Origin of the sequence: Flavobacterium sp. ov086 (assembly GCF_900187965.1) — a bacterium.
Lineage (GTDB): Bacteria > Bacteroidota > Bacteroidia > Flavobacteriales > Flavobacteriaceae > Flavobacterium.
The window spans coordinates 115,344-230,686 of sequence record NZ_FZNL01000001.1; the positions used below are offsets into that span (position 1 = coordinate 115,344).

The window sequence follows — 115,343 nt, forward strand, 5'->3', positions numbered from 1 at the left end:
TTTAGTGGAAAAACTGAGGCTTTAATTATCAGAACACTTCCAAATCAGGCAGCTAAAAAGTCACTAAAGTATTCAAACACGAATCCTCCATATTTGTCTGAAGAAGCAGCGATTTTCATCCGCGAAAGCGAAATCCAGCATTTATTGATTGATTTGCCAAGTGTTGACAGGGAACATGATGAAGGAAAACTATTAGCACACAAAGCATTCTGGAATGTAAAAAACACTTTAAACCTAAATTCTGATGCGAGATTAAATGCCACAATTACCGAAATGATTTTTGTTCCTGACGAAATTCAGGATGGCGATTATATACTAAATTTACAAATTGCATCGTTTGAAAATGACGCAAGTCCAAGCAAACCAATTTTATATAAAATTTAAAGTTCGCCACAAATTTCACTAATTTTCCCGAATTATTTTTTCAGCTGGCATATAAAAATTAGTGAAAATTCGTGAAATTCGTGGCAAAAAAACTGAATATTATGATTACCATTTCTACAGATAAAACCAAACTTGACATTCCTTTTATACAAAACTTTTTAAAAGATATTTATTGGGCAGCCGGAAGAACTATTGAGGAAGTGCAAACTACAATTAATGCTTCTGTTTGTTTTGGAATTTATTTAAACGACAAACAAATTGGTTTTGCGCGTGTCATTACTGATTATGTTGTTTTTGGATATGTAATGGATGTTTTTATTACTGAAGAACATCGCGGAAAAGGATATTCGTCTATTTTGATAGAAACTATGATGAATGAACCTATCTTGAAAGAGATTAAAATTTGGAGATTAGCTACAACCGACGCTCATTTTTTATATGAAAAATTTGGTTTTAAACCTTTGGAACATCCAGAGAAAATGATGGAAAAGAAATTATGAAAACAATACTCAAACTTGAAGAATTAGGACTATTTGTTCTCGGAATCTATTTATTTAGTCTCTTAAACTATCAATGGTGGTGGTTTTTGGTTTTGATTTTAGCACCAGATCTTTCTATGATTGGTTATACTTTTGGTAATAAAATTGGTGCTTTTTTGTACAACTTAGTTCATCATAAAGGCATTGCAGTTTTACTTTATATAATTGGCTGTTACTTAAAAATTGAAATCGTTCAGCTTATAGGCATTATTCTATTTTCACATGCTGCAATGGATCGGATTTTTGGTTATGGTTTGAAATATGAAAAGGGATTTAAATACACTCATTTAGGTGAAATTGGTAAATAAAAATTGATATGAATCTAGAAACGTATTACGAATACTGTCTTTCGAAAAAAGGCGTTAGCGAACATTTCCCATTTGATGAAGATACTTTAGTGTTTAAAGTTGGCGGAAAAATATTTGCTTTATCTTCCTTGTCTAAATGGGAAAAGAACGAACCGTCGGTCAATTTAAAATGCGATCCGGAGCGCGCTCAGGAATTAAGAGCCGAATATGATGAGATAAAACCTGGCTTTCACATGAGCAAAGTACACTGGAATACGGTTTCATTAAGCGGAAGTTTATCGACTGCTTTTATCAAAGAATTGATTGATCACTCGTATGAATTGGTTTTCAAAAGTTTGACAAAGAAAATTCAGAATGAAATTATCGAATTAGAAAATTAGGCATTACATTTGCAGCGTAAGATTTAAACTTAACCACTCAATTAATTTGCAACTTAGCAACTTATAGAACATGAAAGAACAATTTAAAAAATTTCTGAACGAAGAACAAGATCCAAAAGCGATTGAAAAAATCACTTCGAAACTCAATGATTTATTGATGAAAAACGAAGAAATTGGTTATATCGCGGTTCAAAAAAAACCTGCAATTACTGTTTTTCCAGATAGCATAATCTTAACCAACAAACGTATCATTATTTGTAAACCTAAGAATTTAGGTCTTTCAATGGATTTTACAGATTATACTTGGGATGATATTGCAAGCACTTTTGTAAAAGAAAATATTTTGGGTTCTGAATTTTCATTTGGAACTACAACTGACCTGACTATTTCGATAGATTATATTCCGAAAACTCAGGCTAGAAAAATTTATACTTATGCTAAAGAACAATTAGATTTACTTAAAAATCCGGTTGTTGCTGAAACTCCGGTTGTAGAAACTGCACAACTTATTGAGGAAGAAGATGATCTTGAAGTTGAAGAAGTTGAAACGGAAGAAGTTATAAATTATGCTGAAATTATGCCAGCGACTACTCCATCTTATACGGAAACTTTTGAACCAATTCAGCCAACTCAACCTTCAACAGGAGATCGTAAATTAAGTGAATTATCTAAAGAAGAACTTTTTGATAAGTTACAGAATTACAAAAAATTACTGGACAACGGATTAATCATGCAAGGTGAATATGATGCGTTCAAAAAAGAAATATTAAGCTATATGTAATTTAGTCTAAAAGCCTAAAGTCATAAAGTTTTTAAAGTAAAAAAGCCAGAATAGAATTTTCTATTTCTGGCTTTCTTTTTTATATAAAGCGATGTACTTTCAGACTTTCGACTTTCAAACTTTAAGACTTAAAGAGTCGCTTTCTGTTTTTCTACAAAACTATTCGATTGCAGTTCTAATAACTCTTTGGCGTTTTTACGTTGTAGATCATATAGACTTTTATCTTCGGCGATATCTGCATAAACTTTGTCGTGCATTTCTGCACTCGTTTTGACTAGTAAATCACGTTGGTATTTGTTTTGCTCCAAAGTTGCTTTCATTGCAGTTTCGGCTTCTTCTTGTTTGAAATCAAATTCGCCTTTTGGAGCTAATAATTTAGCAATAATTGGAGACGTTTCAATAGCCAAAAACAACAACATTATAAAGAATGATGGCAACCAAGGCAATTTGTTTAAGGCATTAATACGCGCCATTAAACCATCAAAACCTTCGATAATTGGTTGTGTTTGCGATACTTTTTTATCTAAATCCGCCTGGAGTTGTTTACCTACTTTTTCTTTCTCTGCAATTTTGGCTTCATTAGTCGTTTTTAAGATTTCAAATTCTTTTAAAGTTGCATCGTGTTTTTCGCGTTTCTCTTTATAAACTGGTCCTTTTCCTAGTTTTTTAGTTCCTGTCGTTCCTTCGGCTTCTGTAATATAGGTCGAATAAAGGGCATTTACTTCTTTTTCTTTTTTCAAAATATCAGCTTTTAAAGCCGCAATCTCAGCTTTGTTTTTATCTAAATCTGATTTGAAATAATTACCAACTTGCTTTTTGTTTGCCAACTCCATTTCGTTTTTTTCTTTCAGCAAAACGGTATTGATTTCTTTTTCGAAAATTTTAATCTCTAATGGTTTCGAAATTACAATTGCAATGATAATCGCTAACATAATTCGAGGTGTCGCTTGCAGAAATTCATCCATAAAACGATCTCTCTTTTTGATAGTAGAAACAATGAATCGGTCCAAATTAAAAATCAATAAACTCCACACAAACCCAAAAATTATGGCTGGATAAATAGAGTCAAAAACAGTAAAAAGCGCATAAGCACTGGCAAGGAAAGCCATAACTGCAGTAAAAAAAACGGTGGCGCCAATACCAACATATTTGGTTTGTTCGCCTTCTGAGCAACCTTCGAGTAAGTCTCGATCGGTCCCGGAACATAGGATAAAAAATTGTTTTAACATGATTGATGATTTTTGATTGTGATTGATAGGGCAAATTTAGCGCCAAAAAATTAATTCTGAGATAAATAGTTGATTTGTTTTTAGTTGCACCTATAAATTTCAGCTTTATTAAATGTTATTTTAACATTAATCTATTTCTAATGTTGAAAGGGAATCATAACACTATGTTAATTTTTTTTAACGCCTTTAATAACATTAAGGTTCTAGTTTCGCAAGAAATCAAACTAAAACACAATGAAAAAAATTTATTTAATAGTAACATTCATGCTTTTAGCCTTTTCAGGTTATGCTCAAAAAGCAATAATCTCAGGAAAAGTACTAGACATTGACGATAAACTTCCTTTGCCGGGAGCGATGATTCAAATTGTAGGAGAAAACAAATACACAGTATCTGATTACAATGGTCGTTTTGAGTTACTTAACATTAATGCAGGAACTTATAAAGTACAAGTAAAATATATAGGATATACAGCAATTAGTCAAGATATTACTGTAGAACCAGGTAAAAATAACGTTCTTGATTTTTCGCTGAAAACATCAGGAACAGAATTGAACGAAGTGGTTGTTGGAGACATTTTAAAAGGTCAGGCAAAGGCGTTGAATCAACAAAAAAACAGTAAAAATATCGGAAATGTAATCTCATCAGATCAAATGGGACGTTTTCCTGATGCCAATGTTGGAGACGCTTTAAAACGTGTTCCGGGTATCACAATGCAAAATGATCAGGGTGAAGCTCGTAATATTATCATTAGAGGTTTGGCTCCGTCATTGAACTCAGTAACTTTAAATGGTGACCGAATTCCGTCTGCTGAAGGAGATAACAGAAACGTACAAATGGATTTAATTCCGTCTGATATGATTTCTACAATCGAAGTAAACAAAACACTAACTCCTGATATGGATGCTGATGCAATTGGAGGTTCTGTGAATTTAGTAACCAGAGCAACTCCAAATGGCGAAAGAATCTCTGCAACACTTGCAGGCGGTTATATGCCAATTCGCGAGCACGCAACTTATACTGCAGGATTGGTGTACGGAAATCGCTTTCTGGACAATAAACTTGGAGCAGTTTTTAGCGGATCTTATAATAATGTAAATTATGGGTCTGACAATATCGAAAACCAATGGGTAAAAGATAAGTTCGGGAATGAATATCTTCAAGCTTCAGAAATTAGAAAATACGACGTACAGCGCATTCGTCGTAGCGGATCTGTGGCGTTAGATTATAAATTTAACGAAAACAACACCATTTTTGCCAATGCTATTTACAATTGGAGAGACGATAGAGAAAACCGTTTCAGAACTACTTACGATGATATTAATCCTATTTATAATGGAGAAGAAATTACAGGCTTTAAAGGTCGTGTAAAACGTCAGACAAAAGGTGGAGTTGACAATGATCGCAACAAAAACAGAAGATTAGAAGATCAGCGCGTTCAGAATTATTCGATTCGTGGAGAACATTTAATCAACTCTAAATTAGATTTAGACTGGTCTGCAAATTATGCTAAAGCCAGAGAATATCGCCCTGAGGAACGTTATATCGAATACCGTCAGAAAGGTCTGGATATGACCGAAGACTTATCTGATTTGAGATTTCCTTTAATTACAACCACCGGAGAATCATTGGATAAATTCAAATTTCAAACGGTTACCGAAAATACAGATGAAACCAGTGAAAGCGAATTTGGAGCAAAAATTAATATTCGTTTTCCTTTCACCATTATTCCTTCTGAAAAGGGAAGATTGAGGACCGGACTTAGACTTCGACTAAAAGAAAAAGAAAGAGATAACAATTTCTACGCTTACACACCAATTAATACTGATATGGCTTTGTTATCGCAAATTCCAAACAGTTATTACGATGGTCAAAACTTTAATCCGGGAAGCAAATATGTTCCGGGAAGTTTCGCTTCGGCTAGTTTTCTTGGAAGTTTAGAGTTAAATAACGCTGCTTTATTTAAAAAATCAGCAGATCCGGCAGAATTTTTAGCAGTAAATTATAATGCTAAAGAAAATATTTATGCCGCTTATGTAAGATGGGATCAGGATTTTAACGACAAACTTTCAATGGTTTTAGGTTTCCGTGTAGAGAATACTCATATTGATTATACCGGAAACAGAGTTTTGGATGAAGAAGAATTAGAAAGTAAAATCAACACTAAAAATTCATACACAAACGTGTTGCCAAGTATTTCTCTTCAATATAATGCTACCAAAGATTTAGTTTTAAGAGCTGCTGCAACAACTGCATTGGCTAGACCAAACTATTACGCATTAGCTCCTTATGTAAATAATATTGCTGCTGATAAAGAAATTACTGCCGGAAATCCAGATCTTAACGCCACTTACTCTTACAACTATGATTTCATGGCCGAGAATTATTTCAAATCTGTTGGTTTAATTTCGGGAGGTGTTTTCTACAAAAGATTAAATGATTTTATCTATAATTATAGCGACAATCAATATGACGCTGCAAAATTTGCTGCTGATTTCCCTAATCAGACAAACCCTATTCCGGTTGGAGAAAAGTGGTCTTTTTTACAATCCAGAAACGGAGACAAAGTTGATGTTTACGGATTTGAAGTGGCGTTTCAACGTCAGTTAGATTTTCTTCCTGGGAAATTCCTTAAAGGATTTGGTATTTATTTGAACTATACTTACACGAAATCTAAAGCAAAAGGAATTGCCGATGAAGACGGAAACGAAAGAAATAATATTAGTCTTCCAGGAACAACTCCACACATGTTTAACGGTTCATTGTCTTGGGAAAACAAACGTTTTTCTGCCAGAGTTTCGACCAACTTCACTTCAGATTATTTAGATGAATTGGGTTCAGAATCTTATAAAGACAGTTATTATGACAAACAGTTTTTCTTAGACGCAAATGCTTCTTTCAAGATTACTCCAAAACTTCGTCTTTTTGCCGAAGCTAACAACTTAACTAACCAGCCTTTACGTTACTACCAAGGAGTTGAGGCGCACACCAAACAAGCAGAGTATTACCAAGCCAGATATAATTTTGGTTTGAAACTTGACTTGTAATAATCAATTTATAAATTCCTTAAATTAGACAGAACTTTACGGTTCTGTCTAATTTATTCAAATGAAATCCTAATGAAAAATAAATGTATAATAGCTTTTTTACTTTTGAGCACTTTATTCATAGCTTGTAAAGACGATAAATTAGCGCCAATCGCTCCAAATGCCGTAAAACCAACAGTAGTTACCGAAGCTTTACCTCACGATACTGATGATCCTTCGATTTGGATTCATCCAACAGATGCGTCTAAAAGTATTATTGTGGGAACGGATAAAGACACGGACGGAGGTTTGTATGCTTTTGATTTAAAGGGAAAAATCGTTGCAAAATCAGAAGTTTTAAAGCGTCCTAACAATGTTGACATCGCATATGGTTTAGTAATCGACGGAAAAAAAGTTGATATCGCGGTAACTACAGAACGTGAATCTAATAAAATAAGAATCTTTAGTTTACCTGATTTAAAACCCATTGACAACGGCGGAATCTCTGTTTTTGATGGCGAAGAATTACGTGACCCAATGGGAATCGCTTTGTACACACGCCCAAGCGATCACAAGATTTTTGCTATAGTGGGAAGAAAATCAGGACCTTCTGGTTCTTATTTATGGCAATACGAACTATCTGGAAATGGAAAATTCGCTACTGCAAAAGTGATTCGTAAATTTGGCGCTTACAGCGGAAAAAAAGAAATCGAAGCCATTGCAGTTGACAACGAATTAGGAACTGTTTTATACTGCGACGAACAATTCGGAATTAGAAAATATAAGGCTGATCCTGCTTTAAATGATAATAAAGAAATTGCTTTATTCGGGAAAACTGGTTTTAAAGCTGATAATGAAGGAATAGCGATTTACAAAAAAACAGATTCTACCGGATATATTTTAGTATCAAATCAGCAAGCGAATACTTTTATGGTTTATCCTAGAGAAGGTGCAAAAGGCAATCCAAACAATTATCCTTTGTTAGCAGAAATTCCAACATCAACAATTGAATGTGACGGAGCCGATGTAACTAGTGTAAACTTAGGTGGAAATTTTAAAAATGGTCTTTTTGTAGCCATGAGCAACGGAATGACTTTTCACTATTATGTGTGGGATTTGATTCAGAAACGTATTGACGAAGCGAAGAAGTAATTTTTGTTTCAGGTTTCAAGTTTCAGGTTCAAACAAAAACTTGAAACTTGAAATAAAACAAAAAAGCTGTTCATCTCTGAACAGCTTTTTTTAATTTGAATTAGTAACTTTCCTTATTCTGTAATCGGTGCGCCAGCCAAAATTTCGGCATTAGCAAATTCTTCAAATTTGGCAAAATTAGCTTTGAATTTTTGAGCCAATTCTACTGCTTTTTTATCGTACAATTCTGGATCTGCCCAAGTATTTCTTGGATCAAGAATTTCATTTGGAACGTTAGGACAACTTTCTGGTTGTGCAATTCCAAATACTTTATGGTTTTTAAATGCTACATTATCCAATTCTCCTTTTAAGGCTGCAGTAATCATAGCACGAGTATATTTCAACTTCATACGGCTTCCTGTTCCGTAAGGTCCGCCTGTCCAACCTGTGTTGATCAACCAAACTTTTACACCAGCATCTTCCATTTTCTTAGTTAGCATTTCTGCATAACGTGTTGGGTGCAATGGCATAAATGGCGCTCCAAAACAAGCCGAAAAGTTAGGTTGTGGTTCTGTTACTCCAGCTTCTGTTCCGGCTACTTTTGCAGTATATCCTGAAATAAAATAATAAGCTGCCTGACCTGGAGTTAATTTTGAGATTGGAGGCAAAATTCCGAAAGAATCTGCCGTTAAGAAAAATATATTTTTAGGATTATGTCCAATAGATCCCGGTTGAATATTATCGATATGTGTTATTGGGTAACTTACACGAGTATTTTGTGTGATTGAAACATCATCATAATCAACTTCGTTTGTTCCTGCTTTGAAAACCACATTTTCTAAAAGAGCTCCTTTTTTGATTGCTCTAAAAATGTCAGGTTCGTTTTCTTCTGTTAAATTAATAACTTTTGCATAACATCCTCCTTCAAAGTTGAAAACAGTATTTTCTGCAGTCCAACCGTGTTCATCGTCTCCAATTAACTTACGTTCCGGATCTGCTGATAAAGTTGTTTTTCCTGTTCCTGATAATCCAAAGAAAATTGCAGTATCTCCAGCCTCACCAACATTTGCACTACAGTGCATTGGTAAAGTATTTTTGAAAACCGGCAAAATGAAATTCAATGCAGAAAAAATTCCTTTCTTCATTTCTCCAGTATAACCTGTTCCTCCAATAAGTGCTATTTTTTTAGTAAAATCCAAGATAGCAAAATTAGACTGACGTGTTCCGTCTACAGCAGGGTCTGCCATAAAACTTGGAGCACAAATTACTGTCCATTCCGGAGTAAAGTTTGCAAGTTCAGACTCTTCAGGTCTTAGAAACATGTTATAGCAAAACAAGTTTGACCAAGCTGTTTCTGTAACAACGCGAACATTTAATCTGTAATTTGCATCTGAACAAACATAAGAATCACGTACAAAAACCTCTTTGTCTGATAAAAACTGAGTTACCTTATTATATAATTTTTCGAATGCTTCTGATGAAAATGGAATATTAACATTTCCCCACCAAACCTGATCTTCAGTAATACTATCTTTTACAATAAAACGATCCTGAGGAGAACGCCCAGTAAATTCGCCTGTATTAATTGCCAATGCTCCTGTAGAGTTTTCAACACCTTGGCCTGATTGCAAAGTAATCGCGTGCAATTCATCCGCAGATAATTGATAGCGAACTTTTGCATTTTCAATTCCTAGTTCTTTTAACGAAATCGATTGCGAGAAAAGTGTGTTAGTGTCCATAAATTTTTAGTTGTGTGTGATATTTAATAAAAAGCAAAATTATAGAATTTATTATTAAACCTTTAAAAATATTTCAATTTCACTTTAATTTATATCAATAAAGTAAAAATTGATCTTTAAAACTAATAAAACAAAAAAATAATTGCTTTTAATTTACTTTCTTATAACCTTATAAATGAATTTGTTACATTTTCTTCTATTTAAAGTAAAAAACAAAATAAATTCACATAAACAAGATTATATGTTATTTATGAGACAAAATTAAAGATTAATTTTTAGATAGAATTTTTTATTCGGGATTTTATGATTTTCTCTTTAAAATCGTAAGAAATAATACCGACCAAGCAATAATTAATAACAAACCTCCTAAAGGAGTTGCGAATACGATAATTTTAAAATCGAACGAAGTAATACTTTTTGTAGACAATAAATAAATCGAACCGCTAAATAGAAGTACTCCTGCAATAACCAAGTTATAAATTGTTTTTAAGGTTTTTTCGGCAAGTTCTTTTCTGGTAGACAAAAAGAATAAAAAGAAAGCATGATACATTTGGTAGCGAACTCCAACTTCAAAAGTATTTAGTTCTTCGACAGATAAATATTTTTTTAATAGATGCGCTCCAAAAGCTCCTAAAACAATAGCTAACATTCCGATAAAAGCGCCTGTCAAAACAATTCTTCTTTCCATAGTTTCTATACTTTTCAATTTTTCAAACAAAAATACTTCAATAGAAATTAAAAAGCTTTTTACTTTTCAAAAATCTTTCATTAAAAGGAAATCCGCCACATTTTAGCAGTAAAATAAAAAATAATGTATTTTTAGTAAATTAAAATTGTTACATATATAACATTTTAATATATTTGTGTTATAAATTTAAAGCATGAGAAGCATTTTAATTATTGGAGCAGGCAGATCTGCATCATCGTTGATACGATATTTGTTATCAAAATCTGAGAGTGAAAATCTACATCTTATAGTAGCTGATCTATCTTTGGCTCTAGCCGAAAAAAAGACACAGAACCACCCAAATGCAACTCCAATAGCTTTAGACATTTTTAATGCTCCCGAAAGAAAAGCTGCTATAGAAAAAGCTTCTATTGTAATCTCGATGTTACCGGCACATTTGCACATTGAAATTGCCAAAGATTGTTTAGAATTTAAAAAACATCTTGTAACTGCATCTTATATAAGTGATGCAATGCAGGTATTAGACGAAGAAGCAAAGAAGAATAATTTGATCTTCATGAATGAAATTGGTCTTGATCCCGGGATCGACCATATGAGCGCCATGAAAGTTATTGATGAAATAAGAGCAAAAGGCGGCAAAATGTTGCTTTTTGAATCATTCTGCGGAGGTTTAGTCGCTCCGGAATCTGATAATAATTTATGGAATTACAAATTTACCTGGGCGCCCAGAAATGTTGTTTTGGCGGGTCAGGGCGGTGCTGCAAAGTTTATTCAGGAAGGAACTTATAAATATATTCCATACGGAACTTTGTTTCGCAGAACCGAATTTCTTGAAGTAGAAGGTTATGGCAAATTTGAAGCCTATTCTAACCGCGATTCTCTTAAATACAGATCAATTTACGGTTTAGATGATATCCTGACTTTATATAGAGGAACTATTCGAAGAGTTGGTTACTCTAAAGCATGGAATATGTTTGTACAACTAGGAATGACAGATGACAGTTACATCATGGAAGATTCTGAAAACATGAGTTATCGTCAGTTTGTGAATTCTTTCTTGCCATATCACCCAACGGATTCTGTAGAAATCAAAATGCGATTGATTTTAAAAATAGATCAGGACGATATTATGTGGGACAAACTTCTTGAACTGGATTTATTTAATCATGACAAAAAAGTGAATTTGCCTAATGCGACTCCGGCTCAAATATTAGAAAAAATACTTTCGGACAGTTGGACTCTGGAACCAAACGATAAAGATATGATTGTAATGTATCATAAGTTTGGTTTTGAAATCAATGGCGAGAAAAAACAAATAGACTCAAAAATGGTTTGTATTGGCGACGATCAAACGTATACTGCAATGGCAAAAACGGTTGGATTACCGGTTGCAATGGCGACATTATTGATTTTGAATAAAAAAATTACAACTCCCGGCGTACAGCTTCCGATAAAGGAAGAAGTATATCAACCAATTTTGAAGGAGTTAGAAGAATATGGGGTTGTTTTTAATGAACAAGTTATGCCCTATTTTGGTTACAATCCAGATTTGTTCTAAGATTTGGATTGTTTGTTTTTTAGAATTTTTTTTTAGTTTTTTATTTATCCGCTTCTGGAATCCAGAAGCGGATTTTTTTTATCTGTCAGAAATCTTTTTCCGAAATTAATTTACCATTATCGTACTGTCTGACTTCGGTTAATTTTCCTTTATCCGAATAAAATTTCCACGATCCAAAATAAAACCAATGGGTTTCAATCGAATCAATTTCAACTTTAGTCTTTCCTTTTGATTGTAATTTTCCGTTCTCGAAATAATATTTTACGATACAAATCCCGTTTTTATATTTTTCTGTTTTGTAAATTTTCCCGCTGTTGTAGGTTTTCCATTTTTTGACAGGTTTGTCGTGTTTGTAGTATTCATACGATTTGATATTCATTCCGTCATCTGTATAATCGTCAACCCACTTACCCTCTTTTTTATGATCAATTTTCTGATTAACCAGTTTGCTTTTACAACTCAAAAGCAATATTCCGCAAAACAAGATTAAAAAAAGTTTTTTCATAAGTACGATCTGGAAGTTATATTACAAACGTAAGATTTTTACTTAACATGAAAGAAAAAGTTGCAAAAAAATTCGGCTAAAGCCCATTTCTTTTCTCTAAAAATTCCCTGGTTAAAACTAAGGGCTATTCAATTTTAATGCAAAAAACCTTTGAACCTCTGCTCCTTTGTCTCTTTGCACCTCTCTTCCGCGTTAAGAATTGAGGCGGTATCTCCGGATTTAGAAAAACAAGGCATTTTTGCCGTAGTTTTTGTTAATCGGGAATATAGCCGAAAGCCCGTCCGCCGCGGCGGATAACGCCCATAAAAAAAATCCGCTCATTTCTGAACGGATTTTGAATTGTATTTCTCGACTTTATCTTTGTTAAAGTTTAAAACTTTAACAAAAATCTAAACCTCAAAAACTTTGTGCCTTAGCGCCTTGGTGGCAAAATATTACTTACTTAATTCTACAAAATATTTGTAAAACAACGGAATAGTTTCGATTCCTTTTAAGTAATTGAAAATTCCGAAATGCTCATTTGGTGAGTGAATTGCATCAGAATCTAAACCGAAGCCCATTAAAATGGTTTTGCTTTTTAGTTCTTTTTCGAACAAAGCTACAATTGGAATACTTCCGCCTGAACGAACCGGAATTGCCGGAACTCCAAAAGTTTCTGTATAGGCTTTGTTTGCTGCCTTATACTCAATACTGTCAATTGGCGTAACATAACCTTGCCCGCCGTGATGTGGTGTTACTTTTACGGTAACTCCAGCCGGTGCAATACTTAGAAAATGTTTCGTAAAAAGTTCTGTGATTTCATGCCAATCCTGATTTGGAACCAAACGCATGGAGATTTTCGCAAATGCCTTGCTCGCAATAACGGTTTTTGCACCTTCGCCTTGATATCCGCCCCAGATTCCGTTTACGTCTAATGTTGGGCGAATTGAGTTGCGTTCATTGGTTACATATCCTTTTTCGCCGTAAATATCGTTTAGGTCTAAGGCTTTTTTATATTTTTCAAGGCTGAAAGGCGCTTTTGCCATTTCGGCTCTTTCTTCAAGAGATAATTCCTGTACTTTATCATAAAAACCAGGAATAGTAATATGATTGTCTTCGTCATGCATTGAAGCGATCATTTTTGCCAAAACATTGATTGGGTTTGCCACTGCTCCACCGTATAAACCGGAGTGCAAATCGCGGTTTGGACCTGTAACCTCAACCTCAACATAACTCAAACCACGTAAACCTGTCGTGATCGATGGTTGTTGGTTCGAGATCATTCCGGTATCTGAAATTAGAATTACGTCGTTTTTCAGTTTTTCCTGATTGCGTTCTACAAACCAAGCCAAACTTGCAGAACCTACTTCTTCTTCGCCTTCAATCATGAATTTTACATTACAAGGCAAAGTATTGGTTTGCACCATAAGCTCAAGCGCTTTTACGTGCATGTACATTTGCCCTTTGTCGTCGCAAGCGCCACGAGCAAAGATTGCGCCTTCTGGGTGAATTTCGGTCTTTTTAATTACGGGTTCGAATGGTGGCGATGTCCATAATTCGATTGGATCTGGTGGTTGAACATCATAATGTCCGTAAACAAGAACTGTTGGTAAATTTGGGTCGATTATTTTCTCTCCATATATAATTGGATACCCCGGAGTATCACAAATTTCGACTAAATCGCAGCCTGCTTTTGATAAACTTTCCTTTACTGCCTCGGCAGTATCGATAACATCTTGCGAATATGCAGTGTCGGCACTTACCGACGGAATTTTTAATAATTCGATCAACTCATTGATAAAGCGATCTTTATGTTGTTGAACGTAGGACTTAATATTTTCCATTGAAATAATTTTTATAGAAATTCAAAAATACAAAAAAGAGAATTAATATTTTTTTTCAAAAAATGCTTTGAAATATAGAAGTTATGTTTATCTTTGCACCCACAATTGAGCGGATATGGTGAAATTGGTAGACATGCCAGACTTAGGATCTGGTGCCGCAAGGCGTGTAGGTTCGAGTCCTATTATCCGCACTGAAAAAAGCTTCTGAGAAATCAGAAGCTTTTTTGTTTTATGGCTTTCGCCGAATTTTACCAGTATTTGAACCATATAAGTGATTTAAGTTCATTTTAGTTTCATGTGATTAAATCCTTTTCAAATAACAAAAGCAGTTTAAAAAAGAGGACAATAAAAAACCCGATTACATTTTTTTGTATCGGGCCTAAAGTTTTAGTTCACTTTTTGTACATTATCTATACTAAATAACTTTTGTAAATTTTTTAAAGTAAGCGGACCACCAATATGCTCCACCGATCCGCTTTGCATTGTTATAAACTGAATGCTTTTAGTTCCCATCATTTTATCATAACGAATTGTTACTATATCACCTTTCGAATTTTTATAATCAAAGCTTTCTCCTTTTTTGTATTCAACACTATTCATTGTTTTAAACACCTCATTGTAAATCTCTATCATTTCTGATTTTTTCAATATATAACTCCATCTTACATCACTTTTAGAAGTTCCGTCTGGCATATTTAAGCTATAAATTTCTCCATACTTACGCATTTCCGTAGTCCCCATGTTTACAGAAATCACTTCATCAGGTTTGCTATCTTCAGAATGTCTCACTATTTGTGCGTGAAGATTAAAACCAAAAACCAAAACAACTGCTAATAATAATTTTTTCATTTTTTTTTCTTAATTAATAATACCCAAATGTAATCCCGTGAAAATCATTCATTTTACGACTTTCCGTAAAAGAGTAATTTTATTTAATCAATTGTTTAGGGGAATGATAATTTTGGCTTTCGCCGAAATCACAAAATAGCCCGAATATTTGTCATTTCGACCGAAGGGAGAAATCACAATAGAAACTCCGCATAGAATGTCATTAATTTTTGTCAAATTCTTTGCGAATGACGGATTGAAATCCATCCCTACAATATGTTCCGTTCCTCCGGAACTCTTTATAAAATTCCGAAGGAATGATTTATTTTGTAGCTAGGTCCCGAAGCTTCGTTATCAATCCCTTGAAACGCAACGTAACCCCAATATTGTCATTTCGATCGAAGGGAGAAATCACAATAGAAACTCCGTACAGAATGTCCCCAATCTTTGTCGAATTGCTTGTGTGATTTCTCCCTTCGATCGAAATGACAAACTTTACAAAAACTTCTTTTATTCAACCTCCAAATAAGGATGTAAAATTTCTGCCAATTCATTTAGCCAATAAAAACCCTCTTCTATTTTGGTAATTTGTAATTTAAGAGTTTCATCTTTTCTCATTACTCCCAAAGCAATTACATAATTAAGATTTCGGATTGTTTTTGCCAGATCTTTAGGATCTATCTTGTTTGAAAAAAAATCTATTAATCTGGTTTCGGTTTCTTTTGAAAAACTTTCTGTAGCCATTGTCTTATTTTTTAGATTTAGTAAATATAGTAAATTACACCCATACATGGGTGTAATTGAAAAATAAATCTTATCACTTTTGAAATATGAATATTTCAGAAGAAACTTTTATTGCAAACCTTGGGATTCACATTAGACAATTACGTGAAAAGAAAGGCATGTCGCAACAAGACTTGGGTGACGACTGCGGTATTACCCAAAATCAAGTTGGCAGAATAGAAAGAGCTGAAATAAATACAACCGTAAAAACTCTTGTAAAAATTGCAAATGCTTTAGATGTTGAACCTAAAGAATTGTTTGATTTTCCTTTAAAATAAAAAACCTTAAATTCAATTTCCACTAACCTTCAATGATTAAAACCAAAAAATTTCAACTTACCAAAAAAGAATATTTATCATTCATTATTAGAATTTTATTAAAAAAGAAATGGTGGCTTTATGCATTTATGCTTATGCTTTCTGTTGCAATTCTTTTTAAGGATAACAAAGATTCTTCTGATATTTTTGTAATTATATTTGGCTTCATATATCCGCTACTTACATTATTTCAATATTGGAGATTTGCAAATTCAAAAGAGAACGAGATATTTTTCAGCGAAACGCAACATGAAATTTTCATCGATAAAATTATTTCACACTCAGGAGAAACATCTGAGAGTACATATGGTGCACAGAATTTTATAAAAGCTTTCGAACTAAAAGATCTTTACCTTTTATATATTTCAAAAAGTCAATCTTTATTTTTTCCAAAACGAATTTTTGAAACTCGAGAAGATGAAAATTGGTTTAGAAATGAAGTGTTTTTAAAAGTTAAAAACAGATAATTCTCCGCAAAATAAAGTGATGCAAAACAGTATATTAAAAAAATATTACAATCTTAATCTAACACAAAAACTAGCAATAGCAATTCCTGTTTTGTTTATTTTGAGCTGTTTAACAAAACGTTTTATTGAGAGATTTAGATTTTCTGACGAATTTCGATGGATATATGAATACGGTAGTTTTAGCACTTTAATTTTATGTATTTTTCTTGTTGTTTTTTCTTTCGCCAATTCTATTCTAGTTATTAGAGATTTAAAAACAAAGCCTCTTTCAAAAACGCTATGGTTCCTATTAAGTGTTGCTCCTTTTCTACTTGTAAGCTTAGCACTTACATTTGTTATGCTAAGTGATTCTATGTAAAATGAAAGCCAATAATTTATAAATTTACCTTCTAGCAAAACCTTTTAATAAAAGTGCAAATGTCAAAGTCTCAAAAAATAGAACTATCCATTATTGCATTAGCGGCTATAATTTTCTTAACCGTTTTTTTAAATCTTAAAAACTTACATATAAAATTTTACAATAAAACCGGAGAAGACATTGATTCATTGGTTGTTGGCGACACCTATATTGGACAAATTAAAAAAGATAGCTCAACTGAATTTATAAATTTTAAAGGCTTACTGTTTGATAGCGGCTTCCCGAGAGAGAAAATAACTGCTATTATAAACAAAAAGAAATTACACCATATCAATGGGAGCTGGTGTGCCTCAGGAAGGAAAATGGTAACTGAGGGAGAAATTATTTACGACATACAAATCGACTCTGATAAAAATGGAAATCCTTATTTAAACTTACAAAACCCTTATCAATAGAACTTCTTAGAAAACATAAAAAAAACCTCCAATTAAAGCAAGAAGTAATTCATATTATACTCATTTTATTTCTTAACAAATCTTCATAAAAGGGATGCAATTATCAAAACAAAGAAAAACAGAAATCATAATCTTTATTATTTTGATAATAATCGGTTTTGCATTTTACCTGAATTTCAAAAATCTACATGTAAAATTCTACAACAAAACTGGAGAAAATATTGATTCATTGGTTGTTGCAGGAACTTTAATTGGTCATTTGAAAAATGGTGGTTCAACAGAATATATAAATTATAAAGAATTTCTTTTTGATAGCGGAATCCCATACGAACAAATTAGTGGATCCATAAAGGACAAAAAAATACATGAACTCAATTGGAGCGATTGCGGAACAGAAAGAAACAAAGAATCTAAAGGATCTTATGTTTTTGACTTGAAAAAAGCACTAGATGAAGAAGGAAAAACTTGTTTATATCTAGTTGAGCATAATCAAAAAATCTTTTGGGAAGAAGAGTAAATCCACCAAGTTTGTCATTTCGAGCGAAGGGAGAAATCTTCGCGAGTAACTCCGCAACGAGAATCCAATCTTTGTCGAGCTTCTCGCGAAGATTTCTCCCTTCGCTCGAAATGAACTGTGCGTAAAAAAAAACTTTGTCAAAGTTTAAAATTTTGACAAAGGTCTCTCGTATAGTTCGGAATTTGGTCCCGAAGCCTCGGGATATAAAATTGGAATTTCATTACACCTTTAATAATTCCAGAATCTTATCAACATTAATTTCGCTGTAATCGTTGATATAAAAACTACATGGTGGCAAATACTCTTTTGTATGCGTACTCAAAACGCCAACAACTTTCATTCCGGCATTTAGTCCCGCTGTAACTCCCGAGAAAGAATCTTCGAAAACTACACAATCAGACGGAGAAACGCCAACACGTTTGGCAGATTCCAGATACACTTCGGGATTTGGTTTATGAAACGTTACGTCTTCGCTTGACATCATAGAATCCATTTTGTCAGCGATTTTTAAGGCGCTTATAATCAAATCAAGATTGGCGCGCGGTGCCGAAGTTGCAACAGCAGTTTTAAAACCTCGAGATTTCAATTCGCTTAAAAATTCCAAATAATGCGGAATCGTATCGACTTTGTCTTTATAAATCTCCCGAAACATGGCTTCTTTTTCATCTTCGAGTTTTATAAGTTCGTCTCCCGCAATTGGGCGCTTGAAGAAATGCGTCATAATATAACTATTATGTTTTCCGTACATATGTTCTTCAAATTCTTCGTTGGTATAAGGAATTTGATATTTATCGAAAAATGCCTCGAAAGCCTTTACATGATGCGGATTCGTGTGAGAAATCACGCCATCCATATCAAAAATAACACATTGCTGCTTCATTGTATATTTTGTTTTTTTAACGGTTGCAAGATAAGTTTTTCCGCAGAGTTGCACAGAGGTTTCTCGCAGAGATTTGCTAAGATTTATTTTTAAATCTCGCAAAGACGCAAAGTTTTTTGTTTCACGCAGATTTTAAAAAGATTTAAGCAGATAAACGCAGATATTATTATAATCAAAAATAAATCTGCTAAAATCTGTAGAATCTGCGTGAAAAAAATCCTTTAAATCTTCTAATCTGTGGTTTAAAAAAAACTTTGCGCCTTTGCTCCCGATAGCTATCGGGATTGCGAGATTAAACCCGACAAAGATTGGGTTTTCGTTGCGGAGTTTCTTGCGTGTCCTTCGACTTCGCTCAGGATGACAAAAAATGCGAACAACTTTGAACCTGAAACCTGAAACAAAAAAACATTTTACCCTATCCAAATCTTGCTCTTAACCAACGTCATTGTTTGTCTTAAATGCTGATTACAAGCAATAAGAATAATTAAAACCACAAGACCATAACCTACAATAGTATAAATCTCCATATCGGCCAGTAAAGTCGATTGTTTGGCAACGGTGCTAAAAACTTTTTTGAGCGCTAATGTATTTGATTCGTCAAGCGAATATCCTTTTGCGGCAAAACTTTGAGCGGTTTTCGCGATCGTTTCCTGAGCTTGTGGATTATCTCCGGTTACAAACTGACTCAACTTTAAGAAGTGTTTTTTATTCAGGAATGCCATTGCGTTCTGCATTACACAAAATCCAATTGTGCTTCCCCAGAAACGTCCTGAAACGCCAACAATTCCCGAAGAAACCGCCATTTTTGCCGGAACCGATGATGTGGTGAATAATATTAACGGAACAAATAAAAACCCAACGCCAATACCTTGCAAAACATACGGAATGATAATATCTGATAAAGCGACATCTGGCACAAAAAGAAACGTAAACCAAAAGTGGAATAACGCAATTAGCGAAAAACCTATTATAAAAATGATTTTGGTAGAAACAGATTTCATCAGAAAATAAGCGGCTAAAATTAATCCAATTACATTTCCTAGTCCGTTTATGTATTGTACGCCCGCAACTCGGGACGGATCCCAATTCCAGATCGAATACATTGCCGAATGACAAAGACTTAGCGTGGCTCTACTGATGTAAAAAAGGAAGAACAATAAAAACCCAATTCGGAGATTGGCGTATTTAAAAACTTCAAAATTAAAAGTTGGTCTTTTTACCAAAAGCTCTTTAAAGATGAATAAACCTCCCGTAATAAGCGCAATCATTAACATTAAAACCATTTGAGAAGACTCAAACCAATACTTTTTTTCGGCATAAACAAAAAAGTAAGCACCGCAAAGAATCGCCGTTAAAACCAAAATATAACTGATCCAGTCGATTTGATACAACGGAATTTTCTTTGTGATTCTATGTCCGCGGAAAGTAACGAGAATCAAAAAGACATTCAGAACCTGAAGTCCGCCCGAAACATACAACATGTATTTCCAATCGTAATGATCCAGAAACCAAACGGCGATATTCATAATAAAAGGCGTTGACAATAACAATGATCCGTAATAAAAGGAGAAACCAATTATGATGGCGTTTTTAGAATTAAATTGCTCGATCAACAATTGTCTGATCGTAATTACCGGAAGCGCCATTAAAATTCCTTCGGCAACACGCAGCAATAAAAAGACATAAAAATTGGTAATATATGCAGATGAAATTATCGTAATCCCAATAATGGAATAAACCGCCATCAAATAATTCTTGGCAGGAAAAAAACTCGAAAATCTACTTTCAATCAAAATCGTGGCCAGCAAAGTTCCGTATGTAACACACATTGCAAACTGCAAATCTTCCGGCTCAATGTCCAGAAAACTTGCTGCATAGGTTACGTTTGAAGTATAAACTCCCAATAAAATCATGGAATGCAAGAGACAGACAAACAAAATAATAATGATTGCCCATTTTGGAACCCAGGATTTAAAAATACTTTTATCTTCCATTTTAATTATGCTCAGCAATAACCGTGATATTCATTCCGGCTCTTAAAAAGTCAGCTTGTTTATTGGTTTCTTTCAATTGAATTCTAACCGGAATTCTTTGTTCGATTTTCACAAAGTTTCCTGTTGCATTATCCGGAGGCAATAACGAAAATCTCGCGCCACTTGCAGGAGATAATGAAGTAATGATTCCCGTAAATTCTTTACCACTCAAAGCATCGGCCTGAATGCGAACTTCCTGACCAACGGTTAAATACTGCAATTGCGTTTCTTTGAAATTGGCTGTAATCCATTTTTCTTTACTTACTATAGAAAGCAATGATTGTCCTTCCTTAACCATTTGTCCCGGTTGCAAAGTTCTCTTGCCAACCCAACCGTCATAAGGCGCAGTAATTATAGTGTACGAAAGAAACAATGCCGCATTATCGGCAACAGCTTGTTTCGACGCAATATTAGTTTGCATGGTAGGAACATTTGCCTGAGCCTGAGACGTACTTAAATTTGAAGATTGAATTCGATCTCGCATTTCCTGAAAATGTGCTTGCGCCGATTCGTAATCTGCTCGTACTTTCTCTAATTGTTGCGATGTTGCAGCTTCGTCTTTTACCAAAGCCTGATAACGCTCGTATTCTAGTTTTGTTTTCCAAAGATTGGTTTTTGCCGCCGCTAATTGCGACTCGCCAATTGTGGTTGTACTTGCTGTTGTCGCCACATTTTTTTCGGCAACAACGCTGCTTTGTTTCGCACTTTGAACATCGGCAAGAGCCACATTCAATTTTGATTTGTATTCTCTATTATCAATCACAACCAAAGTATCGCCTTTATTCACAAACTGATTTTCTTCAAAACGAACTTCCTGCACATAACCCGTAATACGCGACATAATAGGCATTACATATTGTTCGACCTGAGCGTCATTGGTTTCTTCGTGATTGCTATTGAACATATAAAACCAAATTCCTAAAATGATTCCGCTTGCCACCAATACGCAAGCAATAATTGTTATTAATACATGAAACGTTCTGTTTCTTCTAGTTTCATTTTTTATCTTAACCATATTATTTTATATTCTTTATTTCTATTTTCTATTCTCTTGCTTCCAAAATCCAAAATCTTCCGCCAAAATCTTGCTTCTAGCATCTTCCGCCAACATCTTGCTTCTAGCATCTTTCTTCTAGCATCTTTCTTCTAGCATCTTTCTTCTAACATCTTTTCTCTAACATCTTTTCTCTAACATCTAACTTTCCGGCATAATCCCCGCGGTGTGCAACAATTCATAATGTTTAAGAATCGCGTCCAATCGGGTAGAAATCTTATTGTATTTCGCCTGTAATAAAGCATTGTCGGCATCAACCATTTCAGTTATTAAAACCAATTGGTTAAGGTATTTTAATTTTACGATTCGGTAATTTTCATTGGCCAAATCCAAAGCTTTATCAACAACCACAAATTTTTCAAGGATTTCCTGATATTGGGTATGTTCTTTAAAAAGCTTGTCCTGAATTTCATCTTTTGTAATTTCAGACTGCATTTTTTGCCATTCGATTTGTGTCGTAGCTTGTTGCACTTTTACCTTATTTTTATACAAAGCCGAAATATCAAAATGCGCTTCTATACCTATTTGCCCTAAAGTATATAAGTATGGATTTGGCGGAAAAAATTTGTAATTTGGATAATAAAAACCATAATTCCCAAAGAAGTTTACCGTTGGCAAATAATTTGCTTTCACCAACTTCAATTCTGTTTTTTTGATATTTAATTCCTGGCTTGCGATTCGCATTTCTTCGTTCTGAAAAGCTTTGTTTAGATAAAAATCATACGGATCAAGACCATTCATTTCATCGATATTTGCCGTAGTATCAATCGCCATTTCTTCGTTTTCAGGAAGCTGAATCAAAGTCTTTAAATCGTGTAATGCGATTTTTATATTTTTAGAATTTGTCAGCGAATTCAATTCACGGTCCGAAAGCTGCAATTCCGCTCTGATAACTTCGTTTTTGGTAACCGTTCCGTGTTTTTGCAGCGACTGAACTTCTTTTAATCGGCTTTTTTCTTCTTTGATGTTTTCTTCAAAAATCTTCTGAAGTTCCATCATTTTATAAATCGCCAGATAATTTGCCACTACTTCGAGCTCGATATCATTCTCGGTCTTTTCTGTTTTTATTTTGGCAATTTCATTTTCCTGATTGGCAATTTTGATGGCGTTATTGATCTTATTTCCTGCATAAATTGGCATTTTAAAAGTGGAATTTACCTGATAGATTTCAGGAATCGCCTTTGTTACTTCTTTACCATTCAGGAAACCATTTCCTTTGAATTCCGTAATATTGGTAATTCTGGAATACTCACCGTTCAATTCGATTTCCGGCAAACGGAGTTCTTTTCTTTCTTTGATGTTTTGCTCAGAGAGCGTAGTCTCTAATTGAGATCTAAGGATTTTTTTATTGTTTTCTTTAGCCAGTTTCACCGCTTCGTTCAAAGAAACCGAATGAATTTCCTGCGCTTGTAGACTATTAAATGTCAATACAATTAAAAATAGCAACACGATTTTGAGAAAACAATCTTCTGTAGAATTTGTTATTTTAAGGAACATGAATGTATAAATATTTTGATACTGCAAAGTTCCTGCATTTTTTTGGTGACTGATAATTCTAAAAAGTCAATAACATATTCATTTCGGACAAATGTTAAAATCGCATTTCCCGAAAACGTTATATTAAAATACTGATAAACAAAACATTAAAAAAAATACCATGCTTTGAAGGTTTCACGCTCCCGATAGCTATCGAGATAAAAGGATTTAGGCAGATATACGCAGATAATTTTATTTCTTAGGAAAGTTTAGCGCAGATTTAGATAAATACTTTTTAAATAAATCTGCGCTGATCTGCCAAATCTGCGTGAAATATTTTCTATTTTTTTCTCAAGACATTCTCTCCATTCAAATAATCGGAAGGACGTTGACCGAGGATTTTGAAGAATGTATTACTAAATGTCGGTACACTACTATAGCCTACTTCCTGCGCCACTTCTTTGACCGAAAGTTTTCTGTCAAGCAGAAGCTCAATCGCTTTTAGAATTCTACGAATAGTATAATATTGAATAAATGACATTCCGAGATCTTTCTGGAATAAGCGATACAAAGAGCGTTCGCTATAACCAAATTCATGCGCAACCTCCGAAAACAGAATTGTTTCTCCTAGATTATTTTCAACATGACGCAAGATCTTACTTAAACGCACATCTTTCGGCTGTGGCAATTCTAAAGGTAAATTACTCAGACATATTTGCGGAAGAATAGCTTTAATGGCTTTTGCAATCACAAAATTTGGAGAACCTTTCTTTAAATCGCCATTCCATTGATTGGTGAAAAGCATCATTTGAAGCAGTAAATTATTCACCGGATAAATACCTTCGTTTTGATAAAAAGCATCTTCGTCTTTTTCTACCGGAAAGTATAGATTACGCATCATTACATTCTCAGACTTGGGATGGATACTGTGTTCAACTCCAGCCGGAAGCCATATCAAATGTCGAGCAGGTAAAAAATAAGTTTTGGTTTCAGTAGTCACAAAAACAACATCGCCTTCGGCATACAGTAATTGTGCTTTATCATGTTTGTGTGTGGTAACAAACAATTCTCCCATTAAATCATGATGACAATAAATACTCTTTTTATCAGCATCAACTTTTTTAATGTAATACTTCTCAATTTTATTATTGAATTGTTCCATTGAAGCCTAATACGACGGTTTTATAATATTAAATATAAGAAGAAATAAAATTTAAATTCAAAATTCCCAGGTTGGATTGTAAATATTTAACCGCAAAGCCCGCAAGGTAAAAACGCAAAGTTCGCAAAGCTTAAATAAAACTTTGCGAACTTTGCGTAAATCTTAGCGCTCTTTGCAATTAAGCATAAAAAATAAAAAAGCCTTTCCGTTAAGAAAGGCTTCTTCCAATATTGCGGTCTGGACGGGACTCGAACCCGCGACCCCATGCGTGACAGGCATGTATTCTAACCAACTGAACTACCAAACCAACTGCGTTATTGTGAGTGCAAAAATACAACAGAAGTTGGATTCTGCAAGGGTTTTTGCGAATAAAAATTGAAATTTTTTTAACGAACTGATTTTAAATAAATTCCAAACCTAAATCCCGACGCTTCGGGACCAAATTCCAGATATAAAAAGCTAAAAAGTCGAATTTAACCGCAAAGTGCGCAAAGTTTTCATGTATGATTGGTCTTAAAAACACAAAGTTCACAAAGCTGTGTATTGAACCAACTTTGTAAACTTTGTGTTTTCTCAACATAGTATAAAGTAAAACCTTTGTGACCTTTGCGGTTAAAAAACATAAGTAAAAACAAAAAGTCCGCAAAGCTTAAAAAAAACTTTGCGGACTTTGCGTAAATCTTAGCGCTCTTTGCGGTTAAATCAAAAGTGTCCTAAATCAAAAAAGCCATCCACAAAAGTGGAAAGCTTTTCATTGGTCTAACTACTAAACCAGCTACGAGTTACAAAGTCGTAGCAAACAACACAACTAATCTTAGATACCGTTTTTGGGCAAAAAAGCCTTTCTTAACAGAAAGGCTTTTCCCAATATTGCGGTCTGGACGGGACTCGAACCCGCGACCCCATGCGTGACAGGCATGTATTCTAACCAACTGAACTACCAAACCTCTGCGTTATTGCGGTTGCAAAGATAGTACAGAATTTCGTTTCTGCAAGTGTTTTGATAAAAAAAATTAAATATATTTTTAATTTATTAGCCAAAGTTTTGTTTTTCAACTAAATATGTAGTCAATATTTTTTCGAAATTATCGCCCACATTCACCGGAACATACTTAATTTGGTTCTTTGCACAAGTTAAAGACAGTTTTTTAAAGTACTCTTCTGCCCTTTTTTCATATTCTACTTTTACATTATCGGCAAAAATAGATACTTCTTCGCCTGATTCTAAGTCAATAAACTTTCGTGGTGCATTATCAAAGTCAAATTTAAGCTCGGTTTTATCATCTACAACATGAAATAAAACTACTTTATGTTTATTGTGTTTAAGATGTTGCAAAGCATTAAACAGCTTCTCATCATCTTCTGACTGAAACATATCGGTAAATAAAATAATCATCGAACGACGGTGCATTTTCTCTGCTATTTGATGCAGATATGTAATCGTGTCGGTCGTTTTTTTGACTTTTGGCTGCTGTAATAATTCTTCGAGCTTGTTCAAAAGCATTCTATGATGGCGATCACTTCCTTTCTCCGGAGCATAATATTCATAACTGTCTGAGAAAACACTTAACCCCACGGCATCACGCTGTTTCTTTAAGATATTCATTAAAACTGCCGAAGCCAGAACCGCAAAACCAATCTTCTTTTCATAAAAAGGCTGATTCGATTTTAGTTCAGGATAATGCATCGAAGACGAATTATCGACAATAAGATGACAACGTAAATTGGTTTCTTCCTCAAAACGTTTGGTGTACAAACGATCTGTTTTGGCAAATAATTTCCAGTCGATATGTTTGGTACTTTCTCCGGCATTATAGACTTTATGCTCGGCAAATTCGGCAGAAAATCCATGAAACGGACTTTTGTGCATTCCGGATATAAAACCTTCTACAACCTGATTTGCCAGCATTTCGAGATGCTGAAAACTGGAGACCTTCTCTATTTCCGTTTCAATTTTCATTCGGTTTCTTTTTTAATATTTTGTGCGCGATATAAAGCATCTGTTGCCTGAAATAATTTTCGTTTTAATATCGGACTAAAATTAGGGTTTTCTTTTAAGAATCGCTGTACTTCATCAAAAGCATATTTCGATGAATATTTTCCAACGGTATTACTAAGCCAATCCTTTGGAAAGAAAATATCTCCTGTACGCTGAATTTCATCTACCAAATCTAATGAAAATCTAATATACTTTTGAGCACTTTCCTGACGTAATGGATGATGAAAATTTGCCAATCCCACAGAAACCCAAGCCTCTTTTTCTCTGTTTTTATCGTCTTTTAGAGATTCCATAAAAGCATTACGAACAGATTCGTCTTTTGACAAAGAAGGAAGCAAGAATTCAAATCGCTTTTGTTTGTCAGGATTTGTGATTGTCGTTCTGGTTTTATTTAAGATTTCATCTGCTTTTTCATGTTTGAATATTGCAAGATTCATGGCGATATTAGTATAATCGTCTTCATTTAATTTCAAACCCGGAATCACAATTTCTTTATTCCAAATCTGATATAATTTAGCTTTTGCCGAATCTGAATAAGCGATTGAACTAAATAAATTGAATAATGTCTTTTTGATATTGCTTGGTAAATCAACTTCTAAACGGGCGTACAAAACATCTTCAAGCTCTTTTTGTGCTTTGTTTTGTTGTTTTTCAGTCAGGAATTTCCAAAAAACAGCACTGGTTTGATTTGTAATTATTTTTAAAACTAATTCGTTTTGTTCCGTCTGAATTCCTTTTGTAAAACAATCAAAAGCTTTATCCGGAGAAACATTTCCAATCAGCATATTTTCATAAAGATTGCTGTAAGCCGATGCTCTTGCAACCTCATCTTTCAAACTCGAAATAGAATTTAAATTATTCCCGTCAAGCGGAAAAACTCCATATCCAAAACCATTATAATTGTAAATGATATTTAAAGGTTTCTGAAGTCCAATTGCTTCTTTTAAAGAAAGGCTTCTATCTTTAATAGTAACATCAATAACCTTTACATTATCCGAATAAACCAAACCAATCTGAAAAACCTGAGGCCAGATATTATCTGATTTATCTTCTGCTTTTTGCTGAATCTCGAACTTTTTAATTTGGTTTTTAGCATCGTATTCTATTTTATCGGTAAAAATTGCTCTTCCGGATTTATTCACCCAAACTTTACTCCATTTTTGCATATCGAGTGGCGTTTCGGCATCGAGAATTTCTACCAGATTATTCCAATCAGCATTGTCGTTGGCGTATTTTTTAATGTATTTTTCGATTCCCTTCTGAAAAGCTTCCTTTCCCATCGAAGCTTCTAATTGACGCATCATAATGGGCGCTTTGTTGTAAATAATACTTCCGTAAAGCGAACCTGCATCTTTCAAATTGGCTAAATTTTGCTTTATGGGATGTGTGCCCAACGAACGATCTTCCGCGTAAGCGTTTGCATAATGTGCCGCAAAAAACTGTAAATTATGATTGATTTTCGGGAAAATCGGATTCATGATTTTGTCTGCCATAAAATTCGCAAACACTTCTTTCATCCACACATCATCAAACCATTTCATGGTCACTAAATCGCCAAACCACATGTGCGAAGTTTCATGCGCAATTAATTTCGCACGATCAAGTTTCTCACTATCTGTGGCGCTGTTATCCAAGAACAAGCTCGATTCTTTATATTGAATAGCTCCAACATGTTCCATTCCGCCATATTGAAAAACGGGAATCGAAGCAAAATCCAACTTCTGAAAAGGAAAAGGATAATTGGTATATTTTTCTAAAAAGTCCAACGATTGTTGGTGTAACTTGAAGATTGTATCCGTACTTACTTGTATCTTCTCCGGATTGTTTTCGCGATACAACATTGTCATTTCGAGATTTCCTGGTTTCTCTGTTATGCTTTTAAATTTTCCTGCAACGAACGAGAACAAATACGTACTCATTTTATCCGATTCTTTAAAAGTATAGGCTGTAAAATCACCTTTTTCTACTTTCTCTTTCACATCGGCACCAGCCAAAACAGACCAATCTTTTGGAACTGTCAAACTCAATTTGTAAGTCGCTTTAATATCCGGCTGATCAAAACACGGAAACAAGGTACTCGCACGATCAGGAACTAATAAAGTGTATAAAAAATCATCATTTCTATTTAAAGATAAATTGCCTGCAATAAAAGAAATTACGATGATGTTTTTTCCTGAAACCAAAGCCGATGGAACAATTACAATATGTCCTTTTTCAGGAACAATTGCGATGCTTTTTCCATTACTTTCTATTGTTTTTATATTTTGAATTTTCTCTTTAAAATCTAAATATAAAGGTTCGCTCAAATCAGATATTGTCAAATTCAAATTAAGATTCGAATTAATATCTTGTTGTTTCTCTGTCGGAATTTCAAACGAAAGCCCATAAGTTACATTAGAGATTTGATGTTTTCGAAAACGCGCCAATTGTTCTGAAACACCGTTATCTAAAACCAAATTTTCTTTTTGTTTAGCTTGGGAGAAAACAGTTGTAATGAATGTAAAAAAACAAAGAAAGCTGTAGAAAATTTTCATTTTTAAAGGAATGTTAGATCTGTAAAAATAAAAAAAGTTTGCCACGAATTTCACGAATTAACACTAATTAAAATTGAATATAATTTTTAGGCACTCCCGATAGTTATCGGGATAAAATGATTTTTTAATCTGTGAGAATCATCTAATCTGTGGCAAACTTTTTAAGCAGCATCAAAATAAATAATTCCAGAAAATTTGTGCAATTAGTGGCAAAAAAACCAAATAAAAAAGGTTTGACTTTCGCCAAACCTTCTTTATATAAATTATAATCTTACGATTACAACAAAGCGTCTAAACTATCTGCGTAGGTTTGTTTAGGAGCAACTCCTACTTGTTTTCCTACTACTTCACCGTTATGAAAAACCAAAACGGTTGGTATGTTACGCACACCATATTTTGCAGCAAATTCTTGGTTTGCATCAACATCAACTTTACCAACAACAACTTTACCTGCGTATTCGTTGCTTAGTTCGTCAATGATTGGACCAACCATTCTACAAGGACCGCACCATGCTGCCCAAAAATCTACCATTACTGGTTTATCTGATTTCAAAACTACTTCATCAAAAGTAGCATCTGTTATTGCTAATGCCATAATTTCTTATCTTTTTAAAATTATCGTCTGAATTGTTATGCTTCAAACTAGAGTACAAATTTAAAAATTAAATACAAATGAAACACCATTCCTAAATTAGTTTTCATTATAAATGTATTGTCAATAATTATATTAACACGAAAAGTATTGTTTATAAGTTTTAACCTACAATCAGTTGAGGATCATCTTTTTATAAAATTGTCAGTATTTTACCTTATCTTTAATGATTCCGAAAACTCGTCCAGATGAAAGCAATTTTACAACCACTAAAAAACTTTTTACAATCGGTTCGTTTTAAGAAATATGCCAAACGTTTCGGCTTTTTTGTTTTGGGACTTATTGTTTTACTGCTTCTTGCGTGTGGTGGATTATCGATTTACTTCAATCAGAATAAAACCGAAATTATTGCGAAAGTTAACACCAAAATCAACGAGAACATAAACGGAAAATTTCATATTGGTGATTTTCATTATAAGTTTCTAACCGGTTTTCCCAATTTTACATTGGCTTTAAGAGATGTCGAAATCAAAGACAATCAATGGCAAACACACAAACATACGTTGCTCAACGCAAAAGAAATTGAAGTTCGATTGAACGTTTGGAGTTTATTGCAGCACGATATCAAAATCCATAAAATTCTCATTAACGACGCTAATATTTATGTTTATAAAGCCGAAAATGGCTATTCGAACGCAAACATCTTTAAACCCAAAAAGAAAAAAGATCCCAAAAATAAATCAGAAACCGAAACTACCGTTGACCAAATCGAACTCAGCGACGTTCACTTTATTCTCGACAATCGTTTGGGACATAAATTGTTTGATTTTGATGTTGCCGATCTAACTTCAAAAGTAGAATATGATGGCGATAATTGGCAAACCGATGTTTTTCTGGACACGCAAATCGCCAGTTTAGCTTTTAATACCGTACACGGAAGTTTTGCAAAACAAAAACAGCTCAAAGGCACTTTTGCGGTTTCTTATGATTCCGAAAAACAAAAAATTGATGTTGTAACTAAAGGTCTCAAAATTGGAACAGACGCTTTTGATATTACCGCTTATTTTAATTTAGCCAAAGGAAATGCGCTTTTCGGAATCAATATTGGGACTACTATTTTATGGCAAAATGCTTCCAATTTATTATCGGCAAACATCAGTTCTAAGCTTAACCGATTTAATTTAAAAAAAGAAATCGATGTGAATTGCGACATCAAAGGCGATTTTAATGCCGAAGGCGATCCCAGAATTGTAGTTCAGGCTGTGATAAAAAATAACGAACTCAGTATTCCGGACGGATTACTTACCGATTGTAGTTTTAAAGGCATTTTTACCAATAATTTTAAACCAAAAGAAGGTTTTAACGATGCAAATTCAGCTATTATTTTGAACCATTTTGTGTGTAATTATAAAAGTATACCACTTAAGATTCCGCAGTTGTCTATCAATAATCTCGAAAAACCATTGGCAACAGGTTATGTAAGTTCGGATTTTGATGTTACAAAACTAAATGAAGCAAGCAATGACAAATGGATTCAGTTTACTGAAGGTCACGCCACAGCAAATCTCAAATTTCAGTTTGATATCGTCGATTTGTTTATCACCAAACCTCGTTTTATAGGTGGTGTAAATGTTCAGAATGTGTCTTTTCATTTTATTCCGAAAAACATTCATGCCGAAAAAATCAACGTTCAGCTTGACTTTACCGAAAAGGCTTTGTTGATTAAAAAAATCACCTACAAACACAATAAAAATGCCTTTACTATTGAAGGCAAAATCGATAACTTCCTCAATTTGTATTATGATGCACCCGAAAAAATGGTTGTAAACTGGGATATTTACTGCCCAAATATCGATCTGAAACAATTTCTGGGCGTTTTGGCGAATTCGCAAAAAAACAAAGAAGCGCCTAAAAAAGCCACAATGTCGCATCAATTGCGAAATGCCATTGAAAAATGCATCGTAGATATCAATTTCAAAGCCGACAAAATCAATTACAATAAACTGACGGCAACCAATACCAAAGCCGAAATCCAGATGATCGATTCCAAGCTTATTATCAAAAACGGTTCACTGCAAACTTCTGGCGGAAGCATTACTTTTAGTACCATCGTTGCGCCAAATGGCAACAATTTCAATTTTAGTTCGAATGCACAGGTAAATCGGGTTGATATTGCGAGTTTTCTAAGATCGTTTAACAACTTCGGAATCAAGTCTTTTTCTTCAAATAACATCAAAGGAAAACTCAGCAGCACCGCAAATGTCACCGGATTAATTAATAGTAAAGGCGAATTGATTACGAATTCTATGCACGGAAAACTGGTTTTTAATGTCAATCAGGGCGCTTTGCTCAACTTTGAACCTATTGTTAAAATTGGGAAATTTGCGTTTCCGTTTCGCGATGTCAAGAACATAACTTTTAGTGATTTGTCCGGAAACCTCAACATGCGCGGTGAACAAGTCGACGTCAATAATCTAACCATAAGTTCCAGCGTCCTTAACTTCGACGTCAACGGAATTTACTCTTTTGGACGAGGCACCAATCTTGCCCTCACAATCCCGCTCCGAAACTCTAAAAACGACGCCAAACTAGCCTCCAAAGCCGAACGCGACGCCGTTCGCGACCGCGGAATTGTTCTGCATTTGATTGCATTAGATGATGAAGGAAAAATGAAAATTAAATGGGGGAAGAAGGATAAAGAAAAGTGATTTTACCACATAATAAACACAAACTCATCTCAATCTTGTCATTCTGAGGAACGAAGAATCACACTAGAAACTTACCCAATCTTGTCTAACACGAACTAGATAACAACCGCTAATCAACCAATCTTGTCATTTCGATGCAAGGAAACCCGAGCGATAGCGAACAGACGAAGTAAATCCTCGCAAGAAACGCTACAAAGATTTGCTTTTTTTGGAATTTGGTCCCGAAGCCTCGGGATATAAATTGGAATTTCTTGAAGCTATTTCCTGCTCTCCACTATATCTTTTATGGCTCCCGATAGCTATCGGGACCGCCACAAAAGGATGCCGTTCCTATCAGGGCTATGGCTTTTGGTTTCATAAGAACTTTATCTTATTCCAGATAGTTTAAACAAAGTATATTGACAAGATTCCCAAAATGAATATTAAAACAATCATCGCAATTCCCACCTCGTTAATTCTTGAAACTCGCTGTTCAAAATTCTTTTTAAATGACAATACAGCTGGCACGAAAAATAAGTTTATTAAAATACTAAATGGCAAAATCCAGTAAGAAGCACCAGCAGGACCACCATGCGAAAGAATTATAGAAACCGAAATTGGTATAAGATAGATATTTACAATTAATGATTAAAATCGTAATTACTTTATTTCTTTTACTTGTCATGTATTTCATACTTTAGAAACTATTATTAATTGGCGCTAATTATACATATTTATTAGTAAGAATAAAGCTATATTTACAGACTATGAATATCAAAGAAAAATTCGGTTTTGAAGTGAAAGAACGTCAACAACAAAAAGGATACTCAATAGATTATTTAGCCAATATTTCTAATATTGACAGAACTTACATCTCTGATATAGAAAAGGGAAAAAGAAATGTCTCAATAGAAATTATAGAAAAAATACTTTCCGCCCTTGATACTGATTTTGGAGCTTTTTTTAATAATAAAATTTTTAAGTAAATAAAAGAAAGGATCTATATCTCTTCAATCCCTAATGATTTAAAGAATTCAAAAGTTCCATCATACATAAATTCTGATCTCGTAACATCTTCATTATTCCCAAACGGAATATAAATTACCATTCCTTGTCTTGCTCTAGTTAACAAAACTCTATAAGAATTAATCAAGTAATTTATAATTTCTTGGCTATTAATATTTTGCCATTTCGTTCCTTTAAATTTTCTATAATTCCATTGATTATTATGGTAAAATAAATCTCCATCCCAAGCAACACAAGTCCAATCTAATTCTAATCCTTGTATATCAAATTCGGTAGCTACCTCTTCAAGAAAATAAGATGAACGAATATCATCTTTATCATTTAAAAACCAAATTGGCGCATCTATTTTAGCTTTTACATTTAATCCAAAAGGTCTTAAACGAATTCCTCCAGATGAAGCTACAACTCCAATTCTTTCAGATCCTTTAGCGGAAATTCTCAACCAATTTCTAGCTTTATCTAAATCACGAGTTATTTTTATTGGATAAGATTCTTTAATAAATAACTCATAGATTTGTTTAGCGTTTTCAATATTATTATTTATTATTTCTTGAATAAAACTAGATAATTGAGCACTTCTAAATGATCTTAATGAAACTGATAAATGCAATTCATCTTTCTTTAGAGCTTTCTTGTCATTTAAAATTAACAAAGCTTCTTTGTCTTTGATATAGTTTTCATCTTCAACAATTTTAGAAGAATAGTAGATATCCCAATCCTGAAACTTATTTGAAAAAGGTCTAATCCATTCTTCTAAACCTGCTTCTCCTGTATTTATTTCTTGTCCTCCTCCAATTAAACAAACAATTGTACACCAATCTTCATGTCTGTTCATTACTTCAATAAGAAATTCGGGCTCTGATTTATCAAAATCTGAAATCCCTTTATTTCTTTTCATAAAACTTGAAGCTTGTTCTTTTGTCCATGCTCTTTGAGCTTCATCAAAAATGGTTACTTTTTCAATTGGAGCTTTTTCATCTTTTATTGAATCATCTCTAAAATGATGAATATTTTGGATAAAAGATTTTACATGAGATATTGCCGAAGATTTGGTAATAATTAAATTTTCCTCTTTAGCAGTTTTAACTTTATCTCTAGCCAAAGCTTCTTTTAGAACATCTACTAAAGGACCATTTCCTGAAAGAAAAACAGCATGTTCTTCCTCTTCATAATTTGAACGTAAGTTAGCAATATTTAATCCTGCTAATGTTTTTCCTGCACCAGGAACTCCGGTGATAAAGCAAATTGATTTTCTACTTTTATTTTTTGAATAATCTATAATTTCAGAAATACATTGTGAAGTAACAGATAAATTTTCCGCACCTGAATCACTTCTTGATATTTCAGAAACATTATGTTTTTTATATAAAGCTGTTGCCGCTTCTATAATTGTTGGTGTCGGCTTATATATCGAATTTTCCCAATTTTCAACGTTTATTATTTCCGAACTTTTAAATTCTGATAAAGTCTTAGATATTACTTCTGATAAATTATTTTCATTTGCTACAATTGTTTCGTATAAATTATCAAGAGATTTTTTATAGATATTACTAACATTACTTGCTTTATCTGCAACTAAAATTGGTATGATAATTTTCTTATGACTTCCTTCATGAAAATTATTCAAATCTAATCCATAATCAAAAGCTTGATCTTTTGCATATTTATCATAATCTTTTGAACCAATCTTGAATTCTAAAACAAAGATGCAATTATCAATAATTAAAATATTATCAACTCTTTTACCCATTCTCGGAATTGTAAACTCAAAATAAACCCTTCCTTTAAAACTTAAAATTGTCTGTTTTAAAATTTTAATTTGACTTTGCCATGCATTAGATTGCTGAATAGTCAATTTATTTAAATCATATCCACCAGAAATTTTTCCAAAAATATTGTCTCCATCTTCGATACAGAAATCGTAAATAGAATTCACATAATAAGCCCTATTCATCAAATAGGTCTTTTATTGTAACTCCTAAAGCATTCGCTAGTCGCTCAACAACTTCAATAGAAACATTTCTTTCTCCCTTTTCTATTGTTGGTAAATAAGTTCTGTCTATCTCTGCTAAATTGGCTAGCTTTTCTTGAGATAATCCTTTGAGTTTTCTAAGCTCCTTAATTTTAAGTCCGAATTTTTGCTTAATATCCATGTTAACAAAAGTTGCAAAATGTAGACTTTAAAACAACGGAGTATAGTCGGGGTTTTGTTTATCTTTGAAATAAAATTCCTATGTTAAGTTTAAATGAAAAAATTCAGCATTTAGAAAATTACTTGTCGCAAGCAAATGAGAATTACGCAGATACTTTTAAAGAAGATATTGTTATTTTCATAGATGATTTTACTGATCAAAATGAGCTTTTGTCTTTTCTAAATAAAATTGATTCTTTAGAAGAAATTGAAAATTGGGTTGAAAATTTATGCTCTAGAATTATTTTGAAATTTGATTCTGAAGGAGAAGAAATAAATGATTTTATATATGACTATATACAACTTGGCTAACCTTAAAATATGGAGAGAAAAACATGATAGAATATTCAATCTTAGAAATTCCAACTGTTCTTAATCCGCCTATAAAACTTATAGATGTTATTTATAACTGTCCTGTTTGTGATTACGAAATTGAAATAGATCTGTTTGTAGATGATAATAGTTTTGTAAAATGTGATGTTTGCGATCACCTAACAAAATTTAAAATTAAAAGAATCTGAATTCTCGTATTATTAAAACATAATAAAGCTTAGTTTGACAATTGTTGCGGGGCTTCAACTTCGCTCAGCCTGACAATAATATGGAGATTCCTCATTCTTTGGAATGACAAAGCAAGCAGGAAAAGAGCAAGAAGAAAAAACCACAAAATAAAAAAGCCACTTCGCAGTGGCTTTTCATCTTTTATTATTCAACATTCAAATAAGGATTTAAAACTTCGGCTAGTTCGTTGAGCCAGTAAAAACCGTCTTCGATGCTTATTTTGTCGGTTTGGAGGGTTTGGTAATCTCGCATTATACTTAAGGCGAGTAGATAATTTAGTCTTCGGATTGTTTTTGCCATACTTTGTGGATCTACTGATTTGTTGAAAAAATCAATTAACCGCGTTTCGGTTTCTTTTGATAAGGTGTTTGTACTCATGATTCTTGCATTTTAGGAAATATAAAACCCGCGTAGCTAAGGTGTCCTACGCTGCAAGAGCGTTGCAGTTGTTTCCAATACCGCCACCATACCACACGGGCACAAAGTTTTTCTGAATTCATAAGTCTTGCATTTTAGGACTGCGAAGATACCAAAAAACCTTGTGATTTGTACGAAATAACGGGTCGAGTTTCTAGTGTGATTTCAGCTTCAACGAAATGACAAAAATTGCGTATAAATCTTGTAATTATTTTCATAATGTTTTATTAACTCACTTGTCTTTTTGTCTTAAATAAGATAGCTTTGAGAAACAATCATTAAATATAAAGCCATATGAAAATTCAAATCAATACAGACAAGAACATCGAAGGACACGAAAGATTAGAAGCTTATTTTTCTGGAGAATTAGAAAAAGGCTTAACGCGTTTTGAGGAAAAAATAACCCGCATCGAAGTACATTTTGGAGATGAGAACGGAGAAAAATTCAGCTTACACGATAAAAAATGTGTGATCGAGGTTCGTACAGCAAAACTACAACCCATAACCGTTACAGAACACGCCGATACGCTCGAAAAGGCTTTTCAAGGCGCTTTGGCGAAAGCAAAAAAATCACTTACTACGACTTTCGAAAAAATGAAAGAGTATTAATTCAGATACAAACAAATGCAAAAATGGCATTATCTTAATCAGATAATGCCATTTTTTATTTTAGTAAAGCAGTCATTTCTTCCCACTCTAATATTTTAACCGGATCGTTGAGTTTATTGGCTGCTTTGACCATCGATTGGGCAATATCCTTTGCTTCTATTCCTTTATACTTACTGGATTTTCCAATAAATAACGGATTTATAACTTTAAAGATCGAGATCAAAACTTTTTCGAGAGTTCGTTTTTCTTTTCTATTTCCCAGAATCATCGAAGGTCTAAAGATATAGGTATGATCAAAATTTAAATTAATAATATCACGCTCGGTTTCGCCTTTCATTTTTACGTAAAAAACAGATGAATTCTCATTTGCTCCAATAGCAGAAACCAGAAAAACCGATTTTGCTCCGTTTTCTTTGGCTAATTGCGCTGCCAAAATGGGATAATCATGATCTATTTGATAGTATTGTTTTCTGTCAGGTGTTTTCTTTTGTGTGGTTCCAAGTGCGATAAAAATTCCGTCTGCATAAATGCCTTTTACCACATTTGCCAAAGAATGAAAATCGCCTATTAAAATCTTTAGTTTTGGATGCTGAATGTTTAGATCTTTCCGAACAACAATTATTATTTGCTCATAATTGGTATCATTCAATAAACTTTCGAGAATATATGATCCTACAAGTCCGCTTGCGCCATAAACAATTGCTTTTTTCATACGATGATTTGTTTGCTGTAAGTTGTAAAATTATTGAATTACTTTATAATTAATCCTTTACAATAGAATTATTTAAATACATAGAAACCTTTTTCTTTCGCAGAACAATGTACATTTAAACAGAACGATTAACATAATAATAACGCTTTTCGGGATTGTAAGAAGTAAATTTGCAATCCCAAAAAACGAACTTGATTCTCAATCGAAAACAAGCGCATTGCTTGGGATTATCTACAATACATTATTTAAAAAAACACTCATGAAAAAGCAACTACTCGTATTACTAACGGCAATTTTGTTAAGTTTTGGCGTAAATGCACAAGTAAAATCTTCTGAAACAAATGTTCTGGTTTTGATCTATTCTCAAAACGGTGGAACTTATAAAATGGCAAAAGCTATTGCCGAAGGAATTCAGGAATATCCAAATACAAAAGCAACCATAAAAAGAGTTCCTTCAATTAATCCAAAAGAAAAATTAAATGCTGATGTCGAGAAATTACCAATTGCTACGATCGAAGAATTGGCAAATTATGACGGAATCGCTTTTGGAAGCCCTGTTCATTTTGCGAATATTAGCGCCGATATGAATTACTTTTTCAGCCAGAGTATTCCGCTTTGGACATCGAGAACTTTAGAAGGTAAACCGGCAACTGTATTTATGTCTGCAGGATCCGGAGCAGGAAAAGAAGCTGCAATTTTATCTTTTTGGAATATCCTTGCTTCTCACGGAATGATTATCGTACCTACCGGAATTATGGGAACAGCGACGTTAGACAAAACTGTTCCGCAGGGAAATACTCCTTTTGGAGCGACTTCTTTGGCTGGATCTGTTGGAACTCGTCCGTCGCAAAGCGAATTGAATTTGGCTAAAGAACAAGGAAAAGCTTTGGCAAGAACAGCATCTGGATTGAAAAATACAGAGAATATAAAAGCCGTAAAAACAACTTCGGTTGAAACTAAAATCGATATCAACAAAACATTAAAAGACAATAATATTACACTTCCTGAAGCGCCAAAACCTGTTGGAAATTATGTTCCGTTTACAATTTCAGATCATAAAGTTTATATTAATCAAGTGGCTTTGAAAGATGGAAAAATCCTAAATCCGGGTAAAGTTGGCGCAACAGTTACAGATGAACAAGCCAAGGAAGCAACTTACCAAACAATGCTAAATGTTATTGCAGTTTTGAAAGAGGCTTGCGGAGGCGATTTGAACAAAGTAAAACAATGTGTGCAACTAACAGGATATTTTAATACCACTCAGGAATATACACAACATGCGGGAATTATGAATTCGGCTTCGAATTTGACGGCATTGGTTTTTGGAGAAAAAGGAAAACATGCCAGAGCTACAATTGGTGCTGCTTCTTTACCGATAAATTCGGCTGTAGAAATTCAGGCGATTTTTGAAATTGAATAAAAGAAAAACTATATTTTTTTTAACGGTTTAATCAAGAAAGTAATTAGAAAAATCCGTTTTCATCAGCGTTTTCGCTTTAGCGAATCAGTAAAATCAGCGTCTAATTTTGACGCGGATAAAACAGATTTACTTCGTAAAAACGCAGATAAAAACAGATTTTATTTTCTAAAAGCTTAACTTAATGACATTGCCCATACAAACTACACAACATTTTATAACACAATCTAATTTTTTGCGTGAGGGATAGAAGGAATCCGCCGCGGCGGAACGAATAGCCCGACAGCAATAAAAAAAGGGGCGACTATGCTATTGCAAAGTCAGCCCCTTTTTTTATTGGTGGCACGCCCAGATTATTTTTACAGGCGTTGTTTTATGATTTTGGCAATGGCGCTCCAACGGCAATATCGCAGCGATGTCCCGTTTGTCCGTGTGGCGGATTCATTCCTTCGGCTGTTACAACTGGCTTTTCGGTACTTAATAAAGCCGGAACAGCATTGTTTGCCGGTGGTGGTGTAACGGTAAAGTTTTGTGTTGCAGTTCCGCTTTGTGCAGGAGCCGCAGCAACTGGTTTGGCTACAGGAGAATTTAGTGGCGCTCCAACAGGAATATCACATCTGTGTCCGGGTTGTCCGTGCGATGGATTCATTCCTTTCGCCACTTTTACAGGAGCCGCAGTTGTTGTTGTAACCACATTTTGTTGACCTGGATTTACCTGAACAGTTTGCACAGGCTGCGCTGTAGTTTGTACTTGTTGCGTTGGTGCCGAATTTAATGGCGCGCCAACGGCAATGTCGCAACGATGTCCGGGTTGTCCGTGTGCAGGATTTAATCCGGCGTTACTACTCAAAACGGTATTCGGATTTGTAGCAACCGGAGTTTGAACTACTGATTGTGTTTTAGTAGTGTCTTTTGCCAATCCCAGTTTCACTAATTCAGAAGCTGGCGTACTTTCTTGTGGCTCTAATTCTTTCTTGCAAGAAGTAAAAACTAAAGAAACTACAAATATTGAGGTGATAAGTATTTTTGGATTCATGATGTCTATTTTTAAAGCTATCAAATATAGTAAATCCTATTGTACCATATAAGTTATGTAAGAAAATTTAAGTTTTTGGGTTGTTGTTTTAATCTCTCAAAGTCGCAGAGACGCAAAGTTTTTTTCTCATTTTGTTTCATTTCTGATAAATATTGGGTTTACGTTGCGTTTCAAGGGATTGAAATCCCTTGCTACAAAATAGGTCATTCCTTCGGAATTTTATAAAGAGTTCCGGAGGAACGGATCATATTGTAGGGATGTCCCGAGGCTTCGGAATCAATCCGTCCATCGCAAGAAATTCGACAAAGATTAACGACATTCTATATGGTGCTTCTAGTGTGATTTTGATGATTCCTAAAAATAAACTTTGCGCCTTCGCTATTTTGAGAGATTAAATTAACCCAACAAAAAACTCTGTACCTTTGACCCCATGATCCTTTGCACCTATGATTTGCACCCTTAAAAGAATATTTTCTAACTTTAAACCAAACTATAACTTATCATGAAAAAATCAATTTTACTTTTATTATTCGTTGCCTCTTTTGCAAATGCACAAACTTCTGAAAAAGACAAAGTCAATCAAACTATCGATTTGTGGCACAAAGCGGCTGCCGATGTGAAATTTGACGCTTATTTTAATTTAATGGCCGATGATGCAATTTTCATTGGAACAGACGCTACCGAAAACTGGAATAAAAAAGATTTTAGCGTTTGGGCAAAACCGTTTTTCGACAAAGGAACTACATGGAATTTTACGGCGCTTGAGCGTCATATCTTTTTTGATAAAACGGGAAAAATTGCCTGGTTTGATGAATTGCTAAATACGCAAATGAAAATTTGCCGCGGTTCTGGTGTTTTGGTTAAAGTGGGGAAAGAATGGAAAATTCAGCATTACGTTTTATCCATGACAATTCCGAATGATGATATCAATGCAGTGATTAAAGTAAAAGCACCAATCGAAGATGTTTTGATTGAGAAGCTAAAGAAAAAATAAACATTTTTGAGCTTTCTTCTTATAATCCTAACTTTTCTAGCACTTTAGAAGATCTGATATCAATTTAATTATAATATAATTGACAATATTACCCATTATTTGGAAGTTCAAAATAAGATTGTCTCAAAAAAATGGTTCGAATTTTACAATATTAACTAAAATAAAAGCAACACCTCTATTTTAACAGCCTTCAAAATCAAAATCTTTATTTTTTTTTAACTTTGACCCCAAAAAAAATAGGGTTAAATAAAGTATTTGAAAAATGAAAATAGAAAAACGCTGGATCATCTCCTTTATTATTATAAGTATTGTTTGTATTACGGGGGCATTTTGGCCAACTGTTACTCAAAATAGTTATGTATTATCAGAATTTGGTACAACCGATCATATTGTACCTGCTGATGTTGCCTGGATGTTAACTTCTTGTTGTCTGGTTTTGATTATGACTCCCGGATTGTCATTTTTCTACGGAGGAATGGTTGGGCGAAAAAATGTAATTTCGACCATGTTGCAAAGTTTCATTTGTTTGGGCGTTGTAACTCTTTTATGGGTTGTGGTTGCTTTTAGTTTGGCTTTTGGAGATCCTGTAGGATTTAGTTCGGGAGGTCACTTTTATAGTTTCTTTGGCGATCCAAGGACTTTTGCTTTTATGGATTATGTGGGCGTTTTGCCTCATAAACAATTGGCAAGTACGATTCCGTTTATGTTATTTGCTTTGTTCCAAATGAAATTTGCCATTATTGCTCCGGCAATTATTACAGGTTCGTTTGCAGAGCGTGTTCGTTTTATATCATATTTATTATTCATTAGTTTGTTTACCATCTTTATTTATGCGCCTTTGTGCCATTCGGTTTGGTATCCAACAGGAATTTTAGGAACTTATTTTGGCGTAAAAGATTTCGCCGGAGGAACTGTAGTACACATGAGTTCAGGATTTGCTGCTTTGGCGGGAGTTCTGGTTTTAGGAAAAAGAAAAAATAGCCAACATATACCAACCAATATTCCGTTTGTATTGTTAGGAACGGGAATGTTATGGTTTGGATGGTTCGGATTCAACGCCGGATCTGCTCTTGCTGCCAACGGAACTGCTGCAATGGCTTTTGCAACAACAACAACTTCATCGGCTGCAGCCATGTTAACCTGGGTTTTCTTCGATCGTATGAACGGAAGGAAAGTTTCGGCTCTTGGCGCTTGTATCGGGGCTGTTGTAGGTTTGGTTGCTATTACACCTGCCGCAGGATATGTGTCGGTTCCTGAAAGTATGTTCTTCGGGTTTGTGACTGCCTTAGTTTCAAATTCTGTTGTAAACTGTCGCTTCTCTAAAAGATTTGATGATACGCTTGATGTTTTTGCTTGTCATGGTGTAGGCGGAATTATGGGAATGATACTTACGGCTATTTTCGCTCATGGCGAAGATGCAAGTTTGCTACACGGTGGATGGAATGTTTTTGCACACCACATGATGGCATTGGTTCTGGTTTCGCTTTTTACTTTCTTTGGAGCATATTTCTTGTTTAAAGTAACGAACTTTATTATTCCGCTACGAGTTTCAGAAGAAAACGAACATATTGGATTGGATTTATCGCAACACGATGAAACGCTTGATCCTAAATTAAAACCAATTACGGAAGCACATTACGGATAAAAAAGGTTGCCACAAATTACACGAATTTTCTCTAATTTTTTTTTCGCTCAAACCATGAAAATTAATTCGTGAAAATTCGTGTAATTCGTCGCAAAAAATTTAAACACAATTGCTCAGTAATCATTCGTTTATATTCCTTAATTTTGCTGAAAATTTTTGTAAAAGTGGGAAGTAAAAATAAACTAAAAAGATTCAGAGAAAACGAAACGTTTCAAAACGTTTTTCAACCAACCAGAGAAGAAGTTGTAGGCGATTTAATGCCTTTAAAAGGAAAATGGAACTCTGATTTCTTTAAAAATGATAATCCTTTAGTTTTAGAATTAGGATGTGGAAAAGGAGAATATTCTGTTGGATTGGCAGAAAGATATCCTAACAAAAATTTTATCGGAATTGATATCAAAGGGGCTCGTTTCTGGAGAGGTGCTAAAACCGCTGTAGAAAACGGCTTGCATAATGTTGCTTTTATTCGAACTCAAATCGAATTAATCAATCATATTTTTGCCGAAAATGAAGTGGATGAAATCTGGATTACTTTTCCGGATCCGCAAATCAAATACAAGAGAACAAAACACAGAATGACCAATTCTGAATTTTTGAAATTATACAAAAGAATTCTTAAAAAAGACGGTGTCGTAAACTTAAAAACCGACAGTGAATTTATGCACGGTTATACACTGGGATTACTGCATGGTGAAGGACACGAGGTTTTATATGCCAACCACAACGTATACACAAATGAAGGAAGTCCGGAAGAAGTTACTGCTTTTCAGACTTTTTACGAGAAACAATATTTAGAAATTAACAAGGCAATTACGTATATTCGCTTTAAAATTAAAGACTAATTTAATTTTAAAACGAATTTTCAAACCCATTAAATAATTGAATGGCATTACTTACCCCATTACTTTTAGGTTTTCTTGCCGCTTTCATTGGGATTATTCCGCCTGGATTAATCAACATGACCGCAGCCAAAGTAAATTTGAAAGAGGGTAAAAAGAATGCTTTGTGGTTTGTTGCCGGAGCTGTTTTAGTGATCTTTTTTCAGGTTTCTTTAGCGGTTCTATTTGCGCAGGTAATTGACAATCGTCCGGATGTTGTAACGCTGTTACGCGAAGTTGGGTTTGTTATTTTCTCTATCTTAACGATTTACTTTTTGTTTATCGCAAAAGAACCAAAAGCCAAAAAATCCAAGATTAAAAAAAGCAGTAAAAAGAGTCGTTTCTTTTTAGGCATGTTACTTTCGGGCTTGAACTTTTTCCCGATTCCGTATTATGTTGTTGTGAGTGTTACTCTGGCTTCTTATCATCTTTTTGCATTCGAACACAACATTATTTTTACTTTTGTATTTGGGTCTGTTTTGGGTTCATTTGCTGCTTTATACAGCTACATTGGCTTCTTTGGAAGAATAGAAAAGAAGACCGATTATCTAATGCGAAATATGAATACTATTATAGGGAGCATTACAGGTTTAATCGCTGTAGGGACACTTTTTAATATTCTGAATTACTATTTCGGATAAGATTAAACCATTAAGAGATTAAGAAAAATTAAGCAGTACTTTGTAAAAACCTAACTTTCTTAATTGTTTTTAGATCAAAAATTAAGCTCTTACTTCATGAAACTTAATATCTTAATGGTAAAATAATTTAAACGTATGGCTGAAGATAATTTTTTTGAAAGAGTTTATGCTATTGCAAGACAAATTCCGTACGGAAAAGTAACTTCTTATGGTGCTATTGCAAAAGCTTTAGGAACCGCACGTTCTGCCCGAATGGTAGGCTGGGCCATGAATGCTTGTCATAATATGGATGATGTTCCTGCGCACAGAGTTGTAAACAGAAAAGGCCTTTTGACCGGAAAACATCATTTTGACGGAACCAATTTAATGCAGCAACTTTTGGAAAGCGAAGGTATTATTGTAGAAAACAATCAAATTATAGATTTGGAGAAACACTTTTGGACACCAGAAGTTTCTACCATATAAGTGATATAAGTTCATTTAAGGTTTGCGTATAAATCTCTCGCAGATCTGCAAAGTTTTTTATTTGTAGTCACTTATTTCACGCAGATTTCAAAAAAATTTAAGCAGATGTACGTAGATAATCTAATTAAATCTGCTAGAATCTGCAAAATCTGCGTGAAATAAAAAACTTTGCGACTCTGCTCCCGATAGCTATCGGGATTGCGAGACTAAATGACAAAGTAAACCAAAGCTAAAATGAACTTATATCACTTATATGGTTCAATATCAAATTAAACAAATCACAAAGCTCGTTTTATCTTCATCGGTTTGGTAGCTTAGATAACCGCCGTGTGCTTCGATGATATTTTTAGAAAGCGTCAATCCAATTCCTGCTCCATCTTTTCGAGTGGTGAAAAACGGCAAGAATACTTTATCTCTAATTTCCTGATCAATTCCTTTTCCATTGTCTGAAATGACGATAAAAAATCGGTTGTTTTCGGTATAACTGGATAAAAACATTTTCTTTTCGCTCTTATCTTTCAAAGCATAAATACTGTTCGTGATCAAATTAATAATCACTTGCTCCATTTGATTTTTATCAATTAAAATCGAACGTGAGCTATGAATCTCGTTAACAAATTCAATATTTTCTGCTTTTAAAATTGGACTCATGATTCGGAGGCAATCTTCGAAAAGTGCGTTTATAGGCGTCATTTCCTTTGTTGGTGTCGGCAGCATGGCTAGTTTTCTGTAGTTCTCAACAAAAACCTGCAAATGATCGCTTCGATTTATAATGGTCGAAATACTGCTTTTAATGTCTTCAAAATCATCATCTTCTAATTTTTCCTGATCAACTATGTGGAGTAAATTCTGCGAAAGCGCTCGAATTGGCGTTAGGGAATTCATTAATTCATGCGAAATAATTTTCATCAGATTAATCCAGGCTTCTTTTTCTTTTTTCTCTATTACACGCTGAATACTGTCTAATAAAACTATAAAATACTCTTTATTATACGTTTTTGCATGCGACGTTTGCAGCATAAAAGTCTGCAAATCCTGTTCTTCAATTTTTATCGAAATTGCTGATTTTAAATCTGTGAAACCTACATTTTCAATTTCAGTACAAAGTGATGGCAAATAATTTTTAAGGTACTTCCAATGGCTGACTTTTGGCACTTTGAATAAGCTGGAAAAGCAATCGTTCATTAAAAATATATTCCATTCCTCATTTTCCTTTTCTAAGATTAAAGCGGCGGTATCGATACTATTTAAAATAGACTGATAAACAAGTTCTTTTGAAGTTTGCTCTTGTTGCTGCACTTTTAAAGCATCATACAAAAGATATAAGTTTTTGAAACTATCTCTTTTATTGGCTTCAGGAAAATTGGTCGTAAAATCTTTTTTCAACATCGAAAGCAATGCTCTGTCATAAAACAACAAGCTGTTTTTGACAAAAAAGTACATCTCAAACAACATCACAATAGCAAAAAAACCAACTAACAGCGCGTTGTAATAAAATGTTTTATAGCTCAAAAAAACGCAAAAGAAAAAGAGTATCATTACAAACAATACCCTCACAAATAATGCATTATAAAACTTCCAGTTTTTCATGTTTTTATTTTTTATTGCGACTCCCGATAGCTATCGGGATAAAAGATTAAAAAAAATTGTTTCACGCAGATCTTAAAAAGATTGAAGCAGATTAAAACAGATTAAAACAGATTAAAATAAAAAATCTGCCTAAATCTGCAGAATCTGCGTGAAACAAATTCTAAGAATCATTCTAATCCTTTAATCTGTGGCAAAACTAGTTTTTTATTTTATGAGTTTTTCAAATCGTATTTCTCAATTCTTCTGTATAATGCAGCTCTTGACAAACCAAGTTCTTCGGCGGTTTTACTGATGTTGCCGTGGTGTTTAAATAAGGCTTTTTCGATTACATTTCGCTCCATCTCAGACAATGGATTTTCGTCGTTTTCCTGGAAATCTTCAAAGTTCAAAATATCCAGATCCTGTACACCTATTGTATTATTATCGGCTAAAATCAAGGCGCGTTCAATCTTATTTTCCATTTCACGCACATTCCCTTTCCACGGATATTTTTCTAAATATGGCGCAACATTATCTTCAAATTGCCATCCCGAAGCTTCGGGACCATGATTGTATTTTTCGGCAATTTGATCTAAAATAAAATGAGCCATTGGTACAATATCATCTTTTCGTTCACGCAATGATGGCAAATGAATTTCCATTGTATTGATTCGATACAGCAAATCTTCTCTAAATGTTTTATTTTTCACCTCGGCTTTTATATCACTGTTTGTCGCGGCAATTATGCGAACATTTAATGGTCTGGCTTTGCTTTCGCCGAGACGCGTAACGGTTTTAGTTTGCAAAACATGCAATAATTTAGCTTGCAAATGAAGAGGAATATTCCCTATTTCATCCAGAAAAATAGTTCCGCCTGAAGCCATTTCAAACCTTCCGGCTGTATCTGTTTTCGCATCTGTAAAAGCACCTTTCGCGTATCCAAAAAGCTCACTTTCGAACAAATTATCACTTAAGGAACCTAAATCAACGTGTACAAAAGGCTGATTTTTTCGCTCTGAATTTTGATGAATAAATTCGGCAAAAACATATTTACCTGTTCCATTTTCGCCCAGAATTAGAACATTAGCATCTGTTTTAGCTACTTTTTCGGCAATAGAATAGGCTTGTTTTATTTTTTGCGAAGTTCCAACAAAGTATCTTTTTTCTATTTTTTCTTCTACAACTTTTTTGGTGTTTTTTCTACTTTCGGCGACAGCCTTATCAATTGTCTCGAGTAATTTTTCGTTATGCCACGGTTTCAAAACATAATCGAAAGCGCCAATTTTAATTCCCTCAACGGCTGTTTCAATTTTACCAAATGCGGTCATTAAAATCACGATCGTTTGTGGCGAAAGTGTTTTAATTTCTTTTAGCCAATGAATTCCTTCTCTCCCATCTTCAAAACCAATTCTATAATTCATGTCTAATAAAACCACATTTATATCATTTTCGCTTAAAAGAGAAATGATTTTTTTGGGACTATTTGTCGTAAAAATAGTCTCGAAGTGTTTTTTGAGAATCATTTTTGCCGAAAAAAGAATTTCTTCCTGATCGTCGACGATTAATATTTGGGCTTGTTTTTTTCGCATGCTGTCTTTTTTTGTTCGATATCGAACGGTCAACTGTTCATTATCGAACAGTCCTTTTTTTAATAGTTTTTAAAGCTTCTTTAAAATCAATACTTTACAAATAATAAATTTTATGGCACAGTATTTACCTATTGACTATCAGTAAATTATTTAAAAAATGGATAAGGTAATCCCTCGTAAAAATAGAAAATTTAGATATCTCACAATAGCAATTACTGTTTTTTTAGTTTTGGCTGTGATCATCTTTTTTTCTTTTAACACAAAAAGAAGCTTGAATGTAAAATCAGACGAGCTTTCGATTCAAAAAATTGAAAAAGCTTTTTTTGAAGATTTCGTCGTTTTTCAGGCTAAAGTTGAACCTCTAAATGTAATGTTAGTAAATGTTACTGAAGGTGGATCTGTAAAAGAAATTTTTGTCGAAAATGGTGCAATGGTAACTAAAGGGCAATCGCTGGCACGTTTGTACAACCCGAACACTGAACTTAATTACCTAACTCAGGAAACGGCAATTATTGAACAAATCAACAATTTGAATACCGGAAAACTGAATATCAGAAATCAGGAATTAAACCTTAACAAAGATTTAGTTTTGATCGAACATGATTATAATGACGCGAAAAGATTGTATGACATGAACGCTAAATTATATGATAAAGAGGTGATTTCTAAAAATGACTGGAATACGTTTAAAGAAAGTCTTCGTTTTCAGGAAGAGCGCAAAAGAACGATTCAGCAAAGCATTCAAAAGGAGAAACAAACGAATCAAGTTCAGATTTCGCAAATCAATCGTTCCATTCAAACCATGGAGAAAAGTTTGGATATCTTAAGAGATAACAAAAAGAACTTTTTGATTACTGCGCCGGAAACCGGTCGATTGACTTCATTTGAACCTATTTTAGGAAAAACTTTTCAAGCGGGAGAAAGCATCGGGAAAATCGATTCGAAAAAAGGTTACAAACTTACGGCTGACGTTGATGAATTCTATTTGGAAAAAGTTCGCGAAGGCTTAAAAGGTCAGGTAGAATTTAAAGGAAAAATATTGGAAGTTTTGGTTACCAAAGTAATCCCTGAGGTTAAAAGCGGACATTTTACTGTAGAATTGGCTTTTACTTCTAAAGAGCAAATTACTTTACAAGACGGTTTAAGTTTTGGCGTGAAATTGATTTTATCTGAAAAGAATAAAACTCTAGTTATTCCAAAAGGAAGCTTTAATCAGGAAACTGCAGGAAAATGGATTTTTGTAGTAAAAGGCAATAAAGCAGAAAGAAGAAACATAAAACTGGGCAGAGAAAACCCTTCGTATTATGAAGTTCTTGATGGCTTGAAAGAAGGCGAATCTGTGATTACATCGTCATATGCAGATTATAAAGACATTGAAGAATTATCGATTAGTAATTCGCAGTCACAGTAGTCACAAAAACCGATTAAAAAGTTCGCCACGAATTTCACGAATGAGCGCGAATTTTTATTTTCGAGGCCAAAAAAAAATAAAAATAATTAGTGCGAATTCGTGTAATTCGTGGCAAAAAAATAAAGAGTTTCAATCATCAATCAAAAAACACAATCAACAACAATTAATACCTTAAAAAAGATATGATAACAATTCAAAATTTAACCAAAGTTTTTAGAACCGAAGAAGTAGAAACCTCAGCTTTGAGCGGTATTAATGTAGAAATTAAAAAAGGTGATTTTTTAACTATCATGGGACCTTCAGGTTGCGGAAAATCTACTTTATTGAATATCATTGGACTTCTGGATGGTGCAACTGATGGAAGTTATAAATTATTAGGTCAGGAAATGATTGGCTTAAAAGAAAAAGGAAGAGCTCAAGTTCGTAAAGAAAATATTGGATTCATTTTTCAGAATTTTAATCTGATCGACGAACTTTCTGTATATGATAATATCGAATTGCCTTTGCTTTATAACAATGTAAAAGCATCGGAACGAAAACAAAAAATCGAAGCGATTGCCGAGAAGCTAAACATTTCGCATCGTTTAAAACATTATCCTCAGCAACTTTCAGGAGGACAACAACAGAGAGTTGCTGTTGCAAGGGCTTTGGTAAATGATCCAAAAATCATTTTGGCCGATGAGCCAACAGGAAATCTGGACAGTAAAAATGGTAATGAGGTTATGGAACTTTTAACTGATTTGCATGCTAAAGGTGCTACAATTTTGATGGTTACCCACTCTGATTATGATGCTTCGTTTTCGCAAAGAACGATTCATATGAAAGACGGTGTTATATTCTCTGAGCGATTAAATCAGAGAAATGTGGATGTTTTTATGGACGCTAAATAATTTCAAAATGATCAATTTTATTATCACTGTAATCACTTTCCTGGTAGGATTTGTTTGCAAAGTATTGGCTATTATCTAACAACTAACCTTTTTTAGAAATTTATCAAACTTCTAAAAATAACTATAAAAAAACTAAGCAATGATTTTTAACTGGTTTAAAATATTTATTTATCATTTAAAGCAAAACAAACTGTTTTCGTTTTTGAATGTTATGGGTTTAAGCATTGGAATTGCAGGGGTTATTTTTGCAATTTTATATTGGAATAACGAAAACTCATATGATCAATGGAATCCCGAAAAAGAGAATTCTTATCAAGTCCTGAATGTAATAGGCGCAACTGGAGACACTTGGGCAACGAGTTCAATTCCTTTTGGGCAAACTTGTAAAGCAACGATTCCTGAAATTGAGCAAATTTGTTTTTTAAACATTTGGTATGGTGAATCTGTTATCAAATATCAAAATCAAAAAGTAATCGATAAAAAAATTACGATTTCTGACAGTAACTTTTTTGATTTTTTCCCTTTTCCAATAATAAAAGGTTCTAAAAAAGACATTTTAAAAGAAAAAAATAGTGTTGCTATTGCAGAAGATCAGGCAAAACTGCTTTTTAAAGACGAAGATCCAATTGGAAAATCTATTATTTATGATAACAAATCTTATATCGTAAAGGCGCTTTATCGCATTATGAAACCTTCTTCTTTTGAACCTAATTATGTTTTTGGAGGAGTTATGCGTGAACAGGACCTTAACCAATGGGGGAATTTCAATTATGGTATGATGGTCAAAATCAAAAAGAATGTTGACCCTGCTGTAGTTTTAAAGAAAATGCATAATGTCAATTATGTCAACAGGACTTTAAAAGACGCAAAAGAAAGTGGTCAGACTGTAGCCCAATATGTAAAGGAAAATGGAGAAATCAAGATTATTCTGGATCAGTTAAAAACTTTACATCTACATGGTACAAAAGCTTCCGGATCAACAACTCCTGAAGGAAAAGGAAATCTACAGCTTCTTTATATTATGGCTGGATTATCAATTTTGATTTTGATTTTGTCTCTTGTAAACTACATTAATCTGGCAACAGCTTCGGCTATAAAACGTGCCAAAGAAGTAGGTGTTCGTAAAATTGTTGGTGCAAGTAAAAATCAAATTATCGCTCAGTTTATATTTGAGACTGCTATTATTGTTGTTTTGGCGATTATTTTTGCTTTGGCAATAGTAGAACTTTCTTTGCCTTATTATAATTCTTTTTTAGGCAAAACTCTAACTATGAATGGAGGCGAATTTTACCTGCAGCTTATTTTAATATTTGGATTAGTAATCATTCTTGCAGGTATATTCCCAGCCATTTATATCTCAAACTTTGAAACTTTAAAAGTCTTAAAAGGAAACTTTTCGAGAAGTAAAAGCGGTATCTGGATTAGAAATTCGATGCTTATTTTTCAATTTGGGATCGCAGCATTTTTCATCATCGGTGCTTTAATTGTAAATTCTCAGGTTGATTATATGATGAATAAAGATCTTGGTTTTAGCGGTAATCAGGTCATCAGAATCCCATTTAATTCGGCTGATCATAGTAAAAAAGCTCAAAAATATTTTACTACAAAACAAGAAATCAGTAAAATGTCAGGAGTTGAGGATGTTTCTACTTTTGCAGGTTCTTTTGGTAACAGTACAAACTCGAGTTCCGGTTTTACACACAATGGTGTTTTTGTACAACCACGAAATGTTGAAATGGATTTTGGTTTTCTCGAAATGATGAAAATTAAGATTGTTGAAGGCCGGGATTTATCTCCTAAATTTGCTTCGGACACGATCAACAATTGGCTGATAAATGAAACCTTAGCTAAACTATTAGGACTTAAAAACCCTATAAATACAGTAATAACCTCGGGTTGGGGTAATGAAGAAAACTTAAAATTTAAAGTTGTTGGAGTTGTCAAAGATTTTCACATTACAGGACTTCAAAACAAAGTTCCTCCGATGGTTTTTATCAACATGAAAACTTTAAAATGGAATAATTTTGATAATGTTTATGTAAAAGTTTCCCCTAATAATCTGACTGAAACTTTAGCTAAACTAAAAACATATTGGGAAACTAATGTAAATCCTGATTATCCGTTTGATTATGAATTTGTAAACAAAGGATTTGCCAAAACTTATGAAGAACAGGTAAAACAAAAGAATTTATTTTTCATTTTAAACCTTGTTGTAATCATCATTGCCATTTTTGGATTGTTTGCTTTAGCATCATTCTCAATGGAAAGAAGGTTAAAAGAAATTGCTATCAGAAAAACTTTGGGTGCCGAAACTGATATTTTATTAAAAGAATTATCAAGACAATATATTCTTTTCTGTTTAATGGGATTTGCAATCGGGATTGTTCCTGCTTATATTTTATTGCAAAAATGGCTGGAAAATTTTGCTTTCAGAATCGGAGTTTCAGCTATTCCATTTAGTGTTGCATTAGTTTCTTTACTGTTTTTAACTTTACTAATTGTTTTAACTAAAGCCTATCAGGTAACCAAAATAGATATCTTAAAATATTTAAAATACGAATAAGCTTGTAGACCATTTTTTTTTTAAAGAAACCCGTCAGATTAATAAAATCTGACGGGTTTCTCTAGTTTTTTATTTAACAGATAAAACCTCCAAGATTTAACTGCTTAATGTCTTATTTCATAGCAAGAGTATCTGAATAAAGTAATTTATCTAACTGCGGATCTCTGTCATATACATCAGGGTAAAATCCAATTTCTCCGTCGTCACTTACCCAGGCGGTAAAATAACCAATATAGATTGGAATTTTATTTTTCAATTTGCAGGTTGTTTCTTTTTCGCCGCTCATTGCGCTGTCAATTTTGCTAACTGGCCAATCCGGATCGTCTTTTAAAATTTCAAGTGCTAAGTTTTTTGCTTCTTTTACATTGATACAGCCGTGGCTAAAAATACGTTTTTCAAATTCAAACAAACTTTTTGCCGGTGTATCATGCAAATAAATATCATTTGGATTTGGAAACATAAATTTCACCAATCCTAAAGAGTTTTTTGGTCCCGGTTTTTGTCTGACATTTCCGCCATTCCACTCCATATTATGATCTGCCAGATAGTTTTTATCTTCTGCCATTTTAAGTTTTAATTCGTTCTTAATGATACTCTGCGGAACATACCAATACGGACTAAATACAATTCTGTCCATCATTCCGCTAAAGATTACTGTTTCGGTCATTCTCGTTCCCACAAAAACATCCGAAACTAAATCATATTTTCCGTTTTTAACATACACTAGTTTAAACGATGGTATATTAACCATGATATACTCATTTGCCTGCGCCAAATTTGTCGGTATCCATCGACAACGTTCCATATTTAGCATTATAGTCTTGATTCTTTTGCTAATTGGCTCATTCATCTGGTCGATATGCTCTTTGGTTAAAGTATAATTTAATTTAAGTCCATATCTTTTTTTATACTTCAAAACACCGGCCATCATCTCTTCGTCATACACATCTCTTTTAGAATCTTGCGCCAGATCTCCCACAACAAACAAGCGTTCTCTAATTTGTTTTACTGCAACGCCGCTGTCAAAAGGTTTTAAATCTTTATAATTGGCACTATCGATTTCTATCTTTTTCCAAAGATTATTTTTCTCGATTGTACGGTATTTTTTTAAGACTGCTTTAAGTTTATAATACTGTCCAAACAATAGATTTTCGTCTTTGTTTAACCTGTCAGGATCAACCATAAGTGAATCTAATATTTTTGTATACGAAATACTTTTTGTAGGCAAGAACCAGCCAATTTTCTTTAAAGTAGCAGGATCAACTCCTGAGTAAACATTGCTGGCATAAAACACATACATATTAGACAACAAAAGTTCTGTGTCTATCTGAGGTAAATCTTCTGTCACATTTTCATTAAAAACATCATCTATCAAATTTCTGTAAGGCATTGTTGCTTTAATACCTTGTTCATTGAGTTGTCGTACTTTATGGTATAATAAAGATCCAAATTCACTAATGTTTTTATCATCGTACCAAATCGACTTAAATTCTTTCTTTTTATACAGATCTTCTACATCTTTTTGATAAATCTTTAATTTGGGATATTTTTTATAAAAATTATTAATTGCCTCAGTATTAATAACAAACAAAGAAGTGCAGTAATTGGTTTTAAAAGCATCTTCCGATATTGCTTTCTCATTTTTTAATTTGCTCGTATTATTTATAGAGCCAAAAGAAAACATTAAAAAACTAAAAGCAATAATTACAGATAGAGAAGTAAAATTTCGCATATTTTTAAGGTTTAAATTTTTAAAAAAATCATATTTAAAAAATAACGAAAACTCATAGAATACCTAAAAATAAGTTTTCACACATTTTTTAAATTATTGGAAATCCATCGATTTAGGGTACTCAAATATAGCCAAGATTATTGACAATTATAGCATGAAACGCTCTAAATTTATACTAAAAATCAAACATCCAACCCTTAAATAAGATCTTCATAAGAAATGATCAAAAAGCCATCACAATGATTTATCCGATTAGAAACTCAAAATTCAAATAAGATAGAATCATTCTAACCAATCCTAATATCAATAAATACAATCTAAAAGCGTTTGAATCCGAACATAATCTGTTATCTTTGTAGTCTGAAATCAGTTTAAATAAACACAGTTGTTAAATTGGTTTCCTTCATTAGAAAACAGACGATTAAAATGAAATTAGACAGGAAAGAAATTCTTAAAGCTTTAGAAACAATCACTATAGCAGGAGAAGGAAAAAATATGGTTGAAAGTGGTGCTGTTACCAATGTACTAACTTTTGGCGACGAAGTTGTCGTAGATTTACTATTACATACTCCGGCAATGCACATTAAAAAGAGAGCCGAAGATGATATCAAAAAAACGATTCATGATTTGATCTCTGCTGATGCAAAAGTTAAAGTAAACATTAAAGTTGAAGCCAAGGAAAATCCTAATGAAATAAAAGGGAAAGCAATTCCGGGAATCAAAAATATAATTGCCGTTGCTTCTGGTAAAGGAGGAGTTGGAAAATCTACAGTTACAGCAAATCTTGCCGTAACACTTGCAAAAATGGGTTTTAATGTTGGAGTTCTGGATGCTGATATCTACGGTCCTTCTATGCCTATTATGTTTGATGTAGAAAACGAAAAACCAGTTTCGATTACCGTTGACGGAAAATCAAAAATGAAACCAATTGAAAGTTATGAAATCAAAATACTTTCTATCGGTTTTTTCACGGCTCCAAGTCAGGCAGTAATCTGGAGAGGTCCAATGGCTGCTAAAGCTTTGAACCAAATGATTTTTGATGCAGATTGGGGAGAATTAGACTTTATGCTAATTGACTTACCTCCGGGAACTGGAGATATTCACCTTTCGATCATGCAATCATTGCCTATTACGGGTGCTGTAGTAGTAAGTACCCCTCAAGCTGTGGCTCTTGCCGATGCTAAAAAAGGAGTTGCAATGTTTATGCAAGACAACATCAATGTTCCTGTTTTGGGAATTATCGAAAATATGGCATACTTTACACCAGAAGAATTACCTGATAATAAATATTATATCTTTGGACAGGAAGGAGCTAAAAATCTTGCAGAAGATTTGAATGTGCCGTTCTTAGGAGAAGTGCCAATTGTACAATCAATTCGTGAAGCAGGAGATTACGGACGCCCGGCAGCTTTACAGACAGCTTCGGTGATCGAAACCATTTTTGAAGAAATAACTCGAAATGTTGTACAGGAAACAGTTAACAGAAACGATAACCTGCCTGCAACAGAAGCCATAAAAATTACAACAATGGCAGGTTGTTCAGCAGTAAAGAAATAAATTAGATAATTGAGATAAAACTAATGAGATAATATGAAAATTAGATAATTAGATAATTTTACTTCAAAGTGAATTTTCTAATTATCTAATTAACTAATTATCCAATTGATAAAATTATGACAACAGAAGAATTAACAAGCAACGTATTATTGGCTCTGGACGAAATCAGACCTTTTTTAAATTCTGATGGAGGAGACATTACACTAGTTTCTATAGACGATGACAAACATGTCAAAGTTCGTCTTGAAGGAGCATGTATTAGCTGCAGTGTAAACCAAATGACACTTAAAGCAGGAGTTGAAACAACAATAAAAAAATATGCTCCACAAATAGAAACTGTGGTAAATATAATGTAGTAAAAACTATATTTTTTAGCCTTTTTGAAGTATGTTAAATTAACAAGAATAATAGCGCTTAAGTCATTTAACTTGTAAAACCACAAAAAAGCAATCACAATATAGCAATAAATTGCAGATTTAGCAAAAAACAATCCAAAGATTTAAGGGTTTTAGGGGAGTGTTTTTACATTTTTAACTTAAATTTGTGAAGGAACCTCTAAATCTTAAATTTATGAAGAAATATTACACTCTCTTTTTATTGTTTCTTTTCTTAACGTTAAGTCATGCTCAACAAAGTGCTGCAACATTAGTTGTCGATAAAGCCTGGTTGAACGAAGATGAAGAATGGTCAGATTTTAACTATTCAGGTCAAATTGTATTTTCAACAATACCAAGTAACGAAGAAGGAAGTCTTAGAATTGGTAATTATGATTTTTTGTATGATCTTTGCGACGGAAAAGCAAAGTTCTCAAACAAAGCAACCTACAGTTCCGCTGAGTTTTCTCATCCAAGAAAACTCACAGCACAAACGGATAAACAAGGGGTAGTAAATACAACTTATGAAGGAACTCTGATTTTTCAATCTGATAGAGATTATTATTCGATAATTGCTGTAATAACAATTTTAAACAAAGGAGGTAATATTCTGGGTATTAAAATACATTCAAAAGACAACGAAAGACGAGAATACGCCTTTAGCTTAAAACCAACAAGTTAATTTAAATAAGGATTTGTTCATGTTATCAAATCCGAACAAAAATTCCAAATAATTAAAATGGATGTATTAATAAAGATTAAAGATCGAGAAGGAGTTATACACGAATTACAAGCTCCAACTGATATGGCAATGAACATAATGGAGTTATGCAAAGCATACGAACTTCCTGTTGAAGGAACCTGCGGAGGAATGGCAATGTGTGCTTCTTGCCAATGTTACGTTCTAAATGATATTGCATTACCAGAAATGGGAGATGAAGAAGAAGCTATGCTTTCGGAGGCATTTTATGTTAAAGCTAATAGCCGTTTAGGTTGCCAGATACCAATTACTACAGAATTAGAAGGATTAGAGCTGGAATTAGCACCTGAATACTAAAATAAGAAATTTTCAATCCCCGAAGCTTCGGGATAAAATCCAAATTCCAAATAACAGATGTTGTTTTGGAATTTGGATTTTTTATTTCGATTTTATGAAAGATCAGTTGGGTCAAAAGGCTCAAATTCTCTTTCAGAAAATGCTTCAGTTAAGATTCCTGACGAGCACAACCAATTTATAGTTTCTTCAAGTGTGTTTCCTGCTTTGTAAATCATTTCGCTATGTCTTGGCAAAATAAAACATTCATTTTTAAGAAGAATAATTTCATCTCCGTCATAAGTATCTCCAATTCTAACAGCGTTTAAAACTTCGTCCTTTGTCAAAACAGCTGCACCTTCATCCCAAAACCAATATTCGGCAATACGGCTTTTCCATTCTGACAAAGTCAAAATTATAGTTTCCGGAAGATAGATTCTAACATAAGTTCCGCCAAGAATTCCGCTTCCATACGTTGAAACATATTCTTTATAATCTTCATCAAAAACGATATTTAATGTCTTTTCGCAAGCCAGAATATCCTCTTCATCGGCAAGGAATAAATCCGTTTTATTAGTCTTGTAGTTTGGGATTATTTTGTAATTATCGAAGTTCATACCTTTTGTATTTATAAAGATAAGATTTTTACTAAAATCATTTCTGTCTTTCGCTCAAATTTCATATTCAATCTCGCCAATATATATCAACTCAAATTTTGAATCCTGTATCGAAATTGGCTTTTGAATCTGATCTTTTGAAATAAATACAACTGTATTAACTTTTTCAGGATCTTGATTTTGTTTGACTACTCTTTCTCTAGCTTCTGCAAGCCATTTTTCAGAATACGAATATGGACTAAATTTTTCTTCAAAGGAGACATTTTCATTTTCAAATCCACTTTCCATAAAGTCATGATCTAAAAAATTCTCACTTTGAGATTTTGCAAATTCTGATATGTATTTTTCTTCTTCATCATCTTCATAATAAGTTTCATTTTCACCTAAAAAATCAAAATATGCTTCTTCTGATTTAAATTTTCCAAACCAAAAATGGCTAGTTTCTGTTCTCATACTTTCACCGTTTTAATAGAACAAAAATATCTTTTCTTAATTATAGTTCTTCATAATTCTATACAAAAAAACCGCAATTACATTACTGTAATTACGGTCTTTTCTTTATAACAATTTTCTTTAATCTCTAGTTTATACCAAACCAGCCTGAATTAAATACTCGGCGATTTGAATTGTGTTTGTTGCAGCACCTTTTCTTAAGTTGTCAGCAACGATCCACATGTTTAAAGTATTTGGCTGGCTTTCGTCACGACGGATTCTTCCAACAAAAACATCATTTTTACCTTCTGCATATAATGGCATTGGATAAGTAAATGTGTCTAAATTATCCTGAACTACTACTCCATCAGTATTATGAAGAATTTCGCGAACTTCATTTACATCAAAATCATTTGTAAACTCAACATTTACCGCTTCGCTATGTCCGCCAACAACAGGAACACGAACCGCAGTAGCTGTAACTCTAATCGTTTTATCATCAAGGATTTTTTGAGTTTCACGAACTAATTTCATTTCTTCTTTAGTGTATCCGTTTTCTTCAAAACTGTCGCAATGTGGAATTGCATTTCTGTGAATTGGATATTTATAAGCCATTTCTCCCTGAACTCCAGCGTACTCGTTTTCTAATTGTCTTACCGCTTTTACTCCAGTTCCTGTGATAGATTGGTAAGTAGAAACAATGATTCTTTTAATGTTGTATTTTTTGTGCAATGGAGCCAATGCCAAAACCATTTGAATAGTTGAGCAGTTTGGATTTGCAATAATTTTATCTTCTTTTGTTAAGCTTGTAGCATTGATTTCCGGAACTATCAATTTTTTTGTTGGGTCCATTCTCCAAGCCGATGAATTATCAATAACAGTTGTTCCGGCTGCTGCAAATTTTGGAGCCCATTCTAATGATGTATCTCCTCCTGCAGAAAAAACAGCGATATCAGCTTTCATATCAACTGCCGTTTGCATTCCTACAACTTTATATTTTGTTCCTTTATATTCAATTTCTTTTCCAACTGATTTCTCAGATGCAACAGGAATTAATTCTGTAACAGGAAAATTTCTTTCCGCCAAAACTTTAAGCATTATCTCGCCAACCATACCAGTGGCACCTACAACGGCTATTCTCATTTTTATATTTTTATAGTATGAATTAAATCTAAATTATAATGCAAAAGTATACAATATAAAAGTCAAAACAAGACGCTTCACAAAAAATAACAAAATGTTATAAAACAAACAATACTGTTTTTTTTTTAAGAATCTAAAATTATAATACCGTCCTCAACAGTTTCAACTTTTTTGGTCAGTTCTCTAGCATTAAAAAGTATCGTCCAGCTATTATTCATTAGCTTTTCATCTTCCATAGCGGTATCAAAATGACTTTCAACTATATTTTTCAATAACTCATTTTTTTCAAGATTATTAATAGTCCCAATTAGTTCATTTTTTTTATCCAAATCATCACATTCCCTGAGTTGTATTTTACTATGTAGAAGTATAATATAATCCAGTTCTCTTAAAAACTCTTCTTTTTTAAGATTCATCCTGTCTCTTTCATCATAATTCCAACTTGAATAATCTACAGATTCAGAATCACCAAGACTTAAAAGAAAAAGACTTGCGCAGCCATGTGATATTTCATGTATTAATTCGAACCCAAATTGCTTCATTTTTTTTACAAATCTCTTGTCTTCGGGAATATAACCGTATTTTTTTATTCCTACAGATACTTCAAAAATATAACTTCTGATGTAGTACAATTCATCCCTTTTTAATAATAACGTATCCCTTTTAATTTTCTGAATTAGGATATTTGCATCTGTTTTAGAATATGTATTTCCTTCAATAATATTTTTTTCAATCAAGTAATTCTTAAAAAAAATATAATCATCGTCGTTTTTTTCAAGTTCAATGAATTTAGCAACTAAAACATCTCTTTTTAAAAGATAAAAATCTACATCGCATCCCATAAATATCAGTATAAATTGATTATTGTATTTTTAACCTAGTAACAAACCAAAAAAAACCGCCCCAATTAAGGAACGGTTAAATTAGACATAGTGTAGCGGAATTATTTTTTAAGCAAATCTCTAATTTGCGTTAGTAACTCTTCTTGAGTTGGTCCTGCTGGTGGTGGAGCAACTTCATTTTTCTTTTTAGCGTGGTTAATTCCCTGGATGATGAGAAACAACACAAAAGCAACAATTACAAAGTTAATTACGGCCGAAATAAACAAACCATACTTCACTCCTCCAAAAGCCGTTAATTCCTCGATAGTAGACAAATGCGCCGCATCTAAAGCCGGTTTCAATAACAACGGTGTAATTACATCTTCGATAAATGAGCTCACAATTTTACCAAAAGCAGCTCCAATGATTACACCGACAGCCAAATCAACTACGTTGCCTTTCATTGCAAATTCCTTAAATTCAGAAAAAAATCCCATAATTGTCTCTTTTTGTTTATAATTAAAATGAGTATCGAAAATACGCAATTTTCTTTACATTTCTTACAATTATCTAAAAAATACCCTTTTTACACGTTGCGAAATACTTGTCATAATCTCATACGGGATGGTTTTCAATGCTTCAGCCATTTCCACAACCGTTGGGCTCTCGCCGAAAATAATAACCGAATCTCCGTCTTTGCAATCAATATTACTTACATCAACCATTAACATATCCATACAAACGCTGCCTACAATTGGCGCTTTTTGATTCTTGATTATGACAAATCCAACCTGATTCCCCCATAATCTCGAAATCCCATCAGCGTAACCAATTGGGATTGTTGCAATTCTGGTTTCTTTCTCTGCCATAAAACGACGACCATAGCCAACACTATCACCATTTGGGATAGTACGAACCTGAGAAATTATAGATTTTAAGGTTCCAACATTCTCCAGATATTTTTGTTCTGCCGGATCGTTAGAAACTCCGTACAAACCAATTCCTAAACGCACCATATTGAATTGCGCATTTGGGAAATTACTGATTCCTGATGTATTCAGAATATGACGAATTGGATTTATATCTAATGCCGAAATTAATTTAGAAGATAATTTATCAAACAAATTAATCTGCGAAAGCACAAAATCAAAATGTTTTACCTCGTCGCTTGTTGCGAGATGCGACAAGACACTTTTTACTTTTACAGATGAATTTCCTTTTAAAGTTTCAATCAATTCGCTTAAATTATGCTCTTCAAAACCTAAACGATGCATTCCTGTATCCAGTTTTATATGAATAGGAAAGTCTTTTAAATTCTTTTCACGGGCAATTTTCAAAAAGGCATTTAATCCTTTTATACTATAAATTTCGGGCTCTAACTCATATTGAATTATCGAAGGAAAACTAGTCGACTCAGGATTCAAAACCATAATTGGCAATTTTATTCCGCCGTTTTTAAGCGAGATTCCTTCATCGGCAAAAGCCACACCCAGATAATCTACTTTATGATGTTCTAGTAATTTTGCAATTTCCAACCCACCGTTACCATAACCAAAAGCTTTTACCATCACCATGATTTTTACATCATCGGCAAGTTTTGATTTATAATAATTCAGATTGTGACTAATCGAATCCATATTGATTTCAAGAACCGTTTCATGTGTTTTTTCTTCAAGTAAAGAAACAATTTGCTCAAACTGAAACGATCTTGCCCCTTTTATTAAAATGGTTTCGTTATTGAAATTTAAGCTGTCAATCTGAGCAATAAATTCGGCTGTATTTGGAAAAGTTATACAATTCGGAAATTTAGCGGCGAATGAAGAAATTGTTCCTCCAATTGCTATAATCCGATTCACTTTATTATCCGCAATAAGCTGCGCAACCTTAGTATATAATTCTTCGTTTGAAAATCCGCTTTGAACAATATCAGATAAAATAATTGTTTTTGTGGCATTCTTCTTTTTCTGACTTTCCAAGAAATCCAACGCAATTTTTAACGACTGAAAATCGGAGCTGTAACTATCATCGATAATACTAGAATTGTTGATTCCGTTTTTAACTTCTAATCGCATTCGCACCGGATATAACATTTGCATGCGATTTTGAATCGTAGCAAAATCATATTCAAAATAAAGCAAAACCAACAAACAGGAAACGGCATTTTCTATTGAAGCCAAATCGCTAAAAGGAATTTCTAAACTAAAACTCTCTCCTTTATATTTATATTGAATAATTGTGATGTCGTTTTTATTTTCTTTTTTCAGAATAAAAACATCTGCGGAATTATCTGTAAAACTCCACGAGAAAATCTTTCTGTCTTTTAAATCATTTGTTTTTAAAAAATCATTCAAACACAAATCTACAATCTCATTTTTTTGATAAATGATCACTTTTGATTTTTTGAAAAGCAATAATTTTTCGTTGATTTTTTGTTCCAGATTCTGAAAACCTTCATCGTGCGCAGAACCAATATTGGTCAAAACACCAATAGTCGGTTTTATAATTTTCTCCAGATTAACCATTTCATTTACCGTAGAAATTCCGGCTTCAAAAATGCCTAAATTGTGTTTCTCATTAATCGCAATTACAGATAATGGAACCCCAACCTGAGAGTTGTAACTTTTAGGACTTCTGATAATATTATAGTCCGGGCTCAGCAAGAAATTAAGCCATTCTTTTACAATTGTTTTTCCGTTACTTCCGGTCAGGCCGATAATAGGGAAATCAAAAAGATCTCTATAATAACTGGCAAATTCCTGCAAAGCATCTAAGGAGTTTTTGACTACCAGAAAATTTGCTTTTCCGGAGCAATTTTCAGGAATATATTGTACAACAAAATTCTGAACACCTTTTTCTATAAGTTCCGGAATATACAAATGAGCATCATTATTAACGCCTGATAAGGCAAAAAATAAGGTTTGTGATCCGTTTTGCAACGAACGGCTGTCGATCGAAATATGATCAACAAAAATATCAGTGTCTGAGCCAATCCATTCGGCTTTAAAAACTGAGATTAGGCTTTTTAAGTTTATGCTCATTTAGAAAATTTCTTTTGTCAAATTTAAAAAAAGGATTGCCACCAAGTTCACAAATTTTCACTAATTCTTTGTGGTTATTTTTTTTGCCATAGATTAAAAAAGTTTGCCACGAATTGCACTAATTATCACTAATTCTTTGCGGTTATTTTATTTTGCCACTCCCGATAGTTATCGGGATAAGTGGATTAAAATGATTTTCTTATTTGTGACGTTTTTTTTGCCACGAATTCATAAATTATTTTTTTACGCAGATTTAAAAAGATTGAAGCAGATGCACGCAGATTTTTATTTATTAAATCTGCATGAAAGAAATATTAAGTATAATTTAAAATTCGTGTTAATTCGTGAAATTCGTGGCAAAAAAACTTAATATCTACAAAACTAAAAATTCGTGGCAAAAAACATTATTTGTTTATATTTGTTCGACACCACTAAATGCAACGTTTTGAAAAAAATACTTCCTATATTTTCCTATATCCTGCACCCGATTTTCATCTCGATGTATGCTACTTTGTTTTATCTTTTTTGCAAAGACGACATCTTTACCAATCAGGAAAAATATTATGTTTTATTTCAAATTCTGATCATTACTATTTTAGTTCCAATCTTGTTTTTCATGTTATTGCGTTCAACAGGACATGTAAAATCAGTAATGATTCATGAAACTTCGCAACGCAAAATTCCGCTTGTATTACAATGCTTTTTATATATTTTATTGGTAAAAAGAAGCATTATAATTACACGTTATCCTGAGTTACATTTCTTTTTTCTTGGAGCTTTATTCAGTACAATTTTGGCTCTGGTATGTTCGCTTTTTAAAATCAAGGCAAGTTTGCACATGATGGCGATTAGCGGATTTGCAATTTTTGTAATTGGCCTATCAATTCATTTACAAATACAAAACCCTTATTGGTCAGCTCTTTTGATTTTATTAACTGGAGTTGTTGCGTCTTCGCGATTAGAAATGGAAGCTCATTCGCCAAATGAATTATTAATTGGAACGTTTATCGGGATATTACCGCAGCTTCTGTTTTTGTATTTGTGGTTATAATATATAGAAAATCAAACCTGCATTAAGGGTTCTTACGTCAATATTTTGTCCGGAAACGGTTTTTAGATCTTTTTTAAACAAAGTATTCAAACCATAATTAATATAAACATTCCAGGTATTATAACCCGCTGCCAGATAAACTCCATATTGAAACTTATTAATATCGGGATTGTTTTTGACTTTGTAACTTTCCTCTCCATTGTCCAATACCGATTTATTCGACAAAACATAACTTACTTTAAATCCAGTATAAATTCTCCAAAATTTATAACTTTCATATGTCGAATTTCTCCACCTGAACTCTATCGGAAGATCGACCAGATATTGCCTGTATCGGTTTGATTTTATGTCATTGTAATCACTTACTTCATACGCTAAACCAGCGTTTGGAACCTGAGAAATAGTAAGATTTTGATAATAATTCTGATAACTTAACCCCAAACCTGCAGCAATTGCAACGGTTCTTTTTTTATTGATAGGCATATCACGCAGAAAACCTCCGGAAAGTCCCGCAGAAAATTTGTTTTGTTTAAGCCCTTGCGGAATTTGAGTAAGAAGGTTATAAGTAATCAAAAAATAAAACTGATCTTCACGATATAAGGAATCTATTTTAACAACAGGTTTTATTTCCGGTTTAACATCTCCTTGCGAAAAAACGTTAAAAAACGACAGTAAAAACAAACAACTAAAAAGAATTCGCATATCGTATTTTGGTTTTAAAGAGTTTTTCAAGTCAATGTTTTTTAGGGTGTATTTATTTTACTTACAAATATAATATAATGCTAGTTCAGGAGACAATTAGAAAGTAATTATTCTCTTTTTAACGACGAATAAAACCATTTGTTGCGCTTTTTTCAATAAATAAGCAACAGAATCTAAAAAATAGAGCAATTTTTCACTGCTCTTTTATACCTTTGCAATGCATGAAGAAAAAGCAGCTCATATTAAGTGTTTCTTTCGCTCTGACAATATTGTTCTCAATATTGTTTCAGTCGATACACAGTTATGAGCATATTGTAAAGCAACTTTCAGAAAAACAATGTCACCACAACTACAATGATCCTAGTGGCGAAATAACACATCAGCACCATAATTATGACTTATGTTATGTATGTCATTTTGCTTTTGGAAGTTATGTTGTTCCTGAAGAATTTTCATTTCAATTTCGCACATTTCATAAAGAAATCCCTTATTTCTTTGCTCTTTCAGAAAAAATATTTTCAGTTTCAGAAAGTGCTTATTTACTACGCGGTCCTCCTCAAACTATAGTTACTTAATTTTCGATTACTCGAAATACAATTAAAATCTTTTTAATCTAATTCAAAAAAATTGGTGGCTTTCCCCATTCTGAGACTCTCGGAATCGGCAAATTTTACTATTCTTTTTAGGTTTTTGTTTTAAAAGGAAAAAATCAATTAACTATAGCATCATTTTCAAATGAAAAAAATAATATTAGCCCTTATTTTAGGGTTTTCGAGCCTGCTTTCGGCTCAAAATTCAGTTTCAGGAACGGTAACAAATCTTCAAAACAAACCTATGCCTAACGTTTCTGTTTATGCGCCTGAATTACACAAAGGAACTAAGACTGATGAAAACGGAAAATACGAATTTAAAAATCTTCCAAACGGAAGTTTAGGACTGGCTTTTTCTTTTGTTGGATATACAACTCAGAATAAAACTATCAATAAATTATTAAAAGAAAACACGCTGGATGTAACGCTTTCAGAATCTATTTTTGAAATGGATGAAGTTGTGGTTTCAACACCTTTCAACAAATTGCAATCGCAAAACGTAATGAAAGTCGAGCACGAAAGCATTAAAACCTTGCAGCAAAAAGGAACTTCAACTTTAATCGAAGGTTTAGCAACGATTCCGGGAGTTTCGCAAATTTCTACAGGAACTTCTATCGGGAAACCGGTAATTCGCGGACTTAGCGGAAACCGTGTTTTGGTCTATTCGCAAGGTGTTCGTATCGAAAATCAACAGTTTGGAGACGAGCATGGTTTAGGTTTAAACGATGCGGGAATTGAAAGTGTTGAAGTTATAAAAGGTCCTGCTTCATTGTTATACGGTTCTGATGCTTTGGGTGGAGTTTTGTATTTTAATCCGGAGAAATTTGCTGACGCGAATACGTTTAAGGCAAATTTTAGTCAAAAATATTTCACCAATACACAAGGAAGCAATTCTTCTATTGGATTAAAAACTTCTACTGATAACTGGAAATTTTTAGCGCGCGGAAGTTTCAACACACATTCCGATTATAAAATTGGTGATGATGGCGATCGCGTAACGAATACACGTTATAACGAAACTGATTTTAAAACCGGAATTGGATACAGTAACTCAAGCTTTTCAAGTGTTTTGAGATACAACTACAATAAACTGGATCTTGGAATGCCGGATAATGGAATTGCAGAACAATCTTCAAGCAAAAACACTGAATTTCCGAGACAAGGAATATTCAATCATTTATTGAGTTTAAACAACGTAATCTTTTTTGAAAACTCAAAGTTAGATGTTGATTTAGGTTATATCGCCAATGACAGAAGCGAGTTTGAAGACAGCAACGAAGCTTCTCTTCATATGAAATTGAATACTTTTAATTATAATGCTAAATATCATTTTCCGAAATTTGGTAAAATTGAAGCTATTTTTGGCGTTCAGGGAATGCATCAAACCAATAAAAACTCTGGTGAAGAATACTTAATTCCTGACGCAACAACAAATGATTTTGGTGCTTTTGGAACTGCAAATTACGAATGGGGAAGTAATGTTTTACAAGCCGGACTACGTTTTGACAACAGAAAAATTACTTCTATTGCACACGGAATTGAAGGTGAAGAAGGTTACTTTTTACCTTTAGATCGTTCATTTGACAGCTTCAATGCTTCATTGGGATATAAAACAAAACTGGCAGATCCGTTAACGCTTCGATTGAATGTTGCGACAGGATTTAGAGCACCAAACTTAGCAGAGTTAACTTCAAATGGTGTTCATGAAGGAACTAACCGATATGAAATTGGAAATGCTGCTTTGAAAACGGAACAAAACGTTCAGACGGATTTGAATTTAGAATACAAAAACACGCATTTTGAGTTTTTCATCAACGGATTTTACAATCACATAAACAATTACATCTACACTTCGCCAACGGGAGAAGTTCGTGAAGACAATAATGTTTTTGCTTATACTCAGGATAATGCCAATTTATATGGTGGTGAAGTTGGTTTGCATTTTCATCCGCATCCGTTAGATTGGTTGCATTTTGAAACTAGTTTTGAAACCGTAACGGGAAAAAAACAAAATGGTGATTACTTGCCTTTAATTCCGGCAAATAACTGGAATAATACATTGAGAACGGAGTTTAAAATCAAAGATTGGTTCGAAGAAGGATATGCTTCTTTGAATGTTTCTTCGACTTTTAATCAAAATAATGTTAGTGGTTTTGAAACGGCTTCAAACGGATATACGTTGGTAAATCTTGGTTTTGGCGGAACGGTAAAACTTGGTAAACATGCTTTTGATGTGAACCTGAACGGAAACAATTTATTCGATAAAAAATACATTGCACACCTTTCGAGATTAAAGACAGACGGTATTCCTAATATTGGAAGAAACATTGTTCTGGGAGTTAATTTCAACTTGTAATTTTGTTATTTAACCGCAAAGCACGCGAAGTTTTTATACATACTTGATTTTATAAAAACGCAAAGTTCGCAAAGCTTTGTATTGATTTCTAACTTTGCGGTTAAATATTCATAAAACTTTTATTCATTTCTAGCTTTGTGCACTTTGCGTTTTCTAAGCGTCCCGATTAGATAAAATCTTTGCGCACTTTGCGGTTAAATACCCATCTATCTCACAAAAAGCGTTATTTTTGTTACAACTGTTAAATTTAAATTATGAAAAAAACATTTCTTATAATGGCTATCACAACCGCAGGAATTTCGTTTGGGCAGAATAAAATTCAATATCCCGAGACTAAAAAAGGAGAAACTGTTGACGTTTATTTTGATACTAAAGTAAGTGATCCTTATCGTTGGCTTGAAGACGATAAATCAGCTGAAACCGGAGCTTGGGTAAAAGCTGAAAATGAGGTTACTTATGGCTATTTAGATAAAATTCCTTTTCGTGACGAGTTGAAAAAACGCATGGAAAAACTTTGGAACTATGAAAAAATTAGTGCTCCATATACAGAGGGAAAATTTACTTATTATTCAAAAAATAACGGACTACAGAATCAATCTGTTGTTTATAGAAAAGGAACTGATGGTAAAGAGGAAGTTTTCTTAGATCCAAACACATTTTCTAAAGACGGAACTACTTCGCTTGGCGGATTAGATTTTTCTAAAGACGGATCGAAAGCTGCATATGCAATTTCTGAAGGCGGAAGCGATTGGAGAAAGGTTATTATCATTGATGCATTGTCCAAAAAAGTTCTGGAAGACACTTTGGTCGATGTAAAATTTAGCGGTGTTTCATGGCATGGAAATGAAGGTTTTTACTATTCTAGTTATGAAAAACCAAAAGGAAGTGAACTTTCTGCAAAAACAGATGAGCACAAATTGTATTTTCATAAGTTAGGAACTTCTCAAAAAGAAGACAAAGTGATCTTTGGCGCTGACCAAAAACGCAGATATGTTGGTGGTTCTGTTACTGAAGACGATCGTTTTTTAGTAATTACTGCTGCAAATTCGACTTACGGAAACGAGTTATACATTAAAGATTTAACCGTTGCAAATAGTCCAATTGTTACTATTGTAGACAACTTTAACAGCTCAAATTCTATTATTGAAAATGAAGGAACTAAATTATTTATCGAAACGGACTTGAACGCTCCAAATAGCCGTGTGGTTTCTGTAGATGTAAAAAATCCAAAACCGGAAAACTGGAAAGATTTCATCAAAGAAACTCAAAACATTTTATCGCCTTCAACTGGTGGTGGTTATTTCTTTGCCAATTATACTAAAGATGCGGTTTCGTTTGTACAACAATACGATTATAGCGGAAAATTAGTTCGTGAAATCAAACTTCCGGCGGTAGGAACTGCAGGCGGATTTGGCGGAAAAAAACATGACAAAACATTGTATTATAGTTTTACCAATTATACAACTCCCGGAACCATTTATTCTTTGGAACCTAAATCAGGTAAATCTGAAGTGTACCAAAAACCTAAAGTTGATTTTAAAAGTGACGATTACGAGTCTAAACAAGTATTCTACACTTCTAAAGACGGAACTAAAATCCCAATGATTATCACGTATAAGAAAGGTTTAAAACTTGACGGTAAAAACCCAACTATTCTTTACGCTTATGGTGGTTTCAATATTAGCTTAACGCCAAGTTTTAGCATTGCAAACGCTGTGTGGTTGGAAAATGGCGGTGTTTATGCTGTTGCCAATTTAAGAGGTGGTGGTGAATATGGCAAAAAATGGCATGATGCGGGAACTAAATTGCAAAAACAAAATGTATTTGACGATTTTATCGCTGCGGGTGAATATTTGATTGCTCAAAAATATACCTCATCTGATTTCTTGGCTATTCGCGGAGGTTCTAACGGAGGTTTATTAGTTGGAGCAACAATGACACAACGTCCTGATTTAATGAAGGTAGCGTTGCCAGCAGTTGGCGTAATGGACATGTTGCGTTACCATACTTTTACTGCAGGTGCAGGTTGGGCTTACGACTATGGAACTTCTCAGGATAACAAGGAAATGTTTGAATACCTAAAAGGATATTCTCCGGTTCAAAACGTTAAAAAAGGCGTTCAATATCCTGCAACTATGGTTACAACAGGTGATCATGATGATCGTGTGGTTCCTGCGCATAGTTTTAAATTTGCTGCTGAATTGCAAGACAAACAAACAGGAGACAATCCGGTTTTGATTCGTATTGATGTAAAAGCAGGTCACGGAGCAGGAAAATCTGTTGCGGCAACAATTCAGGAAAACGTAGACATTCAAGCCTTCACACTTTACAATATGGGATTTAAGGCTTTACCTAAAAAGTAAACTTTAGTCTATTTTTTTTTATAGCCACGAATTTACGAATTATTATTTTGTGAGTTCGTGGTTATTTTTTTTGCCAAGACTTTTTTGTTGTGGCTGGAGAATTTTACCGCAAAGCACGCAAAGTTTTTGTATCAGCTTGGCTTTCTAAAAACACAAAGTTCGCAAAGCTGGTTCAACACAAAGCTTTGCGAACTTTGTGTTTTTATAAAATCTTCTAAGTATAAAATCTTTGCGTGCTTTGCGGTAAAATTAAATCCTGCAAAATCTGCGTGAAAAAATAATTCGTGAAAATTAGTGAAATTCGTGGCAACCTTTTTTTAAATTTGAAATAACTAAAACACCAAAAATGAAAATTGTAAAATGGGGAATTATAGGTTGTGGAAATGTAACCGAAGTTAAAAGCGGGCCTGCATTTCAAAAAACGCCTAACTCAGCTTTGGTTGCTGTTATGCGCAGAGATGCGGCTCTTGCCGAGGATTATGCCAAACGCCACAATGTTGCCAAATGGTACTCAAATGCTGTTGATTTAATCAATGATCCAGAAGTTGATGCTGTTTATATTGCTACTCCTCCATCGTCTCATAAAGAATATACTATTTTGTGCGCCAAAGCAGGAAAACCTGTTTACGTAGAGAAACCAATGGCTTTAAACTTCGAGGAATGCAACGAAATGATTAGCGTTTGTAAAGAACATAATGTACCACTATTTGTGGCGTATTACAGAAGAAGCTTACGAAGATTCTTAAAGATAAAAGAACTAATAGATCAAAATAAAATAGGAAGTGTAAGACATGTAAACTGTGTTTTATATCATCCATTCGAACAACGATATGATGACGAAATCAATCTTCCGTGGACGGTTTTACCACACATTTCCGGCGGTGGAATTTTTGTTGATTTAGCTTGTCATACTTTAGATTTTCTGGATTTTGTTTTGGGACCAATTCAATCTGTTCGCGGACATGCCAGTTCTCAGCTTAAAGCATATCCTGCCGAAGATGCTGTTTCGATGTCGTTTTTATTCGAAAACGGAATTCATGGAACAGGTTTATGGAATTTCGCTAGTTTTAAACGTTATGACAATACTGATATTGTAGGTGATAAAGGAAGAATCTCTTTCTCTACTTTCGGAAATGATCCCATTCATATTGAATATTTAGACGGAGAAAAAGAAAGTATTACAATTGAGAATCCGCTTCACATTCAGCAACCGCTTATTGAAACTGTTGTTGCAGAAATTTTAGGTACAGAAGGCATTAATCCTTCAAGAGGAAATTCCGCTGCAAGAACAACCTGGGTTATTGATGAAGTTTTGAAGGAGTTTAGGGATTCTAAATAAAAACTGATACAGTTTTGTTATTTAATCTCGCTAAGTCGCTAAATCTCAAAGTCTTCTCTCATTTTATATCATTTCGACGGAGGAGACCCGAGCGATAGCGAACAGACGAAGTAAATCACACGCACAGCTCGACAAAGATTAACGATTTTGATTGCGGAGTTTCTAGTGTAATTTCTCCTCCGTCGAAATTGACAAAAAATTATAAAAGCACAAAAAAAGAGGATATTCAAATGAATATCCTCTTTTTTATAAGCTATAAATATCTTTAAGATTATAGGCTATATTTAAGACCTAAAGTTAATCCTAAACCTGAGATTCCAACATAAGAACTAATATCATCAGTTGCTCTTGTATTATCAAAACCAGCAGCATTAGTTAATTTATTATTTGAAGTAGTATTAATTTGTTCTACATATTTAGTATGATTTGCAGAATATGATGCATCCGGACGGAAAGTAGTTGGAGTATTTAATTTATCTACCCCATTTTCAGTATATACTTCCGTTTCTTTTGTTTTTCCATGTACTGTAAAATTACGATATTCTAATTCAGCAAAAAGTGAAATATGAGTACCTAATTTATAAGATGTTCCTAATGCTGCAGTAAATCCAACAGTTGGGTTTGGCTTAATAACATCTTTTGAATAAGTATTTACAATTCCAGCAGGATTAGTATACGTTCTAGTAGTTTCAATATCTAATGTTCCATGAATAGGAACGATAACTCCAACTTTAGTATAAGGCTCAAAACCATGAGTTTCTCCTAAAAACAAAACGATAGCAGGAGCAATATCAAAAGCTTCAAGTTTTCCTACTGCTTTACCAGTTGCAAAAGTTGGTCCGGCTGCCACTAATCTATTTGTAGTTTCAACCATAGTTTTATCTGCGCTGTTAAAATAATTAAATCCTAACTCAACACCTAAACGTGGCGTAAAACGATATCCTGCAGTTAAACCTGTACGAAATCCTTGTCCAAAAGAACCATGATTAGTTTCTCTAGAAATTAAAGTAGTACCATTAGCAGCATAAACATCCGAGTTTGGTAATGCTCCTGATACAGTTGGAAACTCAGCAGCCGCAGTTTGAATAAAATAAGATCCTCCCAATTTAAAATACCAAGTTTCTGGTTTATCTGCTTTTTCTGTTTGCGCCATTGTGGCCATAGAGCAAACTAATAATCCTAATAAAAATAGGTTCTTTTTCATAATTCTGATTTAATTAATTTTTACAAACATAGAATATTTTAACATATGTCTAAAGTTTGCTTTGTTATACTTAGAGCGAAAACGTTGTAATTTTACACAATATTACTAAAAAAGTATTATGCATGCATATTTTTAACTAAAAAAAAATGCATTCCACTAAATTTTAACTGTTAAAATTTAATTTAGTTTAAAATTTATCTGCATTTTCTCTAATTCCTGCAATAGTTCCGCAGAAATCTTAATTTTTAGCCTACGACTTGGCATCGATAATTTTGTAACTACTTTTATTTCTTCCACTTCATTCACCTCCTGAATTTTAGTTTCGTCGAGTGCCGCATCTCCATCTTCGGCTTCATCTGCAAAAACTGCATCATCATTTTCCTCAAAATCAGTTGGTGTTTCAACCTCAACAAGACGCTTTACTTTTTCCAGCTCCATGATTTCAAATGTCACAGAATTATCTCCTTTGTTCTCATTAAATAAATGACTCAACCTGTGAATAAATTCCTCTTGTAAATCTTTTATATTCAATAATAAAATCAATTTTTTAGCAAAAGCTTCCAGAATATCCTGCAATTGTCTTATTTCAACAAACTGCATTCTTGGATCTGATTTTTTACCTGTATCGTGATTTACCCAACCGTCTTTTATTAATATTTTAATGAAAGCAAAATTATTCTGAATCAGGAAATGGCGGAACTTTAAGTATTCTTCACCAAAAATCTTAAACTCATAACTTTCATCATATCCTTCTAAATTAAAAACTGCCCAACCTTTTCCGTTTTTTGCCACACGATGCTGAACATTGTTAATGATTCCGGCAAAATTTAGATTTTTACCTACATATTCGTTCATACTTTTTAGAGATTCCAATCGGGAATTACAGAAGTATTTCATCTCAAATCTAAAATCATCAAGAGGATGTCCAGAGATATAAATCCCAACAACTTCTTTCTCCTTAGCCAGTTTTTCCATCGTACTCCAATCTTCACATGGCGGCACAACAGGTTCATCAATTTGCACTTCACTTGTTTCTCCAAACAAACTTACTTGCGATGAATTTTCGTTTTCCTGAAACTTCGATCCGTAACGAATTGCTTTTTCATAAAACGTAATTCCATCACCATCATCATGAAAATATTGCGCTCTGGTCGTTCCTTCAAACGAATCAAAACCTCCGGCAAGTGCCAGGTTTTCGATTGCTTTTTTATTGGCTGCACGCAAATCAATACGTTTTGCCAAGTCAAAAATCGACTTATATCTTCCGTCTTTTCTACTTTCTACAATTGTTGCAACGGCTCCGGAACCAACACCTTTGATAGCGCCCATTCCAAAACGTACCGCATATTCGTCATTTACAGTAAATTTATAGTATGATTCATTAACATCCGGTCCTAAAACCTGTAATCCCATTCGCTTGCATTCTTCCATAAAAAACGATACTTGTTTAATATCATTCATATTATTCGAAAGAACCGCCGCCATATATTCTGCTGGATAATGCGCTTTTAAATATGCCGTTTGATAAGCAATCCAGGCATAACAAGTCGAGTGCGATTTGTTGAAGGCGTAACTCGCAAATGCTTCCCAGTCTTTCCAGATTTTCTCTAAAACTTTTGCATCATGACCTTTTTTTGCTGCTTGTTCAACAAACTTAGGCTTCATTTTATCCAGTACGTCCTTCTGCTTCTTACCCATCGCCTTACGCAAAACGTCTGCCTCACCTTTTGTAAAGTCAGCCAACGATTGCGACAAAAGCATTACCTGCTCCTGATAAACCGTAATTCCGTAAGTCTCTCCTAAATATTCCTCACAGGCATCTAAATCGTATTTGATTTCCTCTTCTCCATTTTTCCTTCTTACAAAAGATGGAATATACTCCAAAGGTCCCGGACGATATAAGGCATTCATGGCAATTAAATCTCCAAAAACCGTTGGCTTCAGATCCTTCATGTATTTCTGCATTCCGGGTGACTCATATTGGAAGATTCCAACTGTTTCTCCTCTTTGGAAAAGTGCGTAAGTTTCAACATCATCAATCGGGAATGTATCCGGATCTAAGTCAATTCCGTTTCTATATTTTACCAGTTTAACGGTGTCTTTTATCAGCGTAAGGGTCTTTAGACCCAAGAAATCCATTTTTAGCAATCCGGCACTTTCTGCAACCGAGTTATCAAACTGCGTTACATATAAATCAGAATCTTTTGCTGTGGTCACGGGAACGAAATTCGTAATATCCGATGGCGTAATGATTACACCACAGGCGTGAATTCCGGTATTTCGCATCGAACCCTCAAGGATTTTTGCCTGCTGAATCGTTTCTCCCGCCAAATCATCTTCATTGGCAATGGCGATCAATTCTTTTACATTATCAAATTCATCAGAACGAAGGGCTTTTTTAACCTCCTCTTCGCTTTCAGAAATAAAACGCGCCAGATTCCATTTTGATGGCATCATTGCCGGAATCAGTTTTGCAATTCTATCGGCTTCAAATAATGGTAAATCCAGTACACGCGCCGTATCACGAATCGCAGATTTGGTTGCCATTTTACCATAAGTAATAATCTGCGCAACCTGATTTTGACCGTATTTATTAATTACGTAATCCATAACACGACCACGACCCTCGTCGTCAAAATCGATATCAATATCGGGCATCGATACACGATCCGGATTTAGGAAACGCTCAAAAAGCAAATCGTACTTAATAGGGTCAATATTCGTAATTCCTAAACAATATGCCACGGCAGAACCCGCAGCAGATCCACGACCGGGACCAACCGAAACGTCCATTTTTCTAGCTTCGGCGATGAAATCCTGAACGATCAAAAAGTATCCTGGATATCCGGAATTCGAAATGGTCAATAACTCAAAATCCAAACGTTCCTGAATCGATTCGGTAATTTCACCATATCGTCTTTGTGCCCCAACCATTGTAAGGTGTCGCAGGTATTTATTTTCACCTCGAACTCCACCATCAGCTTCATCTTCGACAACTACAAACTCTTCGGGAATATCAAACTTAGGAAGCAATACATCACGATAAAGCGAATAAACCTCAACCTTATCGACAATTTCCTGTATATTAATAATCGAATCAGGTAAATCAGCAAAGAGTTTTTTCATCTCTTCTTGCGACTTATAATAGTATTCCTGATTAGGTAATCCGTAACGATATCCACGACCACGACCAATTGGTGTGGCTTGCTTTTCACCATCTTTTACACACAATAAAATATCGTGTGCATTGGCATCTTCTTTATTTAAATAATAGGTATTATTTGTCGCAATTAATTTAACATTGTGCTTTTGAGAAAATTCAATCAGGGTTTTATTCACACGATTTTCATCTTCCTGATTGTGGCGCATAATCTCGAGATAAAAATCATCGCCAAATTGTTCTTTCCACCAAATCAATGCTTCTTCGGCTTGGTTTTCACCAATGTTCAGAATTTTACTCGGAATTTCTCCGTATAAATTTCCGGACAAAACCATGATATCTTCCTTATATTTTTCGATAATTTTTCGATCAATCCTCGGAACATAATAAAATCCGTTTGTAAACGCAATCGACGACATTTTTGCCAGATTGTGATAACCATTTTTATTTTTGGCTAACAATACAACCTGATTTCCGTTATCTTTTTTAGTCTTATCTAAGTGGTTGTCGCAGACATTAAATTCACAACCTACAATTGGTTTTATCTCAGTTTCTGTTGGCTCTTCACCAGCTTCAACCAAAGCTTTATTTTTTCCGGATGCAGCTTTATTGTGGTTCATAACGGCGCTCACAAAATGGAAAGCTCCCATCATGTTTCCAGTATCGGTCATCGCAACGGCAGGCATTCCGTTTTTGGCTGTAGCCGAAACAATATTTCCAATACCTATAGTAGATTGAAGAACCGAAAACTGAGTATGATTGTGTAAATGCGCATATTTTGCCTCTTTAAAATCTTCTCTGTCAGAATGTAAAACTGCAGGTTCTTTACCAACCGATTCTAAAGCTTTTAGTTGCTCTCTGATTTTATCAGAAGCCGCTTTTAAATTGATGTGTTTTAAACCAATTAGCGGAAATTCCTGTGGATTTCTATTCTGGAATTCCTTGAAATAATCCTTCGGAACATCCAGTTCTTCTTTGGTAAAAACTTCTCTTCTTATTAATTCTAAGAAACAACGTGTAGTTGCCTCGACGTCGGCAGTTGCGTTGTGCGCTTCCGCAAAAGGTTTATTAAAAAGGTATTCGTGTAATTCTGTTAATGTTGGTAATTTGAATCTTCCTCCACGACCTCCCGGAAGCTTTAATAATGAAGCAGTAACCTCGGTACAAGTATCCAAAACAGGCATTGAACTCATAGGAGAATCTACTCCCATTCTATGAAATTCGGCTCCCATAATATTAACGTCGAAACCTAAATTCTGACCAACAATAAATTTGGTTTTGCTTAAAGCAATATTGAATTTCTCCAAAACTTCTGCCAACGTGATTCCATCGGCTTCAGCCAATTCTGTAGAGATTCCGTGAATACGCTCCGCATCATACGGAATATTAAATCCGTCAGGCTTAACCAAGTAATCCTGATGTTCGATTAATTGCCCCATTTCGTCATGAAGCTGCCAAGCGATCTGAATACAGCGAGGCCAGTTATCAGAATCGGTAATTGGAGCATCCCAACGTTTTGGTAATCCAGTAGTTTCGGTATCGAATATTAAGTACATAGGTATAAATAACAAAAATTAATCTCCAAATCACAAGTTATTTCATCACATAAATCATTGATTACATGAGCTATAAAAAATCTCGAAATGCATTATGGAAGAAGTTCAAATTTAATCATTTTTTAAACAAATTAGCTACTGAATTTTGTTAAGAATCGTACTTATTTTATTCCTTGCCTCTCACAAAAACCATTAACGAAATTGCCAGATAAGGAATATCTTTCAAAATAAAAAAATCGGTTACCGGAAAACCTTCAATAGTTTTAAACACATCCGGAGTTGTAATTAAAAAACTAAGTGTCGTGACAAATATAATAGCAGAAGCAAATCCGGCATAAAAACCAACTCGCTTAAAAAACAAGGAAGCAAACAATCCAATTCCGGTAAGAACTTCAAAGATTCCAATAAAATTAGAAACCTGCTGAACCGTCATTACTTTGTACATCCAACTCATGGCAAAATGATTTTCGACCAAAGCTTTTATCGCTCCGGCTTCGACAGCCGTAAACTTAAAAAGTCCCACCCAAACTAAAATAATCACAGTTCCTAAAACACCCAGTTTATAGGCAAATTGATTTAAATTCATAATGTTATTATTTTTAAAATTAGAATGTTCAATATTAGCGGTTCTTTTTAAAAGTAAATGTCAGATACTTGTCATTACCAATCAATTTCTTCCAAACTGACATTATTAACTTTCATTTAATTTCATTCTAAAAAACAAAAAAATACACCTCTTGGATGTCGTAGTATTTTATCAAAAAAAGAAAACAGAATCCTCTCTAAATATTTGCTTTTAAAACGCTTTAAAAGTACTCAAAGTCTTCATTTTAAAATCTAAAAAAAGAAATAAAAATCAGCAATTATTACTATTTTACTTCATTTTGTTACATTTTTTTGAATAAAAATCCAAATTAAATAATGATTTTGAGATAAATTTGCCAACTATTAAAATTAAAGCAATCCAAGCAAAATTGATCTAAAAAGGAAAAGTAAAACCAATTTATATTCATTCTATAACCAAATTTGATCACAAAAAAGCGAATCGCAATTTGTATTTTAGTTTGGGTATCGTATATAATGAAATATTGAAATTGACCACTTTGTATCTTTTTCTAATTTTGTTTTGCTATTATCAGGAATTGCTGTGATTATAGAAATTACAATTAAAAAAAATAAAAAATGAGTAAGACATTATTTGACAAAGTATGGGATTCACATGTAGTGCGTAAAATTGAAGATGGACCAGATGTGTTTTTTATTGACCGTCATTTCATTCATGAAGTTACGAGTCCTGTTGCTTTTTTAGGATTAAAAGCCAGAGGCGTTAAGGTTTTATACCCAGAGCGTACTTTTGCAACTGCAGATCACAATACACCAACCATAAACCAACATTTACCAGTTGAAGATGCACTATCTGCAAATCAGCTTAAAGCGCTTGAAGATAACGCTGCCGAATACGGAATTTCGCACTGGGGATTAGGTCACATTAAAAATGGAATTGTACACGTAGTTGGTCCTGAAAACGGAATTACTTTGCCAGGTGCTACTATTGTATGTGGAGATTCTCACACGTCTACTCACGGTGCTTTTGGAGCAATTGCTTTTGGTATTGGAACTTCTGAGGTTGAAATGGTGCTTTCTACGCAATGTATTATGCAGCCAAAACCAAAGAAAATGCGTATCAACGTAAACGGTCAATTAAGTAAAGGTGTTGGTCCAAAAGACGTTGCACTTTATATTATTGCTCAATTAACGACTTCTGGAGGAACTGGATATTTTGTTGAATACGCCGGAGATGTTTTCGAAAATATGACTATGGAAGGCCGTATGACGGTTTGTAACCTAAGTATCGAAATGGGTGCTCGTGGTGGAATGATCGCTCCTGACCAAAAAACTTTTGATTTCCTTGAAGGAAGATTATTTGCTCCTAAAGGTGAAGCCTGGGATAAAGCAGTTGCTTATTGGAAAACTTTGAAAACCGATGCTGATGCTGTTTTTGATGCTGAATTAAACATCAACGCTGCAGACATTGAACCAATGATAACTTATGGTACTAACCCTGGAATGGGAATTGGTATCTCTAAACATATTCCGAACGCTAATCAAGTTGAAGGCGGAGAGGAAACTTATAAAAAATCTCTTGCTTACATGGGCTTCCATGAAGACGATGTGATGATTGGAAAACCAATTGATTATGTTTTCTTAGGAAGTTGTACAAACGGTCGTATCGAAGATTTTAGGGCTTTCGCCGAAATTGTAAAAGGAAGAAAAAAAGCTGATAATGTTACGGCTTGGTTAGTTCCGGGTTCTCACGTTGTTGAAGCTCAGATTAAAGAAGAAGGTATTTTGGATATTCTTACAGAAGCTGGTTTTGTATTACGTCAGCCTGGATGTTCAGCATGTTTAGCAATGAACGATGATAAAGTTCCTGCCGGAAAATATGCAGTAAGTACATCAAACAGAAACTTTGAAGGCCGTCAGGGTCCTGGTTCAAGAACATTATTAGCGAGTCCAATTATGGCTGCCGCTGCTGCTGTTACAGGAAAACTAACAGATCCGAGAGAGCTGTTCTAGTCAATGACAATGGCAATAACAATTTCAAAAATTCAATAAATTGCTTTTAGATTTAAATATCGATTCTCATTTTCAGAAAATCTAAAATCTAAAATCCAAAAATCTAAAATTAAAATGGCATACGATAAATTTAATATACTTACCAGCAGTGCAGTGCCGCTGCCAATTGAGAACGTAGATACAGATCAAATTATTCCGGCTCGTTTCCTGAAAGCTACAAAACGTGAAGGTTTTGGAGACAATCTTTTCAGAGACTGGAGATACAACGGAGACGATTCTCCAAAAGCTGATTTCGTTTTGAACGATTCAACTTATACTGGAAAAATCCTTGTTGGAGGAAAAAATTTCGGTTCAGGATCTTCAAGAGAACACGCTGCGTGGGCAGTTTACGATTATGGTTTTAGAGCTGTAGTTTCTAGTTTCTTTGCAGATATCTTCAAAGGAAACTGTTTAAATATTGGAGTTCTTCCTGTTCAGGTTAGTCCTGAATTTGCTGATACAATTTTTAAAGCAATTGAAGCTGATCCTAATACACAATTAGAAATCAACTTGCCTAACCAAACGATTACTTTATTGGCGACCGGTCAATCAGAATCTTTTGCGATTAATGGCTACAAAAAGAACAATATGATTAATGGCTTTGATGACATTGATTATTTGCAAAATATTAAAGAAGATATTGTGGCTTTCGCCGATAAACTTCCTTACTAAAAAGAAATCTCATTCAGTCTATTAGGCCCGACAGGTTTCAAAGCTTGTCGGGTCTTTCTAAATGAAATCGATCGAAAGAATATTTCAGAAATTAATCCGACAAAAAAATAAGTTTTAAATAATCCTATTGTAAATGAAAGGCAATAAACATATTGAAAGAGACGAAAATGCAACAAAAATATTCAACGATAGAAGTTTAGCCAAAAATTATAGAAATCTGACTCAGATTTTACAACCCGGAATAACCGTTTTAGATATTGGCTGCGGAACAGGTTCAATTTCAAGAGACATTGCAAATAATATTGGCCCAAACGGAAAAGTTATTGCCATTGACAATACAGAAAACTTTATAAAAAGCGGTCAGGAATCTTATCAATCAGTTGCTAATTTAGAATTAATTGCTGTTGATTTATTTGATTACAACCCGGATATAAAATTCGACTTAATTGTTTCCGCCAGAACATTGCAATGGTTAAGCAACCCAAAAGAAGCTTTAATAAAAATGAAATCATTATTGAAGCCAAACGGTCAAATATCAATTCTGGATTATGATCACACCAATTTAATCTGGAATCCGTTGCCACCGGAAAGCATGCAGGAGTTTTATAAAACTTTTTTGAAATGGCGGGCAGATGCCGGAATGAATAATAAAATAGGAGAAGATTTACCTCTGTTATTAAAAGAAGCAGGTTTTCATTCTATCGAAAAAATAAATTCAGATGAAGTTTACCTTCAGGCAGATGCTGATTTTAAATCGAAAGTTGGGATTTGGTCCAAAGTTGCCGGATCCAGACAAATGGTCGAAGAAGGTTATTTAGAAGATGAATTAAGATTGAAGGCAATCGAAGAATACAATGACTGGATAGAAAATTCAGCCCTTTCGATGACTATGAAGCTAAACGAAGTAAGAGGAAAAATATAAAAATAACTATAATTCACTTTTTAAAGAAATATAGAAAATCAATATGGAAAAAAGAAAAATTGAAATAATGGATACGACGCTTCGCGATGGTGAACAAACCTCGGGAGTATCATTTTCTGCTGCAGAAAAACTTACCATTGCGCAATTGTTGTTGGAGGAATTAAATATTGATAGAATCGAAATTGCTTCAGCCCGTGTGAGCGAAGGCGAATTTCAAGCCGTAAAAGGCATTACAACTTGGGCAACCGAGAAAGGTTATATTAATCGTATTGAAGTACTTTCGTTTGTAGATGGAGGCGTTTCAATTGAATGGATGAAGGAGGCCGGAGCTAAAGTTCAGAATTTGTTGACCAAAGGTTCAATGAATCACTTAACGCATCAATTAAAGAAAACTCCGGAACAACATTTTGCCGAAATTGCACAGATCATTGCTTTAGCAAAAGAAAACAATATTGAAACGAATGTTTACTTGGAAGACTGGAGCAACGGAATGCGAAATTCTCCGGAATATGTTTTTCAATTTCTAGACTTTTTATCTACTCAACCTGTCAAAAGAATTTTACTTCCAGATACTTTAGGCGTTTTAATTCCGTCTTTAACTTTTGAATTTCTTTCAAAAATAAGAGCTCGATATCCTCAAATTCATTTTGATTTTCACGCTCATAACGATTACGATTTAAGTATCGCAAATGTTATGGAAGCTGTAAAAGCAGGCATAAACGGACTTCACGTTACCGTAAACGGAATGGGAGAACGTGCCGGAAACGCTCCACTTGAAAGTACTGTTGCTGTTATAAATGATTATTTACCAGAAGTTAGTATCAATATTAAAGAAACTTCTCTTTATACGGTAAGCAAACTGGTCGAAACCTTTACAGGATATAGAATTCCTGCCAACAAGCCAATTGTTGGTGACAATGTTTTTACACAAACTGCCGGAATCCACGCCGACGGTGACAATAAAAATAATTTATATTTTAATGATTTACTTCCGGAACGTTTTGGAAGAAAAAGAAAATACGCTCTCGGAAAAACTTCAGGAAAAGCCAATATCGAAAAAAATCTTCAGGAATTAGGTTTAAAATTAAACCAGGAAGATTTGAAATTGGTTACCCAAAGAATTATCGAATTGGGCGACAAAAAAGAAACCGTTACCAAAGAAGACCTTCCATATATTATTTCAGATGTTTTGGACAGTCATACTTATCAGGATAAAATTACAATTGAGTCGTATGTATTAATGCACTCAAAAGGAATGCGTCCGTCTACAACTTTACTTCTAAAAATTGATGACGAAATCATCGAAGAAAATGCACAAGGCGACGGTCAGTTTGATGCTTTTATGAATGCCTTATCCAAAATTTACAAAAGCAAAAAACTAACACTCCCAAAACTGATTGATTACGCAGTGAGAATCCCTCCAGGAAGCAGCTCTGACGCTTTATGCGAAACTATCATCACCTGGGTAAATAACGGAAAAGAATTTAAAACAAGAGGATTAGATTCAGATCAAACAGTTGCCGCAATTATAGCAACTCAAAAAATGTTGAATGTGATTCCTTAATATAGGGACAAAGGTTCAGGGTAACAAAGGTGCAAAGGTTTCCTCTTTGTTACCTTAAACTTTGAGCCTTTGAACCTTTGCCTCTTTGAACCTAAATAACAAACAAAATACTTAAAAAAAATGAAATTTAACATAGCCCTTTTAGCAGGAGACGGAATTGGTCCTGAGGTAATTAATGAAGCTGTAAAAGTATCTGATGCTATTGCAAAAAAATTCAATCACGAAATAACCTGGACACCGGCTCTTACAGGAGCATGTGCTATCGATGCCGTTGGAGTTCCTTATCCTGACGAAACTCACGAAATTTGCATGGCTGCCGATGCTGTTTTATTTGGAGCAATCGGTCACCCAAAATATGATAATGATCCAAGCGCACCAGTTCGTCCGGAGCAAGGATTGTTATTGATGCGTAAAAAATTAGGATTGTTCGCAAACGTTCGTCCAACATTTACATTTCCTTCTTTAATTGACAATTCTCCTTTAAAAAGAGAAAGAATCGAAGGAACTGATTTAGTTTTCTTAAGAGAATTAACCGGAGGAATTTACTTTGGAGAAAAAGGAAGAAGAGACGACGGAGAAACTGCTTTCGACAATTGTGTTTACACAAGAGCCGAAGTTCAGCGTTTGGCTAAAAAAGGATTTGAACTTGCGATGACTCGTAGCAAAAAATTATGTTGCGTTGACAAAGCAAACGTTCTGGAAACTTCACGTTTGTGGAGAGAAACTGTTCAGGCAATGGAAAAAGATTATCCTGAAGTTACAGTTTCCTATGAATTTGTTGATGCTGTTGCGATGCGTTTGGTTCAATGGCCAAACTCTTATGATGTATTGATTACAGAAAACTTATTTGGAGATATCTTAACTGATGAAGCTTCTGTAATTTCAGGTTCAATGGGATTAATGCCATCTGCTTCTGTTGGAGAGCATACTTCATTGTACGAACCAATTCATGGATCTTATCCACAAGCTACAGGATTAAATATTGCAAATCCATTAGCAACGATTTTATCTGCTGCAATGATGTTTGAAGATGCTTTTGGATTAAAAGACGAAGCTGAAGCAATTAGAGCTGTTGTAAACAAATCATTAGAACAAGGAATTGTAACAGAAGATTTAGCGGCAAAAGGAACTAAAGCCTACAAAACCAGCGAAGTTGGAGATTGGCTTGTAGAAAACCTATAATTTGTTTCAAGTTTTATTTGTTTCAAGTTTCGCAACCTGAAACTTGAAACAAATAAATAAAAACCTGAAACAAAATTTACCACATAAAAAAAGGGATCAACTTTCGTTGATCCCTTTTATATATTTAGAAAAAAATATTAATATCCTCCTCTGTTACCACCACGGTCATTTCCACCACGGTTGTTTCCTCCACCATAACCTCCGCGTGAATCTCCACCACGGCTGTTATTGTTGAAGCTTCTTCTTTCACCTTCAGGTTTCGGTTCAGATTTATTAACTACAATTGCACGACCTTGAACAGTAGCTCCGTTCAATTCATCAATTGCTTTTTGAGCTTCCGCATCGTTTGGCATTTCAACAAAACCAAAACCTTTGCTTCTTCCAGTAAATTTATCTGTAATAATTTTAACTGAATCTACTGCTCCGTAAGCCTCGAAAGACTCTCTTAAATCTGCTTCCTCAATACTGAATGGAAGGCTTCCAACAAAAATGTTCATATGTACTTATTTATAATAATGTAGCAAATGTAGGCTTATTTTTCCGTAATCTACTATATATTAGTTTATTTATGTTTTTATTTTGATTTTAAAAAAACAGAAACCAACAAAACCAAACAATAACCAATAAAATCTAATTATTAAAGTTAACAAGCGGAGTATATGGAATCTTATAAAAAACACCTTCGGTAAAAGTTACACTGGGATTTTCAAGATCTTCTGCATTTGTATTTACTGCAGTAAACTTAAACGTTCCGGAAATAGTTCCCTTATTGTTATCAAATTCTGTAATTACAACTTGCCCACTACCTTTATTTGTTCCAGTCGTAAACTCAGGTTTGTCAATCGCAAATCTATCCGAATAAGAAGCAGCGGTTAAATTATCAACACCCAAAACATATGTTTTTGTTTCTAATGAAGGAAGCTTAAGAGTTACCACATTGGTTCCTAAACCACCACTAATATATACACCTCCGCCAGCTTTTGCCTGAGCTGAATAATTTTGAGCTCTCCAAAAAACGTTGTCTTTTAAACTTTGAAAGGCCGGAGTATTAAATTTTATATCTTCCTCACAAGATGCAAGTAAAAAAATAGTGATTAATAAGTAATAATATTTTTTCATAAAATGATAAGTTTCAAGCAAAAGTATTACAATTAAGACAAATAATTTAAAAAAACGGAGTCGAAAACAGTAAAAAAATCAGTAAAAATCTATCTCTGCTATAATTAATAAGGTTTAAAACTCATTATTCACAAAAAAATTATATCTTTGCGCCCTTAATTAACAGAGGTCGAGTACCTCAAAATTTAATCATACGATTATGTCAGTAAAAATTAGATTACAAAGACACGGTAAAAAAGGAAAACCTTTTTACTGGGTTGTAGCTGCAGATGCACGCTCAAAAAGAGATGGTAAATACTTAGAGAAAATCGGTACTTACAATCCAAACACAAACCCAGCAACTATCGACTTAAACCTTGATAGTGCAGTTAAATGGTTACACAATGGTGCACAACCAACTGATACTGCTAAAGCAATTCTTTCTTACAAAGGTGCTTTATTGAAACACCACCTTGATGGAGGTATTCGTAAAGGTGCTTTAACTCAAGAGCAAGCTGATGCAAAATTAGCTGCTTGGTTAGAAGCTAAAGCTGGAAAAGTAGATGCTAAAAAAGACGGTTTAACAAAAGCGCAAGCTGATGCTAAAGCTAAAGCTTTCAAAGCAGAACAAGAAGTTAACGCTAAACGTTTAGCTGCTGCAGCTCAGGCTGAAGCTGATGCTATCGCTGCTGCAACTCCTGCAGTTGAAGAAGAAGTTGCTGAAGTTGAAGCGGAAGCTGCTACTGAAGAAGCTCCTGCTGCTGAAGAGAATAACGAAACAACTGAAGCATAATTATACTTAGCGAGAATGCGTAAAGAAGAATGTTTTTATTTAGGTAAAATCGCTAAAAAATTTAGTTTCAAAGGTGAAGTTCTGGCTTATTTAGACACGGACGAACCTGAGTTATACGAAAACTTGGAATCAGTGTTTGTTGAATGCAACAAACACTTGGTTCCTTTTTTTATTGAGAAAAGCTCGCTGCACAAAAACGACTTTCTTAGAATTCGTTTTGAAGATATGAATACCGAAGAAGATGCAGATGCTATTATGGGCAATGCAATTTATCTTCCTTTAAATATGTTACCAAAACTTTCCGGTAACAAATTTTATTTCCACGAAGTAATAGGTTTTGAAATTGAAGATCAACGAGTAGGTATTTTCGGGAAAATTGTTGCCGTAAACGATACAACAGCCCAACCTCTTTTTGAAGTTTTGAATGGTGAAGTCGAAATGCTAATTCCGATGATCGATCATTTCCTCGTAAAAATTGACCGTGAGAATAAAAAAGTCATTATGAACTTGCCAGAAGGGCTTGTTGAAATGTACCTTTAATTAGATTTTTAGACTTCTTAGATTGTTGGATTTTTAGATTATATTTAATTTCTAAATCCAATTGTTAACCTATAATCATAAATCAAAATGTTTCAGTTTAAGCAATTTTCTGTAAAACAAGACAAAACCGCTATGAAAGTAGGAACCGATGGTGTTTTACTTGGCGCCTGGGCTCCTATAGATCACAATCCTTTTAGCGTTTTAGATATTGGCGCAGGAACCGGAATCATTGCTTTGATGCTGGCTCAGCGAACTCATGCCGAACAAATTGATGCCCTTGAAATTGACGAAGATGCCTATGAACAAGCTGTTGGAAATTTTGAAAATTCACCTTGGGGAGATCGTCTATTTTGTTTTCATGCCGGTTTAGATGAATTTATAGACGAACCAGAAGACGAATACGATTTGATCGTTTCAAATCCTCCTTTTTATTCAGAAGATTACAAAACAGATAATGAACAACGTGATTTAGCTCGTTTTCAAGATGCAATGCCTTTTGAAGAATTAATTGAAGCCGCCGATTTATTACTTTCTGAAAATGGAATATTTGCTGTTATCCTTCCATATAAAGAAGAAGAAAATTTTATCGCTTTAGCGAGAGAATCAGAATTATATCCCATAAAAATTACCCGCGTAAAAGGAACTCCAAAATCTGAAATCAAGCGTAGTTTATTGGCTTTTAGCCGAAATGAAACTTCTGAAATCGAAATCAACGAATTAATTATCGAAATCGACAGACACGTTTATACAGCTGAATATACTGAATTGACTAAAGAGTTTTATTTGAAGATGTAGCCCTTAAAACCCTAATCAGTTAGTTATATACTAACCATAACTTCGGTATATTTAATTTGATTTAAATAACATTTAGCTAAATAGTACGACTTAAACTCATAAAATCTTGAATCCTCAATAAAATGCCTATTCATACTCATATGAATTAGAAGAGAAAAGTATGTCCTTTTACTCAAACTGCTTTTTTCTAACCCATTAAAAATATTACTTATAAATTTTTCATCAGTGAAAAGGCTTTGATAATTGAAGTCTGTAATTTTTAGCTTAATTTTTGCGTATTTTTTATTGAAATCTTTTCTCAACTCGCGATTTAATTCAAACTCTTTCGAAAACTTGTTTATACAGTTTTCACAATAAGATATCATCTCTTCCAGGGAAAGCCCCATAAAATCTAGATAATATTTAATTTTCAGTATAGCAACTATCTGAATCGCCTCTTCTTCTAGATCTTTAGCGATAACATTATTTAAAAAATCTTTACTATCCAAATCGAAAATAACTTCCGCTAATTTCATTAGTTTTCCGCCTCCATATCTATGATTCTCAGGAACATAAGGAGAAATATGATATTTACTGGCGTAACCCTTTATTTTTAAATAATTAATTACACTCGTGATATATTGTCTATTTTCCAAAGAAGAAGTCTTAAATCTTAGACGTAAATGTCTTTCAGGGCTTCCATAATGAATGAAGAAAAATTGGTCACATATGTCTTTTAAAATTATATTTTGGTGGACATATTTTAATATATCCGAATCTGCATATGAATTACAATATAATTCAATATATAACCAATCATTTATTAACGTTTCTCGTGAATATCTATTCGAAACAACATCTAAATCTCTATAATTAATCTTATTTGGAATATACTCCGTATTCTTGACAGCTACAACAATTTCATGGGCAAAATTTCCAGATTTATTGGCGATTTTAGGATAAAAAGAGTCATACAGACACTCTGAAACATAAAAATATTTTTTGTCTTGAATTTTATTAAAAAAGGCAAGAACATGACCTCCGTTTTCAGTATCAACAATCAAGTCTCCTTTAACATCTTTAAAAACGATTTTTTTTGCAAAGCTGTGTTTTTCTATCAGAGCTTTCAAATAGTCCAAAAACTCATTAAAGCTCATTTCATTATTTACCAGTAAAAGCTGAGCAGCACTTAGGAGCATACCTTTTTCTAAATAAATTCTAGGAACATATTCCCTAAGCATATTTTCGTATGAATTGAAATTAAAATTTATAAAGTAAAATTCTTGATTTTGAAATTCTACTTCTCTCAAAAACCAATTTATATCTGAATCAGACAATCTAAAATTAACCGCAGATATAAACTTCGGTAATATTTGTTTTTTAAATTCTTTTGACACCAATGAGATTTTACCATTTTGTAGATGAATGTAAATATCTGAAAAAAAAATTGGTATTGTGTTTTTTAAAACTGACGTGTTTATAGGAATAGTATAATCATAATAATGTCTAGTAGGTGAAATATTTATAGTTCGTAAATCTCCCATACAGTTTACCTCTGCTATAATTTTATCAGCATTTATCTCCTTTTCAAAACTTACAATTTCCTCGCAAAGAGAATCCGTAACATTTCCAAATCTGGAAATTAAATTTAAAGCCGAAGTTCCACCTGCTTTTTTAAAATAAACAACTTCTTCGCCAGTCGTTTTTGAAACTAAAACTTCTAAAACAACGCTAAAACTGGCTGGCAAATTTGTGTTTAAATTTACTCTATCTTTAGAATCTAAATCAAGGAAAAGCTCTTTTTCATTTGAACGTAAAATTTTTGCTATAATATCTTTATGGAGCTTCATTTGCGATTCAGAGCGCATGTCAGAATACTTAATCCCTGAATATGGATTAAATACTTCACTCAATGGTATAAAACCATCGTTAAAACGACTAGATAACTGTCTCCCAAATTTATTTAATCTATCATTACAAGGTGTTCCACTGCTATTATAAGAAATTGAAAAATCTATAAATTTTTCAATTTTTTTTCTAATTTCAACATCGATACTTCCTGATCCAAATTCGAAGGAATTGATCGCATGAAAAGATTTAACATTATCAACATTATATGTAACATAGTTATCCTGCTCTCTTTTTAGTAATTCTGAAAACTTTGTTATTTCAGAGATATTTCCCAAATTAAACTTTTTCTTTTCAACAAGAATAGAATCATTTACACCTAATAAAGTACATAGTTTACCTTTCAATGGATAATATAAAAATTCATGTATCAAAAGCCCTGCTTCAACAATATCATCCAAGTAAGTTTCAATTTCATATTTTTCAAAGCCTTCATTTATTAGCTCTTCTAATAACGAACTAATTTTAGCGCCAGAAGTAAATTTATTAATTAACCACTCTAAGTTTTCATCATAATCAATTTCAACATAATTAATCTCAATTTTCCCGCTATTAAGAATTTTAGATCTATAAAAACTAATTCTATTTTCATTCAAAAAATGTATTGAAGGATTTGAAAAATAGGAAAACTCATTCTGCTGATTTAAAGACAATTCCTTAACAATTCCAGAAATGAATGAATTATCATAATCAATCTCTAACTCTGTAGACAATCCTTTTTCTATTAAAGTGATATCACTCCAGATTAAAGATCCGACACTGCTAAAAGCTCCAAAAGGCGTTGGATTAAAATGTGATCTTAAAAAATATCTTTCTAATGAAAGTAGAACTTTTTCAGTTTTATTCTTTTTAATATCTTCATACAAACTTCTTGAAGAAATTAAAATAGCGAGTTTAAACATTTCATTATTATTAAAAAAGCCCAACATGTCACCTTTATTTCTATCATACGACTGAATAGGAAAATTGACAACTCTTTTAACTACTGAATCAAAAAAAAGCATAAATAGAATTTATTAAATATGATTTTAAAAACAACCTAATATTAAAATACTTACATTCAAATTCAATGTAAATTAATACAACTAAGCCAATTTGGATTTATTTCGTTATTTATTGTTAGGAGCACCATCCCTAACCCTGACGCTCCTTTCAATATAGAAGCTTCTTCTATATATTGTCCATTTCCTGTATGAGCCAAAAATTCACTAAAATTCTTAGTTTGAAACCTCATTACATCATCCCAAATTTTAATCTCATTACAATAATCAATTCCAAACTTTAGACTTGCAAAATGGTATTGCATTATTATTCCTGTTGAACCATGGCAAATGCCAAAATCTTTAACGTTTGACTCACTTAACGAAATATTTTTTGTATTGTCCATTAATGCAATCGCTTCATTTTTTAATTCATTATTATTAAGAAATATACTTGCATTATATAGTGAATTACTAATTCCTAAATCTCCTTGACACCATCCCAACAAAGCACTAGTTGAAATTTCACTTTTTAAGATATGAACATTTGGAAAAAATTGTTTTGATTTTAAATCATACTTTTTTCCTTTTTTTAAAAAATCAATACAAATATTTAAAGGCTCTTTAACATCAATTTCTAGTTCTTTGAAATTATTAGACAAATAGATCAGAAAATTTATTAGACCTGATACTCCGTGTGCAATCCCAAAATAATAGCATTTGTCATTATGATATGCAGATTCTCTAATTAGGACATCATTTAAATTCGAATTAATTTTCCCTATTAATTCTCGTGAAAAGTTATTTAAAGTTTCAATTAAAAAATCAGTTTTAGCAATATTATTTCTATTTATAAAATAAAAAACGATACCCATTGCTCCGTGCAAAAAATCAAAATTATTTTTATTTAGCAATTCTTTTAAATCTTCAGCTAAAATTAAATCGAGACTTTCAAAATAACTTTCATCAATTTCTATATCATCATTGTTTAAGTTTAACAAAACCCAACCATAACCTGCAAGACCAGAACACAAAGAAGAACTGTTTGATTCTTCTGATATCAAATTATTTATTTTATCAATAATTAATAATAATTTTTCTTGATATTCAATGTTATTGTACGTCTTGCTTAAAAAATTATAAAACATTGCAATTCCTGAAAGACCATCTAAAAGACCAATTCTATTTTCTCCTGGAATTGTTTGCCAAACTTTTTTTTCTATTCTAGAAATAACATCCTTCATATACTAATACCTTAAATATTTACATTTAAAAAACATCTCTTAATAAAAAAAAATAGTAATTTCTATTAAAACAGAAATTACTATTCAGTAATTAAGATATTTAAATAACCAATGATATTAAGAGCAATCTATTGGCCAAGATGATGTTTCATTACAACACATATCTTCAGAATCATCTGAATGTTCTCCTTTAACATATCCTCCTTTAATTTTCTCTTGCTCTTCTTCAGACAATTTTTTTATTGTCAAATTTTTTAATTCCAATTTCTTTGGATTTAATTTTTTCATAATGGTGTTTTTTGATTTTGTTAATACTACTAATTGTCACTTGCAATTAGTTATTACAAATAAAAATAAAATATTTTAAACAATAACTTGTTAAAATCGTTAAAATTTAGTTAAAAAAGTAAACTTATACCTTTATTTTTAATATTTTTAGAGGTTGTATTTAATTGTTTATCTTCTTTAGAAAATTAATAGCACGTTCCAAAATTTCATCTTTACCTTGCTGAATTCCTAAAATAGTAGGTTTTACTTCAATATCAGGAACAATACCAATACGTTGGGTTTCTTTTTTATTAGGATAAAAAACACCATAACAAGTAAAAGATGAACCAAATCCTTTTATGAGTGAAAATCTATAATTACCTCCATCTGCGCCACCAGTCTGACTTCCAATTACTGTTGTTTTAGGTGCTGTTTTCAACGCCATAGCTGTATATTCTGCATGACTTATTGCATTTTCATCAATCAAAACAACTACTTTCCCTTTGTAATAATCCGGATTACTTTTACCACATTTTTCAATATCTGCTTTCCAAATAAAACGTCCCGGATAAGTTAAGTCCGGATACAATAACCTTGCAAATTCTTTTTGTTCCGGATTAAGCCAGTCCGAAATCGCATACATCACATCATGCGGACGCTTCCTGTCGTCAAAAATAATAGCATTAGTATTTTTTAATTCAGAAATTAAATTCGGAACATCTTTAGCTTCAAAGGCATCAAAATTAACATATCCAATATTCCCTTCTAAAATTTTCCATTTCTCTTCGTCAGGAAATTGTATTTTTAAATCTTTATATTTATAACGGTTTATCAATTTAACTTCCGTTTTGTCTTGTCTGGTAAATTCAATTTCAAATGAATCTGATTTTCCATTAAAAATTGTCCAATAAGCATTTCTCAAAACCGAAGGCTCATTTGAGCCTTCAACATATTTCCGATTTTCTTTTAGAATTTCGGCAATAGTTTTCCCTTCAACTTTTGTAATTACATCTCCAATTTTGATATCACTAATTTTTGCTAAAGAATCATTCTTCAACTTAACAACAACTGCTTTCTCATCAATTATTTTTACATCAGCCGGAATAAATTTATCTCCAAAATAATCAAACAATTGTGACATTTGCGTTGAGGCATGCGTATCATTCAATTTTATTGAAATTTCGCGCATTGCCAAAACAAAATCTTTCTCAGATTCCGGATTGTCAAATCGGGAGAGAAATTCAATTAAAGTTTTATCCCAATTTTGATCCATTTGGTATTTATAAGGGAAGAAATATTCAATATAATTCCAATATCTAAACAATGCCAAAAGACGAAGATTTTTATCTGTCCACTTAAAATCAGGATACTTTATTTCATTAATAAATTCTAAAGACATACTGCCACCATTCACATAATCAACAAAATGTTGCTTTCCCTGAATACGGTTTTCTTCAATAAATTTTAGTTTTTTTGAAAGTGATTTTGAGAATAAATCATTTTTAGAAATCCATGACAAATCAAAATTTTTGTCAAAGTAATCAATTTTAGAAGTTGACTTAGAAGTTTTATAATCTTTTACTTCTCCCAAAGAAGTAATCCAATTTTCGATCACCAAAGAAAATGCTTCTGCTGATTGTGCTTCTTCAACTTTTGATAAAACCTGAAATAATTGTTCATCCCAATTTTTACTTCCATCAGCTACATTTGGATGGTAATATTTTAGAAAGCCCCAGATTTTGCATGTTGCAGCTAATTTTTGAGTTTCGTTTATTGGTTTTGAAAAAGAATATTGAAATAATAAAACAAGAACTAAAAGAAAAATTTTCTTCATTTGAAAAAACGGTTTTGGTTAGTTAAATAGTTATGGCTAATTTTAAACTTGCTCAAAAATACTTTTAAACTGATATAAGATTCTTTCGATCAATCTTAGATCTTCGGTTACAATTTCAGCGCTTCCTTTCATTTCTTGTTGAAACACTATTCTCTTTTTATAAGAGGTTTCCAGTCCGTTTGGTAAAGCAACATCCAACAACAGATTTCCATCTTTGTCCGGAACCAGTGATATGTTTTGGATTTTTCCCCTCAGAACTCCAAATTCTCTATCTGGGAAATTTGCCAGTCTGATGTTTACTTTTTGACCTACTTTTATCTTACCTGAATTTAAAGCTGGAGCTCTGACTTTTCCAACAAAGCCGTTTTTAGCATCCGGAATTATAGAAAAAACATTATCGCCAACGTTTATTGTCTGATTTTCATTCCAAACCTGCAAAAAAGTTACCACTCCACTTATGGATGTTTTTAAGGTATAAGCCAATTCCCAATCTTTTATTACTTTTTTAAGCTGATAAAACGATTGTGCCATGTTACGCCCCAGGTTAACTTCTTCTTTGGTGCTGTTTATGTGCGAACTCTGGCTTGATTTTGTATTATCTATTAAAGAGGACCTTAATTGCGAAATCGACGATAACAAGCCCTTATAACTCTTCTGAGCCTGTAGATATGTCAGCTTCTTGGCTTCCATTTCCTGAGCCGAAATAATTCCTTTGTTGTAAAGGGTTTCAAAACGGGCAATCTCATTCTTTTGAAGCTGTAATTCGCTTTCGTTGATGATTTTTTGCTGTTGCAGAATTTCCAATCTTTCCTTGATTTGTACTTTCTCTGAAACCTGCGCTCGGTTTTCGACTTCAAAAGGCTGTAAATCTTCATTTAGCTGTTCTGCCTGATAGTCTTTTTGAAAAACAGCAAAGGCGCTTTCGATTTCACCCAATTGTGTATTTTTCAGCAATGCAAACGGAAAGGCTTTTTTTGAATCGTTAACATTATAAGCATCAACAATGCTTTTTAATAAAAAAACATCTTTGTAATTGGCTGTATTTTCTATAACAGCAAGTGTTGCATTTTTTGGGACTATTGCTTTATTTTTTACCAAGATAGCTTCAATCCTACCGGATGATTTCGAAACTATTTTCTCTGGCGGAATATTGGTTGTAATAACGATTTCAGTATTCACTACATCCGGATATTTGATAAACCAGGACACAAAAAACAGCAAAAATATAATGGCAAATATCAAAACGGTTCCCCAACGTATCATCCAATGAGGTACTTTGGTGAGTATATCCTGAACTTCTTCACTTCTTAATTCAAATGTATCTTCTGCCATGATTTAATTTCCTAATTGTAATTGATTTCGAACCAATTCAAAATAATTCCCTTTTTGCTGTACTAATGCCGAGTGACTTCCTATCTCAATGATTTTTCCTTTGTCCAAAACCACAATCTGATCTGCGTTCATAACCGTACTGAGTCGGTGTGCAATAACAACAACGGTTTTGTCTTTGAAAAAGATATCGAGTTTTCTCATGATTTCTTTCTCATTATTAGCATCTAAAGCCGAAGTTGCTTCGTCGAAGAACAATATTTCCGGATTTTTATAAACGGCTCTTGCAATTAGTAATCGTTGTTTTTGTCCGGTGCTCATTCCGGTTCCTTCCGAACCGATTTTGGTATTATAACCCAATGGCAATCCTGATATATATTCTTTTATATTGGCAACATCTGCTGCATATACTAATCTTTCTTTATCAACTTTGTCTACTCCAATTGCGATATTATTAGCAATGGTATCACTAAAAATAAAACCTTCCTGCATCACGGCACCAATATTGGATCTCCAGGCTTTTTGCGAAATATTCCTTAGTTGTGAATTGCCTATGTTGATTTCTCCTTTTTCAGGTTCATAGAACTTTAAAAGCAATTTCATCAGTGTTGTTTTTCCGCTTCCGCTGACGCCTACTATTGCGGTTACTTTATTGGCTGGAATTATTAAACTCAAATTATCCAAAACAGGAATATCTGATCCTAAATAACGATACGAAAGATTCTTGATCTCAATATCGGAATCATACGGAACTTCGCTGGTTTGATGTACTTCCTGTTCCGTTTCATCTTCTTTTTCATGGATTTCAGACAATCTCGCCAAGGAGATTTTTGCATCCTGAAGTTCTCTCACAAATTCTATAAGCTGCGCGATTGGTCCGTTTAAACTCCCTACAATCGAACTAATAGCCAGCATCATACCCAAGGTAATTGAACCATCAATCACTAATTTTGCCGATAGAAATATGATAAAAATATTCTTCAATTCATTGATTACCGATGAACCTATGGTTTGGGTTTGTTCTAATATTAGTCCTTTTATAGAAACTCTAAAAAGTCTTGCCTGTACATATTCCCAGCCCCATCGTTTTTGTTTTTCGGCATTATGGAGTTTGATTTCCTGCATGCCGTTAATGAGTTCCATGACTTTACTCTGTTCCTGCGAAACTTCGGCAAATCGTTTGTAATCTAAAGCTTCTCTTCGTTTTAAAAACAGCGTGATCCATCCGAAGTAAAAAAAACTTCCAATAAAGAAAACAAAAAAGATCTGAAGGTTAAAGTACGCCAATACTCCTCCCATGACGAACATATTGATCACAGAAAACAAAACATTTATAGAGGAAGTTGTCAGAATTTTTTCGATTCTGCGGTGATCATTGATACGCTGCATGATATCGCCTGTCATTCTAACATCAAAAAACGAAATGGGCAGATTCATCAGTTTTATAAAGAAATCTGAAATCAGCGATATATTGATTCGGGTTGAAAGATGCAATAATATCCAGCTTCTGATGAGCTCTAAACCAGTTCTCCCTGCAAAAAGAAACAATTGCGCAAAAAGAATCAAATAAATAAAATGGATGTTTTGGTTTTGGATTCCGATATCGACAATACTCTGTGTTAAAAACGGAAAGATCAACTGCAGTAAACTGCTGGCCAATAATCCGATACTTAACTGTATCAAAAATGATTTGTATCTTAAAATATATTGCGATAAGAGTTTAAAACCTAATCCTTTATGATCCTCTTTATCAAAATCTGTCTGAAAGAATTTTGGTGTAGCTTCCAGCAATAATGCGATTCCTTCTTCAGTAGATTCATCAGCATTATTTCCGATCCAGAATTTAAGAAATTCCTCTTTATGGTATTGAATTAATCCAAAAGCCGGATCTGAAATATAATAAATTCCTTTTTTTATTTTATAAAGTACTACATAATGATTCTGATTCCAATGCAAAACACATGGTAGTGGAGCTTCATCTAATCGCTGGGCACTTAATTTTGCTCCTAATGTTCTGAAACCAATTTTCTCTGCTGCATCACTTAAAAAAAGCAAATTGCTTCCCTCACGAGTTGTTTCACTAAAGTCTCTCAACTCCTGAATGTTGATTGTTTTACCGTAATGCTTGGCTATTATTTTTAAACATGTCGGACCACAATCTTTATAATCAGCTTGTTTGTAATTGGCAAATTGTTTCAATTCTTAATTAATTTCCTACCTTTTATGGTAAATTTTAGTTTTGCTAATGTAATATTTATCAGGAACTTTTCTAAATATTTTATTTCCTTTATAATTCTTCTTTAACCAAAATAAATGATACGTTATTAAATGCGTGAAACTTTCAATTTCTATTTGCAAATTAAGCGGGCTTACCGCGCAACAAACGAATTATTCTAAAAAAAGAGGAATTCTCTATCAACGAAACAGTTAAAAAAATAAACTCAAAGATTTATGTAAAAGAAACCGCCAAAATAAAAATACAAGGCGGTTTTTTTGTTTTAAAATATGAAAAATTAGTGATCTAGCAAACAACTTTCCTCAATAACTGACGCACAAGTTTCTCCTTCACCGGGATGTATAATACCCGCAAAAACACCAGTTCCCGGACAATAACAAGCCTCGACTCCGAAGCCACCGCCATTAATGCTTTTCTTTTCACTAATACTTAAAATTTCAACTCCGGTTAAATCTTTCAATTTTTTCATAATTTGTTTTTTGATTTGTTATTACTTCAATCATTTCAAGACAGTTGAAGCGTCTGTCTGCTAAAAATTATCGTAATATTTAATTACTGGTCTTGTTCTATGAATGAAAAAAAAAACAGAAAGGAAATATTATTCCTTTCTGTTAAGTATTTAAAAACGTTATTATCAGTAATCCAATTCCTGTAGGACATGGCACTGGTTAACCCTAACCAAATAAAATCAACTCAGTGACCAATTTTCCTAAGAATCCCAACACCAATCATCAATGTGGGAAATTTGCTCAATGTTCCACGATCGAGCGCCTACAAATTAAAAAAAACATGACTAAATTCTAAAAAAGGCTATATTGTAATTACTTCTAAAAAAGTTAAAAATTAACAACAAAGTCGAGTTGAGTCGCAAATACCCGGTAAAGTGTCTATTGGACAAGTCCCGCCAACTGGTATTAAAACGCATCCTGCTTCAATCGCATAAATCCAACATTCAGGAATTCCTCCCTGCATTGTTTTTTGCTCATTTTTGGTTATTCTCTGAGCATTTTCCAGATTTAAAATTTTCTTTAACATTTTGTACTTTTTTTAATGTTTCTTATCACATCCTAGCATACATCACCCACGATTGAACATTTATTATTGCCTAAATAAACAGGTCCATAATAAGGATTGTAGTTCAAACACACTGTCTCACTTGCGCTCCATACAACATTTCCGCAAATTGGTTCAACTGGAAAGGCCCCACCATTAATACTTTTTTTCTCGAAAATGCTTAATTCCTGAGCTCCTTCTAAGTTTAAAATATTCTTTAGCATAATCTTCAATTTTTAGTTCTCCTTCATTTATTCAAAACAACAACTTATTTTTATTCTTTCATTCTTGTGAAATGCAGAGAAGCTTTTAAACTTCTCCACACGGTTTTCTTTTTACTGGCATTTATAATATCCTCTATTAACATCCCAACACATTCCAACTTCAGGGAAGGTTCCGCCTGCAGTATTTTTTTGTTCTTCTTTTGATAATTTTTTAGTGCCTTCTGTTTTTAAAAATTTTTCTAACATGATTTGTGTTTTTTGTTTCTTAATAATAGACCTTCAATCATTTAAAGACACTTGAAGCTTATGTCTATCCCTGCGCAGGAATTTATTGGTGCCGCTAAGCTATTTTTTCCAAAACTTCAACTTCTTCAACAAAATCGTTCAAAAAGTATTTTAGTTCGTTTAATTCATATTCGTTTGGAAATAATTTGTCATTTACAATCTTAACCGGTGTATAATTAAAGTTATTCTTTGAGCACCATTCGTATTGTTTGTTTATTTCCTGTGTTATCATCATACTAACAGAATCGACATGCCATTTTTTCATCCATTTTTTCAGGCTCATCTTTTTAATATGCCAGTCCGAAATAGCTTCAACTGTTTTTCCAGGTGTTGATCTGTTTATTGATAAAAGTCTTTCGACGATAATTTTATACTGATTATCACTGTTTTCCGGATTAATATTGAACAAAACATTCAAAAATATCTTATCTGGAAATCTTAAAACTAAATCGAATGCTTCCTGAAAAGTTTTATGACAATGCCCACAACTCGGACTTATTATTATTGAAAGTTTTACAACTGCATTTCTGTTTCCAAAATTTAACCCTCTCAAATCTTCAAAACCTTTAGGATTTGGTACTTTTTTGGATAAAAAGTTTAACAAAGAATAATTTCTTTTGAATTTTTTCAGTTCTTTTAGCGAGTTTTCATTCTCCAATACGTTTTTTATCATTGATTTGATAAAATACCATGTTGGCATTAGAAGCAGCAATGAAAAAAAGAATGGAAAAACATTTTCAAAACTGAATTCCAACGTAAATAGATCCGATGAAAACCAAACAATGCTTTGCGAAAAGATCAAAAATGAAACTATCAGACACATTACACACCATTTTTGAATTTCAAATTTTTGAATCCAAATAGAAGAAACTATAACAGGAATCGCTAATAAGCTTAAAAACCCAATAAAAATTGCTGAATTTAAAGGCTGCACTAATATGGATACGTAGCTTGCTCCGAAAAAAAGTAATGGCAAATCTGAAAAACTAATCCATTTATTTTGAATTCCCAGGCTGGCATTTAACACTGAATCACAAGAAGAGTTAGAACTTAAGTTGCAAATCTTTGAAATTATACCGTTTTTAAAACCCAGTTTCTCCTGAACTATTAAAACACTTACTACCAATCCTAAAACTGATGTTGCCAAAAAAATAAGGCTAAACCAATTATAAGTATTATAAAAAAATGATAATCCTGTTAAAAGCAAAAGAGGTGAAAAATATTTCAACCAATTGTATTCGATTTTTAAATTTTCTCTTGCTACAACATTATTAGGTTCTATAGCTACAATTACTCCATTCCAGTCTAAAAGGAATTTTTCATAAGCCATTTTATAGTTTCTTTTTTTCTGACTATTAATAAGTACAAAGTTTTTAGCCTTTTCTACCAATATAAGTTCCTCTTTAAAATAAGCTAAGAAATTTGAAGGCAAATCAACAATCTGCTCTTTTGAAACTCTCACTGCAGCATTCTCTATAGATAGTAAATCAAAAGAATCTGTTATTGCAAATAAACTTGGATAATTAGGATGAGAAAGAAACAGATCCTTAAACTCATTTTTAATTTCCGAGTATCTATTTATTTGAAGAAATTTTTGGACAAGTTTTAACATCTTTTCGGCTGTTTAAAATCATAATTACAATACAAATATTGGTGTTTTTATTCGAAAAATAATCCCAAAAGCAGACATTTTATCAATTATACTACATACAATTTATAAATTATATAACTCATAATACATATCTCAATAATCTAAAAATCAACAACTTAAGTGTATTTATTTTTTATAAAAAACCTTAAAACCCCATTCTCGATTAAGGGTTTTGCTTTTTGTCTAGTTTTGACAATGCAATAACCCTAACACATAAAAACATGACAACTCAAGTATTAAAACTAGACGATTTTAGAGCACAAAAATTATCTAAAAATCAACAAAAAACCGTTCGTGGTGGAGATGAAAATTTAACTAATCCAAATCCACCTGCTGAACCCCTAGCAGCTGACCCTGGAAAAAGTGGAGGAAAAATTGATAGTTAGGTCAATAAAAAACTATTTAAATATTATTCGCAAACTGAGCTGGAGATACTCCAGTTCTTTTGCGAAATGATTTTGCAAAAGAACCTGCATTTTTGAAACCTACGCTTTCTGCAGTAGCTTGTGTAGATTTTTTTCGATACTCATCGCAAGTAATCATTTTATGGATCGCATAATTAATTTTCAATTCATTTGTATATTCTCCAAATGATTTTCCAAACCGCTTATTAACGACATAAGATAAGTAAGTTGTATTTGTTTTGATTTTTTTGGCAACATATGCCAGAGTGAAATCTGTATTCAAGTATTCTAAATTCCTTTCAAGATCCAAAAGTTTTTCGACAATTTCATTTTCTTTAGTGAGATCAATGCACAAACTGGCATTTTCAGTTTTCAATTCAACTTTATCGAATTCAGGTAATTCTGCTTTGAAATTTGAAGTAGTTTCTTTTTCAATACTTGCTTTAAGTTCTTGTATTAAAACACTCATCTTTTTATTAGCCTTGTTTTTATCTCTGTTGCTTTTTACCAATAGAGTAACAATCCCTATAATGAAAAATGTATAAAACCCTTTCAGGCACTTATTTAAAAGAAGATCTTTTTTATAGTTTTCCTCTACCGCAACCATTTCTTTCGTGAGATCACCTATTCCCTGTAATTTATCGACTTTTGTTTTTTCCTTTTTTAATTTCGCATCATATTCCTTTTTACTATTTAAGTAAATCACTGAATGCTTGTAAGCTAGTTCTGGCTTTTTAAGAATAGTATAAATTTTTGATTGATAATAATTAGATTTCAGATAATCTAACTCATTTGAATTGCTTAAAAGTGCAAGTGAATCTGTATTTTTATAAAAAAACAATGCTTTATCATACTTTTTGAGTATATAATAAATGTCTCCTAAATTAAAATTAGCAATACATAGTAACTCTTTTTGATCATTCTCCTCACAAAGAAGCACCACTTCATAATATACTTTTTCGGCATTTTTTATTTCACCTTTCCAGTTGTAAACATTACCTAAGTTTAATTTTGCCGTGATTTTATTATAAAGATAATTATCCGAATAATTAATCGTCCTCTTATAATAATACTCTGCAGAATCTAACAAAAATCTTTTGCTTTGATTTGCCTTAAAGTAATCCTCATAAGAACCTCCTAAACTCAGATTGATATTGCTTTTTTTATTTAGATAACTTTCTTTATCAAATAAATCTTTATTCTCATGAAGAAACTTATCAAGTTCTTTTCCGTTTTTAATTGCTATTTTATAATTACCTATTACTTCATTAGCTAAAACAATATTAGCCTTGAAATTAACAATCTGATTAATGTCTCTTACTTTTTCAGAAAGTTTGATTCCCTCCTGAAATTTTTCGAGTGCAGCGCCAAAATTTCTTCTGTCGAATTCTGCTAATCCTCCATAATTGTACACATAGGATTCTAATTGTATTTTATCCTGAGAATCTGGAATCTTATCCAGATAATAAAGTGCAGTTTTATATTTTTCTTTTGATAATTCTGTTTTTCCTTTATTCTGCCACAAAACAGACAATGCGGCGTTTGCAAAAACCAAATGTTTATTATTATTTGATTTTGCCATTTGATTCGCATACACAAGAGAACTATCTGTATTTGCATTAAAATTTTGTCTGATTTTATGTCTCAAAATAGCATACTCCTCTTCTGTCGTCGCCTTTTTATCTTGAGCAAATGTAGTATTGATAACCAAAAAAACTAAAAAACAAATAATCAGCCTCATTGAATTAGAAAATCAAAATTGTTTACAATATTCCCAAATTAGATATTACTTGCAAACTGAGCTGGAGATACTCCGGTTCTTTTACGAAATGATTTTGCAAAAGAAACTGCATTTTTAAAACCAACACTCTCTGCAATAGCCTGTGTAGAGTATTTACGATACATATGATTAGTAATCATCTCGTTGATTACATAATTTATTTTAAGCTCATTAGAGTATTCTCCAAATGATTTACCAAATCGCTTATTGACAACATAAGACAGGTAAGTTGTATTTGTTTTAATTTTTTTTGCTACATATGGCAACGTGAAATCAGCATTTAAATACTCTAACTTACTTTCCAGAGCCAATAACTTCTCTACTATTTTATTTTCTTTGGCTTCATCAATACTTAAATTGACATTTTCCTTCTTAAGATGAATTTCTTCCGGTTCAAGCACAAACTCTTCTATAGCTCCTACTTCTTCTTGCTCAAACTCAGGATTATTTCTCTTCTCAATATTTGCTTTAAATTCTTCGATTAAAGCATTCATTTTTTTATGTGCTTTATTTTTATCTCTAATATTTTTAATCAATAAAAACACAACTACAACAAAAAGAAGTACATAAAAAACTTTCAATCCTCTATTTAAGAATACATCATTTTTATATTTCTTCTCAATTGTAACCATTTCGTCCGTTAGATTGCCAACTCCTTGTTTGTAGTTTACCTCTAATGCTTGCTCGTTTAATTTTGTTTCGAATTTCTCATAATTATCCAAATAAATTCGAGAATGTTTATAAGCCAGTTCTGGCCTTTTCAATATATTGTAAATTTTAGCCTGATAATAATTAGACTTTAAAAAATCAAGTTGATTTAAATCTGTTAAAGCAGCAATTGAGTCGCATTTTTTAAAAAAAACTAATGCTTTATCGTATTTTTTGGTAGAAAAATAAATATCTGCCAGATTATAATTTGCCACACACAACAAATCTTTTTTATCATTTTGCTGTGACAAGAACACAACATCATAGTAGGTTTTCTCAGCATTTTTATAATCTCCCTTAAAATTATAGACATTCCCTAAACTTAGTTTTGAACTGATTTTATTGTAAGGGTTATTATTTGAATATGTGATTGCTTTTTTGTAAAAATATTCCGCTGAGTCCAACAGATACTTTTTACTTTTATTCTTCATGAAGTAACTTTCATAGGAACTGGCCAAGTTGCTATTTATACTACTCTTTCTATTTAAAAAATCTTCTTTCGTAAATAGATTTTCATTTTTATCAATAAACTCATCAAGTTGTCTTATATCTTTAATAGCAAGCTGATAATTACCAACTGCCTCATTAATCACAGCAATATTAGTCTTAAATTTGACAGTTTGCAGAATATCTCCTATCTCTACAGAAAGCTTCATTCCTTTTCGATAATGTTCAATAGCCTCACTAAAATCACCTTTTTTCCATTGGGCATTTCCTACAAAATTCTCAATATAGGATTCTAGCTGCTTTTTATCTTTAGATTCTGGTATTTTACGTAAATAATCAATCGCCAGCTTATATTTTTCCTGAGATTCTTTTGTATTCCCTTTTAATTGCAGCGAAAAAGCTAATGATCCGTTAGCAAATGCCTGATGTTTAAAATCATTAGATTTTGCCATTTGATTAGCGTATACGATGGCACTATCGACATTTGCATTAAAATTAAGTCGGATTTTATTCTGCAATGTTGAATACTCCTGTTCTGTCAATACATTTTTTTGTGCAAATGCGGTATTCAGAACAAAAAAGAGTAAAAAAGAGATGATCAGCCTCATTTAATTTGTTTTTGGAAACTCAAAAATAGCTTATAAATTATCAATAAACTAAATTTAATTCCTGTTATTACTATTTTTCTTCTTTTTGTTTTAAAAAATATAACAATTTATAGGTGTTTTGTTATATTTATATTACGTAAATTTGTTTTTGCTAAACTATCAAAAAATGAAGCCAGATTTATTTCAAGCCCCGGATTATTACAACCTTGACGATTTATTGACAGACGAACACAAATTGGTTCGCGAATCTGCTCGCGCATGGGTCAAAAGAGAAGTTTCTCCTATCATTGAAGAATATGCTCAAAAAGCAGAATTCCCTAAGCAAATTATAAAAGGACTTGGAGAAATTGGAGGTTTCGGACCTTATATTCCTCATGAATATGGTGGTGCTGGATTGGACCAAATTTCTTACGGTTTAATCATGCAGGAAATTGAAAGAGGAGATTCAGGAGTAAGATCTACTTCATCTGTTCAATCATCACTTGTAATGTATCCTATTTGGAAATACGGAAACGAAGAACAACGAATGAAATACTTGCCAAAATTGGCAACAGGGGAATTCATGGGTTGTTTTGGTTTAACAGAACCAGATCACGGTTCTGATCCCGGAAGTATGATTACCAATTTTAAAGATATGGGAGATCATTATCTTTTAAATGGTGCCAAAATGTGGATTTCTAATGCACCTTTTGCCGATATTGCAATAGTTTGGGCAAAAGATGAAAAAGGTAGAATTCACGGATTAATTGTAGAACGTGGAATGAAAGGTTTTACAACTCCTGAAACACATAATAAATGGTCGCTTCGTGCATCATCAACCGGAGAATTGATTTTTGATAACGTAAAAGTTCCTAAAGAAAACCTGTTACCAAACAAATCAGGTTTAGGCGCACCACTTGGTTGCTTAGATTCGGCACGTTATGGAATTGCATGGGGAGCTATTGGAGCGGCGATGGACTGTTATGATACTGCTTTGCGCTATTCAAAAGAGAGAATCCAGTTTGGAAAACCAATTGGAGGAACTCAATTGCAACAGAAAAAACTTGCAGAAATGATTACCGAAATCACAAAAGCACAATTATTAACCTGGCGTTTAGGTGTTTTGAGAAATGAAGGAAGAGCAACAACATCTCAAATTTCGATGGCCAAACGTAACAATGTCGACATGGCAATTCATATCGCACGCGAAGCCAGACAAATGCTGGGCGGAATGGGAATTACCGGAGAATATTCGATTATGCGCCACATGATGAATCTCGAAAGTGTGATAACTTATGAAGGAACTCACGACATTCATTTGCTAATAACCGGAATGGATGTTACTGGAATTCCAGCATTTAAATAGCGAACAACTATTAAAATATATACAAAAACAATATAAAAAGCTTCTTCTAACCGAGAAGCTTTTTATATTTGCAAAAAATTTACGAAAATGAATATTGAAACTATCAACAATAGCATTCAACCTCAAAAAGATCAACTTTTACAGCATTCTTTATACAATAAAATTCAAAATATTGACGACTTACATAGTTTCCTGGAAACACATGTTTTTGCAGTTTGGGATTTTATGTCATTATTAAAAGCTTTACAAGCCAAACTTACTTGTACAACAACGCCTTGGTTTGCTACAAAAAACCCTGAAACAAGATATTTAATCAATGAGATTGTTCTTGCCGAAGAAACGGATTTAAGCATTGACGGAAGAAGACAAAGTCATTATGAAATGTATCTTGAAGCAATGGAAGATTGCGGTGCTGATACAACCGGAATTAATTCATTTTTATCTCAGGTAAATTCATTGCATAATATTTTTGTTGCCATAAAACAAAGTTCATTACATCCAAATACAAAAGCATTTTTAGATTTTACCTTTAGAGTAATCGAAGAAGGAAAACCACACGAAATTGCTGCCGCATTTACTTTTGGAAGAGAAGATTTGATTCCGAGTATGTTTACTGCAATATTGAAAAACTTTCAAAAAAACCTTCCTGATACTGATTTAAGCAAATTGCTTTATTATTTTGAAAGACATATAGAATTAGACGCTGACGAACATGGACCAATGGCGATGCAAATGATCACAGATTTATGTGAAGATGATGCTCAAAAATGGAAAGAAGTAGAAGAAATTTCAATCCTTGCCTTAGAAAAACGAATTGGACTTTGGAATGCCATTGAAGAAGAAATCGTAATGAAAACAGAAATGGTTTAAAAACCAAAGCAAGTTATTTAACGTAACTATTTGTTTAAAATGACCCGAAACTTAATTTGTCCAAATTATGAAATCACATTTCAAACAAATAGTTACTATTGTTCTCTCTATATTTCTACTCAGCTGCAGTACCGACGATTCGTCTTCTGAAGTACCGCCTTCAGGTATTCCTCCAACAACAGAAGTTCCCACTAAACCTCTTCCCTCTTTTATAAATTATTTAGCCTTAGGCGACAGTTATACTATTGGTCAAAGTGTTTGTGAAACTTGCCGATATCCGGAACAATTAAAAGCAAGTTTAAAAGCAATTTACCCACAAACTAACTTTTCATTAAAAGTAATTGCCCAAACAGGCTGGACAACTTCAGACTTAATCTCGGCAATAAATAGTGTAAATCCTGATTCTAATTATGATTTAGTATCACTTTTAATTGGTGTGAATAACCAATATCAAGGACGAGATTTTTCTATTTATGAAAAAGAATTCCCTGAACTTGTAAACAAAGCAATTACCCTCGCAAAAGGTGACAAAAAAAATGTAATTGTTTTATCGATTCCAGATTATGCTTACACACCATTTGGAACAATTCAAATGCAGGGTCAAGGTGCGAGAATCTCTAATGAAATAAATCAGTATAATATTTTGGCTGAAAATTACTGCACCATAAATGGAATAGTTTTTATTTCAATTACTGATATTACCCGTAATGGCCTTATTAAGCCAAGCTTAGTGGCTAATGATGGTTTGCATCCTTCAGCAGAAGCATACACTTTATTTACAGAGCGTATTTTACCAAAAGTAAAAGTGGCTTTGCAGGATTAAACTTTTTTAGATTTCCAGATAAATCCGTCTAATAAATAATGTGTAAACTGTGGTACAGTTAACAGCGGAACTATTAAAAACTGCCACGAAGAAAAATCAAAAGTTGTTAGAGAGATATTTTCATTCCAAACTAAAACTTCCCAAAGAAATTCTTCCATAAAAGCGATTACCAATAAAATTAAAACATAAATAAGGATCGCATTATATCTTTTTAAATAACTAAAAACTCCCGAATCTATATTTGATTTGTTTTCGATTTCTCGGAAATAAACCAAAGCCATATATGGAATTCCATGAGAAACGACATTCAATAAAGTAAAAATAAGATCGTCATTAAAATAAACAATTCCAAAATACCAGGAAAGCTCAGTTCCTAAAATAATAGCGTTTTTGGGAACATTAAAAAACTGTTGAGTTATGCTTTTATAACCTGTATAGATCGTATAAACCAACATAATGATTATATAGATCCAAAAGAGTATTTCTAATAAAAATGCATTCTGAAAACGAAAAAATTCATTCTCAACAAACCAATTAAATTTCCTTTCGGGAGAAAAAAACCAATACAACATTGGATATCCCGTTGAAGCATAAATTGCCAGATTATCTATAGCAACAGAAAACTTTGTTTTTTCTTCGATTCTAGAATACAATCGCATAAAACCATATTGTTGTCTGATAAAGTGAAAAACGGCAACATAGGCTAAAAATGACCAAAAGATTAAACTTCCAAAAGAAAAAAGAACTAAGCCAATCGCAAAACAAATTGCCGGCAACAACAATAATCTCTTTCTGTTCTTTTTGAACTCATCAGTTACAAAATAGGTCTTAAATAAAGTTGCATAAACATGAGCAACATCAATAAAAACAATTAGAAAAAGCCAGGTATAAAATGAATACTTATTCTCAATTGTGGTAATATATTTTTGAAACAAAAAAATGAATACCAACACAAAAAAGGACGGTCCAATGATAAAAATCAAATCTGTTTTGGCTTTATGAATCCAGGGTTGTTTCATCTAAAATTTGGTTTACTGCATTAATTCCATGATGAAAAGCTTCTTCAAAAATCGAGATTCCTGACAAATCCGTGTGGGCAAAATAAATCCGATTTTGAATGTTTTTTGAAGCTTGTCTTTTTGCTTCTCCAAAAATAAATCCGGGTGCAGGACTTACCATTCCGTGACCTAATAAAAAAACTTCCATTTGTTCCGTACAATCTTCAATATCAGGATGTGCAATTTTAAGATCATCAAAAACAAATTGTTTCCAATATTCTTTACTCTTTTTATACAGTTCTTTTCGTGATTTTCTTAAATCTGAAGAAGAAAAACTATAATAATATGTGATTACTTTTCTAGTCTGAATTTGCTTCAAAGACTGATGTTGGTCATAAACATATCCCAATCCTTTTGCATCATAAATAACATTATCCCAAGAAAGCGGAAAACTGAAATTATCTGATAAATCTGTTACTGTTAAACTTGCCAAAAGCCAGGGTGTATAATGAAACTCTTTTGTGAACTCTTTCCTGTCTTTGATCAAATATTGATTGACAAACTGAGGTGTTGCCATTATAACTTTGTCTGCAATAATCTCTACCGAAGTTTTTTTAATATCGTCAAATGCTTTTGCAACAACTTTATTGTTTTCAACTTTAACTTCATAAACCAAATGATTTTTTAACGTCTTTTGATCTGTATATTTTTTTAGATGAGATGCCAATCTTGCGTTTCCTTCAGGCCAGGTTAATACACTTTCTTTTTTATCAGATGTTGCATCTTGTTTTCTTCCGGCGAAATAATGAATTCCAGCCCAAGCTGAAACATAATCTATTCCAAGTCCAAAATCATCTTTGCAGCAATAATCGATATAATCAAACAAAGGTTTTGCTTTGAAATTATTAGTTTCAAACCATTCTTTCATGGTAATTTTATCTAAATTCCTAGTTGTAGTATCTTCTGAAGAAAGACGAAGCGGAATATCAAATAAAAACTTCCCGTCATTTCCTTTTCCTTCTCTAAAAGTATCCATTAATTTAAAAAAACGCTGAAATTCTAAATCTTCGTCTTTTGAATTTCCTTCTTTAGGAACAACTCCGTCTTGCCAATTATTTTTGTAAAACAAACGTTCATCGGGAGCAAAAGACAATTGTAATTCATCAAAAACAGGAAATCCTTTTTGATCATAGCTTAAAATAATTTTCTCTTCTTCAAGAAATTGCAATAATTCTTTATCTTGAAAATTAGGAAGTGGTAAATAATGTGCTCCTAGCGGAAATTTAGAATATTGATTTTCTCCATTGGAAGAATTCCCGCCTAAATGTCCTTCTAATTCAATTAAAAGAAAATCAGAAATTCCTTTTTTCTGAAATTGTCGGGCAGCACTTAATCCTGAAATTCCGCCTCCAACAATAAGATAAGAAATATGAATTTGAGTTGTTGGTTTAGGGAAATCTTTAACCCAAAGCCGATGTCCCAAAAGATGATTTGTTCCGGAAAGGCGAATCAGCAAAAGGACGATTTTATCAGAACAAAATTGTAAAAAAGGAATCAACAGTAAAGAAGCTCCAATTCCTTTTACAAAACTGCGCCTTGATTTACTGTAATTTTCCCCATTCTTCATCGAAATAGCGTACTAAAATTTGATTGTCTAATCGATTGATTTCAATTTCATTTGAGATCATATCTTTGGTAAAATAATTGAATCTATCAAATTGATAATTGTAGAATTTCAATCTCAGGGCTTTTCTATTCACATTATTAAAAGTGGTTCCAAAACCATTAATTGCAATAGTATAGCCCCACTCTCCAAACGAAGGAACATAAGCGTGATAAGCATCAACCTGAGGAAAAACCTGCATTACTGTTTTGTTGATACACCAAAATGATTTTGGAGCAAAATAAGGCGATGTTGTCTGAATCACAACTGCTGCATCCGGTTGTAGAATATTTTTTATGGTTTGATAGAAATTTAAAGAATATAACTTTCCTAAACTATAATTTGACGGATCCGGAAAATCTATAATCGCAACATCAAACTTTTCTTTGCAGCTTTTTGCCCATATATAAGCATCAGTATTTATAACGGTAACTTTTGGGTTATTAAGCGAACCTTTGTTGAAATCTGTTAATACTTTATTGGTTTTAAACAGCTTTGTCATTCCCTGATCTAAATCGACCAGTGTAATTTTTTCAACTTCTTTATATTTTAAAATTTCGCGCACAGCCAGACCATCTCCACCGCCAAGAACCAAAACATGTTTTACACTTTTAGCAATTGACATTACGGGATGAACTAAGGCTTCATGATAACGATATTCATCGGCAGAACTAAATTGTAGGTTGTTATTTAAATAAAGCCTGTAATCGCTCTTATTATGCGTTAAAACAATGCGCTGATAGGGAGTTGAATGGGTGTAAATAATATTTTCTCCATAAAGCTTCCCTTCTGAATAAGCCAAAATTTTATCTGAAAAAATAAAAACACCTAACAAAATTGCAAACGAAAAAATGGCTTTTGTTTTCAAGAAATAACTATTCTTCAATTCTCTCTTTAAAAGAAAACACAAAGCAATAGCAATACTAATATTGATCATTCCGAAGAATAATGAAGTTCCCATTATTCCTAATTTCGGAACCAGAATCAACGGAAAAAGTATTGATGCTAATAAAGCCCCGATATAATCAAATGTAAAAACATTGGAAACTAAATCCCGAAATTCGACTTTATCCTTCAAAATATTCATTAGTAACGGAATTTCCAGTCCAACTAAAAAACCTGTTATAAAAACCAGTAAGTATAAAATGAACTGAAAGTACTCGACACTTTCGAATAATAAAAACAAAACTACTGAACTCAAACCGCCAATCAAACCAACTAATATCTCGATCTCGACGAAAGTATTCAATAAATTTTTATGAAAAAACTTAGAGAAAAAAGAGCCAATACCCATTGAAAACAGGTAGACTCCAATAATAAATGAAAATTGTTTTACTGAATCGCCTAATAAATAACTCGCCAAAGTTCCTGCAACAAGCTCATATACAAGCCCGCAAGTCGCAATAACAAATACGGCAAATAGAAGTAAAAATTCAAACTTGAGAAACTTTTTACCCATGAATCGCGGCACTAATAATCATTGAAATACCAATGATAAATGCTGCAAGAACAATTGCAACAGCGATATTATTTTTTTGAACCACTTCTTTCCAGGTATTCTCCGGAGTAATTTTTTCGACAATAAAATAAGCTACTATTAAGATTACGATTCCTAAAAGAGAAAAAATGATCGAATTAACGATTGGCTGAAAATGTATTAAATCCATACTTTAGAGATTTATTTATGATAAAAATGGTTAACTGAACTACGACTTCCTGACGCAGTACTATATTTTTCTGTTGTTTCGCAATCACAAATTCGGTTTCCTGAATAAGCGAAATACAAATAGGCTGCAAAGCAAAACAATGCTATTGCTGCTGCGATTAAATTATTCTTTATAAAATCAGATATATTTTTCATAATCTATTATTCGCTATAAGGAGAATAGGAACTATCCGCCCATCTTTTTTTCTCAAAATTTAATTTTAGAAATCGTATCAAAATGAAAACAACAATCATAAAAATAATGGTCAGCCAAGCATTTCGGTTCGAAGGCTCGTTCCAAACTACTCTTATACTCATCATATTATTATTTGCATCCTCAGGCGCTTTCGCCGGCGTAATTAAAAGATGATATTTTCCTTCTTTAACACCACAAATATTAAAATCTTCAGATGAACTTCCTTCTGTCCAGCTTTCGCCACTTTCATATCCGTGATAAAACTCAATATCTTTATTCGCATGAATTTCATCATTCGTTTTTTCGTCAACAAGTGCCACATCAACGTTTGCCCATGAATTATTTACATCTGTTGAAACGTGGATACTCATTGGAGCCGAACCGCCCTTTATAACAAATGATTCACTTGTAAACTCCTTATTATTAAAATCAGTAAAAGCAATCGTCTTATTAAATACCGTTTGTTCTGTCTGATCTTTGTAAATGTACCAATTTGAAAATAGGATCATTAAGGCACAAATGCAAAATATTATCCCTGTATTTGTTATGTCAAAATAAAAAGGTTCAGTAATATTTACACCCGTTTGATATGGTAAATTTGCATTTGGAAATCCTTTTTTAATTTCACCTTTAGTAATGTATTCTCCAAGATAAGCCGTTTCATCATCATTAATTTTTTCAATAGAAATCATTAATGGAGGCTGAATATACTCGACCATATGAATTTTTCTTGACGGTAAAACAAAATCAAAAAATCCCTGGGCATTTTCTATTTCAACATCACAATATTCATATAGATCAAAATTGGTGTTATTATGTCTTATAACTTTAGGATGATTTTTTACATCGAATTTTTCCTCCATTTCGGTTAAAAAAATCCAATTCCCATCTGATTCAGAAAGGTAAACGAAATCACCATTTGGGCTTTTCAGAATGTATTCTGTCCAAAGATAACTTCGGGAAACTTTTTTAACTACTGCGCCGGTAACAGTATATTCTGTTCCTTTAATAATGCCTTTTTCTCCAATTTTAAAGCAAAAATCATTTACTTCGGGTTTGAACTTCGATTTTAAACGAAACTGTCCTTCACTATCTGATAAATAAGAACTATGACAATTTGGGCAAACAAAATTCACCACTTCAAAACCAACTTCTAATTCAGTAACGGTATCACAATTATAACAAGGAACTCTCATAGCTTATCGATTAATTTCAAAATCTTTTATAATTGTTCCTTCAAAATAAGTGACGTAATCTGCCATAACCTGTCTTACTTTTTGAGAATTATCCTGCTGATAATTACACAAATAAACATCTAAAGTAAGCTGATTATATTCCGGCCAGGTGTGTATGCAAATATGAGATTCCTTGAGGCAAAACGAAATCGTAAAACTATCATTGTCAAAATCATGAACAATAACACCTACTTTTTCCAGATTATATTTCTCTAAAATTGAATTTGTAACAGCAACAAAACCATCACTATTGGTTAGCTTTTGAGTTTCATCGACATGTAAAGTAACCAGCTTGTGCAAGCCTGGCGAATAAGAGGGTAAATCCATTAAAAATTTTATATACGATTCAAATATATAATATTTATTGGATAATTTTAACACAAATAATCTGTTTTGACCTACAGCAAGTCAAATTACTATTATTCAAGTAACCATTCAAAAGCCAGGTATTTACGGCAAAATCACTTTTTATTATCTTTACTGTCAACAAACTACGCAAGAAATGACAATTGTAGATTTTACCCCAACGGAACAATTAAAACCATTTATAAAAACTTATCGAATTATCGAAAGTGAAGATGAATTGGTCAATCGGGTTTTGCCGGGTACTGCGCTTACAATTGCTTTTCGATGCAAAGGAAATGTCAATTATATTAAAGGAAATAACCATGATAGTTTACCCGTTTCGGCAATTTCGGGTATTCGGAAATCGGCGCGATTAATTGGTTATTCAAAAAATACGACTACAGTTGTTGTTCATTTTAACGAAGTTGGAGCTAAAGCATTTTTTAAAGAACCTCTTCATGAATTATTTGAAGAGAGTGTTTCTTTAGACAACTTTTTTCCACAACAAAAAATAGCAATTATAGAAGAACTTTTGGCGGAAGCGAAAACCAATAATCAAAGGATTGCCGTAATAGAACAATTCCTTTTGTCAGGATTACACGATTACAAACCTGATGCGTTAATCACCGCTGCGATTGCTATAATTCAATCTAAAAAAGGCATTATTAAAATAAAAGATCTGGCAGATGCACTTTTTATAAGTCAGGATGCTTTCGAGAAAAGATTCCGAAAAACAATCGGTTCATCACCCAAACAGTTTTGTTATGTGGTTAGGATAAAATCGATTATTGATCAAAAACAAAACAGCCAAAACCTTATCGAACTTGCATTTGATGCCGGATATTTTGACCAATCACATTTCAACAAAGACTTCAAATTATTTACAGGACAAACTCCTTCCGAATTTTTTAAATTCCCTTCTTTCTGGTAAATCAATGATTTTTTACAATTTATTGGTTTCTATAATCTTGAATTTTACATCAACAAAAAATCAAGAATTATGAAAACACATCTTTTAATCGGAATTATCGTTTTGGCATTGTTTAGCTCTAAAACAAATGCACAATCAGCAACCATTAATTCGCAAATAGAAACCAAAAAATCAGAAAACATGAAACAAATTTTTATCGA

General features: G+C 33.2%; 103 protein-coding genes and 3 tRNA genes (2 of these 106 cut by a window edge). 49 read left to right on the plus strand and 57 right to left on the minus strand.

The window, feature by feature from the left end; genetic code table 11:
* The 5 genes from CHB81_RS00480 to CHB81_RS00500 form a co-directional block, all read left to right on the plus strand.
* Positions 1–384 carry the 3' portion of a cyclase family protein gene (locus CHB81_RS00480; protein WP_089349932.1) on the plus strand. 396 nt of this gene lie to the left of the window's left edge, so the window shows 384 of its 780 coding nt (coding positions 397–780); its start codon lies off the left edge, out of view; its stop codon occupies positions 382–384.
* Between the two features lie 101 nt (positions 385–485).
* Positions 486–884, plus strand: coding sequence for a GNAT family N-acetyltransferase (locus CHB81_RS00485; protein ID WP_089350261.1), 399 nt, complete (start codon positions 486–488; stop codon positions 882–884).
* Entirely contained in the window at positions 881–1,231 is a 351-nt protein-coding gene (locus tag CHB81_RS00490; RefSeq protein WP_089349933.1) for a DUF4260 domain-containing protein, read from the plus strand. The genes CHB81_RS00485 and CHB81_RS00490 overlap by 4 nt, the downstream gene beginning before the upstream one ends.
* 8 nt (positions 1,232–1,239) lie before the next feature.
* Positions 1,240–1,611, plus strand: a complete 372-nt coding sequence (locus CHB81_RS00495; RefSeq protein WP_089349934.1) for an MmcQ/YjbR family DNA-binding protein — start codon at positions 1,240–1,242, stop codon at positions 1,609–1,611.
* Between the two features lie 70 nt (positions 1,612–1,681).
* Positions 1,682–2,392 carry a PH domain-containing protein gene (locus CHB81_RS00500; protein ID WP_089349935.1) on the plus strand — a complete coding sequence of 237 codons (711 nt, stop codon included), beginning with the start codon at positions 1,682–1,684 and terminating at the stop codon, positions 2,390–2,392.
* A 128-nt stretch (positions 2,393–2,520) separates the two neighbouring features.
* Here CHB81_RS00500 and CHB81_RS00505 read toward each other — a convergent pair whose 3' ends face one another.
* Positions 2,521–3,621, minus strand: a complete 1,101-nt coding sequence (locus CHB81_RS00505; RefSeq protein WP_089349936.1) for a DUF4407 domain-containing protein — start codon at positions 3,619–3,621, stop codon at positions 2,521–2,523.
* A gap of 234 nt (positions 3,622–3,855) precedes the next feature.
* Between CHB81_RS00505 and CHB81_RS00510 the strand changes: the two genes are divergently transcribed.
* Together CHB81_RS00510 and CHB81_RS00515 are read left to right on the plus strand one after the other, a co-directional pair.
* Positions 3,856–6,666 carry a TonB-dependent receptor gene (locus CHB81_RS00510; RefSeq protein ID WP_089349937.1) on the plus strand — a complete coding sequence of 937 codons (2,811 nt, stop codon included), beginning with the start codon at positions 3,856–3,858 and terminating at the stop codon, positions 6,664–6,666.
* A gap of 72 nt (positions 6,667–6,738) precedes the next feature.
* Positions 6,739–7,797 carry a phytase gene (locus CHB81_RS00515; protein ID WP_089349938.1) on the plus strand — a complete coding sequence of 353 codons (1,059 nt, stop codon included), beginning with the start codon at positions 6,739–6,741 and terminating at the stop codon, positions 7,795–7,797.
* 113 nt (positions 7,798–7,910) lie between these two features.
* On the opposite strand, the gene pckA is transcribed toward CHB81_RS00515, so the two are convergent.
* Together pckA and CHB81_RS00525 are read right to left on the minus strand one after the other, a co-directional pair.
* Positions 7,911–9,515 carry a phosphoenolpyruvate carboxykinase (ATP) gene (gene pckA / locus CHB81_RS00520; RefSeq protein WP_089349939.1) on the minus strand — a complete coding sequence of 535 codons (1,605 nt, stop codon included), beginning with the start codon at positions 9,513–9,515 and terminating at the stop codon, positions 7,911–7,913.
* Positions 9,516–9,816: 301 nt separating this feature from the next.
* On the minus strand, positions 9,817–10,203 hold the full coding sequence (locus CHB81_RS00525) for a DUF423 domain-containing protein (protein WP_089349940.1): 387 nt from the start codon (positions 10,201–10,203) through the stop codon (positions 9,817–9,819).
* A gap of 193 nt (positions 10,204–10,396) precedes the next feature.
* On the opposite strand from CHB81_RS00525, the gene CHB81_RS00530 reads away from it, so the two are divergent.
* Positions 10,397–11,761: a saccharopine dehydrogenase family protein gene (locus CHB81_RS00530; RefSeq protein WP_089349941.1), complete on the plus strand. Its 1,365-nt coding sequence runs from the start codon at positions 10,397–10,399 to the stop codon at positions 11,759–11,761.
* A gap of 85 nt (positions 11,762–11,846) precedes the next feature.
* Here CHB81_RS00530 and CHB81_RS00535 read toward each other — a convergent pair whose 3' ends face one another.
* The gene (locus CHB81_RS00535) at positions 11,847–12,266 is read right to left on the minus strand and encodes a hypothetical protein (RefSeq protein ID WP_089349942.1); all 420 of its coding nucleotides are present in this window, start codon (positions 12,264–12,266) and stop codon (positions 11,847–11,849) included.
* A 434-nt stretch (positions 12,267–12,700) separates the two neighbouring features.
* A complete protein-coding gene (locus tag CHB81_RS00540; protein ID WP_089349943.1) occupies positions 12,701–14,089 on the minus strand; it encodes a dipeptidase in 1,389 nt (462 codons plus the stop codon).
* A 109-nt stretch (positions 14,090–14,198) separates the two neighbouring features.
* On the opposite strand from CHB81_RS00540, the gene CHB81_RS00545 reads away from it, so the two are divergent.
* Positions 14,199–14,280: transfer RNA gene (locus tag CHB81_RS00545), tRNA-Leu, on the plus strand.
* Positions 14,281–14,476: 196 nt separating this feature from the next.
* Here the strand turns inward: CHB81_RS00545 and CHB81_RS00550 are convergent.
* Positions 14,477–14,938: a hypothetical protein gene (locus tag CHB81_RS00550; protein WP_089349944.1), complete on the minus strand. Its 462-nt coding sequence runs from the start codon at positions 14,936–14,938 to the stop codon at positions 14,477–14,479.
* 489 nt (positions 14,939–15,427) lie between these two features.
* The gene (locus CHB81_RS00555) at positions 15,428–15,661 is read right to left on the minus strand and encodes a hypothetical protein (RefSeq protein ID WP_089349945.1); all 234 of its coding nucleotides are present in this window, start codon (positions 15,659–15,661) and stop codon (positions 15,428–15,430) included.
* 86 nt (positions 15,662–15,747) lie between these two features.
* On the opposite strand from CHB81_RS00555, the gene CHB81_RS00560 reads away from it, so the two are divergent.
* The 4 genes from CHB81_RS00560 to CHB81_RS00580 all read left to right on the plus strand — a co-directional run bounded on the left by CHB81_RS00560 (position 15,748) and on the right by CHB81_RS00580 (position 17,814).
* Positions 15,748–15,978, plus strand: coding sequence for a helix-turn-helix domain-containing protein (locus CHB81_RS00560; protein ID WP_089349946.1), 231 nt, complete (start codon positions 15,748–15,750; stop codon positions 15,976–15,978).
* 32 nt (positions 15,979–16,010) lie between these two features.
* Complete coding sequence (locus CHB81_RS00565; protein WP_089349947.1) at positions 16,011–16,484, plus strand: YcxB family protein; 474 nt, start codon at positions 16,011–16,013, stop codon at positions 16,482–16,484.
* A gap of 417 nt (positions 16,485–16,901) precedes the next feature.
* Entirely contained in the window at positions 16,902–17,297 is a 396-nt protein-coding gene (locus CHB81_RS00575; RefSeq protein ID WP_089349949.1) for a hypothetical protein, read from the plus strand.
* Positions 17,298–17,391: 94 nt separating this feature from the next.
* Positions 17,392–17,814, plus strand: a complete 423-nt coding sequence (locus CHB81_RS00580; RefSeq protein ID WP_089349950.1) for a hypothetical protein — start codon at positions 17,392–17,394, stop codon at positions 17,812–17,814.
* A gap of 220 nt (positions 17,815–18,034) precedes the next feature.
* Here the strand turns inward: CHB81_RS00580 and CHB81_RS00585 are convergent, their stop codons facing one another.
* From CHB81_RS00585 to trxA, 10 genes are all read right to left on the minus strand, one after another.
* Positions 18,035–18,694 carry an HAD family phosphatase gene (locus tag CHB81_RS00585; RefSeq protein WP_089350262.1) on the minus strand — a complete coding sequence of 220 codons (660 nt, stop codon included), beginning with the start codon at positions 18,692–18,694 and terminating at the stop codon, positions 18,035–18,037.
* A 410-nt stretch (positions 18,695–19,104) separates the two neighbouring features.
* The gene (locus CHB81_RS00590) at positions 19,105–20,688 is read right to left on the minus strand and encodes an MFS transporter (RefSeq protein WP_089349951.1); all 1,584 of its coding nucleotides are present in this window, start codon (positions 20,686–20,688) and stop codon (positions 19,105–19,107) included.
* Position 20,689: 1 nt separating this feature from the next.
* Complete coding sequence (locus CHB81_RS00595) at positions 20,690–21,742, minus strand: HlyD family secretion protein (RefSeq protein WP_089349952.1); 1,053 nt, start codon at positions 21,740–21,742, stop codon at positions 20,690–20,692.
* Positions 21,743–21,922: 180 nt separating this feature from the next.
* A complete protein-coding gene (locus tag CHB81_RS00600) occupies positions 21,923–23,230 on the minus strand; it encodes a TolC family protein (RefSeq protein ID WP_254920908.1) in 1,308 nt (435 codons plus the stop codon).
* 367 nt (positions 23,231–23,597) lie between these two features.
* Positions 23,598–24,419, minus strand: a complete 822-nt coding sequence (locus CHB81_RS00605) for an AraC family transcriptional regulator (RefSeq protein ID WP_089349954.1) — start codon at positions 24,417–24,419, stop codon at positions 23,598–23,600.
* Positions 24,420–24,652: 233 nt separating this feature from the next.
* A tRNA-Asp gene (locus CHB81_RS00610) sits at positions 24,653–24,726 on the minus strand.
* 566 nt (positions 24,727–25,292) lie between these two features.
* A tRNA-Asp gene (locus CHB81_RS00615) sits at positions 25,293–25,366 on the minus strand.
* 86 nt (positions 25,367–25,452) lie between these two features.
* A complete protein-coding gene (locus CHB81_RS00620) occupies positions 25,453–26,379 on the minus strand; it encodes a DUF58 domain-containing protein (RefSeq protein WP_089349955.1) in 927 nt (308 codons plus the stop codon).
* Complete coding sequence (locus CHB81_RS00625) at positions 26,376–28,952, minus strand: M1 family aminopeptidase (RefSeq protein ID WP_089349956.1); 2,577 nt, start codon at positions 28,950–28,952, stop codon at positions 26,376–26,378. Before CHB81_RS00625 ends, CHB81_RS00620 begins: the two co-directional genes overlap by 4 nt.
* Positions 28,953–29,229: 277 nt before the next feature.
* Positions 29,230–29,547, minus strand: coding sequence for a thioredoxin (trxA, locus tag CHB81_RS00630; protein WP_035621938.1), 318 nt, complete (start codon positions 29,545–29,547; stop codon positions 29,230–29,232).
* Between the two features lie 245 nt (positions 29,548–29,792).
* Between trxA and CHB81_RS00635 the strand changes: the two genes are divergently transcribed.
* Complete coding sequence (locus CHB81_RS00635) at positions 29,793–32,252, plus strand: AsmA family protein (RefSeq protein WP_089349957.1); 2,460 nt, start codon at positions 29,793–29,795, stop codon at positions 32,250–32,252.
* Positions 32,253–32,998: 746 nt separating this feature from the next.
* On the plus strand, positions 32,999–33,217 hold the full coding sequence (locus CHB81_RS00640; protein WP_089349958.1) for a helix-turn-helix domain-containing protein: 219 nt from the start codon (positions 32,999–33,001) through the stop codon (positions 33,215–33,217).
* Positions 33,218–33,231: 14 nt separating this feature from the next.
* Here CHB81_RS00640 and CHB81_RS00645 read toward each other — a convergent pair whose 3' ends face one another.
* Both CHB81_RS00645 and CHB81_RS00650 read right to left on the minus strand, forming a co-directional pair.
* Positions 33,232–35,112, minus strand: coding sequence for a DUF2075 domain-containing protein (locus CHB81_RS00645; RefSeq protein WP_254920909.1), 1,881 nt, complete (start codon positions 35,110–35,112; stop codon positions 33,232–33,234).
* Positions 35,113–35,203: 91 nt separating this feature from the next.
* The gene (locus CHB81_RS00650) at positions 35,204–35,410 is read right to left on the minus strand and encodes a helix-turn-helix domain-containing protein (protein ID WP_089349960.1); all 207 of its coding nucleotides are present in this window, start codon (positions 35,408–35,410) and stop codon (positions 35,204–35,206) included.
* 80 nt (positions 35,411–35,490) lie between these two features.
* On the opposite strand from CHB81_RS00650, the gene CHB81_RS00655 reads away from it, so the two are divergent.
* Entirely contained in the window at positions 35,491–35,760 is a 270-nt protein-coding gene (locus CHB81_RS00655; protein WP_089349961.1) for a hypothetical protein, read from the plus strand.
* A 393-nt stretch (positions 35,761–36,153) separates the two neighbouring features.
* On the opposite strand, the gene CHB81_RS00665 is transcribed toward CHB81_RS00655, so the two are convergent.
* On the minus strand, positions 36,154–36,387 hold the full coding sequence (locus tag CHB81_RS00665; protein WP_089349963.1) for a hypothetical protein: 234 nt from the start codon (positions 36,385–36,387) through the stop codon (positions 36,154–36,156).
* Between the two features lie 333 nt (positions 36,388–36,720).
* On the opposite strand from CHB81_RS00665, the gene CHB81_RS00670 reads away from it, so the two are divergent.
* Entirely contained in the window at positions 36,721–37,035 is a 315-nt protein-coding gene (locus tag CHB81_RS00670; RefSeq protein ID WP_089349964.1) for an HPF/RaiA family ribosome-associated protein, read from the plus strand.
* A 55-nt stretch (positions 37,036–37,090) separates the two neighbouring features.
* Here CHB81_RS00670 and CHB81_RS00675 read toward each other — a convergent pair whose 3' ends face one another.
* On the minus strand, positions 37,091–37,747 hold the full coding sequence (locus CHB81_RS00675) for an NAD(P)H-binding protein (protein ID WP_089349965.1): 657 nt from the start codon (positions 37,745–37,747) through the stop codon (positions 37,091–37,093).
* Positions 37,748–38,006: 259 nt separating this feature from the next.
* Here CHB81_RS00675 and wrbA point away from each other — a divergent pair, with 259 nt between their 5' ends.
* Positions 38,007–39,167: an NAD(P)H:quinone oxidoreductase gene (wrbA, locus tag CHB81_RS00680; RefSeq protein ID WP_089349966.1), complete on the plus strand. Its 1,161-nt coding sequence runs from the start codon at positions 38,007–38,009 to the stop codon at positions 39,165–39,167.
* 370 nt (positions 39,168–39,537) lie between these two features.
* Here the strand turns inward: wrbA and CHB81_RS00685 are convergent, their stop codons facing one another.
* Positions 39,538–40,200 carry a hypothetical protein gene (locus CHB81_RS00685; protein ID WP_089349967.1) on the minus strand — a complete coding sequence of 221 codons (663 nt, stop codon included), beginning with the start codon at positions 40,198–40,200 and terminating at the stop codon, positions 39,538–39,540.
* Positions 40,201–40,702: 502 nt separating this feature from the next.
* On the opposite strand from CHB81_RS00685, the gene CHB81_RS00690 reads away from it, so the two are divergent.
* The 5 genes from CHB81_RS00690 (at position 40,703) to CHB81_RS00710 (ending at position 44,823) form a co-directional block, all read left to right on the plus strand.
* On the plus strand, positions 40,703–41,194 hold the full coding sequence (locus CHB81_RS00690; protein ID WP_089349968.1) for a nuclear transport factor 2 family protein: 492 nt from the start codon (positions 40,703–40,705) through the stop codon (positions 41,192–41,194).
* Positions 41,195–41,456: 262 nt separating this feature from the next.
* Positions 41,457–42,839 carry an ammonium transporter gene (locus CHB81_RS00695; protein WP_089349969.1) on the plus strand — a complete coding sequence of 461 codons (1,383 nt, stop codon included), beginning with the start codon at positions 41,457–41,459 and terminating at the stop codon, positions 42,837–42,839.
* A gap of 164 nt (positions 42,840–43,003) precedes the next feature.
* The gene (trmB, locus tag CHB81_RS00700) at positions 43,004–43,681 is read left to right on the plus strand and encodes a tRNA (guanosine(46)-N7)-methyltransferase TrmB (RefSeq protein ID WP_089350263.1); all 678 of its coding nucleotides are present in this window, start codon (positions 43,004–43,006) and stop codon (positions 43,679–43,681) included.
* A 41-nt stretch (positions 43,682–43,722) separates the two neighbouring features.
* The gene (locus tag CHB81_RS00705; RefSeq protein ID WP_089349970.1) at positions 43,723–44,358 is read left to right on the plus strand and encodes a LysE family transporter; all 636 of its coding nucleotides are present in this window, start codon (positions 43,723–43,725) and stop codon (positions 44,356–44,358) included.
* 135 nt (positions 44,359–44,493) lie between these two features.
* Positions 44,494–44,823 (plus strand): MGMT family protein, encoded by a 330-nt coding sequence (locus CHB81_RS00710; protein WP_089349971.1) that lies wholly within the window; start codon positions 44,494–44,496, stop codon positions 44,821–44,823.
* Positions 44,824–45,087: 264 nt separating this feature from the next.
* Here CHB81_RS00710 and CHB81_RS00715 read toward each other — a convergent pair whose 3' ends face one another.
* Complete coding sequence (locus CHB81_RS00715; RefSeq protein WP_089349972.1) at positions 45,088–46,413, minus strand: PAS domain-containing sensor histidine kinase; 1,326 nt, start codon at positions 46,411–46,413, stop codon at positions 45,088–45,090.
* A gap of 209 nt (positions 46,414–46,622) precedes the next feature.
* Positions 46,623–47,981 (minus strand): sigma-54 dependent transcriptional regulator, encoded by a 1,359-nt coding sequence (locus tag CHB81_RS00720; protein WP_089349973.1) that lies wholly within the window; start codon positions 47,979–47,981, stop codon positions 46,623–46,625.
* 157 nt (positions 47,982–48,138) lie between these two features.
* Here CHB81_RS00720 and CHB81_RS00725 point away from each other — a divergent pair, with 157 nt between their 5' ends.
* From CHB81_RS00725 to CHB81_RS00735, 3 genes are all read left to right on the plus strand, one after another.
* Positions 48,139–49,392 carry an efflux RND transporter periplasmic adaptor subunit gene (locus CHB81_RS00725; RefSeq protein ID WP_089349974.1) on the plus strand — a complete coding sequence of 418 codons (1,254 nt, stop codon included), beginning with the start codon at positions 48,139–48,141 and terminating at the stop codon, positions 49,390–49,392.
* 182 nt (positions 49,393–49,574) lie between these two features.
* Positions 49,575–50,282, plus strand: coding sequence for an ABC transporter ATP-binding protein (locus CHB81_RS00730; protein WP_089349975.1), 708 nt, complete (start codon positions 49,575–49,577; stop codon positions 50,280–50,282).
* Positions 50,283–50,421: 139 nt separating this feature from the next.
* Positions 50,422–52,845: an ABC transporter permease gene (locus CHB81_RS00735; protein ID WP_089349976.1), complete on the plus strand. Its 2,424-nt coding sequence runs from the start codon at positions 50,422–50,424 to the stop codon at positions 52,843–52,845.
* A gap of 112 nt (positions 52,846–52,957) precedes the next feature.
* Here the strand turns inward: CHB81_RS00735 and CHB81_RS00740 are convergent, their stop codons facing one another.
* Positions 52,958–54,577, minus strand: coding sequence for a murein L,D-transpeptidase (locus tag CHB81_RS00740; protein ID WP_089349977.1), 1,620 nt, complete (start codon positions 54,575–54,577; stop codon positions 52,958–52,960).
* Positions 54,578–55,003: 426 nt separating this feature from the next.
* On the opposite strand from CHB81_RS00740, the gene CHB81_RS00745 reads away from it, so the two are divergent.
* The 4 genes from CHB81_RS00745 (at position 55,004) to CHB81_RS00760 (ending at position 57,565) form a co-directional block, all read left to right on the plus strand.
* Positions 55,004–56,134 (plus strand): Mrp/NBP35 family ATP-binding protein, encoded by a 1,131-nt coding sequence (locus tag CHB81_RS00745; RefSeq protein ID WP_089349978.1) that lies wholly within the window; start codon positions 55,004–55,006, stop codon positions 56,132–56,134.
* Between the two features lie 116 nt (positions 56,135–56,250).
* Complete coding sequence (locus tag CHB81_RS00750) at positions 56,251–56,490, plus strand: NifU family protein (RefSeq protein ID WP_089349979.1); 240 nt, start codon at positions 56,251–56,253, stop codon at positions 56,488–56,490.
* Positions 56,491–56,704: 214 nt separating this feature from the next.
* Complete coding sequence (locus tag CHB81_RS00755) at positions 56,705–57,190, plus strand: hypothetical protein (RefSeq protein ID WP_089349980.1); 486 nt, start codon at positions 56,705–56,707, stop codon at positions 57,188–57,190.
* A gap of 57 nt (positions 57,191–57,247) precedes the next feature.
* Entirely contained in the window at positions 57,248–57,565 is a 318-nt protein-coding gene (locus CHB81_RS00760; protein ID WP_089349981.1) for a 2Fe-2S iron-sulfur cluster-binding protein, read from the plus strand.
* A gap of 92 nt (positions 57,566–57,657) precedes the next feature.
* Here the strand turns inward: CHB81_RS00760 and CHB81_RS00765 are convergent, their stop codons facing one another.
* From CHB81_RS00765 to CHB81_RS00790, 6 genes are all read right to left on the minus strand, one after another.
* Entirely contained in the window at positions 57,658–58,158 is a 501-nt protein-coding gene (locus CHB81_RS00765; protein ID WP_089349982.1) for an SMI1/KNR4 family protein, read from the minus strand.
* A 54-nt stretch (positions 58,159–58,212) separates the two neighbouring features.
* The gene (locus CHB81_RS00770) at positions 58,213–58,611 is read right to left on the minus strand and encodes an immunity 22 family protein (protein ID WP_089349983.1); all 399 of its coding nucleotides are present in this window, start codon (positions 58,609–58,611) and stop codon (positions 58,213–58,215) included.
* A 132-nt stretch (positions 58,612–58,743) separates the two neighbouring features.
* Positions 58,744–59,733 carry an aspartate-semialdehyde dehydrogenase gene (locus CHB81_RS00775; RefSeq protein WP_089349984.1) on the minus strand — a complete coding sequence of 330 codons (990 nt, stop codon included), beginning with the start codon at positions 59,731–59,733 and terminating at the stop codon, positions 58,744–58,746.
* Between the two features lie 125 nt (positions 59,734–59,858).
* On the minus strand, positions 59,859–60,575 hold the full coding sequence (locus CHB81_RS00780; protein ID WP_089349985.1) for a hypothetical protein: 717 nt from the start codon (positions 60,573–60,575) through the stop codon (positions 59,859–59,861).
* 101 nt (positions 60,576–60,676) lie between these two features.
* Entirely contained in the window at positions 60,677–61,051 is a 375-nt protein-coding gene (gene mscL / locus CHB81_RS00785) for a large conductance mechanosensitive channel protein MscL (protein ID WP_089349986.1), read from the minus strand.
* A gap of 69 nt (positions 61,052–61,120) precedes the next feature.
* A complete protein-coding gene (locus CHB81_RS00790; RefSeq protein WP_089349987.1) occupies positions 61,121–63,592 on the minus strand; it encodes a bifunctional UDP-N-acetylmuramoyl-tripeptide:D-alanyl-D-alanine ligase/alanine racemase in 2,472 nt (823 codons plus the stop codon).
* A gap of 445 nt (positions 63,593–64,037) precedes the next feature.
* Here CHB81_RS00790 and CHB81_RS00800 point away from each other — a divergent pair, with 445 nt between their 5' ends.
* Positions 64,038–64,643, plus strand: a complete 606-nt coding sequence (locus CHB81_RS00800; RefSeq protein ID WP_254920912.1) for a hypothetical protein — start codon at positions 64,038–64,040, stop codon at positions 64,641–64,643.
* On the opposite strand, the gene CHB81_RS00805 is transcribed toward CHB81_RS00800, so the two are convergent.
* The gene (locus tag CHB81_RS00805) at positions 64,638–65,375 is read right to left on the minus strand and encodes a porin family protein (protein ID WP_369597361.1); all 738 of its coding nucleotides are present in this window, start codon (positions 65,373–65,375) and stop codon (positions 64,638–64,640) included. The two genes, CHB81_RS00800 and CHB81_RS00805, sit on opposite strands and share 6 nt — an antisense overlap.
* A 251-nt stretch (positions 65,376–65,626) precedes the next feature.
* Here CHB81_RS00805 and CHB81_RS00810 point away from each other — a divergent pair, with 251 nt between their 5' ends.
* The 4 genes from CHB81_RS00810 to CHB81_RS00830 all read left to right on the plus strand — a co-directional run bounded on the left by CHB81_RS00810 (position 65,627) and on the right by CHB81_RS00830 (position 71,993).
* Positions 65,627–65,920 (plus strand): hypothetical protein, encoded by a 294-nt coding sequence (locus CHB81_RS00810; protein WP_254920913.1) that lies wholly within the window; start codon positions 65,627–65,629, stop codon positions 65,918–65,920.
* 160 nt (positions 65,921–66,080) lie between these two features.
* Positions 66,081–68,291, plus strand: a complete 2,211-nt coding sequence (locus tag CHB81_RS00815) for a TonB-dependent receptor (protein ID WP_089349990.1) — start codon at positions 66,081–66,083, stop codon at positions 68,289–68,291.
* A 254-nt stretch (positions 68,292–68,545) separates the two neighbouring features.
* On the plus strand, positions 68,546–70,654 hold the full coding sequence (locus CHB81_RS00820) for a prolyl oligopeptidase family protein (RefSeq protein ID WP_089349991.1): 2,109 nt from the start codon (positions 68,546–68,548) through the stop codon (positions 70,652–70,654).
* A gap of 346 nt (positions 70,655–71,000) precedes the next feature.
* Positions 71,001–71,993: a Gfo/Idh/MocA family protein gene (locus CHB81_RS00830; protein WP_089349993.1), complete on the plus strand. Its 993-nt coding sequence runs from the start codon at positions 71,001–71,003 to the stop codon at positions 71,991–71,993.
* A 271-nt stretch (positions 71,994–72,264) separates the two neighbouring features.
* Here CHB81_RS00830 and CHB81_RS00835 read toward each other — a convergent pair whose 3' ends face one another.
* The 3 genes from CHB81_RS00835 to CHB81_RS00845 all read right to left on the minus strand — a co-directional run bounded on the left by CHB81_RS00835 (position 72,265) and on the right by CHB81_RS00845 (position 78,499).
* Positions 72,265–73,197 (minus strand): outer membrane beta-barrel protein, encoded by a 933-nt coding sequence (locus tag CHB81_RS00835; protein ID WP_089349994.1) that lies wholly within the window; start codon positions 73,195–73,197, stop codon positions 72,265–72,267.
* Positions 73,198–73,374: 177 nt separating this feature from the next.
* Complete coding sequence (dnaE, locus tag CHB81_RS00840; RefSeq protein ID WP_089349995.1) at positions 73,375–77,913, minus strand: DNA polymerase III subunit alpha; 4,539 nt, start codon at positions 77,911–77,913, stop codon at positions 73,375–73,377.
* Between the two features lie 166 nt (positions 77,914–78,079).
* Positions 78,080–78,499 carry a DUF417 family protein gene (locus CHB81_RS00845; RefSeq protein ID WP_089349996.1) on the minus strand — a complete coding sequence of 140 codons (420 nt, stop codon included), beginning with the start codon at positions 78,497–78,499 and terminating at the stop codon, positions 78,080–78,082.
* Positions 78,500–79,095: 596 nt separating this feature from the next.
* Between CHB81_RS00845 and leuC the strand changes: the two genes are divergently transcribed.
* From leuC to leuB, 5 genes are all read left to right on the plus strand, one after another.
* A complete protein-coding gene (gene leuC / locus CHB81_RS00850; RefSeq protein ID WP_089349997.1) occupies positions 79,096–80,490 on the plus strand; it encodes a 3-isopropylmalate dehydratase large subunit in 1,395 nt (464 codons plus the stop codon).
* Positions 80,491–80,604: 114 nt separating this feature from the next.
* On the plus strand, positions 80,605–81,201 hold the full coding sequence (gene leuD / locus CHB81_RS00855) for a 3-isopropylmalate dehydratase small subunit (protein WP_089349998.1): 597 nt from the start codon (positions 80,605–80,607) through the stop codon (positions 81,199–81,201).
* Positions 81,202–81,334: 133 nt separating this feature from the next.
* Positions 81,335–82,123: a methyltransferase domain-containing protein gene (locus tag CHB81_RS00860; RefSeq protein WP_089349999.1), complete on the plus strand. Its 789-nt coding sequence runs from the start codon at positions 81,335–81,337 to the stop codon at positions 82,121–82,123.
* A gap of 43 nt (positions 82,124–82,166) precedes the next feature.
* Positions 82,167–83,687 (plus strand): alpha-isopropylmalate synthase regulatory domain-containing protein, encoded by a 1,521-nt coding sequence (locus tag CHB81_RS00865; RefSeq protein ID WP_089350000.1) that lies wholly within the window; start codon positions 82,167–82,169, stop codon positions 83,685–83,687.
* A gap of 120 nt (positions 83,688–83,807) precedes the next feature.
* On the plus strand, positions 83,808–84,869 hold the full coding sequence (gene leuB / locus CHB81_RS00870; RefSeq protein WP_089350001.1) for a 3-isopropylmalate dehydrogenase: 1,062 nt from the start codon (positions 83,808–83,810) through the stop codon (positions 84,867–84,869).
* A 137-nt stretch (positions 84,870–85,006) separates the two neighbouring features.
* Here the strand turns inward: leuB and CHB81_RS00875 are convergent, their stop codons facing one another.
* Both CHB81_RS00875 and CHB81_RS00880 read right to left on the minus strand, forming a co-directional pair.
* A complete protein-coding gene (locus CHB81_RS00875; protein WP_089350002.1) occupies positions 85,007–85,366 on the minus strand; it encodes an RNA-binding protein in 360 nt (119 codons plus the stop codon).
* A gap of 133 nt (positions 85,367–85,499) precedes the next feature.
* Positions 85,500–85,988, minus strand: a complete 489-nt coding sequence (locus tag CHB81_RS00880) for a DUF6252 family protein (protein ID WP_089350003.1) — start codon at positions 85,986–85,988, stop codon at positions 85,500–85,502.
* Between the two features lie 199 nt (positions 85,989–86,187).
* On the opposite strand from CHB81_RS00880, the gene CHB81_RS00885 reads away from it, so the two are divergent.
* The 3 genes from CHB81_RS00885 to CHB81_RS00895 all read left to right on the plus strand — a co-directional run bounded on the left by CHB81_RS00885 (position 86,188) and on the right by CHB81_RS00895 (position 88,095).
* Positions 86,188–86,760, plus strand: a complete 573-nt coding sequence (locus CHB81_RS00885; RefSeq protein ID WP_089350004.1) for a 30S ribosomal protein S16 — start codon at positions 86,188–86,190, stop codon at positions 86,758–86,760.
* 15 nt (positions 86,761–86,775) lie between these two features.
* Positions 86,776–87,300 carry a ribosome maturation factor RimM gene (gene rimM / locus CHB81_RS00890; protein WP_089350005.1) on the plus strand — a complete coding sequence of 175 codons (525 nt, stop codon included), beginning with the start codon at positions 86,776–86,778 and terminating at the stop codon, positions 87,298–87,300.
* 87 nt (positions 87,301–87,387) lie between these two features.
* Positions 87,388–88,095 (plus strand): tRNA1(Val) (adenine(37)-N6)-methyltransferase, encoded by a 708-nt coding sequence (locus CHB81_RS00895; protein ID WP_089350006.1) that lies wholly within the window; start codon positions 87,388–87,390, stop codon positions 88,093–88,095.
* Positions 88,096–88,118: 23 nt separating this feature from the next.
* On the opposite strand, the gene CHB81_RS00900 is transcribed toward CHB81_RS00895, so the two are convergent.
* The 11 genes from CHB81_RS00900 to CHB81_RS00940 all read right to left on the minus strand — a co-directional run bounded on the left by CHB81_RS00900 (position 88,119) and on the right by CHB81_RS00940 (position 101,046).
* Positions 88,119–90,986 (minus strand): lantibiotic dehydratase, encoded by a 2,868-nt coding sequence (locus CHB81_RS00900; RefSeq protein ID WP_089350007.1) that lies wholly within the window; start codon positions 90,984–90,986, stop codon positions 88,119–88,121.
* 62 nt (positions 90,987–91,048) lie between these two features.
* Positions 91,049–92,206: a lanthionine synthetase LanC family protein gene (locus CHB81_RS00905; protein WP_089350008.1), complete on the minus strand. Its 1,158-nt coding sequence runs from the start codon at positions 92,204–92,206 to the stop codon at positions 91,049–91,051.
* 117 nt (positions 92,207–92,323) lie between these two features.
* A complete protein-coding gene (locus CHB81_RS26760; RefSeq protein WP_158283875.1) occupies positions 92,324–92,494 on the minus strand; it encodes a hypothetical protein in 171 nt (56 codons plus the stop codon).
* Positions 92,495–92,654: 160 nt separating this feature from the next.
* On the minus strand, positions 92,655–94,307 hold the full coding sequence (locus tag CHB81_RS00910; RefSeq protein WP_089350009.1) for a S41 family peptidase: 1,653 nt from the start codon (positions 94,305–94,307) through the stop codon (positions 92,655–92,657).
* A gap of 42 nt (positions 94,308–94,349) precedes the next feature.
* Positions 94,350–95,639, minus strand: coding sequence for an HlyD family secretion protein (locus CHB81_RS00915; protein ID WP_089350010.1), 1,290 nt, complete (start codon positions 95,637–95,639; stop codon positions 94,350–94,352).
* A gap of 3 nt (positions 95,640–95,642) precedes the next feature.
* A complete protein-coding gene (locus CHB81_RS00920) occupies positions 95,643–97,835 on the minus strand; it encodes a peptidase domain-containing ABC transporter (RefSeq protein ID WP_089350011.1) in 2,193 nt (730 codons plus the stop codon).
* Between the two features lie 314 nt (positions 97,836–98,149).
* Positions 98,150–98,341 carry a hypothetical protein gene (locus CHB81_RS00925; RefSeq protein WP_089350012.1) on the minus strand — a complete coding sequence of 64 codons (192 nt, stop codon included), beginning with the start codon at positions 98,339–98,341 and terminating at the stop codon, positions 98,150–98,152.
* A gap of 374 nt (positions 98,342–98,715) precedes the next feature.
* Entirely contained in the window at positions 98,716–98,907 is a 192-nt protein-coding gene (locus CHB81_RS00930; protein WP_089350013.1) for a hypothetical protein, read from the minus strand.
* A gap of 32 nt (positions 98,908–98,939) precedes the next feature.
* Complete coding sequence (locus CHB81_RS00935) at positions 98,940–99,149, minus strand: hypothetical protein (protein ID WP_089350014.1); 210 nt, start codon at positions 99,147–99,149, stop codon at positions 98,940–98,942.
* Positions 99,150–99,260: 111 nt separating this feature from the next.
* Positions 99,261–99,395: a hypothetical protein gene (locus CHB81_RS27075; RefSeq protein ID WP_254920915.1), complete on the minus strand. Its 135-nt coding sequence runs from the start codon at positions 99,393–99,395 to the stop codon at positions 99,261–99,263.
* A gap of 94 nt (positions 99,396–99,489) precedes the next feature.
* Complete coding sequence (locus CHB81_RS00940; protein WP_089350015.1) at positions 99,490–101,046, minus strand: vitamin K epoxide reductase family protein; 1,557 nt, start codon at positions 101,044–101,046, stop codon at positions 99,490–99,492.
* A gap of 260 nt (positions 101,047–101,306) precedes the next feature.
* Between CHB81_RS00940 and CHB81_RS26765 the strand changes: the two genes are divergently transcribed.
* Positions 101,307–101,471, plus strand: a complete 165-nt coding sequence (locus tag CHB81_RS26765) for a hypothetical protein (RefSeq protein WP_176427470.1) — start codon at positions 101,307–101,309, stop codon at positions 101,469–101,471.
* Positions 101,472–101,487: 16 nt separating this feature from the next.
* Here the strand turns inward: CHB81_RS26765 and CHB81_RS00945 are convergent, their stop codons facing one another.
* Positions 101,488–103,230: an AraC family transcriptional regulator gene (locus CHB81_RS00945; protein ID WP_089350016.1), complete on the minus strand. Its 1,743-nt coding sequence runs from the start codon at positions 103,228–103,230 to the stop codon at positions 101,488–101,490.
* Between the two features lie 38 nt (positions 103,231–103,268).
* Positions 103,269–105,032 (minus strand): helix-turn-helix domain-containing protein, encoded by a 1,764-nt coding sequence (locus tag CHB81_RS00950; RefSeq protein WP_089350017.1) that lies wholly within the window; start codon positions 105,030–105,032, stop codon positions 103,269–103,271.
* A gap of 166 nt (positions 105,033–105,198) precedes the next feature.
* Between CHB81_RS00950 and CHB81_RS00955 the strand changes: the two genes are divergently transcribed.
* The 3 genes from CHB81_RS00955 (at position 105,199) to CHB81_RS00965 (ending at position 108,070) form a co-directional block, all read left to right on the plus strand.
* Complete coding sequence (locus tag CHB81_RS00955) at positions 105,199–106,377, plus strand: acyl-CoA dehydrogenase family protein (RefSeq protein ID WP_089350018.1); 1,179 nt, start codon at positions 105,199–105,201, stop codon at positions 106,375–106,377.
* Positions 106,378–106,464: 87 nt separating this feature from the next.
* Positions 106,465–107,247, plus strand: coding sequence for a DUF3050 domain-containing protein (locus CHB81_RS00960; RefSeq protein ID WP_089350019.1), 783 nt, complete (start codon positions 106,465–106,467; stop codon positions 107,245–107,247).
* A 67-nt stretch (positions 107,248–107,314) separates the two neighbouring features.
* On the plus strand, positions 107,315–108,070 hold the full coding sequence (locus CHB81_RS00965; RefSeq protein ID WP_089350020.1) for an SGNH/GDSL hydrolase family protein: 756 nt from the start codon (positions 107,315–107,317) through the stop codon (positions 108,068–108,070).
* Here CHB81_RS00965 and CHB81_RS00970 read toward each other — a convergent pair.
* Genes CHB81_RS00970 through CHB81_RS01000 form a run of 7 tightly spaced genes read right to left on the minus strand, consistent with a single transcriptional unit; the run spans position 108,067 to position 114,194 of the window.
* A complete protein-coding gene (locus CHB81_RS00970) occupies positions 108,067–109,089 on the minus strand; it encodes a hypothetical protein (protein WP_089350021.1) in 1,023 nt (340 codons plus the stop codon). The genes CHB81_RS00965 and CHB81_RS00970 overlap by 4 nt on opposite strands.
* Positions 109,067–110,695: an NAD(P)-binding protein gene (locus tag CHB81_RS00975; RefSeq protein ID WP_089350022.1), complete on the minus strand. Its 1,629-nt coding sequence runs from the start codon at positions 110,693–110,695 to the stop codon at positions 109,067–109,069. The genes CHB81_RS00970 and CHB81_RS00975 overlap by 23 nt, the downstream gene beginning before the upstream one ends.
* Positions 110,670–112,190, minus strand: coding sequence for a polyamine aminopropyltransferase (locus CHB81_RS00980; protein WP_089350023.1), 1,521 nt, complete (start codon positions 112,188–112,190; stop codon positions 110,670–110,672). The genes CHB81_RS00975 and CHB81_RS00980 overlap by 26 nt, the downstream gene beginning before the upstream one ends.
* The gene (locus CHB81_RS00985) at positions 112,183–112,398 is read right to left on the minus strand and encodes a DUF350 domain-containing protein (protein ID WP_089350024.1); all 216 of its coding nucleotides are present in this window, start codon (positions 112,396–112,398) and stop codon (positions 112,183–112,185) included. Before CHB81_RS00985 ends, CHB81_RS00980 begins: the two co-directional genes overlap by 8 nt.
* Positions 112,399–112,409: 11 nt before the next feature.
* A complete protein-coding gene (locus tag CHB81_RS00990) occupies positions 112,410–112,592 on the minus strand; it encodes a hypothetical protein (RefSeq protein ID WP_089350025.1) in 183 nt (60 codons plus the stop codon).
* A gap of 6 nt (positions 112,593–112,598) precedes the next feature.
* Positions 112,599–113,828, minus strand: a complete 1,230-nt coding sequence (locus CHB81_RS00995) for a DUF4178 domain-containing protein (RefSeq protein WP_089350026.1) — start codon at positions 113,826–113,828, stop codon at positions 112,599–112,601.
* Between the two features lie 3 nt (positions 113,829–113,831).
* Positions 113,832–114,194 (minus strand): S-adenosylmethionine decarboxylase family protein, encoded by a 363-nt coding sequence (locus CHB81_RS01000; protein ID WP_089350027.1) that lies wholly within the window; start codon positions 114,192–114,194, stop codon positions 113,832–113,834.
* A gap of 175 nt (positions 114,195–114,369) precedes the next feature.
* Between CHB81_RS01000 and CHB81_RS01005 the strand changes: the two genes are divergently transcribed.
* Both CHB81_RS01005 and CHB81_RS01010 read left to right on the plus strand, forming a co-directional pair.
* On the plus strand, positions 114,370–115,143 hold the full coding sequence (locus tag CHB81_RS01005; protein ID WP_089350028.1) for a helix-turn-helix domain-containing protein: 774 nt from the start codon (positions 114,370–114,372) through the stop codon (positions 115,141–115,143).
* 69 nt (positions 115,144–115,212) lie between these two features.
* Positions 115,213–115,343: the start of a hypothetical protein gene (locus tag CHB81_RS01010; RefSeq protein WP_089350029.1), read on the plus strand. It continues 298 nt past the right edge of the window; only the first 131 of its 429 coding nucleotides appear in the window; the start codon lies at positions 115,213–115,215; its stop codon lies off the right edge, out of view.

Coding starts and splice junctions, on each gene's coding strand:
- CHB81_RS00585 (WP_089350262.1), bottom strand. CDS start 18,694: ATGAAGCAGCAATGTGTTATTTTTGATATGGATGGCGTGATTTCTCAC.
- CHB81_RS00980 (WP_089350023.1), bottom strand. CDS start 112,190: ATGGGTAAAAAGTTTCTCAAGTTTGAATTTTTACTTCTATTTGCCGTA.
- CHB81_RS00485 (WP_089350261.1), top strand. CDS start 486: ATGATTACCATTTCTACAGATAAAACCAAACTTGACATTCCTTTTATA.
- CHB81_RS00500 (WP_089349935.1), top strand. CDS start 1,682: ATGAAAGAACAATTTAAAAAATTTCTGAACGAAGAACAAGATCCAAAA.
- CHB81_RS00555 (WP_089349945.1), bottom strand. CDS start 15,661: ATGGCTACAGAAAGTTTTTCAAAAGAAACCGAAACCAGATTAATAGAT.
- trxA (WP_035621938.1), bottom strand. CDS start 29,547: ATGGCATTAGCAATAACAGATGCTACTTTTGATGAAGTAGTTTTGAAA.
- CHB81_RS00605 (WP_089349954.1), bottom strand. CDS start 24,419: ATGGAACAATTCAATAATAAAATTGAGAAGTATTACATTAAAAAAGTT.
- CHB81_RS00595 (WP_089349952.1), bottom strand. CDS start 21,742: ATGGTTAAGATAAAAAATGAAACTAGAAGAAACAGAACGTTTCATGTA.
- CHB81_RS00910 (WP_089350009.1), bottom strand. CDS start 94,307: ATGAAGAAAATTTTTCTTTTAGTTCTTGTTTTATTATTTCAATATTCT.
- mscL (WP_089349986.1), bottom strand. CDS start 61,051: ATGGGATTTTTTTCTGAATTTAAGGAATTTGCAATGAAAGGCAACGTA.
- CHB81_RS00775 (WP_089349984.1), bottom strand. CDS start 59,733: ATGAGAATAGCCGTTGTAGGTGCCACTGGTATGGTTGGCGAGATAATG.
- CHB81_RS00590 (WP_089349951.1), bottom strand. CDS start 20,688: ATGGAAGATAAAAGTATTTTTAAATCCTGGGTTCCAAAATGGGCAATC.
- CHB81_RS00530 (WP_089349941.1), top strand. CDS start 10,397: ATGAGAAGCATTTTAATTATTGGAGCAGGCAGATCTGCATCATCGTTG.
- CHB81_RS00885 (WP_089350004.1), top strand. CDS start 86,188: ATGTCAGTAAAAATTAGATTACAAAGACACGGTAAAAAAGGAAAACCT.
- CHB81_RS01000 (WP_089350027.1), bottom strand. CDS start 114,194: ATGGATTTACCCTCTTATTCGCCAGGCTTGCACAAGCTGGTTACTTTA.
- CHB81_RS00550 (WP_089349944.1), bottom strand. CDS start 14,938: ATGAAAAAATTATTATTAGCAGTTGTTTTGGTTTTTGGTTTTAATCTT.
- dnaE (WP_089349995.1), bottom strand. CDS start 77,913: ATGTACTTAATATTCGATACCGAAACTACTGGATTACCAAAACGTTGG.
- CHB81_RS00925 (WP_089350012.1), bottom strand. CDS start 98,341: ATGAAAAAATTGAAAGATTTAACCGGAGTTGAAATTTTAAGTATTAGT.
- CHB81_RS00915 (WP_089350010.1), bottom strand. CDS start 95,639: ATGGCAGAAGATACATTTGAATTAAGAAGTGAAGAAGTTCAGGATATA.
- CHB81_RS00895 (WP_089350006.1), top strand. CDS start 87,388: ATGTTTCAGTTTAAGCAATTTTCTGTAAAACAAGACAAAACCGCTATG.
- CHB81_RS00950 (WP_089350017.1), bottom strand. CDS start 105,032: ATGAGGCTGATCATCTCTTTTTTACTCTTTTTTGTTCTGAATACCGCA.
- CHB81_RS00495 (WP_089349934.1), top strand. CDS start 1,240: ATGAATCTAGAAACGTATTACGAATACTGTCTTTCGAAAAAAGGCGTT.
- leuC (WP_089349997.1), top strand. CDS start 79,096: ATGAGTAAGACATTATTTGACAAAGTATGGGATTCACATGTAGTGCGT.
- CHB81_RS26765 (WP_176427470.1), top strand. CDS start 101,307: ATGACAACTCAAGTATTAAAACTAGACGATTTTAGAGCACAAAAATTA.
- CHB81_RS00740 (WP_089349977.1), bottom strand. CDS start 54,577: ATGCGAAATTTTACTTCTCTATCTGTAATTATTGCTTTTAGTTTTTTA.
- CHB81_RS00965 (WP_089350020.1), top strand. CDS start 107,315: ATGAAATCACATTTCAAACAAATAGTTACTATTGTTCTCTCTATATTT.
- wrbA (WP_089349966.1), top strand. CDS start 38,007: ATGAAAAAGCAACTACTCGTATTACTAACGGCAATTTTGTTAAGTTTT.
- CHB81_RS00940 (WP_089350015.1), bottom strand. CDS start 101,046: ATGTTAAAACTTGTCCAAAAATTTCTTCAAATAAATAGATACTCGGAA.
- rimM (WP_089350005.1), top strand. CDS start 86,776: ATGCGTAAAGAAGAATGTTTTTATTTAGGTAAAATCGCTAAAAAATTT.
- CHB81_RS00575 (WP_089349949.1), top strand. CDS start 16,902: ATGTCAAAGTCTCAAAAAATAGAACTATCCATTATTGCATTAGCGGCT.
- CHB81_RS00735 (WP_089349976.1), top strand. CDS start 50,422: ATGATTTTTAACTGGTTTAAAATATTTATTTATCATTTAAAGCAAAAC.
- pckA (WP_089349939.1), bottom strand. CDS start 9,515: ATGGACACTAACACACTTTTCTCGCAATCGATTTCGTTAAAAGAACTA.
- leuB (WP_089350001.1), top strand. CDS start 83,808: ATGAAATTTAACATAGCCCTTTTAGCAGGAGACGGAATTGGTCCTGAG.
- CHB81_RS00970 (WP_089350021.1), bottom strand. CDS start 109,089: ATGAAACAACCCTGGATTCATAAAGCCAAAACAGATTTGATTTTTATC.
- CHB81_RS00835 (WP_089349994.1), bottom strand. CDS start 73,197: ATGAAAAAGAACCTATTTTTATTAGGATTATTAGTTTGCTCTATGGCC.
- CHB81_RS00635 (WP_089349957.1), top strand. CDS start 29,793: ATGAAAGCAATTTTACAACCACTAAAAAACTTTTTACAATCGGTTCGT.
- CHB81_RS00675 (WP_089349965.1), bottom strand. CDS start 37,747: ATGAAAAAAGCAATTGTTTATGGCGCAAGCGGACTTGTAGGATCATAT.
- CHB81_RS00990 (WP_089350025.1), bottom strand. CDS start 112,592: ATGAAAAATATATCTGATTTTATAAAGAATAATTTAATCGCAGCAGCA.
- CHB81_RS00770 (WP_089349983.1), bottom strand. CDS start 58,611: ATGAGAACAGAAACTAGCCATTTTTGGTTTGGAAAATTTAAATCAGAA.
- CHB81_RS01005 (WP_089350028.1), top strand. CDS start 114,370: ATGACAATTGTAGATTTTACCCCAACGGAACAATTAAAACCATTTATA.
- CHB81_RS00505 (WP_089349936.1), bottom strand. CDS start 3,621: ATGTTAAAACAATTTTTTATCCTATGTTCCGGGACCGATCGAGACTTA.
- CHB81_RS00515 (WP_089349938.1), top strand. CDS start 6,739: ATGAAAAATAAATGTATAATAGCTTTTTTACTTTTGAGCACTTTATTC.
- CHB81_RS00935 (WP_089350014.1), bottom strand. CDS start 99,149: ATGCTAAAGAATATTTTAAACTTAGAAGGAGCTCAGGAATTAAGCATT.
- CHB81_RS00620 (WP_089349955.1), bottom strand. CDS start 26,379: ATGAAAATTGAAACGGAAATAGAGAAGGTCTCCAGTTTTCAGCATCTC.
- CHB81_RS00985 (WP_089350024.1), bottom strand. CDS start 112,398: ATGGATTTAATACATTTTCAGCCAATCGTTAATTCGATCATTTTTTCT.
- CHB81_RS00955 (WP_089350018.1), top strand. CDS start 105,199: ATGAAGCCAGATTTATTTCAAGCCCCGGATTATTACAACCTTGACGAT.
- CHB81_RS00750 (WP_089349979.1), top strand. CDS start 56,251: ATGACAACAGAAGAATTAACAAGCAACGTATTATTGGCTCTGGACGAA.
- CHB81_RS00565 (WP_089349947.1), top strand. CDS start 16,011: ATGATTAAAACCAAAAAATTTCAACTTACCAAAAAAGAATATTTATCA.
- CHB81_RS00875 (WP_089350002.1), bottom strand. CDS start 85,366: ATGAACATTTTTGTTGGAAGCCTTCCATTCAGTATTGAGGAAGCAGAT.
- CHB81_RS00780 (WP_089349985.1), bottom strand. CDS start 60,575: ATGGGATGCGATGTAGATTTTTATCTTTTAAAAAGAGATGTTTTAGTT.
- CHB81_RS00640 (WP_089349958.1), top strand. CDS start 32,999: ATGAATATCAAAGAAAAATTCGGTTTTGAAGTGAAAGAACGTCAACAA.
- CHB81_RS00535 (WP_089349942.1), bottom strand. CDS start 12,266: ATGAAAAAACTTTTTTTAATCTTGTTTTGCGGAATATTGCTTTTGAGT.
- CHB81_RS00525 (WP_089349940.1), bottom strand. CDS start 10,203: ATGGAAAGAAGAATTGTTTTGACAGGCGCTTTTATCGGAATGTTAGCT.
- CHB81_RS00995 (WP_089350026.1), bottom strand. CDS start 113,828: ATGAGAGTTCCTTGTTATAATTGTGATACCGTTACTGAATTAGAAGTT.
- CHB81_RS26760 (WP_158283875.1), bottom strand. CDS start 92,494: ATGAAAAAATTAAATCCAAAGAAATTGGAATTAAAAAATTTGACAATA.
- leuD (WP_089349998.1), top strand. CDS start 80,605: ATGGCATACGATAAATTTAATATACTTACCAGCAGTGCAGTGCCGCTG.
- CHB81_RS00710 (WP_089349971.1), top strand. CDS start 44,494: ATGGCTGAAGATAATTTTTTTGAAAGAGTTTATGCTATTGCAAGACAA.
- CHB81_RS00540 (WP_089349943.1), bottom strand. CDS start 14,089: ATGGAAAATATTAAGTCCTACGTTCAACAACATAAAGATCGCTTTATC.
- CHB81_RS00815 (WP_089349990.1), top strand. CDS start 66,081: ATGAAAAAAATAATATTAGCCCTTATTTTAGGGTTTTCGAGCCTGCTT.
- CHB81_RS00745 (WP_089349978.1), top strand. CDS start 55,004: ATGAAATTAGACAGGAAAGAAATTCTTAAAGCTTTAGAAACAATCACT.
- CHB81_RS00490 (WP_089349933.1), top strand. CDS start 881: ATGAAAACAATACTCAAACTTGAAGAATTAGGACTATTTGTTCTCGGA.
- CHB81_RS00790 (WP_089349987.1), bottom strand. CDS start 63,592: ATGAGCATAAACTTAAAAAGCCTAATCTCAGTTTTTAAAGCCGAATGG.
- CHB81_RS00685 (WP_089349967.1), bottom strand. CDS start 40,200: ATGAATCCAAAAATACTTATCACCTCAATATTTGTAGTTTCTTTAGTT.
- CHB81_RS00845 (WP_089349996.1), bottom strand. CDS start 78,499: ATGAATTTAAATCAATTTGCCTATAAACTGGGTGTTTTAGGAACTGTG.
- CHB81_RS00725 (WP_089349974.1), top strand. CDS start 48,139: ATGGATAAGGTAATCCCTCGTAAAAATAGAAAATTTAGATATCTCACA.
- CHB81_RS00900 (WP_089350007.1), bottom strand. CDS start 90,986: ATGCTTTTTTTTGATTCAGTAGTTAAAAGAGTTGTCAATTTTCCTATT.
- CHB81_RS00705 (WP_089349970.1), top strand. CDS start 43,723: ATGGCATTACTTACCCCATTACTTTTAGGTTTTCTTGCCGCTTTCATT.
- CHB81_RS00695 (WP_089349969.1), top strand. CDS start 41,457: ATGAAAATAGAAAAACGCTGGATCATCTCCTTTATTATTATAAGTATT.
- CHB81_RS27075 (WP_254920915.1), bottom strand. CDS start 99,395: ATGTTAGAAAAATTTTTAAAAACAGAAGGCACTAAAAAATTATCAAAA.
- CHB81_RS00655 (WP_089349961.1), top strand. CDS start 35,491: ATGTTAAGTTTAAATGAAAAAATTCAGCATTTAGAAAATTACTTGTCG.
- CHB81_RS00760 (WP_089349981.1), top strand. CDS start 57,248: ATGGATGTATTAATAAAGATTAAAGATCGAGAAGGAGTTATACACGAA.
- CHB81_RS00665 (WP_089349963.1), bottom strand. CDS start 36,387: ATGAGTACAAACACCTTATCAAAAGAAACCGAAACGCGGTTAATTGAT.
- CHB81_RS00650 (WP_089349960.1), bottom strand. CDS start 35,410: ATGGATATTAAGCAAAAATTCGGACTTAAAATTAAGGAGCTTAGAAAA.
- CHB81_RS00930 (WP_089350013.1), bottom strand. CDS start 98,907: ATGTTAAAGAAAATTTTAAATCTGGAAAATGCTCAGAGAATAACCAAA.
- CHB81_RS00960 (WP_089350019.1), top strand. CDS start 106,465: ATGAATATTGAAACTATCAACAATAGCATTCAACCTCAAAAAGATCAA.
- CHB81_RS00830 (WP_089349993.1), top strand. CDS start 71,001: ATGAAAATTGTAAAATGGGGAATTATAGGTTGTGGAAATGTAACCGAA.
- CHB81_RS00510 (WP_089349937.1), top strand. CDS start 3,856: ATGAAAAAAATTTATTTAATAGTAACATTCATGCTTTTAGCCTTTTCA.
- CHB81_RS00905 (WP_089350008.1), bottom strand. CDS start 92,206: ATGAAGGATGTTATTTCTAGAATAGAAAAAAAAGTTTGGCAAACAATT.
- CHB81_RS00715 (WP_089349972.1), bottom strand. CDS start 46,413: ATGAAAAACTGGAAGTTTTATAATGCATTATTTGTGAGGGTATTGTTT.
- CHB81_RS00765 (WP_089349982.1), bottom strand. CDS start 58,158: ATGAACTTCGATAATTACAAAATAATCCCAAACTACAAGACTAATAAA.
- CHB81_RS00670 (WP_089349964.1), top strand. CDS start 36,721: ATGAAAATTCAAATCAATACAGACAAGAACATCGAAGGACACGAAAGA.
- CHB81_RS00975 (WP_089350022.1), bottom strand. CDS start 110,695: ATGAAGAATGGGGAAAATTACAGTAAATCAAGGCGCAGTTTTGTAAAA.
- CHB81_RS00860 (WP_089349999.1), top strand. CDS start 81,335: ATGAAAGGCAATAAACATATTGAAAGAGACGAAAATGCAACAAAAATA.
- CHB81_RS00880 (WP_089350003.1), bottom strand. CDS start 85,988: ATGAAAAAATATTATTACTTATTAATCACTATTTTTTTACTTGCATCT.
- CHB81_RS00755 (WP_089349980.1), top strand. CDS start 56,705: ATGAAGAAATATTACACTCTCTTTTTATTGTTTCTTTTCTTAACGTTA.
- CHB81_RS00690 (WP_089349968.1), top strand. CDS start 40,703: ATGAAAAAATCAATTTTACTTTTATTATTCGTTGCCTCTTTTGCAAAT.
- CHB81_RS00865 (WP_089350000.1), top strand. CDS start 82,167: ATGGAAAAAAGAAAAATTGAAATAATGGATACGACGCTTCGCGATGGT.
- CHB81_RS00560 (WP_089349946.1), top strand. CDS start 15,748: ATGAATATTTCAGAAGAAACTTTTATTGCAAACCTTGGGATTCACATT.
- CHB81_RS00580 (WP_089349950.1), top strand. CDS start 17,392: ATGCAATTATCAAAACAAAGAAAAACAGAAATCATAATCTTTATTATT.
- CHB81_RS00720 (WP_089349973.1), bottom strand. CDS start 47,981: ATGCGAAAAAAACAAGCCCAAATATTAATCGTCGACGATCAGGAAGAA.
- CHB81_RS00730 (WP_089349975.1), top strand. CDS start 49,575: ATGATAACAATTCAAAATTTAACCAAAGTTTTTAGAACCGAAGAAGTA.
- CHB81_RS00625 (WP_089349956.1), bottom strand. CDS start 28,952: ATGAAAATTTTCTACAGCTTTCTTTGTTTTTTTACATTCATTACAACT.
- CHB81_RS00820 (WP_089349991.1), top strand. CDS start 68,546: ATGAAAAAAACATTTCTTATAATGGCTATCACAACCGCAGGAATTTCG.
- CHB81_RS00945 (WP_089350016.1), bottom strand. CDS start 103,230: ATGAGGCTGATTATTTGTTTTTTAGTTTTTTTGGTTATCAATACTACA.